This is a genomic window from Amycolatopsis dendrobii, from assembly GCF_014145675.1.
In the GTDB taxonomy this organism is placed as follows: domain Bacteria; phylum Actinomycetota; class Actinomycetes; order Mycobacteriales; family Pseudonocardiaceae; genus Amycolatopsis; species Amycolatopsis dendrobii.
In genome coordinates this window covers 1-115,343 of sequence record NZ_JACGZW010000014.1, presented here as the reverse complement: position 1 = coordinate 115,343, position 115,343 = coordinate 1, and the positions used below count along the sequence as shown (strand labels likewise).

General features: G+C 70.3%; 101 protein-coding genes. 54 read left to right on the top strand and 47 right to left on the bottom strand.

The window, feature by feature from the left end; translation table 11 throughout:
* Positions 1-91: 91 nt before the first annotated feature.
* On the bottom strand, positions 92-487 hold the full coding sequence (locus tag H4281_RS35860; protein WP_182895395.1) for a PaaI family thioesterase: 396 nt from the start codon (positions 485-487) through the stop codon (positions 92-94).
* Between the two features lie 107 nt (positions 488-594).
* Between H4281_RS35860 and polA the strand changes: the two genes are divergently transcribed.
* From polA to H4281_RS35830, 6 genes are all read left to right on the top strand, one after another.
* Positions 595-3,333 carry a DNA polymerase I gene (polA, locus tag H4281_RS35855; protein ID WP_182895305.1) on the top strand — a complete coding sequence of 913 codons (2,739 nt, stop codon included), beginning with the start codon at positions 595-597 and terminating at the stop codon, positions 3,331-3,333.
* Positions 3,334-4,053: 720 nt separating this feature from the next.
* On the top strand, positions 4,054-5,682 hold the full coding sequence (locus tag H4281_RS35850) for a S1 family peptidase (RefSeq protein WP_182895304.1): 1,629 nt from the start codon (positions 4,054-4,056) through the stop codon (positions 5,680-5,682).
* Positions 5,679-7,958: a serine/threonine-protein kinase gene (locus H4281_RS35845; RefSeq protein ID WP_182895303.1), complete on the top strand. Its 2,280-nt coding sequence runs from the start codon at positions 5,679-5,681 to the stop codon at positions 7,956-7,958. The genes H4281_RS35850 and H4281_RS35845 overlap by 4 nt, the downstream gene beginning before the upstream one ends.
* Positions 7,959-7,976: 18 nt before the next feature.
* On the top strand, positions 7,977-9,374 hold the full coding sequence (locus H4281_RS35840; RefSeq protein ID WP_182895302.1) for a vWA domain-containing protein: 1,398 nt from the start codon (positions 7,977-7,979) through the stop codon (positions 9,372-9,374).
* Positions 9,371-10,456, top strand: a complete 1,086-nt coding sequence (locus H4281_RS35835; protein WP_182895301.1) for a GlnX family signal transduction membrane protein — start codon at positions 9,371-9,373, stop codon at positions 10,454-10,456. The genes H4281_RS35840 and H4281_RS35835 overlap by 4 nt, the downstream gene beginning before the upstream one ends.
* A gap of 107 nt (positions 10,457-10,563) precedes the next feature.
* Positions 10,564-11,754, top strand: a complete 1,191-nt coding sequence (locus tag H4281_RS35830; RefSeq protein ID WP_312872244.1) for an ABC transporter substrate-binding protein — start codon at positions 10,564-10,566, stop codon at positions 11,752-11,754.
* Positions 11,755-12,166: 412 nt separating this feature from the next.
* Here the strand turns inward: H4281_RS35830 and H4281_RS35825 are convergent, their stop codons facing one another.
* The 5 genes from H4281_RS35825 to H4281_RS35805 all read right to left on the bottom strand — a co-directional run bounded on the left by H4281_RS35825 (position 12,167) and on the right by H4281_RS35805 (position 17,254).
* Positions 12,167-12,736 carry a TetR/AcrR family transcriptional regulator gene (locus H4281_RS35825; protein WP_182895299.1) on the bottom strand — a complete coding sequence of 190 codons (570 nt, stop codon included), beginning with the start codon at positions 12,734-12,736 and terminating at the stop codon, positions 12,167-12,169.
* Positions 12,733-14,628 carry a YhgE/Pip domain-containing protein gene (locus H4281_RS35820; protein WP_182895394.1) on the bottom strand — a complete coding sequence of 632 codons (1,896 nt, stop codon included), beginning with the start codon at positions 14,626-14,628 and terminating at the stop codon, positions 12,733-12,735. Before H4281_RS35820 ends, H4281_RS35825 begins: the two co-directional genes overlap by 4 nt.
* 26 nt (positions 14,629-14,654) lie before the next feature.
* The gene (locus tag H4281_RS35815; protein ID WP_182895298.1) at positions 14,655-15,383 is read right to left on the bottom strand and encodes an ABC transporter ATP-binding protein; all 729 of its coding nucleotides are present in this window, start codon (positions 15,381-15,383) and stop codon (positions 14,655-14,657) included.
* Between the two features lie 108 nt (positions 15,384-15,491).
* Positions 15,492-16,466 (bottom strand): GNAT family N-acetyltransferase, encoded by a 975-nt coding sequence (locus H4281_RS35810; protein ID WP_376771995.1) that lies wholly within the window; start codon positions 16,464-16,466, stop codon positions 15,492-15,494.
* A complete protein-coding gene (locus H4281_RS35805; RefSeq protein WP_182895297.1) occupies positions 16,403-17,254 on the bottom strand; it encodes a class I SAM-dependent methyltransferase in 852 nt (283 codons plus the stop codon). The genes H4281_RS35810 and H4281_RS35805 overlap by 64 nt, the downstream gene beginning before the upstream one ends.
* A 346-nt stretch (positions 17,255-17,600) precedes the next feature.
* Between H4281_RS35805 and rpsA the strand changes: the two genes are divergently transcribed.
* Entirely contained in the window at positions 17,601-19,094 is a 1,494-nt protein-coding gene (gene rpsA, locus H4281_RS35800) for a 30S ribosomal protein S1 (RefSeq protein WP_182895296.1), read from the top strand.
* Between the two features lie 243 nt (positions 19,095-19,337).
* Here rpsA and H4281_RS35795 read toward each other — a convergent pair whose 3' ends face one another.
* Entirely contained in the window at positions 19,338-19,970 is a 633-nt protein-coding gene (locus H4281_RS35795) for a TetR/AcrR family transcriptional regulator (protein ID WP_182895295.1), read from the bottom strand.
* Positions 19,971-20,127: 157 nt separating this feature from the next.
* Here H4281_RS35795 and H4281_RS35790 point away from each other — a divergent pair, with 157 nt between their 5' ends.
* On the top strand, positions 20,128-20,568 hold the full coding sequence (locus H4281_RS35790; protein WP_182895294.1) for an OsmC family protein: 441 nt from the start codon (positions 20,128-20,130) through the stop codon (positions 20,566-20,568).
* A 104-nt stretch (positions 20,569-20,672) separates the two neighbouring features.
* On the opposite strand, the gene H4281_RS35785 is transcribed toward H4281_RS35790, so the two are convergent.
* On the bottom strand, positions 20,673-20,894 hold the full coding sequence (locus tag H4281_RS35785; RefSeq protein ID WP_037818102.1) for a hypothetical protein: 222 nt from the start codon (positions 20,892-20,894) through the stop codon (positions 20,673-20,675).
* 217 nt (positions 20,895-21,111) lie between these two features.
* On the opposite strand from H4281_RS35785, the gene coaE reads away from it, so the two are divergent.
* Together coaE and thrS are read left to right on the top strand one after the other, a co-directional pair.
* Positions 21,112-22,296, top strand: coding sequence for a dephospho-CoA kinase (coaE, locus tag H4281_RS35780; protein WP_182895293.1), 1,185 nt, complete (start codon positions 21,112-21,114; stop codon positions 22,294-22,296).
* Between the two features lie 138 nt (positions 22,297-22,434).
* On the top strand, positions 22,435-23,682 hold the full coding sequence (thrS, locus tag H4281_RS35775; protein ID WP_182895392.1) for a threonine--tRNA ligase: 1,248 nt from the start codon (positions 22,435-22,437) through the stop codon (positions 23,680-23,682).
* Here the strand turns inward: thrS and H4281_RS35770 are convergent.
* The 8 genes from H4281_RS35770 to H4281_RS35735 all read right to left on the bottom strand — a co-directional run bounded on the left by H4281_RS35770 (position 23,679) and on the right by H4281_RS35735 (position 31,846).
* Positions 23,679-24,305 (bottom strand): response regulator, encoded by a 627-nt coding sequence (locus tag H4281_RS35770; RefSeq protein WP_182895292.1) that lies wholly within the window; start codon positions 24,303-24,305, stop codon positions 23,679-23,681. The two genes, thrS and H4281_RS35770, sit on opposite strands and share 4 nt — an antisense overlap.
* Positions 24,302-25,633: a sensor histidine kinase gene (locus H4281_RS35765; RefSeq protein ID WP_312872242.1), complete on the bottom strand. Its 1,332-nt coding sequence runs from the start codon at positions 25,631-25,633 to the stop codon at positions 24,302-24,304. The genes H4281_RS35770 and H4281_RS35765 overlap by 4 nt, the downstream gene beginning before the upstream one ends.
* Entirely contained in the window at positions 25,630-27,147 is a 1,518-nt protein-coding gene (locus H4281_RS35760; RefSeq protein ID WP_370648191.1) for an ArnT family glycosyltransferase, read from the bottom strand. The genes H4281_RS35765 and H4281_RS35760 overlap by 4 nt, the downstream gene beginning before the upstream one ends.
* Positions 27,148-27,242: 95 nt before the next feature.
* The gene (locus H4281_RS35755; protein WP_182895290.1) at positions 27,243-28,757 is read right to left on the bottom strand and encodes a glycosyltransferase family 39 protein; all 1,515 of its coding nucleotides are present in this window, start codon (positions 28,755-28,757) and stop codon (positions 27,243-27,245) included.
* A 5-nt stretch (positions 28,758-28,762) separates the two neighbouring features.
* Positions 28,763-29,500: an ABC transporter permease gene (locus tag H4281_RS35750; RefSeq protein WP_182895289.1), complete on the bottom strand. Its 738-nt coding sequence runs from the start codon at positions 29,498-29,500 to the stop codon at positions 28,763-28,765.
* A gap of 13 nt (positions 29,501-29,513) precedes the next feature.
* On the bottom strand, positions 29,514-30,419 hold the full coding sequence (locus H4281_RS35745) for an ABC transporter ATP-binding protein (RefSeq protein WP_182895288.1): 906 nt from the start codon (positions 30,417-30,419) through the stop codon (positions 29,514-29,516).
* A 71-nt stretch (positions 30,420-30,490) separates the two neighbouring features.
* Entirely contained in the window at positions 30,491-31,246 is a 756-nt protein-coding gene (locus H4281_RS35740; RefSeq protein ID WP_182895287.1) for a class I SAM-dependent methyltransferase, read from the bottom strand.
* 81 nt (positions 31,247-31,327) lie between these two features.
* Positions 31,328-31,846: a ribonuclease FAU-1 family protein gene (locus tag H4281_RS35735; protein WP_182895286.1), complete on the bottom strand. Its 519-nt coding sequence runs from the start codon at positions 31,844-31,846 to the stop codon at positions 31,328-31,330.
* A 115-nt stretch (positions 31,847-31,961) separates the two neighbouring features.
* On the opposite strand from H4281_RS35735, the gene H4281_RS35730 reads away from it, so the two are divergent.
* The 4 genes from H4281_RS35730 to H4281_RS35715 all read left to right on the top strand — a co-directional run bounded on the left by H4281_RS35730 (position 31,962) and on the right by H4281_RS35715 (position 36,413).
* Positions 31,962-33,329, top strand: coding sequence for a DUF5685 family protein (locus H4281_RS35730; protein WP_182895285.1), 1,368 nt, complete (start codon positions 31,962-31,964; stop codon positions 33,327-33,329).
* Between the two features lie 225 nt (positions 33,330-33,554).
* Positions 33,555-35,714 carry an excinuclease ABC subunit UvrB gene (uvrB, locus tag H4281_RS35725; RefSeq protein ID WP_304504566.1) on the top strand — a complete coding sequence of 720 codons (2,160 nt, stop codon included), beginning with the start codon at positions 33,555-33,557 and terminating at the stop codon, positions 35,712-35,714.
* A gap of 28 nt (positions 35,715-35,742) precedes the next feature.
* Positions 35,743-36,015 carry a type II toxin-antitoxin system VapB family antitoxin gene (locus tag H4281_RS35720; protein ID WP_182895284.1) on the top strand — a complete coding sequence of 91 codons (273 nt, stop codon included), beginning with the start codon at positions 35,743-35,745 and terminating at the stop codon, positions 36,013-36,015.
* Positions 36,012-36,413: a type II toxin-antitoxin system VapC family toxin gene (locus tag H4281_RS35715; RefSeq protein WP_182895283.1), complete on the top strand. Its 402-nt coding sequence runs from the start codon at positions 36,012-36,014 to the stop codon at positions 36,411-36,413. The genes H4281_RS35720 and H4281_RS35715 overlap by 4 nt, the downstream gene beginning before the upstream one ends.
* Positions 36,414-36,589: 176 nt before the next feature.
* On the opposite strand, the gene H4281_RS35710 is transcribed toward H4281_RS35715, so the two are convergent.
* From H4281_RS35710 to H4281_RS35700, 3 genes are read right to left on the bottom strand one after another with little or no spacing between them, the layout of a single operon-like run.
* Complete coding sequence (locus tag H4281_RS35710) at positions 36,590-37,345, bottom strand: enoyl-CoA hydratase/isomerase family protein (RefSeq protein WP_182895282.1); 756 nt, start codon at positions 37,343-37,345, stop codon at positions 36,590-36,592.
* A gap of 26 nt (positions 37,346-37,371) precedes the next feature.
* Complete coding sequence (locus H4281_RS35705; RefSeq protein WP_182895281.1) at positions 37,372-38,310, bottom strand: ABC transporter permease; 939 nt, start codon at positions 38,308-38,310, stop codon at positions 37,372-37,374.
* On the bottom strand, positions 38,307-41,174 hold the full coding sequence (locus tag H4281_RS35700; protein ID WP_182895280.1) for an alpha/beta fold hydrolase: 2,868 nt from the start codon (positions 41,172-41,174) through the stop codon (positions 38,307-38,309). Before H4281_RS35700 ends, H4281_RS35705 begins: the two co-directional genes overlap by 4 nt.
* 468 nt (positions 41,175-41,642) lie before the next feature.
* Between H4281_RS35700 and H4281_RS35695 the strand changes: the two genes are divergently transcribed.
* Together H4281_RS35695 and H4281_RS35690 are read left to right on the top strand one after the other, a co-directional pair.
* Positions 41,643-42,608, top strand: a complete 966-nt coding sequence (locus H4281_RS35695) for a TerC family protein (RefSeq protein ID WP_182895279.1) — start codon at positions 41,643-41,645, stop codon at positions 42,606-42,608.
* A 38-nt stretch (positions 42,609-42,646) separates the two neighbouring features.
* Entirely contained in the window at positions 42,647-44,575 is a 1,929-nt protein-coding gene (locus H4281_RS35690; protein ID WP_182895278.1) for a S9 family peptidase, read from the top strand.
* Here the strand turns inward: H4281_RS35690 and H4281_RS35685 are convergent.
* From H4281_RS35685 to H4281_RS35675, 3 genes are all read right to left on the bottom strand, one after another.
* Positions 44,568-45,224 (bottom strand): RES family NAD+ phosphorylase, encoded by a 657-nt coding sequence (locus tag H4281_RS35685; protein ID WP_101439344.1) that lies wholly within the window; start codon positions 45,222-45,224, stop codon positions 44,568-44,570. The two genes, H4281_RS35690 and H4281_RS35685, sit on opposite strands and share 8 nt — an antisense overlap.
* An 89-nt stretch (positions 45,225-45,313) precedes the next feature.
* On the bottom strand, positions 45,314-45,895 hold the full coding sequence (locus tag H4281_RS35680) for a DNA-binding protein (RefSeq protein WP_182895277.1): 582 nt from the start codon (positions 45,893-45,895) through the stop codon (positions 45,314-45,316).
* Between the two features lie 419 nt (positions 45,896-46,314).
* The gene (locus H4281_RS35675) at positions 46,315-47,292 is read right to left on the bottom strand and encodes a LacI family DNA-binding transcriptional regulator (RefSeq protein WP_182895276.1); all 978 of its coding nucleotides are present in this window, start codon (positions 47,290-47,292) and stop codon (positions 46,315-46,317) included.
* Positions 47,293-47,384: 92 nt separating this feature from the next.
* Between H4281_RS35675 and H4281_RS35670 the strand changes: the two genes are divergently transcribed.
* A complete protein-coding gene (locus H4281_RS35670) occupies positions 47,385-48,863 on the top strand; it encodes an FGGY-family carbohydrate kinase (RefSeq protein ID WP_182895275.1) in 1,479 nt (492 codons plus the stop codon).
* On the opposite strand, the gene H4281_RS35665 is transcribed toward H4281_RS35670, so the two are convergent.
* Positions 48,808-49,629, bottom strand: coding sequence for an AraC family transcriptional regulator (locus tag H4281_RS35665; RefSeq protein WP_182895274.1), 822 nt, complete (start codon positions 49,627-49,629; stop codon positions 48,808-48,810). The two genes, H4281_RS35670 and H4281_RS35665, sit on opposite strands and share 56 nt — an antisense overlap.
* A gap of 39 nt (positions 49,630-49,668) precedes the next feature.
* Between H4281_RS35665 and H4281_RS35660 the strand changes: the two genes are divergently transcribed.
* From H4281_RS35660 to H4281_RS35650, 3 genes are all read left to right on the top strand, one after another.
* Complete coding sequence (locus H4281_RS35660; protein ID WP_182895273.1) at positions 49,669-50,067, top strand: NUDIX hydrolase; 399 nt, start codon at positions 49,669-49,671, stop codon at positions 50,065-50,067.
* 198 nt (positions 50,068-50,265) lie between these two features.
* Positions 50,266-50,745, top strand: a complete 480-nt coding sequence (locus H4281_RS35655) for an MmpS family transport accessory protein (RefSeq protein WP_182895272.1) — start codon at positions 50,266-50,268, stop codon at positions 50,743-50,745.
* A gap of 263 nt (positions 50,746-51,008) precedes the next feature.
* Positions 51,009-51,779: an ABC transporter permease gene (locus tag H4281_RS35650; RefSeq protein ID WP_182895271.1), complete on the top strand. Its 771-nt coding sequence runs from the start codon at positions 51,009-51,011 to the stop codon at positions 51,777-51,779.
* Here H4281_RS35650 and H4281_RS35645 read toward each other — a convergent pair.
* A complete protein-coding gene (locus H4281_RS35645; protein WP_182895270.1) occupies positions 51,755-52,441 on the bottom strand; it encodes a histidine phosphatase family protein in 687 nt (228 codons plus the stop codon). The genes H4281_RS35650 and H4281_RS35645 overlap by 25 nt on opposite strands.
* Positions 52,442-52,463: 22 nt before the next feature.
* A complete protein-coding gene (locus H4281_RS35640; RefSeq protein ID WP_237600292.1) occupies positions 52,464-54,341 on the bottom strand; it encodes a Na+/H+ antiporter in 1,878 nt (625 codons plus the stop codon).
* Between the two features lie 60 nt (positions 54,342-54,401).
* Between H4281_RS35640 and H4281_RS35635 the strand changes: the two genes are divergently transcribed.
* On the top strand, positions 54,402-55,814 hold the full coding sequence (locus H4281_RS35635; protein WP_182895269.1) for a carboxylesterase/lipase family protein: 1,413 nt from the start codon (positions 54,402-54,404) through the stop codon (positions 55,812-55,814).
* Between the two features lie 41 nt (positions 55,815-55,855).
* Here the strand turns inward: H4281_RS35635 and H4281_RS35630 are convergent, their stop codons facing one another.
* The 4 genes from H4281_RS35630 to rnhA form a co-directional block, all read right to left on the bottom strand.
* The gene (locus H4281_RS35630; protein WP_182895388.1) at positions 55,856-58,495 is read right to left on the bottom strand and encodes a glycoside hydrolase family 2 protein; all 2,640 of its coding nucleotides are present in this window, start codon (positions 58,493-58,495) and stop codon (positions 55,856-55,858) included.
* 160 nt (positions 58,496-58,655) lie between these two features.
* Entirely contained in the window at positions 58,656-59,030 is a 375-nt protein-coding gene (locus tag H4281_RS35625; RefSeq protein WP_182895268.1) for a YchJ family protein, read from the bottom strand.
* Complete coding sequence (locus H4281_RS35620) at positions 59,027-59,377, bottom strand: DUF1801 domain-containing protein (protein WP_182895267.1); 351 nt, start codon at positions 59,375-59,377, stop codon at positions 59,027-59,029. Before H4281_RS35620 ends, H4281_RS35625 begins: the two co-directional genes overlap by 4 nt.
* A gap of 185 nt (positions 59,378-59,562) precedes the next feature.
* Positions 59,563-60,042, bottom strand: a complete 480-nt coding sequence (rnhA, locus tag H4281_RS35615) for a ribonuclease HI (RefSeq protein ID WP_182895266.1) — start codon at positions 60,040-60,042, stop codon at positions 59,563-59,565.
* A gap of 91 nt (positions 60,043-60,133) precedes the next feature.
* On the opposite strand from rnhA, the gene H4281_RS35610 reads away from it, so the two are divergent.
* A complete protein-coding gene (locus tag H4281_RS35610; protein WP_182895265.1) occupies positions 60,134-60,919 on the top strand; it encodes a DUF1684 domain-containing protein in 786 nt (261 codons plus the stop codon).
* A 1-nt stretch (position 60,920) separates the two neighbouring features.
* Here H4281_RS35610 and H4281_RS45920 read toward each other — a convergent pair whose 3' ends face one another.
* Entirely contained in the window at positions 60,921-61,322 is a 402-nt protein-coding gene (locus H4281_RS45920) for a hypothetical protein (protein ID WP_246412561.1), read from the bottom strand.
* Between the two features lie 521 nt (positions 61,323-61,843).
* On the opposite strand from H4281_RS45920, the gene H4281_RS35600 reads away from it, so the two are divergent.
* On the top strand, positions 61,844-63,415 hold the full coding sequence (locus H4281_RS35600) for a GmrSD restriction endonuclease domain-containing protein (protein ID WP_182895264.1): 1,572 nt from the start codon (positions 61,844-61,846) through the stop codon (positions 63,413-63,415).
* Between the two features lie 756 nt (positions 63,416-64,171).
* Here H4281_RS35600 and H4281_RS35595 read toward each other — a convergent pair.
* Positions 64,172-64,849: an MBL fold metallo-hydrolase gene (locus tag H4281_RS35595; protein ID WP_182895387.1), complete on the bottom strand. Its 678-nt coding sequence runs from the start codon at positions 64,847-64,849 to the stop codon at positions 64,172-64,174.
* Positions 64,850-64,927: 78 nt separating this feature from the next.
* On the opposite strand from H4281_RS35595, the gene H4281_RS35590 reads away from it, so the two are divergent.
* Positions 64,928-65,758 carry a YwqG family protein gene (locus tag H4281_RS35590; RefSeq protein WP_182895263.1) on the top strand — a complete coding sequence of 277 codons (831 nt, stop codon included), beginning with the start codon at positions 64,928-64,930 and terminating at the stop codon, positions 65,756-65,758.
* On the opposite strand, the gene H4281_RS35585 is transcribed toward H4281_RS35590, so the two are convergent.
* Positions 65,742-66,455 (bottom strand): RNase H family protein, encoded by a 714-nt coding sequence (locus tag H4281_RS35585; RefSeq protein ID WP_220508323.1) that lies wholly within the window; start codon positions 66,453-66,455, stop codon positions 65,742-65,744. The genes H4281_RS35590 and H4281_RS35585 overlap by 17 nt on opposite strands.
* 338 nt (positions 66,456-66,793) lie before the next feature.
* Here H4281_RS35585 and uvrA point away from each other — a divergent pair, with 338 nt between their 5' ends.
* The gene (gene uvrA, locus H4281_RS35580) at positions 66,794-69,655 is read left to right on the top strand and encodes an excinuclease ABC subunit UvrA (RefSeq protein WP_043828509.1); all 2,862 of its coding nucleotides are present in this window, start codon (positions 66,794-66,796) and stop codon (positions 69,653-69,655) included.
* Between the two features lie 196 nt (positions 69,656-69,851).
* On the opposite strand, the gene H4281_RS35575 is transcribed toward uvrA, so the two are convergent.
* Positions 69,852-70,481 (bottom strand): fibronectin type III domain-containing protein, encoded by a 630-nt coding sequence (locus tag H4281_RS35575; protein WP_182895262.1) that lies wholly within the window; start codon positions 70,479-70,481, stop codon positions 69,852-69,854.
* Positions 70,482-70,595: 114 nt separating this feature from the next.
* On the opposite strand from H4281_RS35575, the gene H4281_RS35570 reads away from it, so the two are divergent.
* Positions 70,596-71,066, top strand: coding sequence for an SRPBCC family protein (locus H4281_RS35570; RefSeq protein ID WP_376771993.1), 471 nt, complete (start codon positions 70,596-70,598; stop codon positions 71,064-71,066).
* 30 nt (positions 71,067-71,096) lie between these two features.
* On the opposite strand, the gene H4281_RS35565 is transcribed toward H4281_RS35570, so the two are convergent.
* Positions 71,097-72,536: an MFS transporter gene (locus tag H4281_RS35565; RefSeq protein ID WP_182895260.1), complete on the bottom strand. Its 1,440-nt coding sequence runs from the start codon at positions 72,534-72,536 to the stop codon at positions 71,097-71,099.
* 115 nt (positions 72,537-72,651) lie between these two features.
* Here H4281_RS35565 and H4281_RS35560 point away from each other — a divergent pair, with 115 nt between their 5' ends.
* A complete protein-coding gene (locus tag H4281_RS35560) occupies positions 72,652-73,053 on the top strand; it encodes a winged helix-turn-helix transcriptional regulator (RefSeq protein WP_182895259.1) in 402 nt (133 codons plus the stop codon).
* 99 nt (positions 73,054-73,152) lie between these two features.
* On the opposite strand, the gene H4281_RS35555 is transcribed toward H4281_RS35560, so the two are convergent.
* The gene (locus H4281_RS35555) at positions 73,153-74,499 is read right to left on the bottom strand and encodes a cation:dicarboxylate symporter family transporter (RefSeq protein ID WP_182895258.1); all 1,347 of its coding nucleotides are present in this window, start codon (positions 74,497-74,499) and stop codon (positions 73,153-73,155) included.
* 163 nt (positions 74,500-74,662) lie between these two features.
* Between H4281_RS35555 and H4281_RS35550 the strand changes: the two genes are divergently transcribed.
* From H4281_RS35550 to H4281_RS35530, 5 genes are all read left to right on the top strand, one after another.
* On the top strand, positions 74,663-76,267 hold the full coding sequence (locus H4281_RS35550) for a sensor histidine kinase (protein WP_182895257.1): 1,605 nt from the start codon (positions 74,663-74,665) through the stop codon (positions 76,265-76,267).
* Positions 76,264-76,932, top strand: a complete 669-nt coding sequence (locus H4281_RS35545; protein WP_067582155.1) for a response regulator — start codon at positions 76,264-76,266, stop codon at positions 76,930-76,932. The genes H4281_RS35550 and H4281_RS35545 overlap by 4 nt, the downstream gene beginning before the upstream one ends.
* Positions 76,933-77,027: 95 nt before the next feature.
* Positions 77,028-77,795, top strand: coding sequence for an SDR family NAD(P)-dependent oxidoreductase (locus H4281_RS35540; RefSeq protein WP_182895256.1), 768 nt, complete (start codon positions 77,028-77,030; stop codon positions 77,793-77,795).
* A gap of 35 nt (positions 77,796-77,830) precedes the next feature.
* Positions 77,831-78,136 (top strand): PadR family transcriptional regulator, encoded by a 306-nt coding sequence (locus tag H4281_RS35535; RefSeq protein ID WP_182895255.1) that lies wholly within the window; start codon positions 77,831-77,833, stop codon positions 78,134-78,136.
* A complete protein-coding gene (locus H4281_RS35530; RefSeq protein ID WP_182895254.1) occupies positions 78,136-78,732 on the top strand; it encodes a hypothetical protein in 597 nt (198 codons plus the stop codon). The genes H4281_RS35535 and H4281_RS35530 overlap by 1 nt, the downstream gene beginning before the upstream one ends.
* A gap of 18 nt (positions 78,733-78,750) precedes the next feature.
* On the opposite strand, the gene H4281_RS35525 is transcribed toward H4281_RS35530, so the two are convergent.
* The 8 genes from H4281_RS35525 to H4281_RS35490 all read right to left on the bottom strand — a co-directional run bounded on the left by H4281_RS35525 (position 78,751) and on the right by H4281_RS35490 (position 88,716).
* Positions 78,751-80,139, bottom strand: coding sequence for a beta-N-acetylhexosaminidase (locus H4281_RS35525; RefSeq protein ID WP_182895253.1), 1,389 nt, complete (start codon positions 80,137-80,139; stop codon positions 78,751-78,753).
* Between the two features lie 2 nt (positions 80,140-80,141).
* Positions 80,142-80,996, bottom strand: a complete 855-nt coding sequence (locus H4281_RS35520; RefSeq protein ID WP_182895252.1) for a carbohydrate ABC transporter permease — start codon at positions 80,994-80,996, stop codon at positions 80,142-80,144.
* Positions 80,987-81,907 (bottom strand): carbohydrate ABC transporter permease, encoded by a 921-nt coding sequence (locus tag H4281_RS35515; protein ID WP_182895251.1) that lies wholly within the window; start codon positions 81,905-81,907, stop codon positions 80,987-80,989. The genes H4281_RS35520 and H4281_RS35515 overlap by 10 nt, the downstream gene beginning before the upstream one ends.
* A gap of 3 nt (positions 81,908-81,910) precedes the next feature.
* Positions 81,911-83,194: an extracellular solute-binding protein gene (locus H4281_RS35510; protein WP_182895250.1), complete on the bottom strand. Its 1,284-nt coding sequence runs from the start codon at positions 83,192-83,194 to the stop codon at positions 81,911-81,913.
* 75 nt (positions 83,195-83,269) lie between these two features.
* Positions 83,270-84,403, bottom strand: a complete 1,134-nt coding sequence (locus tag H4281_RS35505) for a lactonase family protein (RefSeq protein ID WP_182895249.1) — start codon at positions 84,401-84,403, stop codon at positions 83,270-83,272.
* Positions 84,404-84,434: 31 nt separating this feature from the next.
* Positions 84,435-85,826, bottom strand: a complete 1,392-nt coding sequence (locus H4281_RS35500) for a GntP family permease (RefSeq protein WP_182895248.1) — start codon at positions 85,824-85,826, stop codon at positions 84,435-84,437.
* Positions 85,823-87,418 (bottom strand): N-acyl-D-amino-acid deacylase family protein, encoded by a 1,596-nt coding sequence (locus H4281_RS35495; RefSeq protein ID WP_182895247.1) that lies wholly within the window; start codon positions 87,416-87,418, stop codon positions 85,823-85,825. The genes H4281_RS35500 and H4281_RS35495 overlap by 4 nt, the downstream gene beginning before the upstream one ends.
* Positions 87,418-88,716, bottom strand: a complete 1,299-nt coding sequence (locus H4281_RS35490) for an amino acid deaminase (RefSeq protein ID WP_182895246.1) — start codon at positions 88,714-88,716, stop codon at positions 87,418-87,420. Before H4281_RS35490 ends, H4281_RS35495 begins: the two co-directional genes overlap by 1 nt.
* 150 nt (positions 88,717-88,866) lie before the next feature.
* Here H4281_RS35490 and H4281_RS35485 point away from each other — a divergent pair, with 150 nt between their 5' ends.
* Genes H4281_RS35485 through H4281_RS35475 form a run of 3 tightly spaced genes read left to right on the top strand, consistent with a single transcriptional unit; the run spans position 88,867 to position 90,946 of the window.
* Positions 88,867-89,808, top strand: a complete 942-nt coding sequence (locus tag H4281_RS35485) for a sugar kinase (protein ID WP_237600908.1) — start codon at positions 88,867-88,869, stop codon at positions 89,806-89,808.
* Positions 89,805-90,563 (top strand): IclR family transcriptional regulator, encoded by a 759-nt coding sequence (locus H4281_RS35480; protein ID WP_182895245.1) that lies wholly within the window; start codon positions 89,805-89,807, stop codon positions 90,561-90,563. Before H4281_RS35485 ends, H4281_RS35480 begins: the two co-directional genes overlap by 4 nt.
* On the top strand, positions 90,563-90,946 hold the full coding sequence (locus H4281_RS35475; RefSeq protein ID WP_116204166.1) for a RidA family protein: 384 nt from the start codon (positions 90,563-90,565) through the stop codon (positions 90,944-90,946). Before H4281_RS35480 ends, H4281_RS35475 begins: the two co-directional genes overlap by 1 nt.
* A 36-nt stretch (positions 90,947-90,982) precedes the next feature.
* On the opposite strand, the gene H4281_RS35470 is transcribed toward H4281_RS35475, so the two are convergent.
* The 3 genes from H4281_RS35470 to H4281_RS35460 all read right to left on the bottom strand — a co-directional run bounded on the left by H4281_RS35470 (position 90,983) and on the right by H4281_RS35460 (position 93,274).
* Complete coding sequence (locus H4281_RS35470; protein ID WP_182895244.1) at positions 90,983-91,981, bottom strand: 1-aminocyclopropane-1-carboxylate deaminase; 999 nt, start codon at positions 91,979-91,981, stop codon at positions 90,983-90,985.
* Positions 91,978-92,625, bottom strand: a complete 648-nt coding sequence (locus H4281_RS35465) for a GntR family transcriptional regulator (protein ID WP_370648190.1) — start codon at positions 92,623-92,625, stop codon at positions 91,978-91,980. The genes H4281_RS35470 and H4281_RS35465 overlap by 4 nt, the downstream gene beginning before the upstream one ends.
* Positions 92,626-92,914: 289 nt before the next feature.
* Positions 92,915-93,274: a DUF1844 domain-containing protein gene (locus tag H4281_RS35460; protein WP_037370356.1), complete on the bottom strand. Its 360-nt coding sequence runs from the start codon at positions 93,272-93,274 to the stop codon at positions 92,915-92,917.
* A gap of 282 nt (positions 93,275-93,556) precedes the next feature.
* On the opposite strand from H4281_RS35460, the gene infC reads away from it, so the two are divergent.
* The 7 genes from infC (at position 93,557) to pheT (ending at position 100,904) form a co-directional block, all read left to right on the top strand.
* Complete coding sequence (gene infC / locus H4281_RS35455; RefSeq protein WP_182895384.1) at positions 93,557-94,111, top strand: translation initiation factor IF-3; 555 nt, start codon at positions 93,557-93,559, stop codon at positions 94,109-94,111.
* An 80-nt stretch (positions 94,112-94,191) separates the two neighbouring features.
* Positions 94,192-94,386, top strand: coding sequence for a 50S ribosomal protein L35 (gene rpmI / locus H4281_RS35450; protein ID WP_009079615.1), 195 nt, complete (start codon positions 94,192-94,194; stop codon positions 94,384-94,386).
* 64 nt (positions 94,387-94,450) lie between these two features.
* Positions 94,451-94,828, top strand: a complete 378-nt coding sequence (gene rplT, locus H4281_RS35445) for a 50S ribosomal protein L20 (RefSeq protein WP_009079612.1) — start codon at positions 94,451-94,453, stop codon at positions 94,826-94,828.
* Positions 94,829-94,836: 8 nt separating this feature from the next.
* Positions 94,837-95,625: a TrmH family RNA methyltransferase gene (locus H4281_RS35440; RefSeq protein ID WP_376771999.1), complete on the top strand. Its 789-nt coding sequence runs from the start codon at positions 94,837-94,839 to the stop codon at positions 95,623-95,625.
* Between the two features lie 2 nt (positions 95,626-95,627).
* Positions 95,628-96,248 carry an AAA family ATPase gene (locus H4281_RS35435; protein WP_237600273.1) on the top strand — a complete coding sequence of 207 codons (621 nt, stop codon included), beginning with the start codon at positions 95,628-95,630 and terminating at the stop codon, positions 96,246-96,248.
* 1,030 nt (positions 96,249-97,278) lie between these two features.
* Positions 97,279-98,334, top strand: coding sequence for a phenylalanine--tRNA ligase subunit alpha (pheS, locus tag H4281_RS35430; protein ID WP_043828483.1), 1,056 nt, complete (start codon positions 97,279-97,281; stop codon positions 98,332-98,334).
* Positions 98,334-100,904, top strand: a complete 2,571-nt coding sequence (gene pheT / locus H4281_RS35425; protein ID WP_182895242.1) for a phenylalanine--tRNA ligase subunit beta — start codon at positions 98,334-98,336, stop codon at positions 100,902-100,904. Before pheS ends, pheT begins: the two co-directional genes overlap by 1 nt.
* 106 nt (positions 100,905-101,010) lie before the next feature.
* Here pheT and H4281_RS35420 read toward each other — a convergent pair whose 3' ends face one another.
* On the bottom strand, positions 101,011-101,700 hold the full coding sequence (locus H4281_RS35420; protein ID WP_182895241.1) for a DNA alkylation repair protein: 690 nt from the start codon (positions 101,698-101,700) through the stop codon (positions 101,011-101,013).
* A gap of 130 nt (positions 101,701-101,830) precedes the next feature.
* On the opposite strand from H4281_RS35420, the gene H4281_RS35415 reads away from it, so the two are divergent.
* The 12 genes from H4281_RS35415 to tyrS all read left to right on the top strand — a co-directional run bounded on the left by H4281_RS35415 (position 101,831) and on the right by tyrS (position 115,198).
* Positions 101,831-103,432 (top strand): alpha/beta hydrolase, encoded by a 1,602-nt coding sequence (locus H4281_RS35415; RefSeq protein ID WP_182895240.1) that lies wholly within the window; start codon positions 101,831-101,833, stop codon positions 103,430-103,432.
* Positions 103,433-103,626: 194 nt separating this feature from the next.
* Positions 103,627-104,103: a helix-turn-helix domain containing protein gene (locus tag H4281_RS35410; protein WP_182895239.1), complete on the top strand. Its 477-nt coding sequence runs from the start codon at positions 103,627-103,629 to the stop codon at positions 104,101-104,103.
* A gap of 930 nt (positions 104,104-105,033) precedes the next feature.
* Positions 105,034-106,062 (top strand): N-acetyl-gamma-glutamyl-phosphate reductase, encoded by a 1,029-nt coding sequence (gene argC / locus H4281_RS35405; RefSeq protein WP_182895238.1) that lies wholly within the window; start codon positions 105,034-105,036, stop codon positions 106,060-106,062.
* Positions 106,059-107,219, top strand: coding sequence for a bifunctional glutamate N-acetyltransferase/amino-acid acetyltransferase ArgJ (gene argJ / locus H4281_RS35400; protein ID WP_182895237.1), 1,161 nt, complete (start codon positions 106,059-106,061; stop codon positions 107,217-107,219). The genes argC and argJ overlap by 4 nt, the downstream gene beginning before the upstream one ends.
* Positions 107,216-108,151 carry an acetylglutamate kinase gene (gene argB / locus H4281_RS35395; RefSeq protein ID WP_182895236.1) on the top strand — a complete coding sequence of 312 codons (936 nt, stop codon included), beginning with the start codon at positions 107,216-107,218 and terminating at the stop codon, positions 108,149-108,151. The genes argJ and argB overlap by 4 nt, the downstream gene beginning before the upstream one ends.
* Positions 108,148-109,353 carry an acetylornithine transaminase gene (locus H4281_RS35390; protein WP_182895235.1) on the top strand — a complete coding sequence of 402 codons (1,206 nt, stop codon included), beginning with the start codon at positions 108,148-108,150 and terminating at the stop codon, positions 109,351-109,353. The genes argB and H4281_RS35390 overlap by 4 nt, the downstream gene beginning before the upstream one ends.
* Positions 109,353-110,279 carry an ornithine carbamoyltransferase gene (gene argF, locus H4281_RS35385; RefSeq protein WP_182895234.1) on the top strand — a complete coding sequence of 309 codons (927 nt, stop codon included), beginning with the start codon at positions 109,353-109,355 and terminating at the stop codon, positions 110,277-110,279. The genes H4281_RS35390 and argF overlap by 1 nt, the downstream gene beginning before the upstream one ends.
* Entirely contained in the window at positions 110,276-110,776 is a 501-nt protein-coding gene (locus H4281_RS35380) for an arginine repressor (protein WP_182895233.1), read from the top strand. The genes argF and H4281_RS35380 overlap by 4 nt, the downstream gene beginning before the upstream one ends.
* Positions 110,773-111,771 (top strand): argininosuccinate synthase domain-containing protein, encoded by a 999-nt coding sequence (locus tag H4281_RS46680; protein WP_182895232.1) that lies wholly within the window; start codon positions 110,773-110,775, stop codon positions 111,769-111,771. Before H4281_RS35380 ends, H4281_RS46680 begins: the two co-directional genes overlap by 4 nt.
* Before the next feature lie 24 nt (positions 111,772-111,795).
* A complete protein-coding gene (gene argH / locus H4281_RS35370; protein WP_182895231.1) occupies positions 111,796-113,211 on the top strand; it encodes an argininosuccinate lyase in 1,416 nt (471 codons plus the stop codon).
* Between the two features lie 44 nt (positions 113,212-113,255).
* On the top strand, positions 113,256-113,891 hold the full coding sequence (locus tag H4281_RS35365; RefSeq protein WP_182895230.1) for a DNA-3-methyladenine glycosylase: 636 nt from the start codon (positions 113,256-113,258) through the stop codon (positions 113,889-113,891).
* 32 nt (positions 113,892-113,923) lie between these two features.
* Entirely contained in the window at positions 113,924-115,198 is a 1,275-nt protein-coding gene (gene tyrS, locus H4281_RS35360; RefSeq protein WP_182895229.1) for a tyrosine--tRNA ligase, read from the top strand.
* Positions 115,199-115,343: the final 145 nt, after the last annotated feature.

Here is a 115,343-nt window from a genome sequence, read left to right as displayed (position 1 = left end):
AGTGCGTCGCGGCGGTGGCGGTGGTCTGTGAAGGGCCCCTTGAGGGAATCTGATTCCCTCAAGGGGCCCTTCACAGCATCTCGCCGGAAAATCAGGCGCCTGGCGGGCGGTCCCGCACCACGCAAGTAAGGCGGGCGGTGCAGGTGCGGCGGCCTTCGTCGTCGGTGAGCACGATTTCCGACGTGATGGTGCCTCGGCCGACGTGCAGGGGGGTCGCGACGCCGGTGACAGTGCCGGAGCGGACTGCGCGGTGATGGGTGCAGGACAGCTCCAGGCCCATCGCGGCGCGTTCGGGGCCCGCGTTGAGCGCGGCCAGAACGGAGCCCAGTGCTTCGGCGACGGTGGCGTTCGCGCCGCCGTGCAGGAGGCCGTAGGGCTGGAGGTTGCCTTCGACGGGGATCGTTCCGACGACCCGCTCGGGGGTCAGCTCCACGAGCTTCAGCCCGATCTTGTCGTTCAGCTGCTGGCCCGCCGCCGCGGGGTCCATGCCCGCGAACTGGCCCGGCGTGATTTCCGCCGTCTGCTCGGTCACTCTCTGCTCCTCAACCTATGCGACACGCAAGAGTGTCAGACCCTCACCCTAGACTCGCCCCCGTGAGCCCGACCGAGAACCGAACCGTTGCCAACGCCACAGGCGCCGCCGCCGCGAAAGACCGCCCCCGGCTGCTGCTGATCGACGGCCATTCGATGGCCTACCGCGCCTTCTTCGCCCTGCCCGCGGAGAATTTCCGCACGAAGACCGGGCAGGTCACCAACGCGGTCTTCGGCTTCACCTCGATGCTCATCAACCTGCTGCGCGACGAGAAGCCGACGCACCTCGCGGTCGCCTTCGACCTCTCGCGCAAGACCTTCCGGTCGGAGACGTACGCCGACTACAAGGCCAACCGCAGCGCCACGCCGGACGAGTTCCGCGGCCAGGTCGACCTGGTCAAAGAGGTGCTCGAGGTGCTCGGCATCCCTTCGCTCACGAAGGAGAACTACGAGGCCGACGACGTCATCGCGACGCTCACCACGCAGGCGGGCGAGGACTACGACGTCCTGATCTGTACCGGCGACCGCGACGCGTTGCAGCTCGTCACCGATCGGGTGACCGTTTTGTACCCGAAGCGGGGCGTCTCCGACCTCGTGCGGTTCACGCCGGACGCGGTGGAAGAGAAGTACGGCCTCACGCCGACCCAGTACCCGGACTTCGCGGCCCTGCGCGGCGACCCGTCGGACAACCTGCCCGGCATCCCCGGGGTGGGGGAGAAGACCGCGGCCAAGTGGATCCGCCAGTTCGGCACGCTGGCCGACCTGATCGACCGGGTGGACGAGGTCAAGGGCAAGGTCGGCAACGCGCTGCGCGAGCACCTGTCGTCGGTCCAGCTCAACCGGCAGCTCACCGAACTGGTCCGCGACGTGCCGCTGGAGTCCGCGCCGGACCAGCTGGAGCTGCGTCCGTGGGACCGCGAGGCCGTGCACCGGCTCTTCGACGAGCTGGAGTTCCGCGTCCTGCGCGACCGGCTGTTCGACACCCTGAGCAGCGCCGAACCGGAGGCCGAAGAGGGCTTCGAGGTATCCGGCTCCGCGCTCGCCCCGGGTGCGCTCGGCGCGTGGCTCGAAGCGCACGCCGGTGCGGCCGAGCCGGTCGCGCTGTCGTTCCGGACCACTGGCTCGTCGGTCCGTTCCGACCTCAAGGCGGTCGCCTTCGCCACGGCTGACGGCGAGGGCGCGTACGTCGACGTCACCGCGATGGACGAGGCGGACGACCGGGCGTTGTCGGCATGGCTGGCAGACCCGAAGATCCGCAAGATCGGCCACGACACGAAGGTGCCGCTGCACGCGGTGCGCGCCCGCGGCTGGACGTTCGGCGGGCTCAGCATGGACACCGCGCTCGCCGCGTACCTCGCACGGCCGGGACAGCGCACGTTCGGGCTGGACGACCTGGCTCTGCGCTACCTGCACCGCGAGCTGCGCTCGGAGGCGGGCGACGGCGACGGTCAGCTGTCGCTGCTCGACGGCGGCGCGGACGAGCTGGAGCAGAAGGAGATTTCCGCCGAACTGGTGAAAGCCCGCGCGATCTTCGAGCTGGCCGGCGCGCTCGCCGCCGAACTGGAGGAGCTCGGCGGCGCGAAGCTGCTGGCCGAGCTGGAGCTGCCGCTGCTCGAAGTGATCACCGAACTCGAAGCGGCGGGCATCGCGGTCGACGTCGACCAGCTCACCGAGCTGGAGGCGCACTACCTCAGCCGGGTCACGCAGGCCGCGGAATCCGCGTACGAGGTGATCGGCAAGCAGATCAACCTGGGTTCGCCGAAGCAGCTGCAGGTGGTGCTGTTCGACGAGCTGGGCATGCCGAAGACCAAGCGCACCAAGACCGGCTACACCACCGACGCCGACGCGCTGCAGTCGCTGTTCGAGAAGACCGAGCACCCGTTCCTGCAGCACATGCTGGAACACCGCGACGCGACGCGGCTGCGCACCACGGTCGAGGGCCTGATCAAATCGGTCGCCGACGACGGGCGCATCCACACCACGCTGCAGCAGACGATCGCGGCCACCGGGCGGCTGTCCTCGATCGAGCCGAACCTGCAGAACATCCCGGTGCGCACCGAGGAAGGCAGGCGCATCCGCGACGCGTTCGTGGTCGGCGACGGCTACGCCGAGCTGATGACCGCGGACTACAGCCAGATCGAAATGCGGATCATGGCGCACCTGTCGAAGGACGAGGGCCTCATCGAGGCCTTCAACAGCGGCGAGGACCTGCACACGTTCGTGGCGTCGCGCGCGTTTTCCGTGCCCGCCGCGGAAATCACGCCGGAGCAGCGCTACCGCGTCAAGGCGATGTCGTACGGGCTGGCGTACGGCCTGTCGGCGTACGGCCTGTCGCAGCAGCTGAAGATCTCGACGGAAGACGCGAAAGAGCAGATGGAGGCGTACTTCTCGCGGTTCGGCGGGGTGCGCGACTACCTGCAGTCGGTCGTCGGCGAGGCCGCGAAGCGCGGGTACACCGAGACGATCTTCGGCCGCCGCCGCTACCTGCCGGACCTGAACAGCGACAACCGCCAGCGCCGCGAAATGGCCGAGCGGATGGCGCTGAACGCCCCGATCCAGGGCAGCGCGGCGGACATCATCAAGGTGGCGATGCTGAACGTGCACCGCGCCCTCGCCGAAGCGGGCGCGCGCAGCCGCGTGCTGCTCCAGGTCCACGACGAACTGGTCCTGGAAATCGCCGACGGCGAGCGTTCGGACGTCGAGAAACTGGTCCGCGAGGGCATGGGCTCGGCCGCGGAACTGGCCGTGCCGCTGGAGGTTTCGGTCGGGTACGGGCGATCGTGGAACGAGGCCGCGCACTGAGCTGAGCCGCGCCCGGGGCCGGTCGGCGACCCGCCCCGGGCACTCGGTCAGACCGGGTTCCCGATAGCGCGCGAGCCCGGTCGGCGGCGCGGGCACCCGAAGCCGGCTGCACGGGTACGAGTCGGCGGTATGCGCGGCGGGCGCGGTTGGCGGTGCGTTCGAGCGGGTGAGCACGCGTCGGCTGCGGGCGAGAGAGCCTGGCCGAGGTTCGTCGGCATGGACGAAAATGGGGCAGCGCGCCCGTTCGGGCGAACATGGGTCGACGGCATGGGCGACGAGGCCGGGCCGGGCGTTCACGGATCTCCGGCGGGGGCAAGGCAATCGGCGGCACGCCCCGGAACGCGAACGCGGGTCGGCGGCGCTCGGGCAACGGTGCTGGCGGTGCGCCATCTGCGAATACCGTTGCGGGCAACGGAATCGGCAGCGAATTCAGCTAGAAGTGCACGAGTCAGCAGACGTGCTCAGATCCACCGCCTGCCCGTCCCCGCCCGCTTCGTGCCCTGCGCGGGAAACCTGCACTCGGTGAGCAGCAACCCAAGAAAGATCGTCAACGCCACCGCCGCGATCTGGCCGCCCGCCGCCGCGAAGCGACTCCCCGGAACCGGTGTCACCCACGAGAAGTGCTTACACGCCGCTGAACGGGTGAGCTTGCTGCTCCAGCGTGGGCCACTTTCCGCAAACGCCGCCCGAGCCGCCGATCCCGCGGCGTAGGGTCCCCTCGTGGGGTACCAGGCCGAGCGTCGACGCTGGCGGGTTCGCCTGCGCGACCGCACCGGCGGGATCCGCGGGGCAGGCACCATGCTCGACGAGGACCATGTGCTCACCTGCGCGCACGTCGTCGAGCGGGCGGGCGGGCCGGACGCGGACGTCCTGGTCGATTTCGTCGGGCTGCCCGGCACTCCGGTCAGCTCCGGCCGCGTCGTGCCGGGGGCGTGGGTGCCGCCGGGGCGGGACGAGCGCGGCGACATCGCGGTGCTGCGGCTGGCCGGACGAGTGCCGGGAGCGTTGGGCGCGCCGTTGTACCGGATGCCGTTGTCGGACGGCCAAGCAGTGCGTGCCTACGGATTTCCGGCGGGCGCGGACGAAGGGTTGTGGACGTTCGGCGAGCTCGCCGGCGAAGGCGGGCCCGGATGCGAATGGGTTCAGCTGGGCCGCAAAAACGACGACCAGCCGATCACCGGCGGGTTCAGCGGCACCGCGGTGCTCGACGAGGAGACCGGCCGGGTGGTCGGCATGGTCGTGTCGCGCTACAAGGCCGAGGGCGAACGGGTCGCGTGGATGATCCCGGTCGAGACCATCCTCGGCTATCTCGGCGCGGACCGGTGGGGGCGGGGGAGTCCGGCTGTCGACCAGACCTTCGGCCGCGAACTCGACCGGGTCGCCTACGATCCGCAATTCGCGCGCGAGGTCGTGGGCTGGTTCGGCGAGGGGCGCGGCGTGTGGATCGTCGTGACCGGCGAGGCCGGGTCCGCGAAGGCCGCCGCGCTCGATCTCGCGGTGGTGCTCGCCGACCGGGAGCGTTCGGCGGCGGCGAACGAACTGCGCGACACCCTGGCGAAGGAAACCTTGCCGCCAGCGGGAAGCGTCGATCTCGCGGTGGACGCGGCGGGCAAAACCTCGGCTCAGGTGCGGCAGCGGCTCGCGGAGCGGCTGGACCTCACGCTGGACAACGGCGCGACGCATTCGGGCATCGGCCGCACGGTGGTGGTGAACGCGATCGACGACGCGGCCGAGCCGGAACGGCTGATCGGCGAGGTGATCGCGCCGCTGGCGGACCGTGCCGCGCGGCTCGGGATCCGGCTCGCGCTCGGGTTCCGCCGGGAGTCCTCGCCCGGGCTGACGGAGTTGCGCTCGCGCCGGAACGGGGCGCGCCCGGACGGGCTGGCTCGCCGGATTTCCGCGCTGGACAAGCAGATCGACGAACTCGCCGCGCTCGAGGAGGACATCGCCGAACTGGCCCCGCGGTTCGCGGTGAGCGACATTCCGCCGCCGCGCGTGCGTCGCCGCCGCGGTGCGGTGAGCAGGTTGCAGGAAGCCGCTGATCTCGGCGATGTCGCGTGGGCGGAACGACATGTCGAGGAAGTCGCCGGTGTGGTGGCCGCCGATCTGGCCGCGGCGAAAAGCGCGCGCGATCGGCTTGACGCGGCGCATGACCGCCGCACCGAGTTGAGGTTTCGTCTCGACGGTTACGGAGAGCGCGCCCGCGCCGCCGGCCGGGTCGAGGATCCGCTGCTGGATTCCTTGTACGCCAACGCTTGGCAGTTGCTGTACGAGGGCGCGTGCGATCCCGAAGAAGCCGCGGCGGCCGTCGAGGCGTTCGGTGCCGCGGTGCGCAAGGGGAATCGATGACCGCCTGCGCCCGCCCGAACTGCTCTGGCACGATCAGCCGCGCCGGATTCTGCGCGAAATGCGGCTGGGCGCCGGGATCCGAGCCGAAGCGGCCGACGCCGAAAGCCGACGCGACGCTCGTCATCCCCGCTCCGGGCGCGAGCCGGATCGCCGACACCGTCGTCACGCGGGAGCAGCAGACCGCCGGGCACGGCACCGGCGACGACTACGTTCCGCTTCCCGTGGTCGTGCTGCCGGACATCGCCGGGCGCGTCCTCGCCGATCCGCATGTCGCCGAGGACGAACGGTACTGCGGCAAACGCGGCTGCGGCGCGCCGGTGGGCCGATCGACGGGCGGCCGTCCCGCACGCACCGAAGGCTTCTGCTCGCAGTGCGGCACGCCGTTTTCCTTCTCTCCCAAGCTGTTCCCGGACGACGTGGTCGACGGCCGCTACCAGGTGCACGGCTGCATCGCGCGCGGCGGGCTCGGGTACGTCTACCTCGGCACCGACCTGCGACTGAAGCAGTACGTCGCGCTGAAAGGCCTGCTCAACACCGGGGACGAGGCCGCGGTGCGGATCGCCGAGACCGAAAGCCAGGTGCTGACCTCGCTCGACCACCCGAACATCGTCCGGATCCACGACGTCGCCACGCATCCCGATCCGCACGGCGGTCCGGACGCGCGCTACATCGTCATGGAGTTCGTCGACGGCCTCCCGCTCGCCGAGGTGATGCGGCGCGGCCGCGCGATGCTCGACGGGCCCGAGGGCAGGCTGCTCGTCGAGCACGTCGTGGCGTACGGCCGCGAGATCCTCACCGCGCTCGGCTACCTGCACGAACAGGGGCTGCTGTACTGCGATCTGAGCCCGCAGAACGTGATCCACGGCGAGAAGCGGGTCAAGCTGATCGATTTCGGCGCCATCCGCAAGATCGGCGACCAGACCAGCCCGATCGTCGGCAACCCGCGGTTCCAGATCGGCGCGACCGAACTCGACGAGCACGGCCTCACCGTGCGCTCGGACATCCACACCGTCGGCGCGACGCTGCGCGACCTGTTCCGCTGCAGCGACGGCTGGCCGCATCCGGCCGACAAACGGATCGCGCTCGGCGTCGAATCCTTCACCCAGGTGCTCGACCGCGCGACCGGTCCGTACGAGCACCGGTTCGCCACCACCGGCGAAATGCTCGTGCAACTCGACGGCGTACTGCACGAGATCCTTTCGCTGCGCGACCGCCAATCGCGCCCGTCGATCTCCACCCTGTTCACCGAAGCGGCGGTGCTGCTCGACGCCGGGCTCGGCCAGCCGCGACCGGTAGGGGAGTGGGTGCGTCGCACCCGACGTCCCGTCGGCCCGCTCGGCGCGCTGCCAGCACCGCTCGACATCGCGCTCGGGTTGCCGGTGCCGCACGAGGATCCGCACGACCCGGCGGTCACCTTTCTGCGCACCGTCCGCGCGCCGGATCCCGCTCGGCTGCTGAAGAAACTCGAACGCGCGGACTCGACCGTCGAGGTCGAGCTGCGCCGCTGCCGGGCCTGGCTCGAACTGTCCGAAGCGGACTCGAACGGCACGGAGCAAGCCGGGCGGCGAGTGGACGCCGCCGAGAAACTGCTCGGCGCGCGGGCCAAGCACGACTGGCGGATCGCCTGGCATCGCGGGCTGGTCGCACTCGCCACTGGCGCCGTGGAGAGCGCGCAGACCTGGTTCGAGCGCGTCCACCGTGACATCCCGGGGGAGGAGACGCCGAAGCTCGCGCTCGGCCTGTGCGCGGAGCACTGCGGCGGCCCGAAGAAGGCTGCGCGCTACTACGACGCGCTGTGGGTGCGAGACCATTTGCAGGTCAATGCCGTTTTCGGACTTGCGCGCGGGCATTTGCAGCTGGACGAGCGCACGGCCGCGGTGGAACTGCTGGACCAGGTCCCGGAGTACTCGCGGCACGACGAGGCGGCCCGGATCGCCGGAATCCGCGTGCGCGCGGGAATCCTGCCGGTGGGCGACGCGCTGCCCGACCTCGAGGACCTGGCCGAGGCGATCGACCGGCTGTCCGCGCTGGAAGTGGACCGCGACACCGCGGACCGGCTCACCGCCGAGGTCCGCGAGAGCGCGCTGCGCTGCTTCCTGGCCGGGATGCGCGGGATGCCGCCCGGCCCGGTGCTCGGCCAACGGCTCGACGAACACGGGCTGCGGCTGCTGGTGGAGCAGTCGTACCGGAGGATCGCGCGCCGGGCGGGTTCGGCGGAGTACCACGACGCGTTGGTCGACCGGGCGAACGAGACGAGGCCGACGACCTGGGTGTAGGCGGCGAAGGGGCGAGGGATGAGCAGGGGTTGGGACGTCGAGGTCCATCAGAACCGCTACCTCGGCGAAGGCGACACCGCGATGCAGGCCGTGGTCACCGTTTCCGCGCGCGACGACGGCGGCGCTGCCGGGGCCCGTCCGCCCGGCGCGGAAGTGCTCCTGGTCGACTGCTCGACCTCGATGCGTTACCCGCCGACGAAGATCGCCGCCGCGCGCCGGGCAGCAGCCGCGGCGATCTGGGCTCTCCCGGACGGCGTCGCGTTCGCCGTCGTCCGCGGCACCGAACGCGCCGACCTGGCGTATCCGGCCGAACCCGGTCTCGCGGTCGCGTCGGACGAGACCCGGGCCGCCGCGGTTGCCGCGGTGGAGCGGTTCGTCGCAGTCGGCGGCACCGCGATGGGCACCTGGTTGGAGTGCGCACGGCACCTCTTCGTTTCAGCGCCGGACACAGTACGTCACGCGATCCTGCTGACCGACGGGAACAACCAGTCGCAATCAGCGGAGGCACTGCGGCGCGAACTAGACGCCTGCGAAGGCCAGTTCGTCTGCGACGCACGAGGAATCGGCGACGGCTGGCAACGAGCCGAACTGGTCGAGATCGGCCGGGTGCTGCGCGGTTCCGTCGATTCGGTGGTGCGCGACGAAGACCTGGTCGAGGACTTCCGCGCACTGATGGCCGCGGCGCTCGCCAAGGTCATCCCGTCGGCGCGATTGCGGATCGGCGTCACCGAACAGACCACGCTCCGGTTCGTGAAGCAGGTCTGGCCGAGCGAATACGACCTGACCTCGCGCTGCGTCCGCGACGGCGACGGGAAAACGGTCCTCTCGCTCGGCTCGTGGAGCGCCGGCGAGACCCGGGAATTCCAGCTCGCGGTGGAAGTCTCGGCGGACGCTCCGCCGGAATACGGCTCCGACCGGATGCTCGCCTGGGTCGAGGTCGAGGGAGCACCGGATTCCGCGGCGCCCGTTCTGGCGCACTGGACCCGCGACCCGGTCGCGCCGACGTTGGTCGACCCGAAGGTGCGCCGCTACACCATGCACGCCGAGTTGAGCGAAGCGTTGGTGAACGCCGACGAGGCCTACGCCGCGGGCGATCACGCACGAGCGGCACGGGAGTGGGGCCGCGCAGTCGAAATCGCCACGCGGACCAGCAACAAGGAGGTACTGCGCCGGCTGGCCCGGGTAGTCGAAACGGACGGCGACGACGTGCGCCTGCGCCCCGAGGTCACCCGCAGCGAACTGCTCAACCTGCTGGTCTCCACGGTCTCGAACGTCGGCGACGAACCTCGCGACGCCCGCCCCGCGCCGCCTCCGGACGCCGAACCGGCGATCTGCCCGCACTGCCAGACCCCGAACCCGTCCGGCGCGCGCTTCTGCGAGGAGTGCGGAGAACGGTTCGACGGAGGTGCCGCGTGACGCTGCGGACGCGGCAGGCGCTCGTGCGGATCCGGGCAGTGCTGCTGGCCGGGACTGTGCTCGCGATGGTCACGTCGTTTCTCGCGGTGAACGGCGTGGTCCGGACGGCTGAGCAGATCTCGTCCGCGACCAGCCGGGCGATCCTCGAGGTCGCGGCGGCACGGGACGCCCTCGTGTCCGCCGACGCCGCCGCCATCGCCAGTTTCGCTTCCGGAGAAGCGAAACTCGCGGGTCCTGGCCAGGAGTACGAAAACCGGATGGCGGCAGCGAGCCAAAGCCTCGCGCGCGTCGCGGAGTTCAACCAAGCAGGCGACGCAGGCACCGGCACCCTGCAAACCGTCGAAGGCCTGGTCGCGTCGTACTCCGGCGCGATGGGCCAAGCGGACGCGCACTTCCGGCAACCAGGCGGGGAACTCGTCGGACTGGCCGACCTCTGGTATGCCTCGCTCCTGCTGCACGGCCCCGACAACGTCCTGGCCCTGCTGGGCAAACTGCAAAAGGACGAACGCGCCGCCCTCGACACCCAGATCTCCGGCACCAGGATGAGCGCGGGCCCGCTGATCCTCTGGCTCCTGCCGCCCATCGTCCTGCTCGCCCTGCTGGTCTCGGCGCAAGTTTTCCTCCGTCAACGATTCCGCCGCCGCTTGAACCTGCCGTTGCTCGGCGCGACCGTCTTAGGACTAGGCGTCGTCGCGGGCCTGCTAGTGGCCTCCGCCCTGGCCGGACGCCTCGACACCGTGCGCAGCAGCGTGGACGAAGCAGTAGCCGTCCGGGAGAAAAGCATCGAAGCCGCCGACGCCGGCGGCCACGCCCGCTTGGCCACCCTCCTGCACCAGCGCTGCGGCCCACCCGGCTGCGGATCCACTGTGGACGATTTCCGCCGCCAAACCCCGATCGCCTCGGCCGCGGCCCCGGCCCAGAACGCCATCACGTCAGCCGCCCGCGCCGTGACGTCCGCCGGAACCGCAGCCACCGAATCCGGCGGCCTGCCAGTACTGGTTCCGGCCGCTCTGATCATCGCCGGAGCCCTGACCGTCGCCGGCCTGTACAGACGGATCGACGAATACCGGTACCGCCCATGAACTGTCCACTGTGGAAGAAACTGCTCCTGCTGGCCGCCGCCGCGCTGGCAGCGGCTTCGTCGGCGTGCGGAGTCGCCGCGAGCAGCAACACCCTCCAGGTGATCGGCGTGTGGACCGAAGGCGAGGAAGCAGCCTTCAACCTGGTCAAGCAACGGTTCGAAGCGAAGACCGGCATCGAAGTCCGCTACCAGGGCACGCGCGCGGTAGAGCAAGTCCTGGCCGCCGACGTCCAGCAGGGCGCCGCCCCCGACATCGCAGTCCTGTCCAGCCCCGGCCTCCTGGCCGACTACGCCCGCCGCCAGGAAATCAAACCCCTGGACTTCCTGGAACAGAAAGCCGAATCCTTCTACGGCAGGCAATGGGTCGACCTGCAACGCCTTGGCACCGGAAAGCTCTACTCCGTCGCCGTCAAAGCCGACTTGAAAAGCGCGATCTGGTACCGCCCCGCAACGCTCCCCGGCCCGAAACCCGCCACCTGGCAACAGCTAGTGAACCTGGCGACCAGCCACAACACCCCGTGGTGCCTGGGCCTGGCCGCCCCGCCCACCTCAGGCTGGCCAGGCACCGACTGGATAGAAGACATCCTGCTGCACTCCGCAGGCCCGGAAATCTATCGCCAATGGGCGGCCGGAACCCTCCCCTGGACCTCGGATCCAGTACGCAAAGCCTTCCAAGACTGGGGCGCCGTGGCAGTCCGCCCAGGCGGCATCCAAGGCGGCGCCCCCTCCGCCCTGCTCACCGATTTCCGCGACGCGGCCCGCCCCCTCTTCGCCGACCCGCCAGGCTGCCGGATGGAACACCAGGGCTCGTTCGCCATGGGCAGCTACCAAACCATGCACCTGCACGACGAAACCGGTCCGCGCCCGCAACCAGGAACCGACTACGACTTCTTCCCGTTCCCCGGCTCCGGCGCATCAGAAGTATCCGCAGACCTGGCCGCGATGTTCTCCGACACCCCGCAGGCCCGCCAGTTCCTGGATTTCCTGGTCTCCCCGGAAGCCCAGCAAATCTGGGCAGGCAACCCCAACGCAACGGCCTTCTCCGCAGGCGCAGCGGTGGCGAAGGACGTCTACCGCGACCCAGTACGACGCAAAATAGCGACCACCATCACCTCAGGAAAACCAGTCTGCTTCGACGCCTCCGACCTCATGCCCAAAACCATGACCGGCGCCTTCTACCGGGCAATCCTCGAATACACAGCGGACCCCGCCCAGCTGGACTCCCTGCTGACCCACCTGGAAGACACCCGCACAAGCATCCCGAAAGCAGATTGGCTCAACGTCCCCTGCGGACAGTAGGAACCCAAGTCCGTGTTCCCCTCACGACAAATAACCGCACCGCTGCACCCGCCCGACGCATGGAGCCACCCCCGAACCGTCAGCACAGCCAAGGTTCGGGGGCGGGGGCCTGCTTCGGGCGCAATGCCGCAGCCAGGCGACGAGCCGCCCGAGATCCGCGACCGAACTCCCGCCATCCGGGATTCACCCGCCCGCTTGCCCGGTCAGCGGTACCCCGGCAACCACAACCCGACTTAGCGTGACCCACGCAGGAAAGACCAACCCGGAAGGACCGAGCAATGATCAAACGCCTGTTCCAGACCGTCCTGCGGCACGGATGCTGCTCCGCCTGCACCGGCAAGGGCTGCGGCTGCTGCGCCAACTGCCACTGACCCCCCCAGGGGCCCGGCACCCACCGCCGGGCCCCGCCACGTCACCGCCGCAGCCCCCGGATCAGCACCATCACCGACTCCAGCACGTCCGCCCGGTCCCGGGCCGGATGGAACACCTGCCAATCCAGCGCCACCACCAGCATCGTCCCGAACAACCCGGCCGCAGCCGTAGCGATATCCAGCCCGGCGGGCAACCGTCCAGCCGCACGCAACCGCTCCAGCTGTGCCTTCACGACCGCGATCAGCTCCTCCCGCAGCAACGCCAGCGTGTCGTGCCACCGCCCCGGCGTATGCCACAACTCGCTGACCACGATCTGCGAAAACCCCGGATACTCCGCGATGAACTCCAGCGTCGTATCCACCTGAGCCTCGATCACCGCCAGCGGATCGTCGTCCGACCCGGCAGCCCGCAGCCGCCCGGCCAGCAGATCCACGCCGAACCGCAGCAGCGCGTCGACCAGCCCGTCCTTGGACCCGAAGTTGTAGTAAACGGTGCCCTTCGCGACCCCGGCCTCCGCCGCGATGTCATCCACCGTCAGCCCGACGAGGCCGCGGCTGGCAGACAGCCGCAGCGTGGCCTCGAAGAGCTTCCGCTTGGTCGTTTCTCTCACAGGCTCAGCTCGGGCTTGAGCGCCGAGACCGACCACACCCGGTGTTTGCGCGCCGCGAGAGTGGACAGCAGGATCCCGCCGACGAGGTACGCGACCAGCACCCCTACGTCACCGAGGATCTGCAGCGACGCGCCGGAGTACAGCAGGTGCCGGAACCCGTCGATGGCGTAGCCCATGGGCAGCACGATGTGCAGCGGATAGAGCGCGTCCGGGATCGTCTGCCAGGGGAACGTGCCGCCCGCGCTCACCAGCTGCAGCACCAGCAGCACGAGCCCGAGGAACTTGCCGACCGCGCCGAAGAGCGCGTTGAGCGCGTGCACGATCGACGTGAAGGCCAGCGACACCAGGCAGGCGAAGCCGATCGCGCCCAGCGGATGCGCCACGTGGATGCCGACCAGCCAGGTCACCGCGGCGAACAGCACGATCACCTGCCCCAGGCCCAGCACGGCCGAGGACAGCCAGCCGCCGAGCGCGACCCGCAGCGGCGACGCGCCGGCGGTGAGCGCGCGCGTCGACAGCGGGCGGATCAGCAGGAACAGCACGAACGCGCCGATCCAGGTGGCCAGCGAGATGAAGAACGGGGCGAGCCCGGCGCCGTAGGTGCCCGCCGACGCGACGCCGTTCGACGTGACCGCGACCGGGTCGGCGATCGTGTTCGCGGTGGCGGTGCGGGTCGGGTCGTCCGGGTTCGGGATCTGCTTCAGCCCGGCGGCCAGCCCGTCGCGCAGCTTCGCCGAGCCGTCGGCGAGCTGGTCGGTGCCGGTGACGGCGGTCTTTTCGCCGTCGTTGAGCTTGGCCGCGCCGTCGCGCAGCTGGTTCGCGCCGTCGGACGCCTGCGCGATCCCGTTGGCCAGCTGCGGCGAGGCCGACGCGAGCTGATGCGCCCCGTCGGACACCTGCCGGGCGCCGCTGGAGAGCTTCTGCAGGTCTCCGTTGGCGGACTGGATCTTCCCGTTCGCCTGGTTCGCGTCCGTGCGCAGCTTGTCGTAGTCGGCCAGGATCGAGTTCTTGAGATCCTCCGGCATCCCGGATTCCTGCAGCTTCGCGGCCAGCTGGGTGCGGTAGCTGTCGATCCGGCCCATCACGTCGGACGAGGCGGACGCGGCCAGCGAGCCCGCGCTCGCCACCTTCTGGTTGCCGTCGGCCACCTGGCCCGCCCCGTCGGCGAGCTTCTGCGTCTGGCTCGGCAGCTGCGCGGTGCTCGATTTGAGCGTGCCCAGCCCGGTGGCGAGGCTCGCCGACCCGGTCGCGAGCTGGCCCGCGCCGTCGGAGAGCTGATGTTGCCCGGTCTGGAGTTTCGCCGCGCCGTCGGCCAGCTGCTTGGCCCCGTCGGTCGCCTCGGAGATCTTGCCGTAGATGGTGGAGAAGCCGACGAGGAACTTGTCCGCGGCCTCGCTGCCCACCTTCTCCGCGATCGTCTTGCGGACCTGGTCGGCCACCTGTTTCGCGATGGTGCCGGACAGATAGTTGTTGGCGTCGTTGGTGGTGAGCGTGATCGTCGCCTGCTCCGGCTCGAAATTCCCGGACGACAGCAGCGCCTTCGAGAAGTCGTGCGGGATGCCGATGGCGAACGAGTACTTGTCGTCGCGCACGCCGTCCCGGGCGTCCTTTTCGGACACTTGATGCCACTGGAAGGTGCCGGACTTCACCAGTTCGTCGGTGACTTCGCGGCCGACGTTGCGCTCGGCCCCGCCCGAGTCCTTCGCACCGGCGTCCTCGGTGAACACCGCGGCGGGCAGTTTGTCGAGACGGCCGTAGGGGTCGTAGTTCGCGTAGAGGTAGAACGACGCGTACAGCAGCGGCACCATCACGAGCGCGAACATGGCGAGCTTCGGCAGCGTCCCGGTGGACAGCCTGCGCAGCTCGTTGCGCGCGATCCGGAACGCGTTCAGTCCGCCGGCCCGCTTGTGGGGGGTGGTCATGCCCGGTCTCCCTCGGAGTTCTCGGTTTCGGCGGTCAGTTCGGCGGTGTCCGGGAGCTGCTTGGTCTGCTCGGCTTCAGCGGGCTCCGGCGGGGCGTACAGCCGGACCGGGTCCGGTTGCTCGACCTCGCCGACCTTGGCGGGCGGGCAGGGGAGCGCCGGCTCCGGCGTCGTCGCGGCCAGCACGGCCACCGCGAACCCGCGGGCCGCGTGCTCCTTCGCGACCGCGGCCCAGGTCTCGACGTCGCTGGTGTGCCGGTCGGGCGCGTCGAGGACGAGCACGCGCACGCCGTCGCGTTCGGCGGCCAGCGCGGTGAGCAGCCGGATGCGCAGCGCGGGCTCGAGGTTCTCGAACCGGCTGTCGGCATACGGAGCCGCGTCGTGCTGGGAGAGCCAAGCTGTGACAGCATCCTTGCTGGAAGGACGGTGTGCGAGCGCCAGTTCTTCGCCGGTGACGATGCGCAGCGACAAGGCCTCGTCCGGCTCGCTGACCCCCGGCGAGTCGACGACGGCCACGAGCCGCCGCAGGTCGCCCTCCGGTTCGGCGGTCACGGTGCCGGTGGTCGGCTTCAGCCGTCCGGCCAGCGCCAGCGCCAGCGCGGTGATGCCGACGCCCGGTTCGCCGTGCACGACGGTGAGGCAGCCCTCCTCGACGGTGAGCGAGGTAGGCGGCAACAAGGGGCCGTGGGGACCCTTCAGGGACACCCGGTCGGCACGGACCTGCACAGGACACACTCCACGGATTTTGAACTGACTAGTCAGTTCAAAAGTTAGTCCTGACCTCGCGGGGTCGGCAAGCCGGCTCGCCGGACGTCACACCAAAGAGCGGAAAGCTCAGCGCAAGGCCCACGCAGGGTGTGCTTCCCAGGACGTCCACAGCGGCCGGTAGCCCTGCCGGTGCCAGAACACCGACGACAGGGGGTTGGTCGGGTTGTAATAGAGGTAGGTGCCGGTCGCGCCCTGGTTCAGCAGTTCGCGGTGCACGCGGGCCATCAGCGCGCGGCCGATCCCGCCGCCGCGGCTGCCCGGGGCGGTGACGACGTTGTTCACGTACCCCCAGCGTCCGGTCGGCAGCAGTTCGGCGGCCTCGTTCCCGGGCATGGATTCCACCCAGTCGCATTGCGCGAGCGCCGCCGCTTCGCCGTCGACCTCGGCGAGCCAGGTCGCCTTCTCGCCGAGCGCGCGGCGCAGCGCCGGGCCGAGCAGTTCCGCGGTCTGCTCGCGTTTCCGGTGCGCGACAAGGCCGGTGTAGTCGAACGTCGCCGTGCACAGCGCCAGCGCGGCGGGGTAATCGTCCGGTCCGGCGAGGCGGATCGACGCGTTCGTGCCGGTGTCTTCCGGTGCGACGGCGGGGCGAACGGCCAACGCGGACAACGGAACCAGGCCGTGATCGAGAAAAGCCCGGATGGCTTCGGCGTCGCGGCTCGGCCAGTTGACGACGCACGCCGAATCGGCGCCCGGCGCTTCGGTGTCCACTTGGGACCGCAGCGCGCCGAGCAGCGCGTCGAACGCTTCGGTGCCCGCGGTCTCCGGATCCGGGAACAGCTGCCACACCTCGGCCGCCGACCACAGCAGGGGAGCGTCGCCCGGACCGTGCCGGTAGCGCTGGAGCATCGCGGAAACCTGCGTGCCGGACGCGGTCACCGCGCGCAGCCGGTCGCCGCTCGCGAGCGGGACGGGCGGCGGCAGGAGCGGGTCGAGTTCGGCGAATCGGCCTGCGGAGCTCACTGCCGCAGCGTAGCCGGTCAGTCGCGGCGCGTGCGGAAGATCGCGGTGCCGGGGAAGAGCCTGCCGCGCAGCGGGCTCCACTGGCCCCAGGTGCGCGTGTGGCCCTGCGGCCATTCCGGCTCGACGAGGTCCTCCAGCGCGAAGCCTTCGGCGGCGAGCGCGCGCACGTAGTCGCCGAGCGTGCGGTGGTATTCGACGTACGTCGCCGTGCCGTCGTCGTCCACCTCTACGTACGGCGTGCGGTCGAAGTACGGCTGGGTCGCGGTGAGCCCCTGGGGCCCGGGATCGTCCGGGAAGATCCACCGCATCGGGTGGGTCACCGAGAACACCCACGGCGCGCCAGGGCGCAGCACCCGGCGCACTTCGCCGAACACGGTCTCCAGCGACGGCACGAAGGGGAGCGCGCCGAACGCGGAGCAGGCGATGTCGAAGCTCGCCGCGGCGAACGGAAGCCGCTCGGCGTTCGCCTGCACGAGGGGGACCGTCGCGCCGGTGCGGGCGTTCCCTTCGCGGGCGTGCCGGAGCATGCCGCCGGACAGATCGGTGGCGACGGGTTCGGCCCCGGCGGCCGCGAGCCAGCGCGAGCACGCGGCCTGTCCGCAGCCGACTTCGAGCACCCGCTTGCCGCGCACGTCGCCGAGCAGCCGCGCGTCCTCCTCGCGCACGCCCTCCGGGCACCAGACGAAATCTGCGTCGCCGAGGAATCCGCCGTGGGTGGCCTGGTAGTCGTCGGCATCCGCGTCCCACCAGGCCAGATTCGCCGCCTCCGCCTCGTTTCCGGCGACCTCGCGATGGGCGACGCCGACCGTGCCGAGCCGTTCTTCGGCGCTCGCGTGGCGGTCCGCCGGGGCCGCGGCGGGCTCGGGCATGCGGGTCTCCTCTCCCGGGTGCGGCCGTCCGGGCGCGGGGAATGCCCGGACCGGCGGAAACGTTGCGAGGAAGGTACCGGGAGCCCAGGGCGACCCTGATTGTGTCCCCCGCGGGGGCCCGCGTACGATACGTGTTAGCGCAGTGGGGTTCGCGCTGCCCGGGTGACTACCCACCGGGGCCGCGCATCGTCAGCGGGTCATGCCGCGGTCGTTCACTGGTGGAACGTTTGGTCGCCGGACGTTTGAGCAGGGTCGCCGCATGCCAGTTGCGGGGCCCGCCGCGTGCACTGCCGGTAGCCAACTTCACATCCACCTACGACACCCATCCACCGGAGCAACCCGCCTAATGACCACCGACACCGCCACCGCCCCGACCGCCCCCACCGGGGCCCCGCAGGTCGCCGTCAACGACATCGGGTCGGAGGAAGACTTCCTCGCGGCTATCGACAAGACGATCAAGTACTTCAACGATGGGGACATCGTCGAGGGCACCATCGTCAAGGTCGACCGCGACGAGGTCCTGCTCGACATCGGGTACAAGACCGAGGGCGTCATCCCCTCGCGCGAGCTGTCCATCAAGCACGATGTCGACCCGGCAGAGGTTGTCGCCGTCGGCGACGAGGTCGAAGCCCTCGTCCTCCAGAAGGAGGACAAGGAAGGCCGCCTGATCCTGTCCAAGAAGCGCGCCCAGTACGAGCGCGCCTGGGGCACGATCGAGGAGCTCAAGGAGAAGGACGAGCCCGTCAAGGGCACCGTCATCGAGGTCGTCAAGGGCGGTCTCATCCTGGACATCGGCCTGCGCGGCTTCCTGCCCGCGTCGCTGGTCGAGATGCGCCGCGTGCGCGACCTGCAGCCCTACGTGGGCCGCGAGCTCGAGGCGAAGATCATCGAGCTGGACAAGAACCGCAACAACGTGGTCCTGTCCCGCCGCGCCTACCTCGAGCAGACCCAGTCCGAGGTGCGCAGCGAGTTCCTCAACGCGCTCGCCAAGGGCCAGGTCCGCAAGGGCGTCGTGTCCTCCATCGTCAACTTCGGCGCCTTCGTGGACCTGGGCGGCGTCGACGGCCTGGTGCACGTCTCCGAGCTGTCCTGGAAGCACATCGACCACCCGTCCGAGGTCGTCGAGGTCGGCCAGGAGGTCACGGTCGAGGTCCTGGACGTCGACATGGACCGCGAGCGCGTCTCGCTGTCGCTGAAGGCGACCCAGGAAGACCCGTGGCGCCAGTTCGCCCGCACCCACGCGATCGGCCAGATCGTGCCGGGCAAGGTCACCAAGCTCGTCCCGTTCGGCGCGTTCGTCCGCGTCGAGGAGGGCATCGAGGGCCTGGTGCACATCTCCGAGCTGGCCGAGCGCCACGTGGAGATCCCGGAGCAGGTCGTCCAGGTCAACGGCGACGTCATGGTCAAGGTCATCGACATCGACCTCGAGCGCCGTCGCATCTCGCTGTCGCTGAAGCAGGCGAACGAGGGCGTCACGCCGGAGACCGAGTTCGACCCCACCCAGTACGGCATGGCCGCCGAGTACGACGCCGAGGGCAACTACATCTACCCCGAAGGCTTCGACCCGGACACGCAGGAGTGGCAGGAAGGCTTCGACAAGCAGCGCGAGGAGTGGGAGCGGCAGTACGCCGAGGCCCACACGCGCTACGAGGCGCACATGGCCCAGGTCAAGAAGGCCGCCGAGGCCGACGCCGAAGCCGCTGCCGACGCTGCCACCGGCATCGAGGGCGGCGACCAGAGCTACACCTCGTCCGCCCCGGCCGAGGCGAAGAGCGGCGGCACGCTCGCCAGCGACGAGCAGCTCGCGGCCCTGCGCGAGAAGCTGTCGGGCGGCGCGTGAGCGGCTGACTCGCTGAGTCTCTGACAAGTTCGGCCCCGGTCCCGAGCGGACCGGGGCCGAACTGTTTCTCCGGATCTTTTCGCGCCGGTCGGGTGCGTGACCGGGGCGCCTCGGCGCGTTCGGGTGCGGATGACGTCGAGCGGGCAGATGCGGTCGGATCTTCGCGACGAGCCCAGCGAACCTGCGTGCGCGATGCCCCCGGCCGCAGAGCTGTCTTCCGAGGCTCCGCGTGCCGGGCGCGGCTCAGTCGCGCAGGCCGAGCCCGTCGATCGTCGCGTGCACACCCCGGCGGTAGATGGTTTCGTGCGCGGATTCGTCGGAGCTGAGGAACCAGTCGTCGAGCGGGCTTTGCGAGCGGATCGTCAGCTCGACGCTCACCAGCCCGTGCATGGACGTCCAGAGCAGGTACCCGCATTCCTGCGCGACGACGCCGGGCGGGCAGACCCGGTCGATTCTCGCGACGAACTCGGCGAAACTCGTGCGCAGCACTCCCGACCGCAACGCCGGGTCCGGGGCGTAGTCGTGCACCGAACGCTCGAACATCAAGCCGTAGCGGGCCGGGCTTTCCAAGGCGAACCGGCGGTAGGCGAGTGCGACCTCCACCAGATCCGCGATCCCGTCGCCGTCGGACTGCGGAACGGCGCGCAATTCCTCGCCCAGCAGGTCGAAAGCCCGTTCGTACAAGGCGTCCAGCAGACCGGTGCGCCCGCCGAAGCGCGTGTACACGGTGATCGTGGACGCTCCGGCTTGTTCCGCCACCGCGCGCACGGTCAATCCGGCGACGCCTCGCTCGCTGAGGACGGTCAGTGCCGCGTCGAGGAAACGGCCGCGGTTGTGCTGCTCCGCCGGCCGTGTCGAGAGATGCCGGGTGGCCATCTCCCACCCCCTTTTGCCCGTGCTCCGCGGGAAGCGCGTCCGCCTCTCGCAAGCAGAAGATACGATATTCACGGCTTCTTGGGAACGTCGTTCCCGGACCGTCCACAAGCGACCGCCCGGACCGGGCGGGCGGTGCCGAGCAGAAGGAACGCGCCCCATGACCCAGCCGGAGCCCGGCACTGTCGTCGTCACCGATGCCGGGAGCGGCCGCTACACCCAGCGCGTCACGACCGCCGGCCACGAATTCCTCGCCGACGAACCGGCCAGCGCCGGCGGCGCGGACGCCGGTCCCACGCCGTACGACCTTCTGCTGTCCGCGCTCGGCACCTGCACGTCGATGACGCTGCGGATGTACGCCGACCGCAAGGGAATCCCGCTGACCCGCACGACTGTCCGGCTCCGGCACGACCGCGTGCACGCCCGCGACTGCGAACGCTGCGAGACCGAGGTCGGGCTGATCAGCCGGATCACCCGGGAAATTTCCCTGGAAGGCGACCTCGACGACGCTCAGCGCGCGCGACTGCTGGAGATCGCGGACAAATGCCCGGTGCACCGCACGCTGAGCCACGAGATCGCGATCGAAACCCACGCGATCTGATCCGCGGACTTCAGCACCCAGCCGACGAGGCGGCGGGCGCGGGCCGTCCGTGCGGGCCGCCCGAGGGAATCAGAGTCCCTCAGGGTTCCCTCACGTACTCGCGGTCAGGCGCGTTCCAGCGAAACCGAGGGGACCCAGGCACGTTCCAGTGCGGCTTCGCGGGCACGACGGCGGAGGCCGGCCAGGCTGTGCTTCGCGGGCACGAGCAGCGCGCTGAACCACGTGCGCCGGTACTCCGCTAGAGCGTCCGAGACCTGGCGATAGGAGACGCAGTGCACCAGACCCGGGGTGCCGAGCCGGTGCTTCCCGACGTGCTTCTCCGCCATTGTTCCTCCGTGTGGGCGACCCTTCCGCCGCGCACGGTACGCACTCGACCCGCGAAAACAGCGCAAGCGCGCGGCGTGTCACCCACATCAGTTCGGCTACGCCCGAAAATGTGCTTGCGTTTGCGCGGAGGGTGTGCGGGTACGTGTGCGGGTGCACGTGCAGGGGGGTTCGGTGTCGCCTGAGCGGGTGACCGCTGGGCTCGTTAAGGTTGTGGCCATGCTGCGAGTGGGCCTGACGGGCGGGATCGGTGCGGGGAAGTCGACGGTGGCGAACCGGCTGGCCGAACACGGGGCCGTCGTCATCGACTCCGACCGCATCGCGCGCGAGGTCGTCGAGCCGGGCACGCCCGGGCTGGCCGCGCTGGCCGAGGCGTTCGGCGAGGAAATCCTGACCGAGGACGGTTCGCTGGACCGTCCGGCGCTCGCCGCGCGCGCGTTCGCGGACGACGAATCGCGCAAGCGGCTGAACTCGATCGTGCATCCGCTGGTCGGGCAGCGCACCGGCGAGCTGATGGCCGCGGCCGCGGACGACGCGATCGTGGTCCACGACGTGCCGCTGCTCGTGGAGAACGACCTCGCGCCCGCCTATCACCTGGTGCTGGTGGTCGACGCGCCGGTGGAGGTGCGGGTGCGCCGGCTCGTCGAGGTGCGCGGCATGCCCGAAGCCGACGCGCGGGCGCGCATCCGGGCGCAGGCCGCGGAGGAACAGCGCCGCGCCGTCGCGGACGTCTGGCTCGACAACGGCGGCACGCCGGACGTCGTGCTCGCCGAGGTGGACGCCTTGTGGGCGGACCGGCTGGTGCCGTTCGAGGCGAACCTCCGGCTGCGCAAACCGCGTCCGCCCGCCTCGCCGGTGATCTCGCCGTACGACTCGAGCTGGCCGCTGCAGGCCGAACGCCGGCTGGCGCGGCTGCGGCAGCTCGCGGGTTCGCGGCTGGTGCGCGCGGACCACATCGGATCCACCGCGGTGCCGGGCCTTCCGGCCAAGGACATCCTCGACCTGCAGCTCACCGTGTCCTCTTTGGATGATGCGGACGCGATCGCCGAGGCCCTCGCCGACGCCGGATTCCCGCGCCGCGAAGGCGAATGGTGGGACGATCCCCAAGGCGGCGACGGGAAGTGGCTCAAGCGGTTCCACCAGAGCGCCGACCCGAAGCGGCCGGTGAACTTGCACGTCCGCTCCACCGAAACCCCGGCGTGGCGGCTCGCGCTGTTGTTCCGGGACTGGATCCGCGCGCACCCGGACGAGCGCGACGACTACGCCCGGGTGAAGGAAGAGCTGGCGCGCAAGCATTCCGCGGACGGCACGGTCGAGCAGTACGCGGAGGAGAAGCAGGGCTGGGTCAACGAGGCGTTCGTGCGCGCGGAGAAGTGGGCCGCGCAGAGCGGCTGGAAGCCCTGAGCCGGAAAACCAGGTGCGGTCCCGCCGGGTGCGGGGTTACCGTTCGCGCCATGATGCGCGCCCAGTCCACGACGACGCCGGATCCCGTCCCGGCGCGCTGAACACTGCCATTCGAGCCCGGGGCGAGCGCCCCGGGCTCTGTCGTGCGCTCGCCTCGCCTTCCGTGAGGAGACCGCCATGCCTGACCACCGAAAACTCGGCCGCGAACTCGGCCTGTTCGGCAGCGACCCGCTGATCGGGGCGGGTCTGCCGTATCTGCTGCCCGACGGCGCCGCCGTACGGCACGTGCTGGAGGAGTACGTCCGCGAGGTCGAACGCCGGGCCGGCTACCGGCACGTTTCATCGCCAGTGCTGGGGAAACGCGAGCTGTACGAGCTTTCCGGCCACTGGGCGCATTACCGCGACGACATGTTCCCGCCGATGGATCTCGGCGGCGAACAGGTCGTCCTGCGGCCGAGCCTGTGCCCGCACCACGCGCTGATCTACCGGTCCCGCGCGCACAGTCACCGCGAACTGCCGCTGCGGCTGGCCGAACTCGGGGGGATGTACCGCGCCGAACTGTCCGGCGTGCTCGGCGGGCTCAGCCGGGTGCGGGCGATCCAGTTGAACGACGCGCACATTTTCTGCCAGCCTGACCAGGTCGGCGAGGAGGTGCGGAGTGCGCTTGCGCTGATCCGGCGCGTGTACCGGGACCTCGGGCTGAAACCCGCTCGCTACCGCCTTTCCCTTCCGGACAACCGCGGCAAGTACGCCGGAGCGGCCGAAGCGTGGGAGCGTGCGTCCGAAGTGCTCGTCGACGCGCTGGACGGGGTCGACTACGAACGCGGGCCGGGCGAAGCCGCGTTCTACGGCCCGAAGATCGACGTCCAGATCGCCGACAGTTCCGGCCGCGAATCGACCCTGTCCACCGTCCAGGTCGACCTGCATCAGCCGGAGCAGTTCGGGCTCGAATACGTCGGCCCGGACGGCCGCGCGCACCGGCCGGTCCTGGTGCACCGCGCGGTGCTCGGCAGCCTGGAACGCGTGCTGGCGCAGCTGATCGAGGAACACGGCGGCGCGTTCCCGCCGTGGCTGGCCCCGGTGCAGGTGGCGGTGCTGCCGGTCGGTGACGCGGAGCTTCCGGCGGCCGAAGCGTTCGCGGAGGAGGCGATGGACGCCGGGTTGCGCGCCGAGGTCGTCGCGGCGGACCGGGGGAGTCTGGGCTCTCGCATCCGCGACCGGCGGCTGGTGCCGTACCAGGCGGTGATCGGCTCACGGGAGGCGGACGAGGGACTGGTCGCGCCTCGGCTCCGGGACGGGCGGAAGCTGGATCCGTTGCCGGGGAAGGAGTTCGTGGCCGCGGTGGTCGTCAGGGCGGCGTCGCGCGGCAGCGAACTCTGGGGCTAGGACCCGATCAAGCCGCGTTCGAAAGCCACCGCCACCGCAGCCGCCCGGTCTTTCACGCCGAGCTTCGCGTACGCGTGCAGCAGGTGCGTCTTCACCGTCGCCTCGCTGATGAACAGCTTCTTCGCCGCTTCCTTGTTCGTCGACCCGCGCGCGACGAGGTTCAGCACCTCGATCTCCCGCTGCGACAACGGTTCCTGGGCCGGTGCCCGCATCTGGCCCATGATCCGGCTCGCGACGGCGGGGGAGAGGACTGCCTCGCCGCGCGCGGCGGCGCGGACCGCGCGGAACAACTCCTCGCGCGGCGAATCCTTCAGCAGGTAGCCGGTCGCGCCCGCCTCGATCGCGGGCAGCACGTCGGAATCGGTGTCGTACGTGGTCAGCACGAGCACGCGCGCCGGGTTGCCGAGGCGGGCGAGTTCGGTGATCGCGGCGACCCCGTCGGTGCCGGGCATCCGCAAGTCCATCAGCACGACGTCCGGCTTCAGCGCCTCGGCGAGCGTGACGGCCTCGGCTCCGTGCGCGGCCTCGCCCAGCACCTCGAAGCCGCGTTCGCCGGTGAAGATGCCGCGCAGACCGTCCCGGACGATCGGATGGTCGTCGGCGATGAGCAGCGTGATGGTCATGTGGCCCCCTCGGTCGGATCCAGTGTCGCAGCCGGGATCGCGGGCAGGCGCGCCGAGACCGCGGTGCCGCCGCCCGGTTCGGACTCGACGTGCAGGGCGCCGGCGAGCCGCTGCGCGCGCCGCCGCATGCCGGGCAGGCCGTGCCCGCCTTCCGCGGACGGAGGCGCGGGCGGGTGCGCCGGGTCGAAGCCGACGCCGTCGTCGCGCGCGTCGAGGGTCACCTCGTCGCCCATGTAGGACAGGGTGATCCCGGCTCGGCTCGCCTGCGCGTGTCTGGCCACATTGGACAGTGCTTCCTGGGTGATCCGCAGCAGGGTGGCCTCCAGCTCCGGATGCAGCGGGACCGCGGTCCCGGTGGCCGAGAATTCCGCGGGCACCCCGGTGCGTTCGCTCCACAGCCGGGTGACCTCGGCGAGCGCCTCGGGCAGCGTCGCGGCTTCGAGCGGTTCCGGGCGCAGCGCGGCGACCGAACGCCGGGCCGCGGTGAGGTTCTCCCGGGCCAGCTGGGTCGCCGCGGCGAGATGGCGTTCCCATTCCGCCGCGTCGTCGCGGGCTTGGGCGGCGGCTTCGAGCTGGGTGATGATCCCGGTGAACCCCTGCGCGAGCGTGTCGTGGATTTCCTGGCTCAGCCGCTGCCGCTCGTCGAGCACGCCGGCCTCGCGCGCCTGCGTGAGCAGTTGCCGCTGCAGGCCGCGGTTCTCCGCTTCGGCCGCCGCCAGGCGGTCGAGCGCCCGTTTGCGTTCCAGGTTCTGCCTGCCCACCGCGGCGAAAAGCGCGCCGCCCCCGCCGATCGCCGTGGTCTGCACGACCACCACCGTGCCCCAGATCCCCGGCGACACCGACAGCGCGTGGATCGGCCCGCCGAGCGTCATGGTGTTGATCAGCAGCGAGGTGATGCCGACACCGAGCACCGCGACCGGCATCGGCTTCATCCGCATCGCCGCGAAGAACCCGTAGACCATGAAGATGATGAAGTAGGTGTCTCGGGCTTGAAGAATCGCGCCGAACGTGACGACCCCCGCGAACATCGCGGCCGCGGGGATCGGGTGGTCGCGCAGTTTCGCGCCCACGGCGACGGTGGTCAGCCCCAGCCACACCGCGGCCCCGGCGGCGAGCAGCAGGGTGGTGGTCCGGTGCCCGGCGGTCTGGTCCCCGTGCAGCACGCTCAGCAGCGTCGGGACGATCAGCAGAAGCCACGCGATCGCGGTCTCGGTCCGGGTGAACCACCGGTGCCACCGCACGGGAGGATCGTCCGGGTCGGGCGTGGCCGGCGGCATCAGCGAACCCCGCCAGTCGAGTTTGACGTCCCGGACGTCCTCGAGTCTCACGCCTTCAGGTCCTTCAGCTGCGGCCAGATCCCGGCCCAGCCGCCGATCCGGCCCTCGAGCAGCCAGATCGGCAGGTGGCGGCTGGAGTTCGGGACGCCCAGCCGGTTGCCGACCTCGCCGACGACCCGTGCGGACCGGAAGTGCGCGGCCAGCTTCGCCGGTTCGCGGCCGACGAACAGCACGGTGTCGGCGTTGTCGTTCGGGCGGCCGAAGTACCAGAACCCGCGGCTGGCGCTGTACGCCTCGGGCAAGCCCTGATCAGGCCCGTACCGGTCGAGCGCGCCGGCTTGCCAGTATCCGCCGGTGACGAGCGCGGTGCGGGTTCGTTCCTGCGGCGGCAGCGCGCGGTACTGCTTGGCGACGGACGCGGCCAGGTCCGGCCAGCCGTATTCCTCCATCGCGTACGCCGGGCGCGGCGCGGTCGGATGCTCGACCAGCCACTGCACCGGCCACACCGGGAGCGCGTAGGGGAGACTGTAGAGCGCGGAGAGAGCGAACAACGGCCATGTCGGCACCCAGCGCCACCACAACGCGGGCCGCCGGTCTTGCAGATGCACCGCGGCGGCTGCCCACAGGATGCCGAAAGTGCCTGCGGCGTAATAGAACCGGCCGTTGCCGATCAGGAAGATCGCGAAGACGCCGAGCGCGGTCCAGCCGAGGAACCGGTACGGGCGCAGCCGGGTGCTGCCGAGCAGCACAGCCAGCCCGTACAGCACGCCCAGCGCACCGATGACCAGACCGGCTCCGGCGAGCAGTGCGGGCACGAACATCGCCCGGCCGCCCGCTTCCTCGACTTCGCGCGAGACCGCGTCGCCCATGCCGAGCTGCGGCCAGCCGTTCGCGGCTTGCCAGAGCAACGTCGGGACACACGCGACAGCAGCGATCGCCGCGCCCGCCCACAGTTTGGGCCGGCGCAACAGGTCTCGCGGCCCGAAGACGAGCGCGGTGACCGCGGTGACCGCCCAGAACCCGCCGATCAGGAACTTCACGTTCAGCCCGACCGCCGTCGCGACGCCGAGCCACAGCAGCAAGTTGTCGTCGCGGGTGCGGATCCAGCGCACCAGCAGCCACAGCACGATCGTCCACAGCAGAGGGTCCACAGTGGACGTCGCGAGGTAGTGGCCGCTGCCGACGAACTGCCCGCAGATCGCGTACGCGGCGGCGGCGCGGGTCTGCGCTTTGCGCTCGCCGCCCATTTCGCGGGCGATGAGCGCGGTGAACACCACGCCCGCGGCGGTCGCCAGGATCGCCGGGATCCGGAACACGACGAGCGAGCCCGGCGCGATCGAGTTCGCCAGCCAGGCGAGCCACGGCAGCACCGGCGGCTGGTCCGCGTAGCCCCACGCGAGGTGTTTGCCCGCGGCGAGGAAGTACAGCTCGTCGCCGAAGTAGCCGTAGCGGCCGGCGGTGGCGAGGAGTACGGCGGCGGTTCCCGCGGCGAGCAGGAAGACCGGCCGCCGGGCGAACCCGGCGAGCTCGCGGCCGGGCGTGCTCGGTGCGGTGGCCGTGGTCACGGCATCCATCCTGCTCCCTGTCGGCGGATCGGGGGCTGGCCTCGCCCGCACCCTACGGGCGAGGCCTGGCGCCGTCCCACTGCGGGTGCCGCCGGTCAAGCCCCGGTGTTCGCCAGCTCGGGCCAGATTTCCGCCCACGACCGCAGCCGCGCGGTGGCCAGCCACATCGGGGTGCCGTCGAGCACACTCGGCTTCGCGGTCCCGGTCGTGACCGCGCCGACCGGCTCGAGATGGGCGAAGCGCCCGAGCAACGGCCGGGGATCGGCCCCGACGAAGAGGACGTCGCGCGCCGAATCGGGCGGGACGGCCAGCGTCGCGTACCCGCGGTTCGGACTGGTCGGTTCGGGCAGGCCGAGTGCGGGGCCGTAGCGGTCGAGCGCGCTCGCGGTCCAGTAGGTCTCGCCGACGATCGCGGTGTGTGCCGGGTCGGGCACACTGTGGAACGCCTTGGCGACCGATTGCGCGGCTTCCGGCCAGCCGACCTCGCCGAACGAGAAGGCAGGCGTCGGCAGCGACGGGTTCTTCTCGACCCAGGAATGCGGCCAGACCGGCAGCGCGGCAGGCAGCATCACCAGCGCGGAGAGCACGAAGACCGGCCACGTCGGGATCCAGCGCCACCATCGCGACGCCTGTCCCTTCTCGAGTTCCACCGCCGCGACGGCCCAGCACGGCGCGAACATGCCCGCGATGTAGTACGACCGGCCGTTCACCGCGATGAACACCACGGCGAGCGCGAGCGTGGTCCAGGCGAGGAAGCGGTAGGAGCGGAGCTGCGGCGAACGCAGCAGCCGCCACAGGCCGTAGCCGAGCAACGCGACCCCGACCGGGACTCCGGCGAGCAGCAGCACCTGCGGGATCCAGGTCAGCCGCCCGCCCCAGGACTCGCCGACCTCGTTCGAGATCGCCGCGCCCATGCCGAGCTGCGGCCAGCCGTGCTGGGCCTGCCACACGAGCGTCGGGACCAGCGCCAGCGCGGCGATCGCCGCACCGGCCCACAGCAGCGGGCGGCGCAGCAGTTCGCGCGGACCGCAGATCAGCAGCGCGATTCCGGCGACGATCCAGAAGCCGCCGATCAGGAACTTCACGTACATCGCGAGCGCGGTGACGATTCCGGCCCACAGCAGCAGGCCGTCGCGCCGGGTGCGAATCCAGCGGACGATCAGCCAGAGCAGGACGGTCCAGAGGAACGGGTCCAGGGTCGACGTCGCCAGGTAGTGCCCGCCTGCCAGGAAGTTCGTGCAGGCGGCGAAGGTCGCGGCGGTGATCGCCTGGGCGCGGGTGCGGCCGCCGAGCTCACGGGCGATGAGCGCGGCGAACACGACGCCCGCGAGCGTCGCCAGCATCGCCGGGATCCGCAGGACGAACAGCGAATCCGGCGCGATGGTGTCCATCGCGCGGGCGAGCAGCGGCAGCATCGGCGGCTGGTCCACGTAACCCCAGGCCAGATGCCGTCCGGCGGCGAGGAAGTACAGCTCGTCGCCGAAGTAGCCGTAGTTGTTCGCGGTGAGCACCAGCGGCACCGCCATCAGCGCGGCGATGCCGAACACGGGCATCCGGGCGAACGGCGCGACCGGGCGGGCCGTCGTGGCTTCTTCCTGTGTCGTGGTCATCGGGCTCACTCCCAGCGGAAGAATCGGGCGGCGAGCGTCGAGCACACGATGGCGACCACCGCGAGCGCGATCATGGACAGCAGTCGCGGCGCGTGTCCGGCGGCGGTGTCGCGCAGGCTGCCGAGCGTCGCGCCGAGCGGCAGGACGTCGGCGATGTGCTGCAACACCGGCGACAGCTGCTCCTTCGGGACCCACACGCCGCCGAGCGCGAGCATCGGGAAGAACACTGCCGCGCCGAGTCCGTTCGCCGCGCGGCCGGTCGGCGCGAACGCGGCGAGCAGCGTGCCCACCGAGAACAGCGACACCGCGCCCAGCAGCACGACCGCGACGAACCCGCCGGGGTTCTTCGGCAGCGCCATGCCGAGCGCGATCGTGCCCACCCCCACGACGAGCACGATCGCGACCGCGGCGATGGCGAGGTTCACCAGCAGTTGCGCGGCGAGCAGCCGCGACGGCGGCACCGGGCTCGCCGCAAGCCGCTTCAGCACGCCTTTCTCCCGGTGCGCGGCCATCGCGCCGGGGAACAGGTTCAGCGCGAGGATCCCGAGCAGGATCGCCACCGCCATCGGCGCGATCAGGGTGGCCAGCGACGACTGGCCGCCGTGCTCGGCGCTCGGTTCGCGCGACCCCGGCATCAGCCCGAACACCAGCACCAGCGCCAACGGGATCCCGAGCACCACGGCGGGCGCGCCCGGATCGCGGAGGAAGATCTTCGCCTCGGCGACGGTCAGCTTCGACAGCACTTCCGGTTCCCCCTCAGTCCAGTTTCCGGCCGGTCAGCGCGACGAACGCGTCGTCGAGGCTGGCCTGCTCCACCCGCAGATCGCCCGCGACGACGTCGGCGCGGGCGAGGAACGACGTCACCGCCTGCAGCGCGCCTTCCCCGCCGGTCACCACGAGATGCGCGCCGTTCCGCTCGGCCTTCAGCACGCTCGGCAGCCCGGCCAGTTCCCGCGGGTCGACCGGCGCGGACGGGCGGAACCGGATGCGCTGCTCCCCGCCGACTCGGCCGACCAGCCCCGCCGGGGTGTCGATCGCGACGACGCGCCCGGCGTCGATCACCGCGATCCGGTCGCACAGCCGTTCCGCCTCCTCCATGAAGTGCGTGACGAGCACGACCGTCACGCCTTCCGCGCGGACGGCTTCGACGAGGTCCCAGGTGTCGCGGCGGGCCTGCGGGTCGAGACCGGTGGTCAGTTCGTCGAGCACCACCACCTCGGGGCTGCCGACCAGGGCGAGCGCGATCGACACGCGCTGCTGCTGGCCGCCGGAAAGCTTGCGGTAGAAGGTGTTCCGCTGTCCGGCGAGCCCGAGCAGCGCCATGAGGCGTCCCGGATCGGCCGGGGTGCGGTACATCGCGGCGAACAGGTCGAGCACCTCGCCGACGCGCAACCGGTCGGGCAGCTGGCTTTCCTGCAGTTGGACGCCGAGGCGCTGACGCAGCTCTCGGACGTCTCGCCGCGGGTCGAGTCCCAGCACCGAAACGGTGCCGCCGTCGGGGGAGCGCAGGCCCTCGACGCATTCCACCGTGGTCGTCTTGCCCGCGCCGTTGGGGCCGAGGATCCCGAAGATCTCGCCCTGCTCGACGGTGAACGAAACGTCTTCCACGGCTGTCTTCTGCCGATAGCGTTTATGGAGGTTCCGCACCTCGATGACCGGCATTGCCTGGGATTCCCCTCTCGAATCGCAGCGGTTGCTGCCTTCGAGAATCCCGGCTGGAGGGGCCTATCGGATCAGCGGAACGGCGCGACTTCCGGTCCACCGGCTGTCCGCCGCGCATCCACCGATCGGTGGATGCGGAAGTAGATCATCGGGTTGTCGCGCCCGGTGTGCACGGCGCTGTCGACGCCGAGTTCGCGCCGGAGTTCGTTGAGGCAAGCGTACGCGTGTTTCGCGCGGGCGCGGGCCGCGGTGAAGTACGGAGTCCGCGTTTTTTCCAGCCAGCGCACCACTTCGGCGCCTTCGGTGAACGGCAGCGGGGCGGCGCGGTGGAACACGTCGTGCACGCTCACCGCGGCGTCGATCTTCGGGAAGACATCGGAGAGGTACCACTTCGCGAAGCGCGCGCGGTGGTCGGCGTCGATGAAGAGATAGTCCACATCGGACAGCAGATCGGGGGCGATGGTGCGCGCGTCGCCCTGGCGGAACTCCCAGCGACCCTTGGCCAGCGCGCGCGGGACGGTCTTCGTGGCGTTGCCGACGAGGTCGATCGTGGTCAGCTCGCCGGCGTCGTTGTCCGCGAGCGCGCGGAGGATCCAGCTCGTCGACCAGCCGTGCAGCGAACCGATCTCCACGACTTTCTCCGGGCGCAGGTGCCGCAGGAGCAGGTAGGTGATCTCCGCTTCGACGTCGTCCAGCTGCGTCTTCATCGCCGGATGCGCGCGGCGGTGCGCCCGCTGGGCGTCTTTCGCGGCGCGCAACGCTTCGGTGTGCTCGCGATAGAGCGAGCGGACGAGGTCGAGCGTCACCTGGTGTGCGGTTCGTTCCATGCCGCTGATCGTGGCCGGGCGAGCCGCTGCCGGTAATCCGGCTGACCGCCGGGCGGGGGTGGGGAATTCCCCCGTTCCCGGTTATGGATGCCTGCGCCAGCCGAGTGTCATGTCCTTTGCGGACAGCCAGGCGGCGAGGTCGTATCCGTGCGCGGCGAGGCCCTCGACCGCAGCGTAGGCGACTTCGAGCGCGTACTCGCCTTCTTGCTGGGAGAGCAGGTTCCCGGCGACGGCGGCGAGCAGCTCGTCGGTGTCGATCACCCGGACCGAGATCTTGTCCTTGAGCACGAGGTCGAGGTAGAGGTCGGTGGCGACCCAGCGCGGGCCGTCGCGGTGCACGCGCACGACGTCGAGGTAGAAGTCCTGGTCGCGTTCGTGGCCGGGGCTGAACCAGAAGTCGGTGATCCGCAGCCCGAGCCCCGGCAGCAGCCACGATTCGAGGTAGTGGAACTGCGCCCGCCCCGGCGTCGGCCGCGCCAGGTACAGGCCGAACGGCTCCTCGCGGAACTCCTCCACGTCGCGGCGGATGCCCTTGTTGTCGATGTTCACGCGGGCGGCCGGGTCGAACGTCTCGACCTTGGGCGGGTGCAGATCGGTCATCCGCCCATCCTGCCTTGTCCGCGCGCTTCGCGAGAATCGCCGGAAAAACCGGTTAGGGGCCCGGTCGAGGGGCTAAAGTTCGCGAGTCATTCGGTTCTCCTGGGGGTACGCGCGCATGTTCGGGATCATCAGACCCTGCCGGCACCGGCTGGCCGGCCGCCTCCACGCGGACTGGATGGCACACCTGTGCGGCCTCTGCCTCGCGCTGCGCGACCAGCACGGGCAGTTCGCCCGGGTCGTGACGAACTACGACGCGCTGATCGTTTCGGCGCTGGTCGAGGCACAGACGCCGAGCGGACCCCGGCGTGCCGCGGGACCGTGCCCGCTGCGGTCGATGCGCCCGGCGTCGGTCGCGGTCGGCGACGGCGCCCGGCTCGCCGCGGCGGTGTCGCTGGTGCTGGCTTCGGCGAAGGTGGACGACCACGTCGCCGACCGGGACGGCGCTTTCGCCCGGCGCCCGGTGGCGGGAGCGGCGCGGCTGGTCGCGCGGCGCTGGGCCGCGCAGGGCGGGCGGACGGGCGCGGGCATCGGCTTCGACACCGCGGTCCTGACCGAAGCCGTCGGCCGGCAGGGCGAGCTGGAACGCGCGATTCGCGCCGGGGACTCGCCGTTGCTGGCGACCGAACCGGCCGAGCTGGCGTCGTCCGCGGCGTTCGCGCAGACCGCGGTGCTGGCCGGACGCCCCGGCAACCGCGCGCCGCTCGCCGAGGCCGGACGGCTGTTCGGCCGGGTGGCGCACCTGCTCGACGCGGTCGAGGACCTGGCTGCGGACGCGGCGTCCGGCTCCTGGAATCCGTTGCTGGCCACGGGAACCGCGCTGGACGAGGCGCATCGGCTGTGTTCGGACGCGGTGCTCGGGGTCGAACTGGCGTTGCGCGAGGCCGAGTTCGCTGATTCGGCGTTGGTGCACGCGCTGCTGGTGCACGAGCTCCGGCAGGCGGTGCGACGGGCGTTCGGGCATCACCACCTGCACGGCCAGCAGCCGCCGCCCGGGTGGATCGGGCCGGGACCAGCGCCGCAGCAGTCGCCGTACGGGCCGGGGATCGGGGCGCCCGGGCAGCCGGGGCTGCCGCCTGCGTACGGGCCTCCGCCGGGTTACGGGCCGCCGCACGGCTACGGGGCTCCGCCGCCGGGGTACGGACCTGCTGGAATGCCTGGGCCCGGCGGTCCTCCCGGACCTGGCGGGCCCGGTGGCCCGGGCGGTCCGGACGGTCCCGAACCGCCGGAGGGTGGGGACTCCCTGGACGGCAAGGGCGGCGGCTGCTGGGCGCCGAAGTTCGCGGTCCCGCCGAAACGCCGGAACTTCTTCGCGGGCTGCGCGATCGCGACGTACATGTGCTGCTCGTGCCAGTTCTGCTGCCGCGACCCGTACCCGGGCCCCTGGAGCGGCGAACCGAACGGCGCCAGCTGCGACTGCGGCTGTGACTGCTGCAGCGGGTGCGACTGCGACTGCTGCGGCGGATGCGACTGCTGCAGCTGCTGAACATCCACCAAGGGCACCGACACCAGTGAAATGCCCGTTGTGTCACCGGCTGGTTGGTTCTTGGGCAACGACCCCGGCGCTCGGCTGCCGGGCCGGCCCGCCCGCCGCCGGTGCGGGCCCGCGAGGTCCGGCAGCCGCGTCCCCCGCGCCCCGGATGAGGAGAGGATCCCCAGCTCACACCGGCCGTCGCGGAAATTGTCGGTGCCCCGGCCTACCCTGGTTCCCGTGGCTTTCGCAACCGAACACCCCGTCCTCGCCCAGTCCGACTTCCGCCCCGTCTCCGAGGTGCCTCGCGCCGGCGGCCGGTTCGAGGTCGTCAGCGAGTACCAGCCCGCGGGCGACCAGCCCGCGGCCATCGACGATCTCGAACGCCGGATCAAGGCGGGCGAGAAAGACGTCGTGCTGCTCGGCGCCACCGGCACCGGCAAATCGGCCACCACCGCGTGGCTGATCGAACGCGTCCAGCGGCCCACGCTCGTGATGGCCCCGAACAAGACGCTGGCCGCGCAGCTGGCCAACGAGCTGCGCGAGCTGTTCCCGCACAACGCGGTCGAATACTTCGTCAGCTACTACGACTACTACCAGCCCGAGGCGTACATCGCGCAGACGGACACCTACATCGAGAAGGACTCGTCGATCAACGACGACGTCGAGCGGCTGCGCCACTCCGCCACGATGAATCTGCTCTCGCGACGCGACGTCATCGTCGTCGCGTCCGTGTCCTGCATCTACGGCCTCGGCACCCCGCAGTCCTACCTCGACCGGTCCACGAAGCTGGAGGTCGGCGGCACGGTGGAGCGCGACGTGCTGCTGCGCGCGCTGGTCGACGTGCAGTACTCGCGCAACGACATCGCCTTCGCGCGCGGCACGTTCCGCGTCCGCGGCGACACGGTGGAGATCATCCCGGCGTACGAGGAGCTGGCGATCCGCGTCGAGTTCTTCGGCGACGAGATCGACAAGCTGTACTACCTGCACCCGCTCACCGGCGACATCGTGCGCGAGGTCGACGAGGTCCGGATCTTCCCGGCCACGCACTACGTCGCCGGGCCGGAGCGGATGGAGAAGGCGATCCGCGGCATCGAGGCCGAGCTGGAGGAGCGGCTGGCCGAGCTGGAGAAGCAGGGCAAGCTGCTGGAGGCCCAGCGGCTGCGCATGCGCACCGCCTACGACATCGAGATGATGCGCCAGGTCGGCTTCTGCTCCGGCATCGAGAACTACTCGCGGCACATCGACGGCCGCGGCGCGGGTTCCGCCCCCGCCACGCTGATCGACTACTTCCCGGAAGACTTCCTGCTGGTCATCGACGAATCGCACCAGACGGTGCCGCAGATCGGCGGCATGTACGAGGGCGACATGAGCCGCAAGCGCAACCTCGTCGACTACGGGTTCCGGCTGCCGAGCGCGGTCGACAACCGGCCGCTGACCTGGGAGGAGTTCTCCGACCGGATCGGGCAGACGGTGTACCTGTCGGCGACGCCGGGCCCGTACGAGATGGGCCGGACCGGCGGCGAGTTCGTCGAGCAGGTCATCCGGCCCACCGGCCTGGTCGACCCGAAGGTGGTCGTGAAGCCCACCGAGGGGCAGATCGACGACCTGGTGCACGAGATCCGCGAGCGCGCGGACAAGGACGAGCGCGTCCTGGTCACCACGCTCACCAAGAAGATGGCCGAAGACCTCACGGACTACCTGCTGGAGCTGGGCATCCGGGTCCGGTACCTGCACTCGGAGGTCGACACGCTGCGCCGGGTCGAGCTGCTGCGCCAGCTGCGCGCGGGCGACTACGACGTCCTGGTCGGCATCAACCTGCTGCGCGAGGGCCTCGACCTGCCCGAGGTGTCGCTCGTCGCGATCCTCGACGCGGACAAGGAAGGCTTCCTGCGCAGCGGAACCTCGCTGATCCAGACCATCGGCCGCGCGGCGCGGAACGTGTCCGGCGAGGTCCACATGTACGCGGACAAGATCACCGATTCGATGCAGTACGCCATCGACGAGACCGACCGCCGCCGCGCCAAGCAGGTCGCCTACAACGAGGAGCGCGGCCTCGACCCGCAGCCGCTGCGGAAGAAGATCGCCGACATCCTCGACCGCGTCTACAACGAAGCGGAAGACTCCGACGAGGCGGTCGCGGTCGGCGGTTCGGGCCGCAACGCCTCGCGCGGCAAGAAGCCGGAACAGGGCGACCGGGTCCGCAGCTCGGGCATGCTCACCGACAAGAACGTGTCGTCGATGCCGCGCGCCGAACTGGCCGATCTGATCCAGCAGATGACCGACCAGATGATGCAGGCCGCCCGCGACCTGCAGTTCGAACTGGCCGCCCGGCTGCGCGACGAGGTCTCCGACCTGAAGAAGGAACTGCGGGGGATGGACGCGGCAGGAATTAAGTAGTTACACCATAGCCGGGTACCATTCCACCATGGCATTGAATATCAAAGATCCGGAAACGGAGCGCCTGGCCGCCGAGGTGGCCGAGCTGACCGGCACCACCAAAACCGGCGCGGTCCGCGATTCGCTGCGGATCATGCGGGACCGGCTGCTCGCGCAGCGGAGCGCGGAGCAGAACGCGGACGACTTCGTGCGCTTCTTGCAGGACGAGATCTGGCCGCAGGTCTCGGCGGAGAACCGGGGCAAGCCGGTCAGCAAGGCCGAGCGCGAGGAAATCCTCGGCTACGGGCCAGGTGGCGTGTGATCATCGACAGTTCCGCGGTAGTGGCGGTCCTCCTGGGCGAACCGCTGGCGGTGCCGATCGCCCGGGCGATCGGCGGCGCGGAGGAATGCCGGATCGGGGCGCCGACGCTGGCGGAGACCTCGATCGTGCTGACGCACAAGGAAGGCGAGCGAGGCGCGACGCTGCTGGCTTCGTTTCTGCAGCGGCGGCGGTTCGACATTCTCACGTTCGGCGAGGCGCACTGGCGGACCGCGCAGACCGCATACCTGCGGTACGGCAAAGGCAGGCATCCCGCAGCGCTGAATTTCGGCGACTGCCTCACCTATGCGGCCGCCAAGCTCGCCGGAGAACCGCTGCTCTGCATCGGCGACGACTTCCCGCAGACCGACCTGGAGCTGGTCAAGCTGGAAGAGAACTGACCGGATCCGTGACAACGAGCGGCCCCCGACCCGGGGGTGCGCTCCGAACTGAGGCACCCCCGGTTTCCCGGACCCTCGCTTCGACTTTCACAGAAACATGCGCCCGAAGCAATGGGTGCGCGGGCAGAGCCGAGGCAAGAAAGTCTCCCGTTCCCGCGCACGGCCCGGGCGGCAGGTCAGTGCTTCAGCACCTTCTCCACGTACGCCTTCACCGCCGCGAGCGCCGGTTCGGACCGCCACAGCCGCTCCACCTGTGCGTCGTCGGACACGCGGTTCTCCGCGATCCGCTGGTGATACGGCTGGCGCAGCTGCTGCTTCGTGTGCGCGAACGCCTCCGCGGGCAGCTCGCCGAGGCGGGCGGCCAGTTCGCGGGCCCGGCCGAGCAAGTCCTCGCTCGCCACGACCTCGTCGACCAGGCCGCGGGGGAGTGCGTCGGGCATGGTGACCGTCGCGCCGCTGTAGATGAGGGACGGCAGCGGCGTCGTGCCGTAGGTGCAGCGCAGGATTTCCAGCGCCGACAACGGGAACGGCACGCCCACCAGCAGCTCCGTCACGCCGATGCGGCCGGGGCCGTCCGCGGCGATCCGGTGGTCGCACGCCGCGGCCAGCACCATGCCGCCCGCGATGGCGTGGCCGTTCACCGCCGCCACCACCGGGCGCGGGAAGCCGAACACGGCGAGGAACGCGTCCGACAACGCGGGCAGGAAATCGCCGACGTAGCGCGCGCCGCCCTCGTCGAGCGCCACCAGGTCCACTCCGGCGGAGAACATGTCGCCGGATCCGGTGAGCACGACCGCGCGCGCCCCGGCGGCGTCGGCCTCTTCGAGTCTGATCACCAGCTCTTTGCAGGTGGCGGTGTCGAGGGTGTTGCCGCGCCCGTGGTCGAGGGTCACGAGTGCGACGCCGGCGTCGAGTTCCAGGTGGATCGTCACGCGCCGAACCGTACCGGACGTCCGCCTCAGCTGGTGACGTCCTTGCGTGCGAACCGGCGGCCCGCCAGCAGCAGGAACACCGTCGTGTAGATGACCGAGGACAGCACCCCGCTGGCCAGGTTCGTCCAGTCGATGTCGGTGGAGATCAAGTCGATCCAGGCGAACGAGTAATGCGTCGGCAGATAGTTCCGCAACCCTTCCAAAGCGGTGATCTGGTCGAGGATCTGCGACAGGATCGCCACCAGCACCGTCCCGCCGACCGCGCCCAGCGGAGCCTCCGTCGACACGCTCAGCAGCAGCGCGAGCCCGGCGACCCAGGCCAGCTGCACCACGATGTACACAGTGGACATCAGCAGCGCGAGCAGGCTGTCGCCGAAGCTGACCGCGTCGCCGGTGGGGCTGATCGCGTCGCCCGCGCCGTACCAGATGATGCCGACCAGCAGCGAAACCACCGGCAGCAGCACCAGCGCGGCGATCGACAGCAGCCCGGACACCGCGGCCTTCTGCCGCAGCAGCCGGTGCCGCGGCACCGGGATCGCCAGCAGGTACTTCAGGCTCGACCACGACGATTCGCTCGCGATCGTGTCGCCGAAGAACAACGCGACGATCATCGGCAGCAGGAACGTGCCGGACACGAAGAACGCGAGCACCACGAAGTTCGGCGCGCTCGCCGTCGCGAGGTCCACGAACCCGCCGGAGCGGCGGTTCGGATTCGACTGCCCGATCTGGAACGCCACCACGAGGATGAACGGCAGCACCGCGACGAACGCCAGCACCAGCTGGGTCCGCCTGCGGCGCAGCTGCCGTTTCAGCTCCACGCTCAGCCGCAGCGTCCGGTCGGCCCGGTAGCCCGCGACCGCGCCGTCCGGGCCGACCTCGGCCGGTTCCGCGGTGGCCAGGTCGCTCAGCTCCTGCAGTGCGGCCGGGTCGGTGTGCACCCCGCCGGAACCGTTGCCCTCGCTCATGAATCCTCTCCCACCAGCTGCAGGAACGCGTCCTCGAGCCGTCGGCGCGGCCCTGCCTGCTCGACCGCGACCCCGGCGCGCACGAGCGCCGCGACCGCGTCGGCGCGCGGCAGCCCGTCGAGATTCGCGTGCACCAGATCGCCCTCGGTCTCGATGTCCGACACCCCGCCGACGCTCTTGAGCGCCGCCGCGGCCGCCGCCGGGTCGCCGACCCGGAACGTGGCCTCGCCGCTCGAGGCCGCCAGCTCGCCGACCTCGCCCGAGGCGACGAGCCTCCCGCGGTGCATGACCACCACGTGCGAACACGTCTGCTCGACCTCGGCCAGGAGATGGCTCGAGACGACGACGGTGCGCCCGGTGGCGGCGTAGCGCTGCAGGACCTCCCGCATCTGGTGGATCTGCGGCGGGTCGAGCCCGTTGGTCGGTTCGTCGAGCACCATCAGCTCCGGCAGCCCGAGCATCGCCTGCGCGATCGCGAGCCGCTGCCGCATGCCCTGGCTGTAGGTCTTCACCCGGCGGTGCACCGCGTCGCCGAGCCCGGCGATCTCCAGCGCCTCGGTGAAATGCGCCTTCTCGACCGGCCGCCCGGTCGCCGCCCAGTACAGCTCCAGGTTCGCCTTGCCGGACAAGTGCGGCAGGAATCCGGACCCCTCGACGAAGGACCCGATCCGCGAAAGCACCGGAGCGCCCGGCGTGATCCGGTGGCCGAACACGCGGATCTCGCCCGCGCTCGGCGTGATCAGGCCCATCAGCATCCGCAAGGTGGTCGTCTTGCCCGCGCCGTTCGGGCCGAGCAGGCCGAGCACCTGGCCCGGTTCGACGCGGAACGACAGGTCCGACACGGCGGTGAACCCGCCCGCGTACTGCTTGCGCAGCCCCTTGATCACCAGCGGGGTGTCCGCGAGTTCCGGGTCGACGTCGTGCGCCCGGCGGCGGCGGATCGCCGCGACCACGACGACCGCGATCGCGACCAGCAGCGTCGCGCCGATGCCGATCAGCTGCCCGACCGGAAGGGGAGCGCCGACCGACGCGCCGGGCACCACCGGGACGGCGAGCGCCGCGCCCGGAGCGAGCCCGACCCGGAACACTCCCGGCTGCGTCGGCACCGAGTACGCCTGGTCCGTCGTCCCCACGACGAGCCGCAGCGAATGCCCGGAGTCGATCGGCCGCACGACGCCCGGCAGCGTCACCGTGACGTCGACCGGCGTGCCGTCCGCGGGCAGTCCGGTGACCCGGAAGGGCGCGACCGCGTTCGCGGGCAGCACCCGGGTGCCGTCCTGGCCGACGTCGTACAGCTTCGCGAACAGCACCGCTTCCGGCTGCGGATGCGCCGGGTCGGTCGCGACCTGCAACCGGACCGTGCTCGAACCGGACAGCAGCACCTGGCTGTCGAACGGCGCGGTGCCGAACTGCGCGGCCTGCCCCGGCGGGTCGCTGCTGAACAGCGGAGCCAGCCGGGAGGTGCCCGCCGCGAGCCCGTTGAGCCCCGGAATTCCGCTCACCGCGGCCGGATTCGCGCCCGCGGGCCGGACGATCGGCTGCGCCGGACCGGTGAGCGCCACCTGCTTCCGCTCGGCACCGGTGCCGTCGAGCCCGGGGTACACGGCGGCGTTGACCGTCCGCACCGACGGGGTTCCGTTGGCGCGCAACGTGCCTTGGACGTCGTAGCTGAATCCGCGGCCGGGGTCGCCCTGACCGGTGAGCGACGACCACAGGAAGTCGCCGATCTTCGCGCGCAACTGCGGTCCGGGGATGCCGCCGTCGTGGCCGCCGGTGTACCAGATCGTGCGCACCGGCCCGCCCGCCGCGGTGATCTGCCGCGCGGTGGCGTCGGACTGGTCGAGCCCGAAGAGCGTGTCGCTCTCGCCCTGCACGAGCAGCGTCGGCGCGGTGATCTTGCCGGTGACCGACGAGGGCGAGACGCGGTGCAGCAGCGCGACCGTCTCCGGGCTGGCCTTGCCGGTGGTCGCGAGTTCCGAGTACGCCTTGCACACCGCCGCGGTGAACCGGCCGCACGGATCCGCGGACGGCCGCTCCGCCCGTGCGCCAGCCGGTGGCGCGGCGGCTTGCGGCGCGGTGCCGCCGCTGTTCCCCGCGGTGCTGCCGTTGTCGTTGGTCTTCTGTCCCGCTTCCGGCGCTTCGGCGGACGGCGTGCTCGCCGCGGCCGCGCCCGAACCGGCGGAGAAGAAGATGCCCGCCCAGCTCTTCTTGAAGACGCCGTCCGGCGAGAAGGCACCGGCCGCCGGGGTCTTCGCCGACGGAGCAGCCGACGCCGCGGCGTTCGGCACGAGAGCCTGGCCGAGGTCGTTGTAGGTGATCACTGGTGCGAGCGCGCGCACCCGGTGGTCGGTCCCGGCGAGCAGCAGCGACAGCGAGCCGCCGTACGACGCTCCGGTCACCCCGATCTCGCGCTGGCCGTCGGCGCCGGTCGCCACTTCGGGACTTGCCGTCAGCCGGTCGACCAGCCGTCGTGCGTCGGCGACCTCGCCGTCGGGGTCGTTCAGCCCGATTTTGCCGGTGCTGTGCCCGAATCCGCGCGCGGACCAGGCGAGCACCACGAACCCGCGCTGGGCCAGTTCGCGCGCCTGCGGGTCCACACTGGACTTGTCGCCGCCGAAGCCGTGCGCGAGCAGCACGGCGGGCGCGGGCGTGTGTTCGGGGTAGTAGGTCGTCGTGTCGATCCGGACCTGATCGGGGGAACCGGGTGCGGCGGGCATCGCGACGAACGCGTCCTGGGTCCGGACCGGTGCGGGACCGCGGTCGCGGGTCGCCCAGACGGTCACCGCGGCCGCGGCGACCAGCACCACGGTGGCGACGGCGACGAGCCGGGAACCGCGGGTGCGGGGAAACGGGATTCGGGGCACGAAGCGACGTTATGACTATTTTCCTGAGAACGGGCATGCGGGCTAACACGGATCAGACACGGTTCACCCGCCCGGTGCCGTTCTCGCGAGCGGCGATGCCGGTTCTGCCCGGCATCGCCACGCACGAGCCCCGACCTCGCCTTCTTGCCCCCAGCGCCTCCGATTCCGCATCCGCGGTGGTTCGACTGTGCGGAGAGTGTCCGGATCCGGCCGGTTCGCCCGTCCGATGCCCGGAGTGATGAAGAAAACACGGCCGGTCCGGTGACGTAGGCAACCCCGGCTGGCGTTCGCAGCGCGTAACCGGCAGACTGAACGCGCTGTGAGGGGAGTATTCCTTCGCGGCGGTGTCGTCAGCACGGTGACCCGGGCGAGTCATTCGCCGAGGTCCCCGGCACCGTCGGCCGGTCTCGCACCGGCGGGAGAGACCTCCGGTTAGTTGCTGCTGCGCACTATCCGGAGGTTTCAGATATGACCGTCCCCCTGTGGCTGTGGTTCGCGACAGTCGGCGGGCTGCTCGCGCTGATCGCCATCGACCTGGTGATCGTCGACCACAAGCCGCACGAGGTGACCACCGGCGAGGCCGCGCGCTGGGTGATCTTCTACATCGCCTGCGCCGTCCTGTTCGGAGCGGGCATCTGGTTCTTCGCCGGGCACGACCCCGGGGTCCAGTTCTTCACCGGGTACATCACCGAGTACTCGCTGAGCGTGGACAACCTGTTCATCTTCATGATCATCATGACCTCGTTCAAGGTGCCCGCGATCCACCAGCACCGCGTGCTGCTCGTCGGCATCCTGATCGCGCTGGGCATGCGGAGCGTGTTCATCGCGGTCGGCGCGGCGCTGATCAACCAGTTCGTCTGGGTGTTCTTCGTCTTCGGCGCGGTGCTCGTCTGGACCGCGATCAGCATGCTGCGCGGCAACGGCGACGAGGAGGAGTACCACGAGAACGCGCTCACCCGCTGGGTGCGCAAGCTCTTCCCGGTCACCGACGACTACCGCGGCCACAAGTACCTGGTGAAGGAAGACGGCAAGCGGAAGATCACCCCGATGCTGCTGGTGATCGTCGCGATCGGCTCGGCCGACCTGCTGTTCGCGGTGGACTCCATCCCCGCGATCTTCGGCATCACCCAGGAGGCGTTCCTGGTCTTCACCGCGAACGCGTTCGCGCTGATGGGCCTGCGGCAGTTGTACTTCCTGCTCGGCGGGCTGGTCACGAAGCTGGTGTACCTCAGCTACGGCCTCGCGGTGATCCTCGCCTTCATCGGCGCGAAGCTGGTGGTGCACGCGCTGCACGAGTACCACCTCGCGCCGGACTGGCTGGACATCAGCAACTGGATGTCCCTCGGCGTCATCGTCGTCGTCCTCACCGTGACCACGGTGCTGAGCCTGGCGAAGGCCAAGCGCGACGAACGGCGGGCGGTCGAGGCCAAATAGGTCGTTTGCCTTGCTAAGGATCGGGTACGGTCGTCGGCATGCGTCCTGCCGACATCGAAGTCCTCGCCGTCCCCGGCCGTCCCGCGCTGCGCGGTGACCTCCTGCTCGCCGCGGTGAGCAGTCCCGACCTGGAAACCGACCAGTACCGCAGCGCGATCCGGCGGATCTCGCTCTCCGGCGGCGAAACGCCGTGGACGCAGGGGCCGCGCGACTCGTCGCCGGCGATCTCGCCGGACGGCCGGTGGGTCGCGTTCCTGCGCGCCGGCGAAGGCAAGGGCGCCGAGGGCAGCCCGCAGGTGCACGTGATGCCCGTCGACGGCGGCGAATCCCGGAAGCTCACTTCGCTGCACCTCGGTGCGGACGCGCCGGTGTGGGCTCCGGATTCGCGCTGGCTCGCGTTCACCGCGCGGGAGGCCGAGCCGGGCCGCTACGGCACCGAGGACGCCGACGAGCGCACACCGGAGCCCGCCGCCGAGGCGCCGCGGCTGATCACGCGGCTCGACTACCGCATCGACAACGTCGGTTTCCTGCGTGACCGGCCGAAGCGGCTGTTCGTGCTCGACACCTTCGAGGAGGGCGAGCCGGAAGCGGTGACGCCGCGCGACTACAGCGTCAGCCAGCCGGTCTGGACGCCGGACGGCGAGCGCGTCGTCGTGATCGTGCCGCACGACTTCGACCGGATCGAAACGCGCGAGCACGACCTCGTCGCGTTTCCGGTCGACGGTGGCGCCCCCGAGGTCCTGGCCGCCTGCGCCGGGTATGCCGATCAGCCGGTGTACGCGCCGGACGGCACGCTCTACTTCTTCGGCACGTCTCATGAGGACGGTGTCGTCGTCGCCTCCAATACCGGGCTGTACGCGGTCGTTCCGGACGGGAAACCGCGGCGGCTGACCGATGTGGAGACCGTGGACATCGAGAGCGGCTCCGGCCCGGCGGTTCCGCTGGGCGACGAGGTGCTGGTCGCCGTGCGCAATCGGGGTGCGGTGGAACTGCGCGCGATCGCGACGGACGGCGACGGTGCGAAGTTCGACGACTTGCGTGTGCTGCATGCCGGGCATTCGGCAGTCCACGGATTCGCGGCGGACGGCGGCACTGTCGTCGCGGTTGTGGCCGGTTTGGACACTGCGGGCGAGCTGGTGGTGCTTGGCGCGGACAGTCCGCGCACGCTCACCGATTACTCGAAGCCGTTGCGCGACAAGGGTCTTTGCGAGGTCGTGGAGCTCGAGACGACCGCGCCGGACGGCTACCCGGTGCACGGCTGGCTCGTCCTTCCGGAAGGCGAGGGGCCGCACCCGGTGCTGCGCGTGGTGCACGGCGGGCCGTTCGCCCAGCAGGAATGGACGGTGTTCGACGAGGCGCAGGTGTACGCGTCGGCCGGGTTCGCGGTCGTGCTCGGCAATCCGCGCGGCTCGGCCGGATACGGGCAATCGCACGGTACTTCGGTCGTGCACAACATGGGCACCGTCGACGTCGACGACGTGCTCGCGCTGCTCGACAAGGCGCTGGAGCGGCCGGACCTCGACGCGTCGCGGACCGGCATCATGGGCGGGTCCTACGGCGGGTTCATGACGAGCTGGGTCGCCGCGAAGCACCCGGACCGGTTCCGCGCGGCGTGGAGCGAGCGCGCGGTGAACGCGTGGGATTCCTTCGCGGGCAGCTCCGACATCGGCTACTACTTCACCGAGGGCTACGTCGGCGCGGACCCGGAGGAACAGCGTCGCCGCAGCCCGCTCAGCTACGCCGCGGACATCCGGATCCCGTTCGCCGTCGTGCACTCCGAGCAGGACTGGCGGTGCCCGCTGGAGCAGGCGCAGCGGCAGTTCGTGGCGCTGCGCCAGGCCGGGGTCGAGACGGAATTCCTGCTGTTCCCGGGAGAGGGGCACGAGCTGACGCGCTCGGGCAAGCCGCGGCACCGGGTGCAGCGGTTCGAGGCGGTGCTGGCCTGGTGGGCCCGGCACCTCAGCTGAGCAGCGTGTAGTTCAGCTCCTCGCACACCCGCCCGAGCGGCACGTCGAGCCCCGGATGGTCCAGCGGAAGCAGGACGTCCGGGGCGATCGGCAGCGCCGCGCCCGCGGGCGGGTCCCACAGGCACACCGAGGGCTTGCCCGCGTCCATCGACGAGCGGTACCAGAGCCCGTCGAGGTCCGGCATCGCGCCGCGGATCGCCCGCGCCCACGCCTGGGTGATCTTCTTCGGGCCGCTGGAGATCTCCTGCGACGCGCCGACCCGGGTCGGCCACAACCCGGTGAGGTCGAGCAGCCGAAGCACGCGCGTCGGGCGCACCACGACCAGCCGCGGGCCGCGCGTCGTGCGGTCCACCGTCGAGGTCGTCTGGAACACCTCGGCGACGCTCGTGCGCACGGTCAGGCCGAAATACAGCACGCCGTTGCCCGGGTCGGTGACCGGGCGGCCGCCGCGGCCGGGCGTCTGCTGGTCGAACCGGCCGTGCGGGAGCGGGCCGGTGTAGCGGAAGGTGTTCCACTGCTGCGGATGGTTGCCGTGCGCGGTGAAGATGCGGACCAGCCGGGTCTCGGGCTGCACCGAAACCACGTCGTGGCTGCGGTCGAGCCCCTTGACCAGAGCCGACCGCGCCGGAGGCGAGGGGAGCCGGGCCATGCGGGGGAGGTTGTCCGTCCTGTGTCGGGGCAGGGGGCGGGCCTGCGCCGCGGTGGGCGGGCGGTGCGCAGGCGGGGAAGGTCAGCGGGTCAGAACGGCGAGCCGAGCGTGGCGACGAGCCGGGCCACCTGCTCGGGGTCGCCGCCGGCGAGCAGCCACTGCCGCGGCGTGGCCGGCCGGTCGCTGATCACCAGGTCGGGCTGCGGGGTGTTCATGAACGCCGCGACGACCAGCGCGGGCTGGTCCTCGGGGACGGCGCGCAGCACGGTCTCGAGGCCGGGCAGCACGCCCGCGCCGTTGAACTGCCACGCGGGCAGCCGCCAGCCCTGGTCCTTCCAGCCGGTGAGCCTGCCTTCCTTGAGGCGGTGCCGGATCCGGCTGTCGTCGACGTTCAGCATCTCGGCGGCCTGGCCGACCGAGAGCGCGGAGTCGGCGAGCACGGCGTGCGCGGCGACGGTGCGCGCGCGGAAGTCCGGTTCGCCCTCGTCGCGCGGGCTCAGATCGAGCCCCGCGTCGGTCAGCGCGGCCTGCTGGTCGGGGGAGAAGTAGTGCGAGGGGTCGGGGTTGGGCGGCGACAGCCTGCGGGCCGCGTCCTCCACGAGCGTGAGAAACTCGTTCGCGTCGGCTTTGAGGCCGGCTCTTGCGAGAACGTTCTCCAGCGCTATCGACATACGCTCAGCCTAGCGCGTGTGTGCGGGTTCGTGCGGTTTCTCGCCTTTTTGTGGGTGAATTCACCAAAGATCGACACGCATCGCACAGAAGTCAACACGATGCGTAGGCGAGTTCGGGACAGTCTGCCCCGCACCGGGTGGCTTGTCCAGGCTTTCGAGTGCTTGACACTCCCGGACCGCCGATTTACGTTGCGAACGAGTAATCGGTTTCCCGCCCTCGGGTGCGGCCCGTGCTCCGCCGTCCGCGGCGGAAGCTGGGGGGACAGGGGGTGGGGCGTGCCTGGCGGCTCGGCGGATCTCCGCCGGGCCGCCAGGCACGTCGTTTCCCTCGGATTCCGTTTTCGGCCTGGGTCTGCTCGCCGGATTTCGCCGCGCGCCGGGGCTGGATCCTTGCGCCGCCGGTTTCCCGGCGCGGCCGGTCAGCGGTGCGAGCTTTGCCGGTCGATCAGCTGCGCGTCCAGCGTCGTGGTGACCGGTTCGCGGGTGCTGTCGGCGATGCGGGCCAGCAGCAATTGCGCGGCGACCCGGCCGATCTCGTACGCGGGCTGAGCCACGACCGTCAGCGGCGGGTCGATCAGCGTCGTCCACGGGGCGTCGTCGAACGAGACGATGCCGATGTCGCGACCGGCCCGCAGGCTCCGCTCCGCGAGCGCCTCCAGAACGCCGATCGCCATGGTGCTGTTGGCGACCAGCAGCGCGTCCGGCGGCACCGGCTGGTCCAGCAGGTCCCCGGCGGCGTGGCGCGCGCCTTCCGCGCGGTACTCGGCGCGGCGGAAGATCGCGTTCTCCTCGCCGACCGCGTCGAAGTAGCCGGACAGCCGGTCGTCGGCGGTGCGCACGCCGGGCGGGCCGGTCAGGCACGCCACCCGCCGGTAGCTGTTCGCGACGAGATGCCGGGTCGCCTGCCGGGCGGCGCGCCGGGTGTCGACGAGGACCTGGTCGCCGTCGGTGCCGGGCAGCGGCCGGTCGACCGCGACCACCGGGATGCCGAGCCGGCGCAGCCGCGTGACGCTCGTGGCCGGGCCGGTGGGGGAGAGCAGCACGCCCGCGACGCGTTCCTGGAGCGCGACGTCGAGGTACCGGCGTTCCTTGTCCTCGTTCTCGTCGGAATTGCAGAGCACGACCGAGTACCCCGACACCTGCGCGAGATCCTCGACCCCGCGCGCGATCGAGGTGAAGAACGGGTTCTCGACGTCGGAGATGATCAGCGCGAGCACGGCGGTCTCCTGGCGGCGCAGGTTTCTCGCCAGTCCGTTCGGGTGATAGCCGAGCTCCTCGGCGGCCTCCAGCACCCGGGCGGCCAGCTCGGGGTCCACTGTGGACTTGCCGTTCAGTGTCCGCGACACCGTGGCGGTCGAGACGCCTGCCCTGGCGGCGACGTCGCTGATCGTGGCCACCGAGCCTCCTCGTCCTGGCTTCCTTGACACCCCGGTGAGCGCAGAATACCTTGCCGGTAATCGTTTACCGTCCGCTTGCCGGGGGTGCTGTGATGCGACCGGGCCCGTTGCTCGGCATCGACATCGGCACGTCCAGTTCGAAAGGCGTCCTCGTGGGTGCGGACGGCACTGTACTGGCGCGCGCCGCCCGCCCGCACAGCACCTCCCGCCCGCGCCCCGGCTGGTTCGAGCACGACGCCGAAACCGTGTGGTGGGCCGGGTTCGCCGAGCTGGTCCGCGAACTGCTGGCCGACGGCGCGAAACCCGCCGGGCTCGCGGTGAGCGGCATCGGCCCGGTGCTGCTGCCCGCGGACGCCGGCGGACGGCCGCTGCGCCCGGCGATTCTCTACGGCGTGGACACCCGGGCGGGCGCGGAAATCGCCGAGCTGACCGCCGAACTCGGCGAAGAGTCCATTGTGGAACGGTGCGGGAGCGCGCTGTCGAGCCAGGCGGTCGGCCCGAAGTGGCGGTGGCTGTACCGGCACGAACCGGACGTCGCCGCGCGGGCCCGGCAGTTCCTGATGGCGAGTTCGTATCTCGTCCAGCGGCTGACCGGCGAGTATGTGCTCGACCACCATTCGGCCAGCCAATGCGACCCGATGTACGACCTGCGCGCGGGAGATTGGGCGGAGGACTGGGCCGCGCTCGTCGCGCCCGGAATCGACCTGCCGCGGCTCGCCTGGCCGACCGAGGTCGTCGGCACGGTCACCGCCGAAGCGGCCGCCGAGACCGGATTGCCTGCCGGATTGCCGGTCGCCTGCGGCACGATCGACGCGTGGGCCGAAGCGGCCAGTGCGGGCGTGCGCGAGCCCGGCGACACGATGGTCATGTACGGCACCACGATGTTCCTCGTCCAGGCTGTCGCCGAGGCCCGTCCGGTGCCCGGCTTGTGGGCGACTCGCGGGGTTTTCCCGGGCAGCTACTCGCTGGCCGCCGGAATGGCGACCTCCGGCGCGATCACCGACTGGCTGCGGGAACTCTTCGACGGCGATTTCGCCGAACTGGTCGCCTCGGCCGGTCAGGTCCCGGCCGGAAGCCGCGGATTGCTGATGCTGCCGTACTTCGCGGGCGAGCGGACCCCGGCGCCGGATCCGCTGGCACGCGGGATGATCGCCGGGCTGACCACGTCGCACGGGCGGGCGGAGCTGTACCGCGCGGCGTTGGAGGGGACGGCTTACGGGGTGCGGCACAACCTTTCCGCGATGGGTGCTCCCGCGCGCCGATTGGTGGCGGTCGGCGGCGGGACGCAGGGCAGGGTGTGGACGGGGATCGTCAGCGACGTGACGCGGACGCCGCAGCATCTTCCGACGGAAACTGTCGGGGCGTGCTTCGGGGACGCGTACCTGGCGGCGGTGGCGGTCGGGTTGGAGCCGGATATCGAGGCGTGGAACCCGGTCGCCGAGGTGATCGAGCCGGATCCCGTCCGGGCGGATCGGTACGACGAGTTCTACGCGCATTACCGGGCGTTGTATCCGGCTACGGCGGAGACGGCGCATTTCCTTGCGCGGCAACAGGATCTGGCGGCGGAGTGAGCTGCCTGGCAAAGCAGGCGCCCGGGGTGAGGCCGGTGAGGGCCCGGCATTCGCGGGTGAGATGCGGTTGGTCGGCGTACCCCGCAGCGACAGCTAGATCGGCGAGGGTCGCTACGGCGGGGGCCAGTGCGATGGCTCGTTGGAGGCGCAGGATTCGGCGGTAGGTGGCCGGTCCGTAGCCGACTGCGAGAGTGAAGAGGCGGCGCGCCTGCCGTTCGCTTCGGCTCGGTTCAGCCGGATGCCCCGCGGATGGTTCGGCGGCACTCGACCATGGCCGCGCGCTCAGTTGTCGCGTGGCGGGTGCTTCTCCTCGGCTCAGATTTCCGGTGTCCCCAGCGGACTCCGCGGCGAGTCTCGCCAGCATCCGCTCCACCACCGGATCCGCGGCGGCGGCCCGCTCCGTCGCGACATCGGCCATCGCGTCGGCAAGGTCGCGGCCGCTGAGGATTTCGTCGGCGAGAGTCGCGCCGCGGCGGTTCCACAGGTCCGGCAGCGGGACGCGGCTGTCGCGCAGTTCGTCCGCGCCCACGCCGAGCATCGCGGCCGCCGCGCCGGGCCGGAAGCGCAGGCCGCGCAGGCGCGTGCCGGGCGGGTACACCGACGTCCACGCCGTCGTGTCCGGTCCGGCCACGAACACCTGGCCCGCGCCGGCGACGAGGTCCACGCAGCCGTCCGGGACGATGCGCTTCGGGCCGGGCTCGACCGACTCCCAGCGGCACCGCACGAGGCGGCGCAGGGACTCCGGCGGCGGGCTTTCCGAGTACACCCCGCGATCATCCCCCTCGGGTACGACAAAATGGCGCCCATGACCCCGATCGACGCCCTGGCCTGGGTCCACGTGCGGGACCGGCGGCTGCTGTCCGTCCGCACGACCGGCAAGGAAAGGTTCTATCTCCCCGGCGGCAAGCGCGAACCCGGCGAGGGCGACGTCGAGGGGCTCTGCCGGGAGATCCGCGAGGAACTGGGCGTCGCGCTCGACCCGCTCAGCTTCCGGTTCTTCGCGCTGCTCGACGAGCGGGCCGACGGATTCGCCGACGGCCGCCGCGTCCGGATGACCTGCTACACCGCCGACCACACCGGCGAACCGGAGCCGTCGGCCGAGATCGCCGAGGCCGCCTGGCTGAGCGCCGCGGACGCCGCCGCCTGCCCGCCCGCCGGACAGCGCGTGCTGCGAATGCTGGCCGAGGCCGGGCTCGTCGACTGATCACCCTGCGTCAACCGGGGGATGCGCGAGCGTCATCGGCATCGTGCGTGGTGACCGTGCTCGTGAGCGAACGTCCCCTACCCCCATCAGGGTGAAATGGAGCTGATTTTCTCGGGTTGGCTAACGCCGTGTAACGGTCTGGCGAAGAACCAGACGTCGCACTCGCGGGAAGTGCGCTCGAGAAGAGAAGACCTCTCCATGGGTGTTCCTGGCGCGACCCGGCCCACGGCGGCCCGGGGGGAAACGGGCAGGCTGCGGCCGCTCGGAAGCGTGGTGGTCGTGGCAGGCGTCATCGCCGTCGCGGTCACTGTCGCGTGGTACGTCATGCCGAAAGCGACCCCGGACCGGCCCGCCCCGGCCGCGTCGGTGCCGTCGGTGACCGTCGAACCCGCCGTAGCGCAAGAGGTGACCCGCACGGTCGTCTACGAGCTGACCGGCGGGGACGTCGCGCACAACCTCACCTACGTCGCGACCGGCGGCGACCTCGAACAACAGGCCGAGGTCCAGCTGCCCTGGTCGGTGACGGTGCAGCGGAAGGCTCCCGCCGCGCAGCCGGTGTTCAGCAGCCTGGTCGCGCAGAGCGCCGGGGCGCTGCTGTGCCGGATCCGGGTCGACGGGCACGTGGTCGCCGAGAAATCGGTGTCCGGGGAGGGGCGGCAGCTCAGCTGCAGCGCCTGACCGGAGCTGCTCGAAGCTCTGGGGCCCGCGTCGGGGTTTCGCAGGAGCGCGGGGGTCTCGCCCCGCTGCCGGGCCTGGCTCGCGATATCAAGGTCCGCGGGAGCGAAGCCCTGCAAGGGTCTCGCCAGCGGCTGCTCCGCATCGCCCTCGCAAGCGCCCCTGCAGCCAGGCCGCCGCGAAGAAAGCCTCATCGGGGGCAGCACCGGTCCGGGACAAGGCCCCGGTTCGCCGCGCCGAACCCCGGCCTGCGGCAGGATCACCCCGTGAACGGTGCGATCGGATTCGGGCCCGCGCTGATCGCCGTGCTCGCGGTGCTGACGCTCGCGGGCGCGGCCGTCGTCCGGTTCGGGCAGCTCGGGCAGGGGCGGGCGGTGCTCGTCGCGGCCGTCCGCGCCGTCGCGCAGCTCGCGCTCGTTTCGCTGGTCATCACGGTCATCCTGCGGTCGGGCTGGCTGACCGGGTTGTTCGTCCTCGCGATGTTCACCATCGCCGCCGCGACGTCCGCGAGCCGGATCGGGGTGCCGAAGCGGATCGGGTGGGTGGCGCTGTCGCTGGCGTCCGGCGTGCTTCCGGTGCTGGGGCTCGTCCTCGGGTCGGGCGTCGTCCCGGCGAAGCCGATTTCCGTCGTGCCGATCGCGGGGATCGTGATCGGCGGTTCGATGACCGCGACCTCGCAGGCGGCCCGCCGCGCGCTCGACGAACTCAAGCAACGCCGCGGCGAGTACGAAGCCGCGCTGGCGCTGGGGTTTCTGCCGAGGCATGCCGCGCTGGAAATCTGCCGTCCGTCGGCCGGGCACGCGTTGATCCCGGCACTCGATCAGACCCGGACGGTCGGCCTGGTGACGCTGCCGGGCGCGTACGTCGGCGTCCTGCTGGGCGGGGCGAGCCCGCTGCAAGCCGGTACGACACAGGTGCTGGTGCTCATCGGGCTGCTGGCCGCGGAGGCGATCGCGGTGCTGGTGACGGTGCAGCTCGTCGCGGCGGGGGTCGTCCGCCGCGACGAGCCGGCTCAGCCGAGCGGGGCCGCCAAGTGAGACCGGTCGTTGAAGCCGCGGATCAGCCAGTTCTCGCCGTGCACCACGAGGTGCGAGATCGAGCCGTTGTCCGCGCCCAGGAACGCGAACCGCTCCAGCGCACGGCTCGCCTGGGCGAAGACCTCGCCGATCACGCCGCCGTGGGTGAACACCGCGACCCGCTGATCGGGATGCGCCGCGGCGATGCGGGTGAGCGCGGCCCGGATCCGGAGGCCGAACGCTTCGTCGGATTCCGCGCCGGGCAGGACGTCCCACCGCTGTTGTTCCCACAGCTTCTGCGCCAGCGGATGCCCTTCGGCGGTGTGCTTGCGGAACAGCCCGTTTTCCCATTCGCCGAGGTGGATCTCGCGCAGGTCCGGCTCGACGGCCGGGGTGAGGCCGAGCTTTTCCGCCAGCGGCGCAGCGGTTTGCGCGGTGCGCCGCAAGGTGGTCACGTACAGCGCTTCGATGCGTTCCGACGCCAGCCGCTCGCCGACGCGGGCGGCGTGGTCGCGGCCTTCCGGCGCGAGGTCCGGGTCGGCCTGGCCGTCGACGAGATCGAACGGCTCGCTGAGCCGTTGCGGCATCGATTCCCCGTGGCGCACCAGGAAAATCTCGGTGGCGCCCGAGGGCGGGCTGAAGCGGTGCTGGCGGTACTCGACTTCCTGTTCGGGCGTGCTCATGCCCCGACCCTAACCGGTCGGCTCAACCGAGTTGCTTGTCCACGAAGCACCATCGCCACGTCTCGCCCGGCTCGAAGCTGCGCATCACCGGGTGCAGGGTTTCGCGGAAGTGCTGCGAAGCGTGCTTGCCCGGCGACGAATCGCAGCAGGCGACGTGCCCGCACTTGAGGCACTTCCGCAGGTGCACCCAGGTCGTCCCGGCTTCGACGCATTCGGCGCAGGAGTCCGGGGAGCTGGGCTCCTTCTCCGGCCACTCGTGGCTGAGGTGCTTGCAGGACCCGGCCGTGGCGGCGGGGGTGCTGAGTTCGCGTTCGGCCACCGGGGGTTCCTCCTCGTCGCGGTCGAGCATGGATTCTTCGATGTCGAGCCGGGCCAGCACGCGGCGCAGCACCGCGTCGTCGGCACTGCCTCTGTCCCGTGCCTTCAGGAACACTTCGCGTTCGGCTTCGAGAAGCTGGACGCGCAGCCGACGGTAGGCGTCGCTGGGGGTTTCGGCGAGCGCGCTCTGCCTGCCGAGTTGTTCCCAGGCGGCGTCGGACCGGCCCTGCAACCGGTCGCGCAGCCGCTCGATCACCTCGGGCGGGTCCTCCGGACGCCGCAGCTCCTCCAGCTTCGTGAGCGCGGCACGGGTCATGTCGTGCAGCACGGCGGCTTCCTGGAGAGCGTCCTCCGCCGGGTCCGGCCGAGGCAGGCGAAGACGGCGGATCAGCGGCGGCAGCGTCATGCCCTGCACCACGAGCGTCCCGGCCACCACGACGAACGCGGCCAGCACGAGCACCGCGCGCTGCGGGGTGTCAGCCGGCAGCACGAACGCCGCGGCGAGCGTGACCACGCCACGCATCCCGGCCCACGCGATCACCGCCGAGTAGCGCCACGGCCACACCTTGCCGCGTTCCACGCCGAGGGTGTCCAGGAGGCGTTTCACCACGCCGATGCCGACCATCCAGAGCATCCGCGTGAGGATCGTCGCGGCGAGCACCGCGGCGCAGATCCCGACGAGCTGCCACAGCGACAGCCCGCTCTTGCCGACCTCGTGCAGGATGCCCCGCACTTGCAGGCCGATCAGCAGGAAGACCATGTTCTCCAGCAGGAACTGGACGGTCTCCCAGTTCAGCCTGCTGGCCAGCCGCGACGGCCCGGACTGGATGCGCGGCGTCTGGTGTCCCTGGATCAGGCCGGTGACGACCACAGCCAGCACGCCGGATCCGTGCACCGCTTCAGCGAGCAGGTACGCCGCGAAGGGGACCGCGAACGACAGCGCGGTGTCGGTGAGCGTGTCTTCCAGCTTCGCGCGAACGTACGTCACGATCAGCCCGACGAGGAAGCCGACGACGATCCCGCCGGCCGCTGCGAGCAGGAAATCCAGACCGACCTGCCAGAGGCTGACCGCGCCGGCGATCGCCGCGATCGCGGTGCGCAGCGCGACGAGCGCGGCGGCGTCGTTGAAGAGGCTTTCGCCCTCCAGCAGCCGGACGAGCTTGCGCGGCATCCCGACCCGCCGCGCGACCACGCTCGCCGCCACCGCGTCCGGCGGTGCGACGACCGCGCCCAGCGCGATCCCGGCGGCCAGCGGCAATCCCGGCACGACCAGCCAGGCGACCAGCCCGACGCCGAACGCGGTGAACACCACCAGCCCGACCGAAAGCAGCGCGATCGGCCCGCGCAGCTTGCGGAACGCGATCAGCGACGTCTGGATCGACGCCGAGTACAGCAGCGGCGGCAGCAGCCCGATGAGGACGATCTCCGGGTCCAGTTCGTACTGCGGCACCCCGGGGATGAACGACACCCCGACGCCGACCGCGACGAGGCACAGCGGAGCCGACCAGTCCATCCGGCGCGCGACGACGGTCACCAGGAGAACCGTCAGGACGAGCGCCACCAATTCCGCTGCGATTTCCACGGGACAATCATCACCCGCGGCCCCGGAGCACGCGCGGGGGCCGGCGTTAGGCTGCCGGGCGTGACGACGGTGGAGACGCGGGCCGGTGCCGTCCGCGGCGAGGTGCGGGACGGAGCAGGGTTGTTCCTGGGGGTGCCGTTCGCGGAACCGCCGGTGGGGGAGCTGCGGTTCCGGCCGCCGGTGCCGGCGGCGTCCTGGACCGGGGTGCGCGACGCGACGGAGTTCGCGGCCAAAGCCCCGCAGCCCGACGTGACCGGGAAACGCTTCGTCGGCGACGAGGACTGCCTGTACGTCAACGTCTACGCGCCCGAAGCACCTGGTTCGTATCCGGTGCTCGTGTGGATCCACGGCGGGGGCGGGGTGATGGGCGCGCCGCACCAGTTCGACGCGTCCGCGTATGCCCGCCGCGGTGTGGTCGTGGTGACCGTCGCGTACCGGCTCGGGGTGCTCGGCATGCTCCGGCTGCCCGGCGTTTCCGACGGGAATCTCTCGTTGCACGACCAAGTGCTCGCGCTGGAATGGGTCCGCGACAACGTGGCCGCGTTCGGCGGCGACCCGCGGCGCGTCACGCTCGCCGGGCAGTCCAACGGCGGCCGCACGGTGGGGACGCTGCTGGCGGTTCCGGCCGCGAAAGGGCTGTTCAGCCAGGCGATCGTGCAGAGCGGCACCGGCGTCGGTTCCGTCGTCCACACCCCGGCCGAAGCGGAAGCTGTCGGCGAAGCGGTGCTGGCCGAGCTGGGCAACGCGGACCTGCGCACGCTGCCGGTCACGGAGATTTTGACCGCGCAGCAACGGGTCACGGCTCAGCTCGGCACCCTCGTGACCTACCGCGTGGTGGTCGACGGGGATCTCCTGCCGCAGCGGCCCGGCGAAGCTGTCGCGGACGGGGCGGCCCGGGAAGTCCGGATCCTCGCCGGCACCACGGCCGACGAACAGGATCTGTTCTCCTGGCTGCAAACCGGCGGCGCGAAACTGCTCGGCACCGGTTCGACGATGCTCGGACCGGACGACCTCGCGCGGATGACCGAGGCGTACCGGGAGCTGCTGCCGGACTGGCCGGAGGACCAGCTGGTGAACCGCGTCCGCACGGCGGGGGACTGGTGGCTGCCGGCGATCCGGCTGGCCGAGACCCAGCACGCGGCGGGCGGCACGGCGTGGATGTACCGGCTGGACTGGCGGATCGCGCCGCGCGGGAAGGGGCTCGGCGCGGCGCACGGGGTGGACCTGCCGTTCGTGTTCGACGACGTCGGCAACCCCAACTGGCGCTTTATGTTCGCCATCGCCCGCCCGGATCCGGAGCGGCTGCGGGCGATGGCGGAGGAGATGTTCGGAACGTGGGTCCGGTTCGTGGCGACCGGCGATCCGGGGTGGGCGTCGTACCGGCCGGAGGACCGGGTGACGCGGGTGTTCGACGACGTCAGCGAGACGGTGTCGGATCCGGACGCGGGGCAGCGGCGGCTGTGGGACTCGTGAGTGGCAATCACGGTTCTAACCGCGATTGCCACTCACGAGTCCTAGTCTTGTACGGTCTGCGTTCCGGTGTTCCAGCCCGCGACCCGCACCGACGGCGCGGAGCCGTGCAGATCAGCCGTGCGGTAAGTGGCGGTGATCGTCACCGATTCGCCCGGCCACAAGCTGACCTGGTTGTCCGACCAGCTGACCGGAAGCACCGGAGTGCCCGCGCTGTCCACCATGTGTGCGTCCACCATGAACGCCGGGGTCTTGCCCGACGAGGTGTTGGTGAGCTTCACCGTGGTGACGGTGGTGCCGTCCGGACCCGGAGCGGAGGTCGCCGTGGCGCCCACCTTCGCCGCGCCCAGCTTCGACAGCCCGGACAGATCCGCGTACGACGACGTCGGCGTGTAGTACCAGTCCGACTTGCTCCAGTTCAGCTTGTCGTCCTTGGTGGACAGCCAGTACACGTTCCGGCTGACCTCCTTGCCCGCCGAATCGGTGAGCACCAGCTTCGCCAGGTAGGTCGAGGAAAGCCCGCTGACCGAACCGATGTCGAGCGCCTTCGCGTGCGCGCCGCCGCCGTTGACCGAGAAGTCCTTCTTGGTCTTCGAGAACTTCTTCGTGCCGTCGGTGTTGAAGAGCTCGACGGTGGCGGTCAGGCCGGACGCCTTCTTCGTGGTGGAGTTGACCACCTCAGCCGATTTGGTGTCGTAGGAGTACTGGATGTGCAGCGGCTCGTTCGCCTTCTTGGCCCCGAAGTAGGAGCCGTTCTGGTCGAGGTAGGCGTCGAACAGCTGCCAGTGCAGCGACGTCCAGCCGCTGTTGAGCATCCAGTAGATGAGCCCGGTCGAGGGGTCCTTCGAATCGGTGAAGTTGCGGGAGTGCGATTCGAACTCCGCGCGGACGTTCTCGTACTGCGCCAGCTGCGCCTTGCGGACGAAGTCGTCCAGGCTGGTCGGCTTGCCGTAGCGGCCGGCCAGCGCGTCGCCGAAGATCTTCAGGTTGGCGAAGGTCTCCGACTCGGAGCGGTGGTACTGCGGCGCGGCCGGGTTCTTCCAGAGCGTTTCCAGCTCGGCCGGCGTCATCATCCGCTTGAGCGTGTCCATCGTCGGGATGTCCGGCCCGGCGCTGGTCTCGGAGTTGAAGTTCCACGCGCCGCCCGCGTCCTTGTGCGCCTTGTCGTACCAGTAGTTCGGCGGGACGTAGTCGTACGGGCCGTTCATCTTCATCCCGGACGGGCCGAGTTTCGGCGACGCCTTGGCCGAAGCCGCGGAGATCACCGCCGCGGGCCAGTCCGCCGCCGACAACGCGTCGAGGTAGCCCTTTTCGATCCGCGCGTCGGGCGCGAAGTCGCTGCCGATGTGGAAGGACAGCACGCTCGGGTGGTCGCGCAGCCGCTCGGCTTCGGCGGTCATCGACGCCTTGGCGATCGGGTAGTCCGCCTCGGTCCACGGCTCGCCCTTCTCGTCGCCGTTGACCTGGCCTTCCCACTTGTCGCAGCATTCCCAGCCAGGCATGGTCAGCACGCCCATCCGGTCCGCGAGGTCGAAGAACGCGTCGGGTTCGATGTGGCCCTCGAGCCGCACCGTGTTGAGGCCGAGGTTCTTGACGTAGGCGAGCTTGTCCGCCGCCCGGCCCGCGTCCCAGCGCAGCAGCAGGTCGGGGGACCAGCCGCCGCCCTTGATCATCAGCGGCTTGCCGTTGACGACGTACTGCCGCCCGCCGCTGGAGTTCAGCGGGGCCTTGACGTCGCGGATGCCGAAGCTGGAGCGGCTCGCGTCGGACGCGGTCCCGCCGACGGTCGCGGTCAGGTCCAGCTGCTGCATCGGCTGGCCGCCCATGCCTGCGGGCCACCACACCTGCGGCTTGTCGACGCCGATCACCGGGAAGGTGACGGTCTTCTTTTCGTGTGCGGCAAGGGAAACGTCCTGGCTCACCGGCTTGCCCGCGACGGTGCCGGACACCGTGGCACGGACCGCGGAGTCGGAGTCGTTGCGGACGTCGGCCTTCGCCGTGAGGTCGGCGTGGTCGAGCGCGGGCACGTTCAGCTTCGTGACGACGTGCGCGCCGCGGAGCGCGACCGGCCCGCTGTGCCGGACGAGGACCTCGCGCGCGAGCCCCATGTTCTGGTCCGGCGGGGTCTGCGCCCAGTCGATCCAGCCCATCGACAGGTCGTTGTTCGGGTCGTTCGGGTAGACCTTGAACGCGACGCTGTTGACGCCCTCGTGGACCTGCTTGGTCACGTCGAGGTCGTGCCGCGTGTAGGGACCGTTGACCTCGTCCTTGGTGGCGACCCGGGTGCCGTTGACCCAGACGTCGGCCTTGGACAGCACGCCGCTGACGTCGAGGTAGGTGCGCTGGGTCGGGTCGGCGACCTTGATGTCGGCCCGGTACCACCACGGGACCTTGAAGTCCGCGGTGGGCACGTTCTTCATGTTCGTCGAGTAGAAGGGGTCGGAGTAGCGGCCGTTGGCGAGCAGCCCGGCGTACACCGTCGACTGCGAGCCGACCGGGTACCAGCCCTTGGCGTCGAAGCCGGGCTTCGACACCGAGGCGTCGTCGGACACCTTGGCCGAGGACTGGATCAGATAGCCGGGGATCGCGGCCTGGCCGGGCTCCGGCCCGGCCGAGGCGGCCCCGGCGAGTCCGGGGATCAGCGCTGCGGTCAGGGCGGCGACTGCTAACAGCCGTCCGGGCATTCTTGGCCGGCGTGGGGTCACGAGCGGTCCTCCTCGGGCTCCTGGCGGCGGCGATTGTTAGTAAAGTTCCTTAACGATTGCCGGTGATCGTAGCCGCCCCGGGCGTCCGGGAACAGACCTCGACGGGGTCTTTTCGCCCGATTTTCCCCCGCGGTTCCGCTTAGCGTGCGTCGACGTAGTACCAGCGCCCGCCCTCGCGGACGAACCGGCTGTTCTCGTGCTGCGAATCGTCGCGACCCTGATAGCGGTAGTGCGCGCGGAACTCGACGGTGCCCTCGTTCTGCAGCAGCGAACCGCCGGTCTGGCCGAGGATCTCCAGCCGGGTCCACTCCTGGGCGGGATCGAGCCGCAGCCGCTTCGGGCGGGTGTCCGGATGCCAGGTGTCGAGGAGGTAATCGGGCTCCCCGACGGCGAACGCGCAGTACCGCGACCGCATCAGCCGTTCGGCGGTCGGGGCGTGCTGGTCGCCGCGGTGGAACCGGCCGCAGCAGTCGGCGTAGGGCTCGGGCAGCCCGCAGGGGCAGGGGTTCGTCACGCCGCTGATTCTGTCTCCAGTGCCAGAGCCTGCCGCACCCAGGCGGTGATCTGCTTGGCGTCGACGTCCTCCGCGCTGCGCAGTTTGACGTGCGCCATCTCGCGGGCGCTCGGTTCGAGGTCGCCGTCGAGAAGCTGGCCGCGCCAGAAGGCGAGCGTGACGTATGAGCTGTACGCCTTCGCGAGGCAGACCGGGTTCTTGCCGGCCTTCCAGGTGGGCGCGCCGTGGTAGAGCGCGGCCGGTGCGGGCATCGCGTGGTCGAGGGCGGGCAGGAGGGCGGCATAAACCTCGCGGAGCGCTTCTGGCTGCGCGGCGACGTACTGGGCGACGGTCGTGAACTTCGGCATGGCTTGTCCTCTCGGCTTGCTGATGCTGCCGAGCTTGCCTTCCGATGATTTATATTGTCAAGATGAATTTTTTTGTCGGACGGTGCCCGCTTGACCGAGACGATGACGCCGCCGCCTCGTGAAACCGCGCGGGTCCGGTCCGTGGAATCTCCTCGAACAGGTAATGCCGGGCGTGATCCGCAGACTCAGCCGCGAGCCCGGCGCACCCCGGCCGCGGCGGCTTCCTGCGATCCCTTGACCGCGAGCTTGTCCGCGCGCTCGTTCTCCGGAAGCCCGGCGTGGCCCTTGACCCACAGCCACTCGACCTCGTGCCGCTCGCAGGCGGAGTCGAGGCGCTGCCAGAGGTCGGCGTTCTTGACCGGCTGCTTCGCCTGCGTCTGCCAGCCGTTCTTCTTCCAGCGAGGCATCCACTGGAGGATGCCGTTGCGGACGTACGTGCTGTCGGTGTAGATCCGCACCACAGACGCGCGAGTGAGACTTTCCAGCGCGCGGATCGGAGCCATCAGCTCCATGCGGTTGTTGGTGGTGACGGTGTCCTCGGCTCCGTACAGCTCGCGCTCGTGCTTGCCGTAGCGCAGCAGCGCGCCCCAGCCGCCCGGTCCGGGATTTCCGCTGCACGCGCCGTCGGTGTAGATCTCCACGGCTTGTTCCGTCTGCTCCGCCACCCGGCGACCCTACCGTTCCCACGTGCTGGGAGCCGGAATGCCATGCCGGGGACGGTGTTGTGCCCTGGACACTCACGGAAGGGATCCGGACATGGCGGTGGAGTTCGCACAGGCGTGGCAGGACTGGAAGGCGGAGCGGGAAAAGACGCTGGCCGATCCGTACGGCTGGCTGGCGCTGGTGTCCCTCGACTGGCTCGAGAATTCGCCCCGGACATACCCCGGCCTGCCCGGCCGATGGTGGCAGGACGCCGAAGCCGCCTACGTCGACCCGGCCGGCGGGGAGCTGCGGCACGAAGGCGCTTTGCTGACGGACGTCCACCGCTTCGAGCTGGTGAACAGCGGCGCGGGCACCCGGGTGACGGCCGGTTCGGTGGAAATCGAGATCGCGCGCCGGTCGGGCTACCTGATCCGCGTGCACGACCCGAAAGCCCCTGTGCTGCAGGACTTCCACGGAGTCCCCGCGTACGAACCAGACCCGGCGTGGGTCCTGACCGGCCGCTTCGAGCCGTTCGACGAACCGCGGCCGACGACGGTGGGGGCGGTAGTGGAAGGCCTGTCGCACGTCTACACCGCGCCTGGCCGAGTGGTCTTCGAGCGCGACGGTGTCGAGCATGTTTTGACTGCGTTCAACGGCAAGACCGGCGGCTACAGCATCCTCTTCACCGACGCGACCAGCGGCGTGACCACCTATGCGGCCAATCGTTCCCTGCCGGTCGCCGAGGCTGCCGCGGACGGAACGGTGACGCTGGACTTCAACCGGGCGGTGAACCTGCCGTGTGCGTTCACGGATTTCGCTACGTGCCCGCTGCCGCCTGAAGGGAATCACCTGCCGTTCGCGGTGGAGGCGGGGGAGAAGATTCCTTACGAGCGGCAGTAAGCTATTTGATCGGCTCGGCGCTGTCCCCGGCCAGGAGCAACTGCGGCACTTGAGAAAGTGCCCAGCCGGACCCGGCCGGGGTCAGCACCCAGACGACGTCGAACCGGTCGTCCGGCCACTTCCGCGGCGCAGCCACCCCGAACGCGGCCGCGAGCGCGGGGATTTCCTCGTGCTGCCAACTGATCAACGTCGGCTCCGTCCGCCGGGCGACCTCCGCGGCGAGCGCGCTCTCGCTGCCCTTGGCGTAGGTGGTCAGGACGGTTTTGCCGAGCCGCTCTGCCAGCGGCCCGGCAGTTTCCCGCGGCCGGGTGCCCTCACCACCGCTGCCGCCAGCCGCGTAGACAGCGGTCGGCTTGGCGAGCCCTGTGCGGTAGGCGCCTGTCGCCGGGGCGAATAACTCCACGAGCGCCCCCCGCCCGGGTCCAGCCGCGGACGGTCAACGAGTGCGAATCGGGGCTGCCGTTCACGTCAATCCCTTGCGGCCCAGTCGAACCGGACGGTTTCTCGGCGTGCCGGATGATCATCACGCGCGCCCCGCCAGGCTGAGCGGGCGGTGCCGCAGCGGTGGCTTTGGACTGGTTGGCCGCGCAGCTGGCGATGAGCAGCGCAGCGCTGCTCGCCGCGCCGCTGAGCAAGGTCCGCCGTGACCATAGCTGCGCTGTCATGCCGCTCCCCCGATCCGTGCTGCGAAAGTTGACCCGTCGCCTGAGTACTCGGTCGAGGCTGGCCAGGCAAGGCACCGCGCACGGAGGCGGGCGGAATCGCAAGACGAAGGCGAGCAATCCGTGTAACACCCTCCTCTGGCTGTACGACTTGCATCCCGGCAGCTATGGAGCCGGAAAGCGGCTCCGTGGCGATCTGTGTGGAGGGGGCCTGGATGCTTGAGTGCGTGGCTCCGCGAGCGTTGCGCTGAGGGAGCGATTGATGGGCGAAGTGTCGATCAGATCTTTGATCGAGCAGGTGCGGCAAGGGCAACTGAGAGTGCCGGCGTTCCAGCGTGGGTTCGTGTGGGATCCAGACCGGGTGGCCTACCTGATGGATTCCATATATAAAGGCTATCCGTTCGGATCCGCGATCCTTTGGCAGACAAAAGAAAAGCTGAAATCTGAACGAAGGCTGGGGCCATTCTCGTTGCCTGAGCCGACTGCCGACTTTCCCATCAGCTACGTTCTTGATGGTCAGCAGCGTCTGACTTCAATTTTTGGTACGTTCCAGACTGATCTTGAGCCTGATGATGGGGAAACTTGGCCCCGTATATATTTTAGCTTGTCCGCTGCCGGTGATCTGCAAGAGAGTCAATTCCTTGCGCTTGAAGACGGAGAGGTTGATCCCAGGCGACACTTTCCGATTAGTACCTTCTTTGACACTACGGCCTATCGTAAGGCCACCAGCAACTTCACTGATGAAGAGGCTGAGGTGATCGACTCGGTTCAGTCGATATTCAAAGAAGCGAGGATTCCTACGCAAGACATCGTTACTGATAATCGCGGCAAAGTTGCGATTGTCTTCGAGCGGGTCAACCGGCTTGGCGTCGAGCTAGACGTTCTGCAGCTTCTGTCCGCCTGGACGTGGAGTGAGGAGTTTGATCTCCAGACTCGCTTCGCTGGCTTGGCTGAAGTGCTTGCGCCTTTTGGGTTCGGTGAGGTTGGAGCCGACTCGAACCTTCTGCTGAGGTGCTGTGCTGCCGTTGTGGCACGTGACGCCGCCCCGAACACGCTGATGAACATGAGCGGAACCGAGGTTAGAGACCGGTTTGACGAGATCGAGAATGGTGTCCGCGGTGCAATTGATTTCGTGCGCAGCCACCTGCATGTTGAAAAACTGGGCAACCTTCCGTATCCAGCAGTATTGGTTCCCTTGTGTGTCTTCTTTGCGCACGGTAAAGGGAAGTCTCGCAATGTAAGCGACGAGCAGCGGGCAGTGTTGGTTAAGTGGCTCTGGCGGTCGTTCTTTTCGCGCAGGTTCAGTGCGGGAGTTCTTCGTAACCTGAAGCGTGACATTGAAGAGTCTGTCAAGCTGAGAGAAGGGAGGCCGTCCGCTCTTGCAGATGTTTCCGTCAGTCTCCATGCGGACTTCTTTCTTGAGAGGAAATTCTCGGTTTCTGCTGTGGATACCAGGTCTTTCGTTCTGCTTCTCGTGAATGCGCGTCCGCTGAGTTTCGTCTCGGGTTCTCCGGTGTCTCTGCAGAAAGTGCTCTCGTCCTACAATCGCTCGGAGTTTCATCATTTGATGCCGCAGGCGTTCTTGGCGAAAGAGGATATCGGTACCGCATCTGCGAGTGTTCTTGCCAACTTTGCGATGATCTCGGCTGCTGATAACAAGACGTTGGGTGGAGACGCTCCCAGTGTCTACCGGTCACGGATGTCGAGTGCAAAGGTGGATGAGATTCTCAAATGCGCGATATGTCCAAAAAACGTCTTTGATGACGATTTTGAACCGTTCCTGCAGAGCAGGGCGGAGATGCTGGTTGAGGCGGCGAATCAGTTGATGTCGTAGAGCTCTCGCCAGCGGGTTCCTAGAATCGCTGCGGCGCGTTCGCTGAGGCATTGCAACCGGGCGTGGACAGGGCGGCGGTGCCGTCGAGAGAGCGACGATTGGTCGTTGCGTGGGCCGGGCTGAGCCGGTGAGACCTAGAGCGGGCGGAGCCGTCCCTAACAAGGAATTTCACGCGCTGTCGAAGGTGTGGTGTTTGCCGACGAAGCCGCAAGGGTGGAGGGTGGTCCCGCGGTTGCGGACTCGGTCTTGATCGTAGGCGCGGTGCCTCGGCCGCAGGGAATGAGAGGGTGCCGCCGAGGACACGACGTCCGTGTCGCCCCGGGATTTCCTGGCCGGAGAAGACCTTGTGCAAGACCGGGCAGCGTATGCGAGTGCCGCCATGAGCTCGCGTAGGCAGTCCGCAGGTCGTAACGATGCGAACTGGATGATCGCTGGAGAGGGGTGCGCGGAGAAGGGCGCCGCAGAACTAGTCGACCACCAGCGCCGTCAGCCCAACTGAACCGGAGTCTGCTGGTCGACCCTGATTGCGAGGCGGCAGCGCCGGAGACGACAGGGCCGACCTGCGCGCCATGCCGAGCAGGCACCATAAGCAAGCACGTTGAACCTCTGGCCACGTCGGTCTCGGCCTTTGCAAAATCAGTCTTACCAGCGGCCATGCCTCATCTCGCGGCAGCACGAAACCTGCCAGTCTCCGCTGAGGACAGCGGGGCGCCCTTGCCTGGTTCGTGAATCAGTTTCGGCCGGCTGAGGCTCAGGTCACCAGCCGCGTTCGCGCCACTCCGCCAGATGCGGCCGCTGCTCGCCCAGCGTCGAATCGTCCCCGTGCCCCGGGTAGAACCACGTGTCGTCCGGCAGCTGATCGAAAATCCGCGCCTCGACATCGTCCAGCAGCGAGGCGAAGTCCTCCGGCGACGAAGTCTTCCCGACCCCGCCCGGGAACAGCGAATCCCCGGTGAACAGGTGCCCGTGTCCCTTCGGGTCCCGGTACAGCAGCGCGATCGACCCCGGCGTGTGGCCGCGCAGATGGATCACTTCCAGCGTGACCGAGCCGACCTTCAGCGTGTCGCCGTGTTCGACCAGGAAGTCCGGGGGGACCGGCAGCGGTTCCGCGTCCAGCGGGTGCGCCGCGGTGTTCGCGCCGTTCGCTCCGGCGACCGCGCCCAGTGCCTGCCAGTGGTCGGGGTGCTGGTGGGTCGTCACGACGGTGCGCAGCGCGGGGCGGTCGGGGCCGTGGCCGATCAGGTCGGAGATGCGTTCCGGGTCGTTGGCCGCGTCGATCAGCAGCGCTTCGTTCTCCTCGCGGCACACGAGCAGGTACGCGTTGTTGTCCATCGGGCCAACGGAGAGCTTGGTGATGGTGAGCCCGTCCAGCGTCCGGCGGGCGGCGTCGCCGCCCGGTTCGACGTGTCCGGTGTACGTGTCGGCGATGTTCACGAGGTCCCACCGTAGCCGGATCACCCGTGCGGTGGCCACGCGGCCGTTTCTGTCGGCGCCAGCTGTCAAGATCTTCCCATGACCTCTTGGATCGACCCGCTCGCCGGGCTGGCGCGCGAGAACCTTCCGCCGGACGTGGCCGAGGCGTGGGAAACCCTCTTCCGGCCCGCGGTGCGGCTGAACACCGGCGGGAACGGCGTGCGCGTCGGCTGTCTCGGCGGGAATCCCGCGCTGCCCGCGGACGTGGAATGGCCAGTCTGGCGCGGCGAGCTGCCGATGAACTTCGTCGCGGCCGTGGACTGTGCGGCGCTGCCCCGCGTGCCCGGCGGGATCGAGTTGCCCGCGTCCGGTTCGTTGCTGTTCTTCTACTGCGACGACTGGTTCGAGGCGCAGGGCCCGGTCGACCTGACCTCGCTCGGCGCCGTCGTGGTCGTCCCGGCCGGGACGGAGACCGCGGAACGGGCCGCGCCGGAGGGCGTCGAGAGCTATCCGCGGCTGGAGCTGTCCGGGGAAATCGCCGGCACCTTCCCGAACTCCCAGCAGGAGGTGCTGCGCCGTACGCTCGCCCGCGACGGGCTTCCGCTCTCCGACCCGGACAACTGGTCCGAGGAGTTCTACGACCGGCTCCGCGAGTCGTCGGCCGCGCCGTACCACCAGATCGGCGGCTGCTCGTGGCCGGTCCAGGGGCCGCCGGAGGACGAGGTCGCCGCGGCAGTCCTGCCGGAAGAGGCGAGTGAGTCGGATCTCGCGGACGAAGCGGTGCGCTGGGCCCTGATCGCGCAGATCGACAGCGACGGTGACGCGGGCCTCACGTGGGGCGACGTCGGGGTTCTGTACTGGCTGATCCGCGACGACGACCTCGCCGGGGGCCGGTTCGACCGGGTCCGGTGCGTCATGCAGAGCGGCTGAGCCCTCGGCCGCGGCGGTTCCGCTGCAGCCATTCCGTCGTGCAGCAGTGTTCGCACGGTGCGAGTTCGCCGGGGATCACCGACGCCCAGGCGATCCGGACGATCTCGTGGGTGTCGCGGCCCATCCGCTCCTGCCGCTGCTGGCCCCTGCGCAGCCAGTAGCAATCGGCGTCGTTGTGGTAGGCGTGGCCGCCCGCCGTGTGGTAGCCGTTCGGCAGCACTCCGGCGTCGATCTGGCGGCAGTCGGCGCAGTAGGCCTTCGTCATGCCGTGGCGGCACTCGTCGTCCTCCGGCTGCGCGGGCGGGCGGCCGGAGGGGCGGGCCGCCGTCGCGAGATCGGCCAGTTCGGCGAGCTGGGCGCGCGCGGCCGGGTCCTCGGCCGCCCGCCAGGTGATCTCGTGCCGGTCGGCGCAGGTGCGGAGCCGGGGGAGGAGGTCGTCGGACCCCAAGCCGTCCAGCGCGGTGCGGAGATGCTCGCTGTCGCTGTAGAGGTGCACGCGGACCGGCCTGTTCAGGCTTTCGAGTGCTTCCACCGCGGCCGTCAGCGCCATCCGGCCGGCAGTCGTGTCCGCCGCCCCGCCGGCGAGGGTTTTCCGATGGCCGCCGTAGGCCAGCACCGCGGACCAGCCGCCCGGTCCCGGGTCGCCGCTGCCCTTCCCCGCCGCGTAGATCCGCACGGCTCCGGCTTCGCTCGCCACGCCCCGAACGTAGCGGCGGGGACCGACACTTTTGGCGAAACCGGCCGGAAGGCGCTGCCCCGCGCCGGTTCCCGGGGCGTGCACCCGGGCCGGGCGGCCTTCGCCGACCTGTATCGTGGAACCGGGCCAGCCCGCGCATCCGCTCTGCCGCGCGGGGCCTCCGACAGCGTCCGGCGACCCCGCCGCGGGCCGCTTCCCCCGGCCCCCGGAGAGCGGAAAAGCCCAGGCAGAACACGTGCGGTCCGGTTTTTGTCGGTGGTCGTCCCTACCCTGGGCACGTCCGTCGGCACCGGATCTCCCGGCGGGCCACCGAGCAGAACGATGGAAGGGACGAAGGCGTGGCTGATCGCCTCGTTGTTCGCGGAGCGCGCGAGCACAACCTCCGCGGCGTGGATCTCGATCTGCCCCGCGACAGCATGATCGTGTTCACCGGCCTGTCCGGGTCGGGCAAGTCGAGCCTTGCCTTCGACACGATCTTCGCCGAGGGGCAGCGGCGGTACGTGGAGTCGCTGTCGGCGTACGCGCGGCAGTTCCTCGGGCAGATGGACAAGCCGGACGTCGACTTCATCGAGGGCCTCTCGCCCGCGGTGTCGATCGACCAGAAGTCGACCTCGCGCAACCCGCGGTCGACCGTCGGCACCATCACCGAGGTCTACGACTACCTGCGGCTGCTCTACGCCCGCGCCGGCAAGGCGCACTGCCCGAAGTGCGGCGAGGCGATCAGCAAGCAGACCCCGCAGCAGATCGTCGACCAGGTGCTGGAGATGACCGAGGGCACCCGGTTCCAGGTGCTCGCTCCGGTCGTGCGCGGGCGCAAGGGCGAGTACCTCGACCTGTTCCAGAACCTGCAGCAGCAGGGCTACGCGCGCGTGGTCGTCGACGGCACGGTGCACCCGCTCACCGACCCGCCGAAGCTGAAGAAGCAGGAAAAGCACCAGATCGGCGTGGTGATCGACCGGCTCGCGGTCAAGACCAGCGCGCGGCAGCGGCTCACCGACTCGGTGGAGACGGCGCTGCGGCTGGCCGACGGCCTGGTCGAATTGGAGTTCGTCGACCTCGACGAGAACGACCCGCACCGCGTGCGCGGCTTCTCCGAGAACCTGGCCTGCCCCAACGGCCACCCGCTGGCGATCGAGGACCTCGAGCCCCGGTCGTTCTCGTTCAACTCGCCCTACGGCGCGTGTCCCGAGTGCACCGGCATCGGCATCCGCAAGGAGGTCGACCCCGAACTGGTGGTCCCCGACGACGAGCTGTCGCTCGCCGAAGGCGCCATCGCGCCGTGGGCGGGCGGGCAGAGCGCCGACTACTTCCTGCGGCTGCTGGAATCGCTGTCGGAGGCGGTCGGGTTCCGCATGGACACGCCGTGGCGGCGGCTGCCCGCGCGCGTGCAGAAGGCGGTGCTGCACGGCGTCGACGAGCAGGTGCACGTCCGCTACCGCAACCGGTACGGCAGGCAGCGTTCCTACTACGCGGCCTTCGAGGGCGTCATCCCGTTCCTGGAGCGGCGCCTCGAGCAGACCGACTCGGAGTACATGCGCGAGCGGTACGAGGGCTACATGCGCGAGGTGCCGTGCCCGGCATGCCAGGGCACCCGGCTCAAGCCGGAGATCCTCGCGGTCACGCTGGAGCACGCGACGCAGGGCGACCGGTCGATCGCCGAGGTGTGCGCGCTGTCCATCGCGGAGGCGTCGGAGTTCCTCGACGAACTGGTGCTCGGCCCGCGCGAGGCGATGATCGCGGGCGCGGTGCTCAAGGAAATCCAGGCGCGGCTGCGCTTCCTGCTCGACGTCGGGCTCACCTACCTGTCGCTCGACCGCGCGTCCGGCACGCTGTCCGGCGGCGAGGCGCAGCGCATCCGGCTGGCGACGCAGATCGGCTCGGGTCTGGTCGGCGTGCTGTACGTGCTGGACGAACCGTCGATCGGCCTGCACCAGCGCGACAACCACCGGCTCATCGAGACGCTGACCCGGCTGCGCAACCTCGGCAATACGCTGATCGTGGTCGAGCACGACGAGGACACCATCCGGGCCAGCGACTGGGTGGTCGACATCGGCCCCGGCGCGGGCGAGCACGGCGGGCACATCGTGCACAGCGGCCCGTACAAGAAGATCCTGAAAAACAAGGAATCGATCACCGGCGCGTACCTGTCCGGGCGGCGCCAGATCGAGGTGCCGGCGATCCGGCGGCCGGTCGACAAGAAGCGGCAGCTCACCGTGGTGGGCGCGCGCGAGCACAACCTGCGCGGCATCGACGTGTCGTTCCCGCTCGGCTGCCTCGTGTCGATCACCGGCGTGTCCGGGTCCGGCAAGTCGACGCTGGTCAACGACATCCTCGCGCAGGTGCTGGCCAACAAGCTCAACGGCGCGCGCCAGGTCCCGGGCCGCCACACCCGGGTCAACGGCCTCGGCAACGTCGACAAGCTGGTGCGCGTCGACCAGTCGCCGATCGGCCGCACGCCGCGTTCCAACCCGGCCACCTACACCGGCGTGTGGGACCACGTGCGCAAGCTGTTCGCGGCCACCACCGAGGCGAAGGTCCGCGGGTACCAGCAGGGCCGGTTCTCGTTCAACGTCAAGGGCGGGCGCTGCGAGGCGTGCGCGGGCGACGGCACGATCAAGATCGAGATGAACTTCCTGCCGGACGTCTACGTCCCGTGCGAGGTGTGCAAGGGCGCCCGGTACAACCGGGAAACGCTCGAAGTGCACTACAAGGGCAAGACGGTGTCGGACGTGCTGGACATGCCGATCGAGGAGGCGGCCGAGTTCTTCGAGCCGATCAAGGCGATCCACCGGCACCTGCAGACCCTCGTCGACGTCGGCCTCGGCTACGTCCGCCTGGGCCAGCCCGCGCCGACCCTGTCCGGCGGCGAGGCGCAGCGCGTCAAGCTGGCGAGCGAACTGCAGAAGCGCTCCACCGGCAAGACCGTCTACATCCTCGACGAGCCGACCACCGGCCTGCACTTCGAGGACATCAGCAAGCTGATCGGCGTGATCAACGGGCTGGTGGACAAGGGCAACACGGTGATCGTGATCGAGCACAACCTCGACGTGATCAAGACGTCCGACTGGATCGTCGACATGGGCCCGGAAGGCGGCTCCGGCGGCGGCACCGTCATCGCCGAGGGCACGCCGGAACAGGTCGCGGCCACGGAGGGGAGCTACACCGGCGAGTTCCTCGCGCAGGTGCTGAACCCGGCCTGATCTGCGGCTGCGCCCCGCCGGTCGTGGCGATGGCCGCGATGCTGTCGCCGGTCGGCCCGATCGCGGCCCCGGGCCGGCAGAGCGGTGCTGGCGCTGACCGTGGGCTGGGTTGTGGCGTTCTGCCCGCGATGAACTCGAAGCAGGAAGAGCCGTCCGGTGCCATGCCGGGCGGCTCTTCGGCTGTGCGGCGGAAGTTTCAGTCCTTTCCGGTCGTGCGCTCGACGACGGGGGAGAGCGGTCCGTAGGACAGGGCCCGGAGGCGGAAGGCCGAGCCTTGTTCGCCGGGCAGGAGCGACAGCGCGCATTGCGTCGCGTTGGGATCGGCTACCTCGACCGGGACGAAGTCCGGCGTGCCCGGACGGCGGATCTCCAGCAGGAAACCGGCCTCGCCGGTCGAGCGGTCGGTCCAGGTGAAGTGCAGGTTCTGGTCCGGGGCCGGGGTCACGGCGAGGTCGGCCGGGGCGGATTGCGCGGCAGCGGCACCGGAGGGAGCAGTGTTGCCCGCCGTGACGGTCGCCGACACCGGACCGGCGAAGGACCGGATCCGGTAGTAGAACGGCGTTTCCGGGATCAGGTCCGGGTGGGTATAAGAAGTCTGGCCGGGCGGGAGGTACTGCAGCGCGGTCCACGGTCCGCCGGCGGCGTTGGCGTATTCGAGCAGGTAGCCAGCCGCGGCCGGGTCGGCAGGCCAGTGCAGGACGACGTTCGTGGGCGAGGTGAGGGTCGCGGTGAAAGCGGGGGCGGCCGGCGGCGGCGGAGCGGTGCCGCAGCCGACTAGCGTCGCGGTCAGCAGCGCGGCCAGGGCGGTTCGGGCGGCTGTCGGCACGGCAGGCCTCCTCGATGGTTCAGGCGGCGGCGTACCCAAGGGATGGCCAGCCTAGGAAACACAGGTCAAGATCGACAAGCACGCGTTCCGCTGATCGGGAGAGAGGGGCGGACTGTGAGCCTCGAGAAGAAGAGGGACGCCGAGTACTCGTTCCGGAGCGACTGGTGGCTGCCGACTCTCCCGGACCGGGTGTTCGACGCGATCGTCGACCTCGAGTCGTATCCCCGGTGGTGGCCGGACGTCCAGTCGGTGCGCCAGGTCGACGGCGACACCGCCCAGATCGTCTGCCGCTCCCGTCTGCCGTACCGGATCGTCATCGCGATGCACCGGGAGCAGCAGGACGCGGCGGGCCTGCGGGTGCGCGTCCGGCTGAGCGGGGACCTCGACGGGATGCTCGCCGGGGCGATCCACGCCGACGGCGAGGGCTCCCGGCTGGAGATCACGCAGCACGTTCGGGTGCGGAAACCGTTGCTGCGGAGGCTGGACGTCATCGCCCGGCCGTTCTTTCGCGCCAACCACGCGTGGATGATGCGGCGCGGGCACCACGGACTGGCCGGTTACCTCGTGAGTGGCGGCGCCGGTTAGAACCGGCGCCGCCACTCACGAGGTGTCAGGTCAGGACGCGACTGGTTCGGCGGCGGTGTCGGCGGGAGCCGCGGCGGATCGGCGGCCCAGGAGCACCGCGGCGAGGATCGCGGCGAGAGCGGTCAACCCGGCGCTGAAGCCGTAAGCCACCCGGAATCCCGACGCCAGCGCCTCCTTCTCGGAAGCGCCTCCGCCCAGCATCTCGGCAGTCCGGGTCGCGGCGGCGGTCGCCAGCACGGCGGTTCCCAGCGCGCCGCCGACCTGCTGGGTCGTGGTGATCAACCCCGAAGTCACGCCGGAGTCGTCGGGGGTCGCCGCGGACATCGCCAAGCCCATCAGCGCCGGGATCGCCATTCCCGCCCCGGCGCCCATCAGGATCAGCGACGGCAGCACGTGCGATGCGTAGCCGCCGGCGGTCTGGACTTGGGTCAGGTAAAGGAAAGCCACCGACGTCGTCAGCAGACCGGCGACCAGGACCGCGCGCGGGGAGAATCGGCTGTTCAGCCAATCGGCGAGGCCGAGCGAGAACGCGGCGATCATGACCGGCGTCGGGACGAAGGCGAAACCCGTGGTGAGGGCGTCGAAACCGAGGACCTGCTGAAGGTACAGCGCGGTGACGAACTGGAATCCCAAGAACCCGGCGACCATCACGACCATGGTCAGGTTGGCGCCGCTGATCGCGCGCACGCGGAGCAAACGCAGTGGCAGCAACGGGGTTCGCGTCCGGGCTTGGCGCATCAGGAACAGTGCGAGCAGGACGGCCGCCAGCACGAGAGTGCCGATGGTCAGGAACGTCCACCCGGCGTCGCCTGCCTGCACGATGCCCAGCACCAGCAGCATCACCCCGGCGGTGACCAGCAGCGCGCCCAGGACGTCGATGCCGGTGCGCAAGCCGAGGCCGCGGTCGGACGCGACAACCAGCGGAGTCAGGACGAGCGCGGCAATGCCGATGGGCAGGTTGATGTAGAAGGTCCAGTGCCAGTCGAGGCCTTGCGTGAGCGCGCCGCCCGCGACCATGCCGATCGACGCGCCCGCGGCTTGGGTGAAGCTGTAAACGCCGATCGCGCGGACGCGGGCGCGCGGCTCGGGATAGAGCGTCACGATCATGCCCAAGACGACCGCTGACGTCAGGGCCCCGCCGACGCCTTGGACGAACCGAGCGACCACCAGCGCGGTCGCGTTCGGGGAAAGCCCTGCGGCCAGCGAAGCGGCGGTGAAGACGACGATGCCGACGAGGAACACCTTCCGCCTGCCGACCAGGTCGCCGAGGCGGCCCGACAGCAGGAGCAGGCCGCCGAACGCGACGAGGTAGGCGTTGACCACCCAGGCCAGCCCGGGTGCGCTGAAGCCCAGGTCGGTCTGGATCACCGGCAGGGCGACCGCGACGATCGAGCTGTCGAGCACCACCATCAGCGAGGCGGCGGACAGCACGGCGAGCGCCGCGCCGCGATGCCGAGCGGTTTCGGGCATGACAAGGTCCTCCATAACGAGCACAGGGGGAGTTTCCGCTGTTCGTAGCCAGGGCATCTCTTGTTACAGTGCCCATCATGTGTGACCATGGGACGGTGCGGAAGGAGGCACTTTCATGTCCCAGGGGAACATCGCTGTGACCGACGAGGCCACGGACTTCGACCCGGCGAAATTCGCGGTGTGCACGGTGATGGAGGTCGTGAACCGGATCAGCGGGAAATGGGTGATCGGCATCCTGCTGGAGGCGACGCGCGGTCCGGTGCGGTTCACCGAACTCGAACGCTCGGTGCAGGGGATCAGCCGCCGCATGCTCACGCTCACCCTGCGGAACCTGGAACGCGACGGCCTGCTGACGCGCACGGTCTACCCGACGGTGCCGCCGCGGGTCGAGTACGAGGCGACCGACATGGCGCGCGAACTGTACGACTCGCTGTCCGGCCTGGTCGACTGGGCGGAACGGCATCGCGAGGCGATCGCGGTTTCGCGGCAGGGCTACGACGGCCGCACTGCTTGCTGACCTGGAAAGGCACCGCGGCCGTGCGCACGGGGGACGTGCACGGCCGCGGCGCCGAACAGTCCGCACCCGGAGGGAAGGGGCCCGGGCGCGGACTGGGTCTCAGGCGTTCGCCGGGGCGGGCTGAGCGGGCTCGGCCGGTTTCTCGTCGACCAGGGTCGCTTCGTCGAACGGGGCCTGGCCGGTGAACACCGCGCGCGAGCGGTCGCGGTCGAATTCCTTCATCCATGATCCGATGAGGACGGTCGCGACCGCGTTGCCCGCGAAGTTCGTCAGTGCGCGGGCCTCGGACATGAACCGGTCGATGCCGAGGATGAAACCGACGCCGTCGACGAGTTCCGGCCGGTGCGACTGCAGGCCGCTGGCCAGCGTCGCGATGCCGGCGCCGCTCACGCCCGCCGCGCCCTTCGACGCGATGATCATGAACAGCAGCAACGTGATCTGCTCGCCGAGCGCGAGCGGCTGGTCCTGCGCGGTGGCGATGAACAGCGTCGCCATCGTCAGGTAGATCGCGGTGCCGTCGAGGTTGAACGAGTACCCGGTGGGCACCGTGATGCCGACGACCGGCTTGCTGACGCCGAGGTGCTCCATCTTCGCGATCAGCCGCGGCAGCGCGGATTCCGAAGAGGACGTCGACAGGATCAGCAGGAATTCGCGGCCGAGATACCGCAGCAGGCTGAAGATGTTGACCCGCGCGCCGAGCCACAGCACCGCGCCGAGCACGCCGAACACGAACACCAGGCACGTGAGGTAGAAGCCGAGCATGATCACCAGCAGGCTGCGCAGCGCGCCCCAGCCGGTCGCGCCGACCACCGCGGCGATCGCGCCGAACGCGCCCACCGGGGCGGCCCACATGATCATCGCGAGGACGCGGAACACGAGCCGCTGGATGTGCTCGATGCCGCGCAGGATCGGCTCGCCGCGCTTGCCGAGCTTCTGCAGCGCGAACCCGGCCAGCAGCGCCACGAGCAGCGTCTGCAGCACTTGGCCCTCGGTGAACGCGGACACGAAGGTCTTCGGGATGATGCCGAGCAGGAAGTCGGTGGTGCCCTCGCCGCCTTCGGCCTGCTGGTGCACCTTCGACACGTCGGCCGGGTTGAGGTGCAGGCCGCTGCCCGGGTGCAGCAGGTTGCCGACGACGAGCCCGATCGCGAGCGCGAACGTCGACATCACGATGAAGTAGACCAGCGCGGTGATGCCGACCTTGCCGACCTTCGCCGCCTTCGCGACCGAGCCGATGCCCAGCACGATGGTGCAGAAGATGATCGGCGAGATCATCATCTTGATCAGGTTGACGAAGCCGGTGCCCAGCGGGGCGAGGCTCTTGCCGACGGACGGCCAGAGCAGCCCGACCGCGACGCCGAGCACGACGGCGGCGATCACGGCCAGGTACAGGTAACGCGTGCGGTCGCGCTTGGGCGCGGCTGCTTCGGGGGTCGGTGTCGGCACCGTTGCCTCCAGCTCGGTGGGGGGAACGCGGGTCACTATGCGGGGCGGATATGACCGGCGTCACCGTTGTGTTCATTGAGTTCGCGGCGGGTCTGTCCGGTGTGGACTTCCCGGCAGCGGCGCCGGAGTGTTGCCGGACCCGTGCGTGTGCTGGTATGAGCGGGTGCCCCCGACACCTCGGATCCGGACGAGCCGCTGGAGCCTGGCCCGCCAGCTGCTGGTGCTGCAGCTGGCGATCCTGCTCGTGCTCGTCTCCGGCGGCATCACTATTGCCTATCTCGACGCCCGGCGCACGACGACCGACCGGGCCGGGGAGCAGTCGCTCGCGGTGGCCCGTTCGATCGCCGACGCCCCGGATGTCGCGCGGGCGGCCGCGACCGCGGATCCGACCGCGACGCTGCAGCCGTATGCGCAGCGGGTGCTCGTGGACACGCGAGTGGACTTCGTGACGATCATGTCGCCGCAAGGAATCCGTTACACGCACCCGAATCCGGCGTTGATCGGGCAGCGGTTCCTCGGGCACATCGAAGCGGCGCAGCAGGGCGGCGTCGTCTCCGAGACCTACACCGGTTCGCTCGGCCCGTCGGTGCGCGTGGTGGTTCCGGTGTTCGACGCGAACCACCGGGTGGTCGCGCTCGTCGCGGTTGGCATCACGATCGCGGCGATCTCGGCCGAGGTGCAGGAGCGCGTCTGGCCGCTGCTCGGCGTCGCGGCGGCAGTATTGCTGGTGGGCGCCTGCGGGGGCTGGCTGGTGAGCGCGCGGCTGAAGCGGCAGACGCGCGGCATCGCTCCGGCCGAGCTGAGCAATCTGTTCGAATACCACGAAGCGGTACTGCATTCGGTCCGTGAAGGTGTGCTGCTGGTTGACCGCGACGGCCGCGTCGGGTTGTGCAACGACGGCGCCCGCACCCTGCTCGGGCTGAGCGGCGACCCGGTCGGGCAGCCGCTCGCTGAGCTGGGGTTGTCGCCGGAGCTGGCGGCGGCGTTCACCGCGCCGGAAAACCGCACCGAGGAACTGCACCTGACCGATTCGCGGGTGCTGGTCGTGAGCACGACGCTCGTCAGCTCTGGCGGACGCGCGCAGGGCACCGTCGTGATCCTGCGCGACCACACCGAACTTCAGACCCTCACCGGCGAGCTGACCACGGCGCGCAGTCTCGCCGAGGCGTTGCGGTCGCAGGCGCACGAAGCCGCGAACCGGCTGCACACGGTCGTGTCGCTGGTGGAACTCGGCCGTCCTGAGGACGCCGTGGAGTTCGCGACCGCCGAACTCGCGCTGGCGCAGGAACTCACCGACCGCGTGATGACCGCGGTCGCCGAACCGGTGCTGGCCGCGTTGCTGCTCGGCAAGGCCGCGGAGGCGAGCGAACGGGGCGTGGAATTCACCATCACGCCGGACACGATGATCGACGACCTCGGCCCCGGCGTCGCCGGACGGGATCTGGTGACGATTCTCGGCAACCTGATCGACAACGGAATCGACGCTGTGGTGCGGGAATCCGGCACCCGGCCGTCGGTCGTGGTCACCGCGCGGTCCGAAGAGGACGGTCTGCTGCTGCGCGTCGCGGACAACGGCCCGGGTGTGCCGGAGGAGGCGGTGGGGGAGATGTTCCGCCGGGGCTGGTCGACCAAGGCCGGGGACGAGCACGGCCTCGGCCTGGCGCTGGTGGTGCAGGCGGTCCGGCGTTACGGCGGCACCATCGACGTCGGACGCGACGGCGGCGCGGTCTTCACCGTACGGTTGCCGAGGCAGGAGGTGTCGGCGTGATCCGCGTGCTGGTGGTGGAGGACGAGCCGGTGGCGGCCGAGGCGCACCGGCTGTACGTCGAGCGGCTGCCGGGATTCGTCGTCGCCGGCGTGGTGCATTCCGGCGGCGAGGCGCTGCGGTTCTGCGAACGCGAACCCGTCGATCTGGTCCTGCTGGACTTCTACCTGCCGGACACGCACGGTCTCGCTGTCTGCCGTTCGCTGCGCGCGGCCGGGCTGCCGATCGACGTCATCGCGGTGACCTCCGCGCGCGACCTCGCGCTGGTCAAGGCGGCGGTCTCGGTCGGGGTCGTGCAGTACCTGCTGAAGCCGTTCACCTTCGCGTCGTTGCGGGACAAGCTGGAGCGCTACGCGTCGTTCCGCGAGGCGTCCGGCGAGGTCACCGGGCAGGCGGAGATCGACCGCGCGCTCGGCACGCTGCGCACCACCGAGTCCGCGCCGCTGCCCAAGGGCATGAGCGCGGAAACGCTGGACGCGATCACCGACGCGCTCGCCGGGGCGGGCGAAGGGCTGTCCGCCGGCGGTGCGGCGAGCGCGATCGGGGCGTCCCGGGTCACCGCGCGGCGGTACCTGGAGTACTTGGCGGACAACGGATTGGCGCAGCGCGAACCGCGATACGGGCAGGTCGGACGGCCGGAGGTCTGGTACCGGCTGAAGCCTGGCTGAGCGCTGACCGGGCCCGTCAGCGCTTCGTGCGCGGCCGGTAAGCGGCCTCCCCGAAAGTGTGGACATCGAAGTTCACCACTCAAGGGGAGCAAGAAATGACGCAGAAGACCGCACTGGTCACCGGCGGCGGCAAGGGGATCGGCCGGGCCATCGCGACGCGGCTGGCGCACGACGGCGCGCTGGTCGCCGTGCACTACGGCAGCGACGAAGCGGCGGCCAAGGAGACTGTCGCGACGATTGAGGCGAACGGCGGCAAGGCGTTCTCAGTGCAGGCGACGCTGGGTGTCGACGGGGACGCGGAGACGCTGTTCGACCGTCTCGCGGCGGAGTTGCGCGAACGCACCGGCGAGGTCGCGCTCGACATCCTGGTCAACAACGCAGCGACCGGCGCGGGCTCGATCACCACTGCGACGTCGGAGGAGTTCGACAAGGTGTTCGCGGTGAACGTGAAGGCGCCGTTCTTCTTGGTGCAGCGCCTGCTGCCGGTGCTGCGGGACGGCGGCCGGATCGTCAACATCTCGTCCGCGGACACGCGCATCGCGCTGCCGTTCGAGCTGGCGTACAGCATGACGAAGGGCGCGCTCGACGTGTTCACCCGCAGCCTGGCGCAGGAACTCGGCCAGCGGGGGATCACGGTGAACGGGGTCGCCCCAGGTCCGACGCCGACCGACCGCACCGCGCACATGTTCGCCGACGAGCGGATGCGCGCGGGCATGGCGGGTGCGTCCGCGCTCCGGCGGGTCGCCGACGCGACGGACATCGCGGACGTGGTCGCGTTCCTGGCCTCGGCGGACTCGCGCTGGGTCACCGGGCAGGTCGTCGACGCCACCGGCGGGACCTTGCTCGGCCCGGTCGTCGGCTAGTTGAGGGCTTGCGCGACATAGGTCATACTTGGCTGATGCGCGTAACGCACGCCCTGGTGCAGCTGGCCGCCGCACTCATGGCCGCACCCGAGGACCGGCACTGGGGCTACCGGCTGTCGCGCGCTTCCGGAGTCCGTTCCGGCGCGATGTACCCGCGACTGACCCAGATGCTGGCCGAGGGCTGGCTGGAAGACGGGTGGGAATCGGTCGAGGAGGCCGGCGGCAGGCCTCCTCGCCGGTACTACACGCTCACCGGGAAAGGGAAGGCCGAACTGGGCGCGCTGCTCGAACGGGCGGCCGCCGACGAGAGGTTCCGCGGTCTCCGGCTCGGGTGGGCCTGATGGACGAGCTGGCCGGACACGTCGCGACCTGGGGAGCCGGCACGCTCGTGCTGACCGCGCTGGTCTTCGGGTTCTTCCCGGTGTTCGCGGTGAACCTGCTGGCCAGGGTTTATCCGAAGGGGCATCCGCGGCGGGCCGAACTGGTCGCCGAACTGCACGACGTCCCGCGGCGGGAACGGCTGATCTGGGTCGCGGAGCAACTCGCCACGGTCTTGTTCGACGGCGTGCCGGAACGGGTGCGGGCCCGCCGACGCGGCGCTTCCGCCGAGCGGGAGCGCCGCGAGTTCGAAGAACTGACGGCGGTCGAGCAGATGGAACGACTGCGGAATCTGATCGCGCGGCTGCGCAGTTTCGGCAGCGACGACCTCATGTCGGAGGAGATCGTCGGCATCACCGCCGAGAAGACGCGGGTCTCCGGGGAGATCGTCCAGGTCCATGTGCGAGCCCATCGACGGCCGGGGTTCGAGCCGCCGCCGGAGTGGCCGTCGATCGGCGCGGTCCCCGCGGGTTCGTGGTACCGGCCCGCGTACAGCCCTCGGCTGCTGCACCGCGCGCCTCGTCCGGCCGCATTCGTGAAACCGGGCGGCTCTGCCTGATGCAGAGCCGCCCGGGGATCAGCGAGGGCGGCCCGGCGCGTCCGGCCGGGTCTGCCACGGACGCGGCCCGTCGAGCGGCCGGTACTCCACGCCGAGCGCGTCCAGCCGCGGCAGGTGGTGGTCCCGCAGCCGGGGCAGGAACTCCGCGTAGTCGCGCGGTCCGCTGCTCCACGCGACCTCGGCGAACGCCGACAAGCGAGGGAACGCCGCGTAATCCGTCCGCCGCACGGTGTCCAGGTGTTCGGACCACAGCTGCGCCTGGACGCCGCGCACGTGCGGTCCCGACTCGGGTTCGAAACCGTAGAAATGCTCGAGATCCTGGAGGTACCCGACCGGGATCGGCTCGTCGGGGTGGTCGCTTTGCCGGTGGTCGAGGTACACGCCGTCCTCGGGACAGAGCACCACCTCGTGCCCGGCCTTCACCGCCAGCGAGGCGCGTTCGCGGTCCTGCCACACGCCGATCACCATCGCCGGAAGGTCGCCGCCGTCGAGGACCTCGTCCCAGCCCATCGGCGTGCGGCCGCGCGCGACGAGATGGTCGGCGATCGCCCGGACGAACCGATGGTGCGCCTCGGTGACGCCGGGCACCTCGTCCCCGCCGAGCGCGATCACCTGCGACGGGAAGATGTCCAGCACGTGGTCGAAAACCGTGCGGAAGAAGTCCAGAGCGGACTCCGACGGGTCGAGCAGCGAAGTGCTGATGCCCCAGGAAGTCCATACCTCCCAAGGGGTGTCGCTGGCCGGGCCGAGTTCCGGGTATGCGGTGATGGCGGCTCGGGCGTGTCCGGGAATGTCCACTTCGGGCACCACGGTGACCGCCTGCGACGCGGCGTACGCGACGATCTCGCGCAGATCGTCCACAGTGTAGTAACCGCCGTGCGGGCGGCCGTCGCGTTCCGGGCCGTCGTGCCTGCCGACCATCGACGATTTCCGCCAGCCGCCGACGGACGTGAGCCGGGGGAACTCCGGCGTCTCGATCCGCCAGCCCTGGTCGTCGGTGAGGTGCAGGTTCAGCACGTTCAGCTTGTGCGCGGCCAGCAGATCGATGAACCGCAGCACCTCGGCCTTCGTCCGGAAATGCCGGGAAACGTCGTAAAGGCAGCCGCGCCAGGCGAAACGCGGATGGTCGGTGATCGTCCCGCACGGCAGCTCGGCCGGTCCATTGTGGATCGAAGCGGCACGGAACGCGTCCGGACCGGCCAGTTGGCGAAGTGTTTGGCGGCCGTAGAACTCGCCCGCGGCGTCGGCTGCTTCGAGCGTGACGCCGTCGGGAGCGATCGTGAGCCGGTAGCCCTCGGCGGGGAGGTTCGCGCCCGGGCGGACCTCGACCGGAGCGGGCCACGGGCAGGTGCCGGGCGCCGCTTCCGCGGACACCGGACGGGGGAGGAGGGCGGCGAAACCGGACATGGTCATCCCTTCACGGCCCCGGCCGTCCCGCCGATGAGTTTCCGTTGCACCAGCACGAAGAACACCAGCACGGGAATCGTCATCAGGGTGGACGAGGCCATCACGGCGCCCCAGTCGGTGTCCTCCGGTTTGAAGAACACCAGGATCGCCTGCGGCAGAGTCTGGTTTTCGGTCTTGGAGATGATGAACGTCTTGGCGAACAGGAAGTCGTTCCACGCGTGGATGAACGCGAGCACGCTCACCGCCACGAGCCCGGGGGCGACGAGCGGGAACAGGATCTGCCAGGTGAACCGCATCCGCGACGCACCGTCCAAAGTGGCCGCTTCCTCCAGTTCGGCGGGCACCGCGGCGACGAACCCGCGCAGCATCCAGATCGCGAACGGCAGGCTGAACGCCAGGTGCACCAGCACGAGCGAGCCCAGTTCGTTGAGCCCGAAGGCGGGCACCGTGCCGCCGACCGAGCGCATCAGGAAGAACAGCGGGATGGTCAGCGCTTCCACCGGCACCATTTGCGCCACCAGCAGCATCACCAGCAGCACTCCGCGGCCGCGGAAGCGGAACCGGGTGAGCGCTACCGCGGACAGGAACGAGAACACCAGGGACAACAGCACCACGACGACCGCGACCACGAGGCTGTTGAGGAAGTACCGGCCGAATCCGGACACCGTGAGCACGCGCTGGAAACTGTCCAGCGAGGGCGCGAACGTCCACGGTTTCGGATGCGCGGACTGGATTTCGCCGGCCGGCTTGAACGCCGAGAGCACCATCCAGTACAGCGGGAACGCGACGATCCCGGCGATCACCACGGTCACGATTTCGGCGACGAGCCGCGCGGGGCGGCGCACTTTCAGAGCCATGCGGCACTCCGGCGCTGGGACCGGACGTAGAGCCCGGTGATCGACAGCAGCAGCAAGGTCATCACGACCCCGATCGCCGAGCCGAGCCCGTACTCCTGCCCGGCGAACGCCTGCTGGTAGGCGTAGACGTTCAGGATCAGGTTCCGGCCTGCGATGCCGCCTCCGTTGGTCATCACGTAGATCTGGGTGAACACCTTGAAGTCCCAGATGATCGACTGCACGGTCGCGATGGTGAGCAGCGGCCGCACCGCGGGCAGGATCACCGACCACGAGGTGCGCCACACCGACGCGCCGTCGAGCGCGGCGGCCTCCAGCGTCTCCTTCGGCACCGCGCTGATCCCGGCGTACATCGTCACCATCACGAACGGGAACGAGCACCAGATCACCTCGGCGGCGACCAGCCCGAACGTGCCGAAGGTGCCGAACGTCCAGGAATGGTGCTCCATCCCGGTGAACCCGATGCCCGAGAGCACCTCGTTGACCAGGCCGAAATCGGTGTCGAAGAGGAACAGCCAGACGTAGGAGCCCGCGATCGCCGGGGTCGCCCACGCGCCGAGCGCAGCCAGGAACAGCAGCATGCGCGGCAGCGCGCGGACCCGGCTCGCCAGCACGGCCAGCGCCGTGCCGACGACCAGGCTGCCGAGCACGCAGGCCGCGGCGAACCCGACCGTTTTGCCGAGCACCGTCCAGAACTGGACGTCGGCCAGCAGGCTGACGTAGTTGTCGAGGCCGAGGAACACCAGCGGGGCCGCGCCCGCCGCCTGCGGCTGGCCGTAGTCGTAGAGCGAGATCACGACCAGCTGGTAAATCGGGTACACCAGCAGCGCGGCGAGCAAGACGCCCGCCGGCAGCAGGTACAGAAGGGCCGCGCGGCCGTCGCGGCGGACGGTCGCGGAACGGACTGCGGCCACGGGTCAGCCGAAGTTCTTGTTCATCGCCGCGGCGGCGTCGGCCAGCGCGGCGTTCGCGTCCTTGCCGCCGGTCGCGATCTGCTGCACGGCGGTGGGCAGGACGTTCTGGCTGTCGATCTTGGACCACGCCGGGGTGCTCGGCACGAACTTCGTGCCCGCGCTGAGGGTGTCCACGAACGCCTTCAGCGTCGGGTCGCTGGCGGCGAGCTTCTTCTGCACCGACGAGAGGGTGGGCAGGTTGCCCATCGCCGCGTACATCTTCTCCTGGTACTTGATGCCGGCCAGGAGCTCGGCGAACTGCACCGCGAGACCGTGGCGCTGGCTCGCGCCGAACACGCCGAGCAGGTTGCCGCCGGCGAACGCGGGCGCGACCGAACCCGGGGTGGTGCCGGGCAGCGGCATGATCGCGTACTTGCCCTTGACCGCGCCCTTTTCGACGGCCTTGCGGTTGAAGTCGCCGCCGATCACCATGCCCGCCTTGCCGCCGGCGAACGCGGTGACGCTCTGCGTGCCGGTGAGGTTGGCGCAGGCCGCGGGCGGGCAGATGTCGTCCTTGATCAGGTTCGCGTACGCGGTGACGCCTGCCTTGGCCTGCGGAGAGTCCACAGTGGACGTCCAGTTGCCATTGTCCTGTTTGGCCAGGTCGCCGCCGTTGGCCCAGATGAACGGCAGCATCGCGTAGGTGTACTTGCCTCCGGTGGCGATGCCGTACAGATCCGGCTTCTTCTCGCGGATCTTGCGCGCGTCTTCGGTCAGCTCGGCCAGCGTCGCGGGCGGCTTGAGACCGAGTTCGGCGAAGACATCGGTGCGGTAGTACAACGCGCGGATGCCGGTGTACCAGGGAATGCCGTAGATCTTGCCGTTCGCCTTGGCGGTGTCCACTACGGACGGAAGCAGGTCCTTGCCGTCCGACCAGTTCGAGATGTCCTTGGTGAGGTCGGACAACGCGCCGGTCTGCGCGTAGCTGGAGACGTCGGTGTTGCCGAATTCGGCGACGTCGGGGGCGTTGGACGGGTCGTTGAACGCACCGGAGAACTTGTCCGCGCGGCCTTCGACCGGAACCCACTGCACGTCGACCTTCACGCCGGCGTGGTTGGCCTCGAATTCGGTGATCGCTTCCTTGACCGCGGCCTCCTTCGGCGCGCGGTTCGCCTCGTCGAACAGCCAGACTCTCAGCGTGCCGTCGGTTTGATTTCCGCCCGAGGCGGCCGGACCGGATTGGGTGGGCGCGCACGCGGCGAGCAACGCCAGCGCGGCGACAGCGGGCAGGACAGAACGCAGCTTCATCGGTGACTCCTGTCGCGGGGACCGGTCAGAGACCGGGAAAGACGGGGCTGTGCGGCGTGCCAGCCCCGGTTTTTCTCAGACGAAGAAGACGGAGTTGACGTTCGGCACGGCGAGCGAGCCCGCGGACTTGCCGGGCAGGCCGGTGGCCGGGTCGCGCGGCAGCCAGGTGACCGTGCCGGAGCGCTGGTTCGAGACGTAGAACCACTTCTCGTCCGGATCCAGCGCGAGATGCCGCGGCCAGTTGCCGCCGGACGCCGCCGAGGAGACCAAGCTGAGCCCGGCTCCGCCGTCGGCGACGGTGAAGGCGGCGATGGTGTTGGGGCCGCGCACAGTGGCGTAGACGAACTTCCCGTCCCGCGACACTGTGATTTCGCCGGGGAACAGTTCGCCGGTGCTGCCCGGCGGAACCGCGGGGACCACGGCGATCGGCTTGAACGTGCCGGTGGCGGCGTCCCAGCTGGCGACGGTGATCTCCGGGCGCAGTTCCTGGGCGACGTAAGCGAATGTGCCGTTCGGGTGGAACGCGAGGTGCCGCGGGCCGGCGCCGGCGGGGAGGGTGATCTGCTTGTGCAGCTTCAGCTTTCCTTTGCCGGTGTCGAACGAGTAGACGTACACCGAGTCGGTGCCGAGGTCGACCGCGAGCACCCACTTGCCGGACGGATCGGTGACGACCTGGTGCGCGTGCGGCTCTTTGCCCTGGTGTTGCTGCAGATCGGTGGCCGCGCCGAGCTTGCCGCCGGACTTGATCGGCAGGACTACGACGCTGCCGGAGTCGTAATTCGCGGCCAGCACGTACTTCTGGCTCGGGTGCACCGAAAGGTGTGTGGGCGAGCCGCCCTTGGAGGAGGTCGACCCGAGCAGCTTCGGCCGGGCCGGGTCGGAGATGTCCAATGCGGACACCGTGCCGGTCTCCGCGCCCTCGTTTTCGTTCGTGACGTACAGGATCCGGCCGTCGCGAGTGCGGTCGAACCAGGAGACGTCGGTCAGCTTCGGGACCGTGCGCACCGGCGTGAGCGCGGGGCTGCCCGCCGCTCGCTGGGTGACGTCGAGCCCGTGGCCGGCCGGCGAGGAGCTGGTGTAGCTGCCGACGTACACCGTCGTGGCCGCACGCGGCCGGGGCGCCGCCGTGGCGAGCTGTGCGCCCACCACGGCGGCGGCCCCGGCCGCGCCGACTGCTCCGACGAACGTGCGGCGGGAAATCTCGGTCATCGAATACCCCCGGAACGTGTGCCGATGTGGTTCAGACCAATGCCATCACCAATGCTGCCACACCGAAACCGCTCAAGGAAAGGACTGTTTCCAAAGCCGTCCAGGTTTTCAGGGTTTGCGTCACGGTCAGCCCGAAGTACCGGGACACGATCCAGAATCCGCCGTCGTTCACGTGCGAGGCGATGATCGACCCGGCCGAGATCGCGACCACCAGAAGCGCCAATTGTGCTTGCGAGTAATGCAGTTCCATCACCGTCGGCGCGACAATGCCGCTCGTCGTCACGATCGCGACCGTCGCGGAACCCTGGGCGATGCGCATGCCGCAGCTGATGATGTATGCCGCCAGCAGCACCGGAAGCCCGGCGTCGCCAAGGGAACCGGCCACCGCCTTGCCGATCCCGGTGGCGGACAGCACCGCGCCGAAGAACGAACCCGCGCCGACCACCAGAAGAATCATCGCGACCGGGCGCAGCGCGTTGGCGGAAAGCTGGGCCAGGTCCGCGCCGCTCATCCCGCGACGGCGGCCGAGCAGCCACGAAGCGAGCAGCGTCGCGATGGTCAGCGCGATGGCCGGGGTGCCGAGGAACGCCGCGATGCCCGCTCCGGTGGAACCCTTGGGCAGCAGGATGCTGCCGAACGTGCCCACGAGGATCAGCACCAGCGGCACCGCGATGATCCCGGCGACCAGCTTGAGCGAGGGCGCGGGGCCTTCCTGCTCGCCTTCTTCCCCGGCGAGCTTCGCGAAGTCCTCGGCCAGCGGCACGTTCACCCGCTTGCCGATCCACGTCGAGTACAGGATGCCGCCGATGAACCAGGCCGGGATGCCGCAGACCGCGCCCATCAGGATCAGCCAGCCGAGATCGACGTGCAGCAGGCCGGCCGCGGCGACCGGCCCCGGGTGCGGCGGGATGAAGGCGTGCGTGATGGAAAGCCCGGCCAGCAACGGCATCGCGTACAGCACGATCGACCGGCCGCCCTGCTTCGCCGCCGCGTAGACCAGCGGCGCGAGCACGAAAATGCCGATGTCGAAGAATACCGGGATGCCGAAGATGAGCCCGGAAAGACCCATGGCGAGCGGGGCGCGTTTCTCGCCGAACGTCCGCAGCAGCGCCGCGGTGAGCACGCGCGCACCGCCGGATTTCTCCAGGATCGAGCCGAGCAGCGTGCCCAGCCCGATGATCGCCGCGATGTGCCCGAGAATGCTGCCGAAGCCCTTCTCCAGCAGCGAATCCGAGGTTTTCTGGGCGGTGCCGACGAGGGTGCCGACCGGCACGCCCGCGGCCAGTGCGGTGAGCAGGCCCACCACGATCAAGGCGATGAACGGTTCGACCTTGACCTTGATGATGAGGAAAAGCAGCACCGCGATGGACACCGCGGCCAGGGTGAGCAGACCGGCTGTGCTGGTCTGCAGCCAGTGGATCATCGTCGACTCCGGGGATGGCGAAGGGAATGCCCGGCGAGCGCGCCGGTGGGGGTTCCGTCTTCGAGGGCGGCGACGCCGTTGACGAAGACGTGGGAGAGGCCCGCGGCTGGTTGCCGCGGATTGTCGAACGTCGCGGTGTCGGCGACCGTGTCCGGGTCGAAGAGCACCAGATCGGCTGCGTAGCCGGGACGCACGAGGCCCCGGTCGGTCAGCCCCAGCCGCCGTGCCGCGCGCCCGGTGAGGTGCGCGACGCAGTCGGCCAGTTCGAGAACGCCCAGTTCGCGGACGTAGCGCGCGAGGTACCGCGGGAAGGTGCCCCACGCGCGGGGATGCGGCCGTGCGCCGACCAGCAGGCCGTCCGAGCCGCCGGTGTGCGTGCGGTGCCGCATGATGGCCTGCACGTTTTCCTCGTGGCCCACGTGCATGAGGCAGGACGTGCCGAGCTTTTCGTCGATGAGCGTGTCGAAATACAGCTCTGCGGGGGATTTCCCGGCGGCACGGGCGGAAGCGAGAACGCTGTGCCCCACCAGCGCGGCGTTTTCCTCGCGGCGGACACCGTTGATTTCGATGGCGTCCCAGTCGATCGGCACACCGTGCGCACCGTCCGAACCGGACTCTTCGATCTCGGCGCGGATGCGTTCGCGAGTGTCCGGGTCGGACAGCCGAGCGAGTGTCGGTTCCAGACCGCCTTCGGTAGACCAACTCGGCAGCAGCGCCGACAGGTAGGTCGCGCCGGGCAGGTACGGGTACGTGTCGAGGGTGATGTCGCAGCCGTCGTCGAGCGCGTGGTCCAGCAGCCGCAACAGATCCGGGGCTTTGCCCTTGTTGACCGAGAAGTTCATCGTCGCGTGCGCGAGGTGCAGCGGACAGCCGGAGCGGCGGGAGACGTCGACCATTTCCGCGAACGCCTCCAGCGCGCCCGCGCCGTAACTGCGGTGGTGCGGGCTGTAGTAGCCGCCGCGTTCGCCGACCACGCGGCACAGCTCGACCAGTTCCTCGGTGGTCGCGTACATCCCGGGCGTGTAGGTCAGCCCGGACGACAGCCCGAACGCGCCTTCTTCCAGCCCGGTCGCGATGAGTTCCCGCATCCGCGCCAGCTCGGCGTCCGTGGCGGGCCGGTCTTCCCAGCCCACCACCAGCATCCGCACTGTGCCCTGCGGCACGAGATACGCGGCGTTCGTCGCGATGCCCTGGTCGAGCCGGTCGAGGTACTCGCCGACCGAGCGCCAGCTCCAGTCGAAGCCCGCCGGGTCGTCGTTCCATCCGGCCAGCTGCTGGCGCAGGCTCGCGAGCACTTCGTCGTTGACCGGCGCGTAGGAGAGGCCGTCCTGCCCCAGCACCTCGGTGGTCACGCCCTGGCTGATCTTCGCCAGATGGTCCGGGTTGGCGAGCACTTGCAGGTCGGAATGCGAGTGCATGTCGATGAAACCGGGGGAGAGGACCTGCCCGGTCGCGTCGAGCACACGCGGTGCGGTCAGTTCGCCCGGCGCGGCGATGTCGGCGATGCGGTCGCCGGTGATCCCGACGTCGCGGATTTCCAGCGGGGCCCCGGTTCCGTCGGCGACTCGGGCACCGCGGATCACGAGGTCCATCAGAACCACGTCCGCACGAAGTCGACCACCGTCTCGCCGTCGCTGTCCACGACCGGCAGCAGCGACCACTTGTCGAACGTCGTGCACGGATGCGACAGACCGAGCCGCACCCAGTCGCCGACCTCGACTGGCGACCCTTCCGGCAGTTCGAGGAACGCGTGCTGGTCGTTGAGCTTCGGGACGGTGTGCCCGGTCAGCTCGGTGACGACGCCGTCCTTGCGCAGCAGTTGCGGCTCCGGCATGCCTTCGTCGTACGGCAGGTCGCGCTTGCCCGCGGTGAGCAGCGCCAGCTCCGGCGTCGGCTTCGACGTGACCTGCGCCCATGCGTGCAATGCCGGACGGAAGCTGTCGACGCCAGCGATGCGCGGGTGCTCGCCGAGCGGCGAGATCTCGCGGTAGAAGCCGTCGTCGTGGGTCAGGTACGCGCCGCTGCGCAGGATCGGGACCACGTCGAGACCGTCCGGCCAGGGCTTGGTCAGCTCGTCCACGACGCGGTCGAAGTACGCGCTGCCGCCCGCGGTGACGTACACCGGGCCGTCGGCGAGCAAACCCTTGTCCGCGAAGGTGATCGTCGCGTCGCGAAGACTGTCCACATAGGAACTGATTTTCGCCAGCGCCGCTTCGTCGGTGTGGTGCGAAAGCGCGCCTTCGTATCCGCCCGTGCCGCGCAGTCGCAGCACCGGGCTCTGCGCCGCCGCTTCGGCAACGGCAAGCGCGGTCGCGGCGTCGCGGACACCGGTGCGACCGCCTTCGCCGCCCAGCTCCACCAGCACATCGACGGGCCGCTTGGCGCCGGCGAGCGCGTCGGTCATCAGCTCGACGCTGCGCACCGAATCGACCCAGCAGACGAATTCGAAGTCCGGATCCGCCGCCAGTTCGCCGGCCAGCCAGCGCAACGCGGACGGGTCGACGAGCTGGTTCGCCAGCAAGATCCGCGGCACGCCGAACGCGCGGTAGATCCGCACATGCCCGGCGTTCGCCGCGGTGATGCCCCACGAGCCGTGCTCCAGCTGCCGGGCGAACAGCTCCGGGGCCATCGTCGTCTTGCCGTGCGGCGCGAGCGCGATGCCGCGTTCGGCGCACCAGCGGGCCATGGTGGCGAGGTTGTGCTCCATCGCGGCCGCGTCGATGACCACGAACGGACCGAAGAAGCCGTCGTCGAAGAGCTTGGCACGGCGGGCGGCGGCTTCGTCGAGAGTGAGCCCGGACAGTGCCGGAGGGAGAGCGCGGAAGCGCCAGTCGATCCGTTCGCCGCGCCCGGCTCGGACGGCGGCGGTGAGAGCGGCGTTGCTGTTCATCTGGGACCTCGGTTGCGTATCTTGCAACGGACGTTGCGCAAAATGCGTTGCATAGGTGTAGCATCCGGGTGGCCACAGGTCAACGGGGAAGGAACGTCAGTGACCAGCAGTCCGACAGCGTCGCCTGAAGTGCTCTGCATCGGCGAGTCGATGGCGTTGTTCGTGCCCGCCGAACCCGGCCCCCCGGACGAGGTGCGCACCTGGCTGCGCACCATCGGCGGCGCGGAGTCGAACGTCGCGTGCCACCTGCCCGCGCTCGGCGTGCGCAGCGGTTGGGTCAGCGCGGTCGGCGACGATCCGTTCGGCCGCGCGCTCGTCCGCGAGATCGCGTCGGCGGGCGTGGACGTGCGCGGCGTCGTCTTCGACCCGACGCGCCCGACCGGGCTGTACGTGAAGGAAAGCGGCGCGGGCGGCAGTCCGGTCCGCTACTACCGCTCGGGTTCCGCCGCCTCCGGCATGGGCCCGGAACTGATGTCCCGGCTGGACTTCTCCGGCGTTCGCGTGCTGCACCTCTCCGGGATCACGCCCGCGCTTTCCGGCAGCTGCCTCGCGCTCGTGCGCGCGCTGCTCGACCGTCCGCGCGGCGACCTGCTCGTGTCGTTCGACGTCAACCACCGCCCCGCGCTGTGGACCGGACGCGACCAGTCCGTTCTCGCCGAACTGGCCGGCAAGGCCGACCTGGTGCTGACCGGCGACGACGAAGCGGAGCGGGTGTGGGGCACCGGCGATCCGGTGCGGCTGCGCGAGCTTCTGCCTGGTCCGCGCACGCTGGTGGTCAAGCACGGGGAACGCGGCGCGACGCTCGTCGAGGGCTCGGCCGAACCGCTGTTCTCGCCCGCGCTCAGTGTCGACGTCGTCGAGCCGGTCGGCGCGGGCGACGCCTTCGCCGCCGGATTCCTGGCCGCGACTCTGCACGGCGCCGACCCGCTGACAAGGCTCCGGCGCGGTCACCTGCAAGCAGCCGCGACACTGTTGACTCAGGACGACGTCGGCGTGCCGCTCGCCGAGGCCGTCGTGACGAAACTGGTGCAGGCGGACGCCGACGGCTGGGGTTCGGTCCGGCTCACCGGAGAGGGAGTGGTTGCGACGTGAGCCAAAGTCTCGACCGCGCGCTGACGCTGCTGGGCGGTCTCGCCCGCGGCGGCAAGACGCTCGACGAGCTGGCCGAAGAGATCGGCGTGCACAAGACGACCGTGCTGCGGCTGCTGCGCACGCTCGAATCGCACCATTTCGTGCGGCGCGAAGGGGCCCGGCACTACCGGCTCGGCAGCGCGCTTTTCGACCTCGCCAACCAGGCGCTGGAAGACCGCGATGTCCGGCGCAGTTCGCACGAAGCGCTCGCCGGGCTGAACTCGCGCACCGGGCACACTGTGCACCTGGCGTCCTATGAGGACGGCGAGGTGGTGTACATCGACAAGTTCGAGGGACACCACGCGGTCCGGATGTACTCGCGGGTCGGCAAACGCGCGCCCCTGCACTGCACCGCGGTCGGCAAGGTGCTCGTGGCGGCGATGCCGCGGGCGAAACGCGAAGAGATCGCCCGTGCGATCGACTACGTCGTGCTCACCGCCAACACCATCACCACGCCCGAGGCGTACCTGGCCGAATTGGACCAGGTCGCTGAGCGCGGGTACGCGGTGGACAATGCCGAACACGAGGACTTCATCCACTGTATCTCCGCCCCGGTGCGCGGCGCGGGCGGCGAAGTGCTCGCCGCGGCGTCGATGTCGGTGCCGAAGGTGCTGCTGGACTACGACGGGCTGCTGGCGCTCGTGCCCGAGCTGCTGGCCGCCGCCGAAGAAGCTTCCGTCCACAGTGGATGGACGGGGAACGGAAAGGGGCAATGATGGGCAAGACGGCGATCACCAGCGAGAACGCGCCGAAGCCGCCGGCGAACTTCTCGCAGGCCGTCCGCAAGGGGAACATCCTCCAGGTCGCCGGCGCGGTCGCGTTCGACCCGGCCACGAACGAGATCGTCGGCGACGACGTCGTGAGCCAGACCCGGCAGGTGTTCAAGAACCTGACCGCGCTGCTCGAAGAAGCGGGCTCGAGCTTCGCGGACGCGGTGATGGTGCGCGTGTACCTCACCGACACCAGCCACTTCGCCGCGTTCAACGAGGTCTACAACGAACTGATCGGCGAAGCCCCGCACGCGGCCCGCACCACGGTGTACGTCGGGCTGCCCGCCGGGCTCCTGGTCGAGATCGACGTGCTCGCCGTGCTGGACTGAGCCGCACGGGTGCCCGGCCGCGGCCGGGCACCCGGTTCAGCCGAGCACGCTCGTGTACGCGTTGATCGCGGGCTGCCCGCCGAGGTGCGCGTACAGCACGTTCGAATCCTTCGCGATTTCGCCGGTGCGCACGAGATCGATCAGCCCGGCCATCGATTTCCCCTCGTACACCGGGTCGGTGATCATCCCCTCGAACCGCGCCGCGGTCCGGATCGCCTCCAGCGTCCGCTCATCCGGAATCCCGTACACCCCGGCGTGATACCGCTCGTCGAGTTCGGTTTCTGCAACCGGCCCGGTTCCGATCAGCGCCGCCGTGCTCTTCGCGATCCGGCCGATCTGCTCGCGCGTCTCCTCGGGCTTCGCCGACGCGTCGATCCCCAGGATCCGCCGCGGCTGCCCGCTGGCCGCCGCTCCGGCCAGCATCCCCGCCTGCGTGCTGCCGGTGACCGAGCAAACCACGACGGTGTCGAAGAAAACGCCGAGTTCGCGTTCCTGTTCTTCCAGTTCCAGCACCCAGTTCGCGAACCCGAGCCCGCCGAGCCGGTGGTCCGACGCCCCGGCCGGGATCGCGTACGGCGTGCCGCCGTTCGCCTCGACCTCCGCCAGCGCCTGCTCCCAGCTCTCCTTGAACCCGATGCCGAACCCGGCGTCGACGAGCCGGACGTCCGCGCCGAGGATCCGCGACAGCTGGATGTTGCCGACCTTGTCGTGCAGCGGATCGGCCCAGTCGACCCAGCTTTCCTGCACCAGCACGGCTTTCATCCCGGCCCGCGCCGCCGCGGCCGCGACCTGGCGCGTGTGGTTCGACTGCACGCCGCCGATCGAGACGAGGGTGTCCGCGCCCTTGGCGAGCGCGTCGGCGACGAGGTACTCGAGCTTGCGCGTCTTGTTGCCGCCGTAGGCGAGACCGGAGTTGAGGTCCTCGCGCTTGGCCCAGACGGCCGCGCCGCCGAGGTGCTCGGTGAGCCGCTCCAGCCGGTGCACCGGCGAAGGCCCGATCAGCAACGGGAAACGGGGAAAATCGGCCAGGCTCACGCTTCCTCCAGGAGGGCTTCGAGATCGGTCCAAATCGTTGCGGTGAGCTGCGCGGCGACGGCTTCGTCGCGGGCTTCGAACGCGGCGATGAGCTCTTCGTGCCGGGCGACCGAGCGGTGCGCGGGCAGCGAACTGAACCGCGCGTATTCGAGACGGCGCAGCAACGGCGTGTACCGGTCGAGCGTCGCCGCGACCGCCCGGTTCCCGTACGCGCGCACCGGAATCTCGTGCAATTCGTCGTCCGCTTCGATCGCCTTCCCGACGTCCCCCTCGGCGACGGCCGCGCGGAACCGTTCGTTGGCTTCGCGCATTTCCGCGATCTGCGCTTTCCCGAGCCGGGGGAGCGCTTCGCGCACGGCAAGCTCGTGCAACGCCCGCACGAGCCGGACCGCGTCGCGCACGTCGCCCGCGTCGAACTCGGCGACCCTCGTGTAACTCTGCGGCTTCGACACGACCAGCCGGTCCTCGGCCAGCCGCAGCAGCGCCTGCCGGACTGGAGCGCGGGAAAGCCCGAGCTGCTCGGCGAGGTCGGCGTCGCGCAGGGGAGTCCCCGGCGGGAGGCTGCCGTCGATGATGGCGTGCCGGATGCGCTCGTACGCCTCGTCGCGCAGCAGCGACCGGGAGACCTTGGGGAGTGCGCTCACATCTAACATGTTAGATGTCGGTTGTCGCGGGGGCAACGGCCCGGAACAACGTGATCCGCCGTCCGGTCGTGCGCGGGGAGAGGTTCGTGAGGGGATACTCGCGGATTCCCCTCACGGACTTTCCCGGGAGCGAGACAGCGGGGGCGGTGCCGCGCGGCTGAAGTGCATCGCCTCGGCGAACGCAGGCCGAGCTTTGCCGATCCCGTCTTGTCGGCCTCCGAAACGGCGAAGACCCGCCCGGCGATGCCGCGAGGCGGGTCTTCGGATGTCTCTGGGGAAGGCTTCCGGCTCAGTACACCGGCCCGGTGTACTTCTCGCCCGGCCCCTGGCCCGGCGGGTCCGGCACGACCGACGCCTCGCGGAACGCCTTCTGCAGCGACTGCAGCCCGTCGCGAAGGGGTCCGGCGTGCAGGCCGAGGTACTCCGCGGAGGCGGTCACGAGCCCGGCGAGCGCGGTGATGAGGCGGCGCGCCTCGTCGAGGTCGCGGTGCGGCGAGTTCTCCGGGTCGGCGTCGGCGAGGCCGAGGCGTTCGGCCCCCGCGGACAGAAGCATCACCGCGGCGCGGCTGATCACCTCGACGCTCGGGATCTCCTCGAGCCCGCGGTCGTCGGGGGAATACGGGGGCGGTGGCGAAGGTTGTTCAGACACGTCTGGTACCCTTCCACGTGCGACCAGCTCCCGAGCGATCGGGGGCGGCAAGTGGAGCCCCGCTCCCACCCGCGTCACCGCCTCAGGTGTCCGGGTCCGGTCTCGCCGAAGCAGTGGCTGCCGTCCGGGCAGCGTACCGCGGAGGCGAAGCGTTCGGCCGTCCGGCCGGGCGCGATCGGAGACAGAGCGGGCCCCGTGCACCGGCAGCAGCCGGCGACGGGGCCTGAATCGTGTGGGCACCAGGTCGAAGCGAGAAAACATCACTCGGACCAAGGAGGCCCCATCAGCTCCGAGACACGCATCAACGAACGCATCCGGGTGCCGGAAGTCCGGCTCGTCGGCCCCAACGGCGAGCAGGTCGGCATCGTCCGGATCGAGGATGCGCTGCGGCTTGCGCAGGAGGCGGACCTCGACCTCGTCGAGGTGGCCCCGCAGGCCCGCCCGCCCGTGGCCAAGCTCATGGACTTCGGCAAGTTCAAGTACGAGAGCGCCCAGAAGGCCCGCGAGTCCCGCCGCAACCAGCAGCTCACCGTCATCAAGGAACAGAAGCTGCGGCCGAAGATCGACCAGCACGACTACGAGACCAAGAAGGGTCACGTGTCGCGGTTCCTGGCGGCGGGCAACAAGGTCAAGGTCACGATCATGTTCCGCGGTCGCGAGCAGTCCCGGCCGGAGCTCGGTTTCCGGCTCCTGCAGAAGCTCGCCGACGACGTCACCGAGCTCGGCTTCGTGGAATCGTCGCCGAAGCAGGACGGACGCAACATGATCATGGTGCTGGCCCCGCACAAGAACGTGAAGCCGAAGGCCGTCAAGGCCGAACCGGCTCCCGAGGCGTAGCGCGCCCCGGCGCCGACCAGCACAGTCAGCGGCACACCGGGTTTTCCGGTGTGCCGCCGCACGGAAGAGGACGAACAACCATGCCGAAGATGAAGACGCACAAGGGCACGTCGAAGCGGGTCCGCATCACCGGTTCGGGCAAGCTGCGTCGCCAGAAGGCCGGCCGCCGCCACCTGATGGAGAAGAAGTCCAACCGCCTCACCCGTCGTCTCGAGGGCACCACCGAGGTCGCCCAGAACGACGTCAGCCGAGTGAAGCGCCTGCTCGGCCGCTGAGGCCCGCACCCTTTCCCGACCACCCCGGGGTCCTCGCACCCCCCGAATTCGACAGGATGGACCAGTGGCACGCGTCAAGCGGGCGGTCAACGCCCAGAAGAAGCGTCGCGCGACTCTCGAACTGGCCAGCGGTTACCGCGGCCAGCGTTCGCGGCTGTACCGCAAGGCCAAGGAGCAGACGCTCCACTCGCTCAACTACGCCTACCGCGACCGCCGCGCGCGCAAGGGTGACTTCCGCCAGCTGTGGATCACCCGCATCAACGCGGCCGCTCGCGCCAACGGCGTCACCTACAACCGGTTCATCCAGGGCCTGAAGGCCGCCGGCGTCGAGGTGGACCGCAAGATCCTCGCGGACCTCGCGGTCAACGACGCCGCCGCCTTCACCGCGCTCGCCGAGCTCGCCAAGGCGAACGTCACGACCGGCGAAGCGAAGTCGGCCTGACCGGCAGCATTTTCCGGCCCGGGGCGGATCCGTTCACCGAACGGACCCCCCGGGTCGTTGCCGCACGCAAACTGACCCGGCGCGCGGAACGGGAGAAAACCGGCCGCTTCCTGGCCGAAGGGGTCAACGCGGTCACCTCGGCCCTGTCCTGCGGGACGGTCCACGAACTCTTCGTGACCGAACGCGCCGCCGCCGCACACCCTGACCTGGTCGCCGCGGCCCCCCGCGTGTCGCCGATCACCGACCGCGCCGCAGCGGGCCTCTCGGAAACCGTGACGCCGCAAGGAATCATCGCGGTCTGCTCGCTGGTCGACCGTCCACTGGAGACAGTCCTCGCCTCGGCCCGGCTGGTAGTGGTCCTGGTCGACGTCGCCGAACCCGGCAACGCAGGCACCGTGATCCGCGTGGCCGACGCCGCCGGCGCCGACGCGGTAGTCCTGGCCGGCGACACCGTCGACCCGCACAACGGCAAAAGCGTCCGCGCCGCAGCCGGTTCGACGTTCCACGTCCCGCTGGCCCGCGCCCGCGACATCCCGGCAGTCCTGACCGCCCTGCGCTCGGCCGGCCTCCGCACACTCGCCGCGCACGGTTACGCCTCGACCTCGCTCGAGACCGTCCGCTTCGGAGACCCCGTGGCGTGGATCTTCGGCAACGAGGCGCACGGCCTGCCCGGGGACGTCCTCTCGTCGGTCGACGAAGCAGTCCGAATCCCGTTGTACGGCAAGGCGGAAAGCCTCAACCTGGCCACCGCCGCCGCGGTCTGCGTCTACACCGCGGCGATGGCCGCACACCGCTGACCGTGGCGGATCTCCGGCACGTCCACTGGATCGGCGGCGCCCCCGGCGCAGGCAAATCAACGATCGCCCGCCGCCTGGCCGCGCGCTACGGCTGGCACCACTACGCGACCGATGACGCCATGCGTGCCCACACCGCCCGCACGACCCCCGCCACAGCTCCGTACTTGCACGCCTTCCTGGCCATGGACATGGACGAACGCTGGGTCCGCCGCTCCCCGGACGTCATGCTGGAGACCTTCCACTGGTTCCGCGGCGAGGCTTTCGAGCTGATCGTCGAAGACCTCCTCGCCCTGTCGCCGACCCCCTGCGTCGTCGACGGCTTCCGGCTGCTGCCCGACCTCGTGCGCCCCCTGCTGGACGCCCCGGAACAGGCCGTCTGGCTGCTCCCGACACCCGAGTTCCGCCAGGCGGCTATCGAAGGCCGGAGCGCACCGGGGGAGAATTTCGTCTGGCGCACAAGCGATCCGGCACGAGCGACCCGGAACCTGGCCGAACGGGACCGCATGTTCACGAACCGCCTCCGGGCGGACACCGCGCGCCTCGGACTGCGGGCGATCGAGGTCGACCTCCCGACGACGGAAGAGGATCTTCTCCGCCAGGTGACGAGCTTCTTCCGTCTTTGATCCGGACGGCTTGGCTGGCTGTCGGCGCTCGCGGGCGAGCTGCTTTGCCTCGCCGGCAGTAATTCTCGCGTTGGCTGTGAACGATCTGCCGGGTTGAGTTTTCCTGCCAGGACTCGATAGCTCCGGTGGTCTGCGAGCAACCCGTCGGGGAGGTGCCACGATGCCAGTGACTCCCGCGCTGTCCCGCGGTCTGTCTCGCTGCCAAGCGCCTGGCGTCGGGGTCTGTCTCGCTGCCGGGCGCCTGGCCTCGTTGTCTGTCTCGTCGCCAGGCGCTCGGCTTCTGGGGCTGTCTCGCTGTCAGGTGCGCGATCTCTTAGTCTGTCGCGCTCCGATGCATTGACGCCTCGCCAACGCTCGCCGCACGCTCCGCGTGCGAGAGCCTTGCCGGTACCTGCCACGTCGTCAGCTGCCGTGCTGTCTCCGGGACCTGTGCACCGTCTGCTCTCCACGACTCTGCGCCTTCCCGCCTGGCTGGCGCGTCCTGTTCTCCGCGAGGCTGCCGCGTCGCTGCCGATGCTCCCCGGGGCGTTGCGGCCGTGCTCGCCATCGCTGCAGCCCTCTGCGTCTTCTGCCGGGAACCAGACAAGCGTCTTCTGTCGAAACCTGCCAAGCGCCTTCTGCCGGGAACTGCTGAGCGCTCGGTCGCGGCACCGAGCCGCATCGCCAGCTACGCCTCGACGATCGGACGCAAGCCGCGCCGCGCTTCCGGACCGGCAGCCTCGCTCTTCCTATTCGCGGCGCGGATCACTCCCGGAACCCCGCCCGACCGAGCCGCTCCGCAGCCACCCGGGAGGGCGGCCGGGGCAAGCCGGTCGAGGGGTGGGTCTCACCTGATTCGCTGACCTCCGTTCGGGTCCCGTGCGACGGTCCGTCGTGATCACGGGGCGGATCCGGCGCGGCCGCTCCGGAAGCGGAGGGTGAGCGGCCGGGCCCGGCGCCCGATCCCCTAGACTGAGCTGCCCGATGTGCACGTGCGGCGGCATGCCCGCGTGCCGCCGACAACACCAGTCCCAGCGGACGCCGAGGAGTCATGTCCGGAGCCACAGAACAGCCGGTCGACGTGCTCGCACCGGAGACCCTGCGCGCGGCGATCAAGGCGGCTGAGGACGCCTTCGCCGGCGCGGCCGACCTGGACGCGCTCGCCGCCGTCAAACCGGCCCACCTTGGGGACCAGTCGCCGGTGCTGCTCGCGCGCCGGGAAATCGCCGCGCTGCCGAAGCAGGAGAAAGCCGACGCGGGCAAGCGCGTCAACGAGGCCCGCCAGGCGGTGCAGTCCGCGTTCGACGCGCGGCGTGCGGCGCTGCAGGCCGAGCGCGACGAGCGCGTGCTTCGCGAGGAGGCCGTCGACGTCACGCTGCCGTGGGACCAGGTCCCGCGCGGCGCCCGGCACCCGATCAGCACGCTGTCCGAGCGCATCGCCGACGTCTTCGTCGCCATGGGCTACGAGGTCGCCGAAGGCCCCGAGCTCGAGGCGGAGTGGTTCAACTTCGACGCGCTCAACTTCGGCAAGGACCACCCGGCGCGCCAGCTGCAGGACACGTTCTACGTCGGCGAGGAAGGCTCCGGCCTGGTGCTGCGCACGCACACCTCGCCGGTGCAGGCCCGCAGCCTGCTGCACCGCGACCTGCCGGTGTACGTCGTGTGCCCGGGCCGCACCTACCGCACCGACGAGCTCGACTCCACGCACACGCCGGTGTTCACCCAGGTCGAGGGCCTCGCCGTCGACAAGGGCCTCACCATGGCGCACCTCAAGGGCACGCTCGACGCGTTCGCCCGCGCGATGTTTGGCGAGAGCTCCACCACGCGGCTGCGCCCGCACTTCTTCCCGTTCACTGAGCCGTCGGCGGAGGTCGACGTCTGGTTCGAGGAGAAGAAGGGCGGTCCCGGCTGGGTCGAATGGGGCGGCTGCGGCATGGTCAACCCGAACGTCCTGCGCGCGTGCGGCGTCGACCCCGAGGTGTACTCCGGCTTCGCGTTCGGCATGGGCATCGAGCGGACCCTGCAGTTCCGCAACGGCATCCCGGACATGCGCGACATGGTCGAAGGCGACGTCCGGTTCACCCTTCCCTTCGGAACGGAGGCGTAGTGCGAGTCCCGGTGAGCTGGCTGACCGAGCATCTCGAGGTGGATGCCGACGTCACGCCGCAGGACCTGGCCGACGCCTTCGTGCGGATCGGGATCGAGGTCGACGAGCTGAGCGAGCTCGGCCCGGTGACCGGCCCGCTCGTGGTCGGCCGCGTCGCGGAGATCGAGGAGCTGACCGGCTTCAAGAAGCCGGTGCGGTTCTGCCGCGTCGAGGTCGGCGAGGAACCCGACCCGGAGCCCGACGACGCGGAACTGTCCGAAGAGGACGACGACGAGGACGACGGCCCGCTCGAGAACGAGGGCCCGCACGGCATCAAGACGCGCGGCATCGTGTGCGGCGCGAGCAACTTCGCCGAGGGCGACCTCGTCGTGGTCGCGCTGCCCGGCGTGGTCCTGCCGGGCGACTTCGAGATCGCCGCTCGCAAGACCTACGGCAAGGTCAGCGACGGCATGATCTGCTCGGCGGCCGAACTCGGCCTCGGCGACGACCACAGCGGCATCCTCGTGCTCCCGCCGGGCACGGCGAGCCCCGGCGACGACGCGAAGGACCTGCTCGGCCTCGACGACACCGTCATCGAGGTCACGCCGACGCCGGATCGCGGCTACGCGCTGTCGATCCGCGGCCTGGCGCGCGAACTGTCGAACGCGCTCGACGTGCCGTTCGGCGACCCGGCGATGCTCGACAACTTCCCGGAAGCCGAGGGCGAGGCGTGGCCGGTCCGGGTCGAGGACCCCGAGGGCTGCCCGCGGTTCGTGCTGCGCCGCGTCACCGGTCTCGACGCGACCGCGCCGACGCCGTGGCGGATCCGCCGCAGGCTGATGCTGGCCGGCATCCGGTCCATCTCCCTCGCGGTCGACGTCACCAACTACGTGATGCTCGAACTCGGCCACCCGCTGCACGCGTTCGCGACCGGCTCCATCCAGGGCGACCTGGTGGTCCGCCGCGCGAAGGCGGGGGAGAAGCTCACCACCCTCGACGACGTCGAGCGCACCCTCGACGCGGACGACATCGTGATCGCCGACGACAGCGGCGTCATCTCCCTCGCCGGCACGATGGGCGGCGCCAGCACGGAGATCACGCCGGAGAGCACTGACGTGCTTCTCGAAGCGGCGCACTGGAACCCGGCGTCGATCAGCCGCACCGCGCGCCGGCACAAGCTGTTCTCCGAGGCGGCGAAGCGCTTCGAGCGCTACACCGACCCGGCGCTGTGCGCGGCCGCGGTGGAACTCGCCGCACGGCTGCTGCGCCAGTACGGCGACGGCGCGATCCGCCCGGGCCGCACCGATGTCGGCGGCGTCGCGCCGCACGCACCGGTGACCATGCCGATCAACCTGCCCGACCAGGTCGCCGGCGTCCGTTACGAACGCGGCGTCACGGTGCGGCGGCTCGGCCAGATCGGCTGCAAGGTCCAGCTCAGCACGAGCGACCAGGGCGTCGGCCTGGTCACCGCGACCCCGCCGAGCTGGCGCGGCGATCTCGTGCAGCCCGCCGACCTCGTCGAGGAGGTCCTGCGGCTCGAGGGCTACGACAGCATCCCGTCGGTCCTGCCCGCCGCGCCCGCCGGCCGCGGTCTCACCGACGCCCAGCGCCGCCGCCGCGCGGTGTCCGGCGCGCTCGCCGAGGCCGGCTACGTCGAGGTGCGCCCGTTCCCGTTCATCGGCGACGCGGTGTGGGACGCCTTCGGCCTTCCCGAGGACGACATCCGCCGCACGACGGTGCGCGTGCAGAACCCGCTCGAAGCCGACCACGACCGGATGGCGACCACCCTCCTGCCCGGCCTGCTGGAGACGTTGCAGCGCAACGTTTCCCGCGGCCTGAAGGACGTGTCGCTGTTCCACGTCGGCCAGGTCGTGCTGCCGAAGCCGAACCAGCTCAAGGTCCCGGACCTCGGCGTCGAGCACCGCCCGAGCGACGAGGACCTCGCCGTGCTGGAGGCCGCCGTGCCCGCGCAGCCGGTGCACGTCGCCGTCGTCCTCAGCGGCCAGCGCCCGCGCGCCGGCTGGTGGGGCAAGGGCGAGCAGGCGGGCTGGGCCGACGCCGTGCAGGCCGCACGTCTCGTGGCCGAGGCCGCCGGCGTGCAGCTCACCGTGCAGGCCGCCGACCTGCTGCCGTGGCACCCGGGCCGCTGCGCCCAGCTGCGCGTGGGCGACTGGCCGGTCGGCCACGCGGGCGAACTGCACCCGAAGGTCGTCGAGGCCCTCGGCCTGCCGCCGCGCACGGTCGCCATGGAACTCGACCTGGACGCGATCCCGCTGCCCGACTCCCGTCCGGCGCCCAGCATCTCGGCCTACCCGCCGGTGCTGCTGGACGTCGCTCTGGTCGCCGGCACGGACGTCCCGTCCGCCGACCTCGCCGACGTGCTCCGCGAAGGTGCGGGCGAACTGCTCGAGGAGATCACTCTCTTCGACGTCTACGCCGGCGAGCAGCTCGGCGAAGGCAAGCGTTCCCTGGCGTACAAGCTCCGCTTCCGCGCCGCGGACCGCACCTTGACCGTCGACGAGGCCACCAAGGCCCGCGACGCCGCGGTCGCCGCCGCTGGCGAGCGCTTCGGAGCGACGCTCCGCGCCTGATCCGACGCTGTCCCCGCCCCGCGCTCCGGCCACCGGCCGGTCAGCCGGGGCGGGGGAGCGCTGGTGTCATGGCACCCTCCTTTCCTTTTGCTCGAACGGTTCCGCTTCACCTGAGGTGCTTCGTCGCCTCCCGTGCGGACAGCGGGGACAGCCCCGGGTGCGCCCGGACGAACGCGCGGACCCACTCCGGTTCGGCACGGGCATGATCCCGCAACGCCCAGCCGATTCCCTTGCGCAGAAAGAAATCCCGATCGTCGAGGTTCGCCTCGATCGCGTCGGCGAGCAGCTTCTGGTCCACCTCGCCCTTCGCGCTGACCTGACAGATCACCGCCGTTCGCCGGCGCCAGCGATCAGCGTCTGTCATCCAGCGGCGCAGAACGGGCGTGACCGCCGCCCGGTGCTCGCGCAGGATCGGCCCGACCCGGCGGATCGCGACCTCGTCGACGTGGTCCCACCACGCCCCGGTGACGATCAGCTCGTCGTACATGTCCAGCAGTTCCGGGTCCTGCCACTGCCGATAGGCGCGGTGCCCGGAGAGATCGATCGCCGCGTACCGCTCCTCGCGGTACTCCGCTTGCCGCCACAACGCGAGCACGGTCTCGGTGTACGTCACCCGATCGGGCAGAACATACTTGGCCAGGACCGTCTTCATGAGCTTGCCGCGCGGCGGTTTCGGCACCCCGCGAAACGGCATCGCGGACTTCATGTACGCCTGCATTTCCGGTGCTTTGACCGGGTCCGCCAGCTCGGCCAGCCCGGTTCGCACCGCCGTGATCAACGCTTTGCCCGCATCCATCGAGGGCCACCTCCGTCGTCTCGGATCCCGACGATCGGGGGACAGCACGGCTCGTGTCGGGAAACGAGATTCTGCCGTGCAGCCGGTAGCTTCGACGAGCCCTGGTTGCCGTCGGACGCAAAGGACCACTGTGAGGAAAATCGTCACCGCGCTGGCCGCCGCCGCTGTCGCGGCCGGAACGCTGGCTGTCGCACCCGCCGCCACCGCGGTGCAGCCCGACGGGCCGGGCTACGCACCGCCGCCGATCAAGTGGGGACCGTGTTCCGCACCAGGCCTCGCCAAGGCGGGAGCCGAATGCGGATTCCTGGCGGTCCCGATGGATTACGCGCAGCCGTCGGGCGAGACGGTGCAGATCGCCGTCTCCCGGGTGAAGCACAAGACCGCGAAGTTCCAGGGCGTGCTGCTGGTGAACCCGGGCGGGCCGGGAGGTTCGGGGCTCGGCCTTTCGGTGCTGGGCCGGAACGTGCCCAAACACGCCGGCGACAGCTACGACTGGATCGGCTTCGATCCCCGCGGCGTCGGCTCCAGCAAACCGGCTCTCACGTGCGACGGGAACTACTTCGCTCCTGCCCGTCCGGCTTACGTGCCGAAGACCCCGCAACCGGAGACCGCCTGGCGGGCACGTACGAAGGGCTACGCCGAGGCCTGCGCGAAGAACGGCCCGCTGCTCGAACACATCAAGACCACTGACGTCGCGCAGGACATGGAAAGCCTCCGCAAGGCGCTGGGCCAAAAGCAGATCAACTACTACGGCTTCTCGTACGGCACGTACCTCGGGCAGGTGTACAGCACGCTGTACCCGGACCGCATGCGCCGGATGGTGCTCGACGGGAACGTCGACCCGCGCAAGGTCTGGTACGACGCCAACCTGGACCAGGACGTCGCCTTCGACCGCAACATCAAGATCTACTTCGACTGGCTCGCGAAGTACGACAACGTCTACCACCTCGGCAAGACCGGCTCGGCCGTCGAGCAGCTCTGGTACGCGCAGCAGCGGAAGCTCGACCGCGCCCCGGCGGGCGGCGTGATCGGCGGCGACGAGTGGACCGACGTCTTCCTCCAGGCCGGCTACTACGTGTTCGGCTGGGAAGACATGGCCAAGGCGTTCGACGGATGGGTGCACCGGGGCGACTGGCAGACGCTGAAAGCGTTGTACGACAAGTCGAACGCGCCCGGCGACGACAACGGCTACGCGGTTTACAACGCGGTGCAGTGCACCGATGCGCAGTGGCCGCAGGACTGGGACCGCTGGCGCCGCGACGCCTGGGCCACCCACACCCGCGCGCCTTTCGAGACCTGGAGCAACACCTGGTACAACGCGACCTGCCTGAACTGGCCCGCTAAGCCGGGCAAGCCGGTGGACATCGACGGGTCGAAGGCGAGCGGTGCGCTGCTGATCAGCGAGGAACTCGACGCGGCCACGCCGTACTCGGGCAGCCTCGAAGTGCGCAAGCGCTACCCGCGTTCGAGCCTCGTCAGCGCGCCCGGCGGGACGACGCACGCCGGATCGCTGTCCGGGGTTTCGTGCGTGGACGACAAGGTCGCCGACTACCTCGCCACCGGCGCCTTGCCGAAGCGGGTGCGAGACGACCGGTCCGACGTCCAGTGTGCCGCGGTGCCGCAGCCGGTTCCGTCTCCGGTCGCCTCCGGCGCACAGCAGAAGGCCGATGCCGCGGCGAAGGCCGCGGCGGAGGAGAAGCAGAGCCTGCTTGCCGGGTTGCTGCGCTTCTGAGTCGTTCTTCGCGGTGCCCCGGTCTGGTCTGCCAGGCCGGGGCATTGTTCTTTTCCGCTGGTCCACCGAACCCCCTCGGTTGTTTTTCGGGTCGCCGGGGACGCTACGGCGGGGGTCTGACAATTTCGGAACGCAGTCACCCGATCGCATTAAGTGATCGAAAATTGTCGGGGGTGGCGGATACCTTCGCGGCCATGACGATCATTCAGGAGCACCGGACCGAGGTCCGGTCAGGAGATGTCCAGTACCAAGTCGCCGTCGTCACCCGCAGCGAGGACGGCGAGCCCGAGCGAGTCACCGTCACGGTCGGCGGCGAACGGCCGGACGGCGAACCCGTCGTCGAGGGCAGGCTCGAACTCGACGTGACGTCCGTGGCGACTGTCGCGGAGCTGCTCGACACGAGCCTGCGCACCTTCGCGGGCGGCGGCGCGCGGCGAAGATCGCGCGGACGCCCGGCCCAGCAGGGCAGGCCGTGGACCGACGAGATGGACGCGGACCTGGAAGCCCGCTGGCTCGCCGGGGACTCGGTGACCGCCCTGGCCCGCCATTTCGCGCGGACGCCCGGCGGTATCCGGGCGCGTTTGCCGAGGGTTGGCTGCGATCCGGAGCATCCGGGAAATCATCTGCCGACGCCGCCGAGTCTCCGCGAAGCGGAGGAAGGAGCGGACTGACGAGTGCCCGCCGGGTTCGCATGCCGAGGCGGGCCCGGCGTGGCGGTGGCTGCCTGTCGGACCGGGGCTTGGGATCCGGGCGAGCGGCAGGTGCCGGACTGGCGGCTTGGGTCTTGGAGCGGGCGGCGTGTGTGGGCTTAATGGCGTGCGGGACCTGCGGCATGGGGTTTCCAGGGCGAGCGGCGTGTGTACGGGGCTCGAGGCTTGGCTCCGGGACGAGCGGCGGGTTCGGACTTGCGGCTTGGACCCCTGAGCAGACGGCGTGCGCGAGGCTGGTGGCGTGCGTGCTGGGCCGGGGTTTGGGTTCCGGGCGGGCGGCGTGCGCGGGCCGGTGGCGTACGTGCGGGACTTGCGGCTTGAGCTGCGGGGCTAGCGGCGCGCGCTGAACTAGTGGCGTGTGTGCAGGACCGGTGGCTCAGATGTCAGGCAGGCGGTATGCGAGCTGGTCGGACTGGTTGACAGAGGCGGGTTTCGGGCGGCCGGACGATCCGCGTTGCCGAGTGGTCCAGGGAAGCCGAACGGTGGTCGGTGCTGGGCGGCTCGGCTGGCTTCGGAGCTCGAACGGACCGGTCGATCCCACGGGCTGGCTGGTGCCCACCTGGTGCTCGCCCGGTGGTCGGCTCGCCCGGTCATCGAACGGCCTGCGCCGCCCGAACAAGCCGTGCGGCCGGTTCGTGCAGCCGACGAGTCCGCCTGGCCGGGTGACGCGGTCGTGCGCGCGGGCCAAGGAGCCATTGCTCGCGGCAGGGCGGAGATCCTGCCGCCTCGGGCCACGTCGGCGCAGCGTCGATCAAGGCCGGATCCGGCCTGCCGCGGCGGGCGGAAAACGCCTGGAGAACGGACGAAATCCACGGAAGTCCTGGGGAGGGGACGACCAGGGTGAGCAAACCCTCTTTGTTTGAGCTTGCACGCTCGTGCATAATCATTCGTATGACGGTGAAGATCGCGGTAGCCGGTGCCAGCGGGTACGCGGGCGGCGAACTGCTGCGCCTGCTCCTGACCCATCCCGAGGTCGAGATCGGCGCTCTCACAGCGGCGAGCAGCGCGGGGACGACGCTGGGCACGCATCAGCCGCACCTCGTTCCGCTGGCCGGGCGGGTGCTGCTCGAGACGAACGCGGAGACGCTCGCGGGCCACGACGTCGTGTTCCTTGCTCTGCCGCACGGCCACTCGGCCGAGATCGCGGCGCAGCTCGGGCCGGACGTGCTCGTGGTCGACCTCGGGGCCGACCATCGGCTCGCGGACGCGGGGGACTGGCGACGGTGGTACTCCGGCGAGCACGCGGGGCAGTGGCCCTACGGGATGCCTGAGCTGCCCGGCGCGCGCGAGAAGCTCGTGGGGACCAAGAGGATCGCGGTTCCGGGCTGCTTCCCGACCGGCGGGTCGCTCGCGTTGGCCCCCGCGTTGGCGGCCGGGCTGATCGAGCCCGCGGTCACCGTGGTGTCGGTGACGGGGACGTCCGGCGCGGGCAAGAGCCTGAAGCCGAACCTGCTCGGGTCCGAGGTCATGGGCAACGCGAGTGCGTACGGCGTCGCCGGGGCGCATCGGCACACGCCGGAGTTCGTGCAGAACCTCTCCGGAGCGGCGGGCAAGCCGGTGACCGTTTCCTTCACGCCGGTGCTCGCGCCGATGCCGCGCGGCATTCTCACGACGGCGAGCGCTCAGCTCGTGGGCGACGTCGACGAGGCCGCCGCGCGCGCGGTCTACGAGAAGGCTTACCACGCCGAGCCGTTCGTCCAGGTTCTGCCCGAAGGAACCTGGCCGACGACCGCCGCCACGGTCGGCTCGAACAACGTCCAGCTCCAGCTCGGGATCGACGCCGACGCGGGCAGGCTGGTCGTCGTCACGTCGATCGACAACCTCACCAAGGGAACCGCGGGCGGTGCCGTCCAGTCGATGAACCTGGCACTCGGTTTCCCCGAGGCCACCGGACTTTCCACCGTGGGAGTGGCACCGTGACCGTCACCGGACCGAAGGGTTTCCGCGCCGCGGGCGTGGCCGCCGGGATCAAAGCCTCCGGCGCGCTCGACCTCGCGCTGGTCGTCAACGACGGCCCGCTCGACGTCGCGGCGGGCGTGTTCACCCGGAACGTGATCAAGGCCGCGCCGGTGCTGTGGTCGCAGGAAGTGCTGAAGCAGCAGAAGCTGAAGGCCGTCGTGCTCAACTCCGGCGGGGCGAACGCGGCCACCGGGCCGGGCGGGTTCCAGGACACGCACGCCACCGCGGAGAAGGTCGCCGAAGTACTGGGCGCCGGGGCGATCGAGGTCGCGGTGTGTTCCACCGGCCTGATCGGCGAGCGGCTGCCGATGCCCGCCGTTCTGTCCGGTGTGGACAGTGCGGTCAAGGCGCTGGACGCCGGCCCGGAAGCGGCGCTCAACGCGGCTACCGGCGTCATGACCACCGACACCAAGCCGAAGCAGGCGTTCGCCCGGCACGAATCCGGGTGGAGCGTCGGCGGATTCGCCAAGGGCGCGGGGATGCTCGCGCCGAACCTGGCGACGATGCTGTCCGTGCTGACCACGGATGCCGTGGCGGACAAGGAAACTCTCGACCGTGCGCTGCGCGCCGCCACGCACGTCACGTTCGATCGGCTCGACGTGGACGGCGGGACCTCGACCAACGACACTGTGCTCGTGCTCGCCTCGGGCGCGAGCGGGGTGGAGCCGACCGAAGCCGAGCTGACCGAACTGCTCACCAAGGTCAGCCACGACCTGGTGCTGCAACTGCGCGCCGATTCCGAAGGCGCCACCAAGGATGTCGACGTCACGGTGAAGGGCGCCGCGTCCGAAGCCGACGCGATCGTGGTGGCTCGGACGATCGCCGAGGACAACCTGGTCAAGACCGCCTTGTTCGGCTCCGACCCCAACTGGGGCCGGATCGCGATGGCGCTAGGCCGCGCACCGGCGCGGATCGACCCGGAAACGGTGTCGATCGCGATCAACGGCGTCACGTTGTTCGCGGGCGGCACGACGGCTGAGGATCGGTCGGCGGCCGACCTGTCCGGGCGGGCCATCGAGGTCGTCGTGGATCTCGGCGTCGGTTCAGATGAGGCCACGATCTACACCACGGACCTCTCGCACGCGTACGTCGAAGAGAACAGCGCGTACTCGTCATGACCGATACCGGAAGGCTCGTCTCCGCGGACGAACGGCTCGCCAGCGCGGCCGAAAAGGCCGGGGTGCTGATCGAAGCGCTGCCGTGGCTGCAACGGTTCAACGGCGCGACCGTCGTGGTCAAGTACGGCGGCAACGCGATGATCGACGATCAGCTGAAGGCCGCGTTCGCCGAGGACATGGTGTTCCTGCGGCTGGCCGGGCTGCACCCGGTGGTCGTGCACGGCGGCGGCCCGCAGATCAGCGCGATGCTGTCCCGGCTCGGCGTGCCGGGGGAGTTCAAGGGCGGGCTGCGCGTCACCACGCCGGAAACCATGGACATAGTGCGCATGGTGCTGGTCGGGCAGGTGAGCCGCGAGCTGGTCGGCCTGATCAACGCGCACGGCCCGTACGCGGTCGGCATTTCCGGCGAGGACGCGCGGCTGTTCACCGCCGAGCGCAAACAGGCCACTGTGGACGGTGAGCAGGTGGACATCGGCCTCGTGGGCGAGGTCGCCGCGGTGAACCCGGACGCGGTGCTCGACATCGTGAACGCCGGGCGCATCCCGGTGGTGTCCACGGTGGCCCCCGACGTCGACGGCGTGGTGCACAACGTCAACGCCGACACCGCCGCGGGCGCGCTCGCCGCGGCGCTCGGCGCGGAAAAGCTCGTCGTGCTCACCGACGTCGAAGGCCTTTACGCCAACTGGCCGGACCGGTCGTCGCTGATCGACCGGATCCCCGTCGACCGTCTCGAACGCATGCTGCCCGGCCTGGCCAACGGCATGATCCCGAAGATGGAGGCGTGCGTGCGCGCGGTGCGCGGAGGCGTGCGCGGCGCCCACGTCATCGACGGCAGGCTCGCCCATTCGGTGCTGCTCGAGGTCTTCACCTCGCGCGGCATCGGCACCATGGTGCTGCCCGAGGCAGCGCCTCCCGGAACGGAGCACGCGTGACTACCCTCAAGTCCAATGCGGACGGCCAGCAGCACTGGCAGTCGGCCGTCATGGACAACTACGGAACCCCCGGCCTGACTCTGGTGCGCGGCGAAGGCGCGCGAGTGTGGGACGCGGACGGCGCCGAGTACGTCGACCTCGTCGGCGGCATCGCGGTGAACGCGCTCGGCCACGCGCACCCGGAGGTGGTGCGCGCGGTCACCGAGCAGATTTCGAAGCTGGGGCACACGTCGAACCTGTACGTGAACCCGGTCGCGGTCGAACTCGCCGAAACGCTGCTCGACGTCGCGGGCCTGAACGGGCAAGGAAAAGTCCTGTTCGTCAACTCCGGCGCGGAGGCGAACGAGGCCGCGCTGAAGATCACCCGGCTCACCGGCCGCAGCAAGATCGTCGCGGCCGAGGGCGCGTTCCACGGCCGCACCATGGGCGCGCTGTCGCTCACCGGGCAGCCGTCGAAGCGCGAGGCGTTCGAGCCGTTGGTTCCTGGCGTCACGCATGTTCCCTACGGCGACGTCGAAGCGTTGCGGGCCGCCGTGGACGGCGAGACCGCCGCGGTCTTCCTGGAGCCGGTGCTCGGCGAAGCCGGGGTGATCCCGGCTCCGGACGGCTACCTGCACGCGGCGCGCGAGATCACCAAGGCCGCCGGCGCGCTGCTCGTGCTCGACGAGGTGCAGACCGGGATCGGCAGGCTCGGCACCTGGTTCGGCTTCCAGCAGGCCGGGATCGTGCCGGACGTGATCACGCTCGCGAAGGGCCTCGGCGGCGGGCTTCCGCTCGGCGCGGTGATCGGCGTCGGCGCGGCGGGCGACCTGCTGAAGCCGGGCCAGCACGGCACGACCTTCGGCGGCAACCCGGTGTGCTGCGCGGCCGGGCTGGCCGTACTGCGCACGATCGTCCGGGACGACCTGCTCGACCACGTCTCCGCGCTCGGCAAGGACCTCGCCGCGGGAGCCGAGGCGCTCGGGCACCCGCTCGTGTCCGGGGTCCGCGGCGCGGGGCTGCTGCTCGGCATCGGCCTCCGGAAACCGGTTTCCGCGGCGGTCGCGAAGGCCGCGCAGGAGGCGGGATACCTCGTCAACCCGGTCGCCCCGGACACGGTCCGGCTCGCCCCGCCGCTCGTGCTCGACGAGCAGCAGGCGCACGGCTTCCTCGCCGCCCTCCCGGGCGCGCTCGACTCCACCACCACGAAGGAATCCGACTGATGCCTCGCCACTTCCTCCGCGACGACGACGTCACCCCCGCCGAGCAGGCCGCTCTGCTCGACCTGGCCGACCAGCTGAAGGCCGATCCGCTCGGCACGAAGGCACTCGCCGGCGCCACGGTGGCCGCGATCTTCGAGAAGAACTCCACCCGCACCCGGTTCTCGTTCGAGGTCGGCATCAGCCAGCTCGGCGGGCATCCGGTGATCGTCGACGGCCGTTCGATGCAGCTCGGCCGCGAGGAGACCATCGAGGACACCTCGCGCGTGCTGTCCCGTTACGTCGACGCCGTCGTGTGGCGCACCTTCGCGCAGAAGCGCATCGACTCGATGGCGTCGGTCGCGTCGATCCCGATCGTGAACGCGCTCACCGACGAGTTCCACCCGTGCCAGGTGCTCACGGACCTGATGACCATCCGCGAGCGCAAGGGCAAGCTCGCCGGCCTCACGCTCACCTACCTCGGCGACGGCGCCAACAACATGGCGCATTCGCTGCTGCTCGGCGGCACCACGGCCGGGATGAACGTGCGCGTCGTGTCGCCGGAGGGGTTCCAGCCCGACCAGCAGGTGATGCTCGACGCCAAGCAGCGCGGCACCGAAACCGGCGGCAGCGCGACCGTCTGCACCGACGCGCACGAGGCCGTCGACGGCTCGGACGTGCTGGTCACCGACACCTGGACGTCGATGGGCCAGGAGAACGACGGTCTCGACCGGGTCGGCCCGTTCCGCGCGCTGCAGATCAACGCCGAGCTGCTGAAGCGCGCCGCGGACGAGGCGATCGTGCTGCACTGCCTGCCCGCGCACCGCGGCTGGGAGATCACCGACGAGGTGCTCGACGGCCCGGCCAGCGCGGTCTGGGACGAGGCGGAGAACCGGCTGCACGCGCAGAAGGCCCTGCTGGTCTGGCTGTTCGGGCAGAACGGCCGATGACCAGCAGCCGGGTCGGGCGCCAGGCGCGGATCACCGAGCTGGTGTCCACGATGGCCATCCGCAGCCAGACGGAGCTCGCGCGGCTGCTCGCCGCCGAGGGGATCGACGTCACTCAGGCGACGCTGTCGCGCGACCTCGACGAACTCGGCGCGATCAAGCTGCGCGGGGCCGACTCGGGCGCGCCGGTCTATGTCATCCCTGAGGACGGCAGTCCGGTTCGCGGTGTTCAGGGCGGCACCTCGCGGCTGTCCCGGCTGCTCGCCGAACTGCTGGTGTCGGCGGATTCGTCGGGCAACCTCACCGTGCTGCGCACGCCGCCGGGCGCCGCGCAGTTCCTCGCGAGCGCGATCGACCGGGCCGCGCTGGAGGAGGTCGTCGGGTCCATCGCGGGCGACGACACAGTCGCGGTGATCGCGCGCGAACCGCTCACCGGACGAGACCTCGCCGAGCGGTTCACCGCGCTCGCCCAAGGTTCGGCGGAAGGAACCGAGCCGTGACCCGGCGGGTCGTGCTCGCCTATCCGGGCGGGCACGGCTCCGCAGCCGCGCTGGAACTCCTTGCGGGACAAAGCGAAGTGGTCGCGGTCGCGGCGGATTTCGGGGCGGGCGACGTCGATTTGTGCGCGCTCCGGCAGCAGGCGACGGCCGGCGGAGCCGCCGAAATCGTGGTCGCGGACGTTCGCGAGGAATTCGCGAACGGCTACTGTTTGCTTGCGCTGCAAGCGAATGCGCTGATCCTCGACCGGCGCCCGCTGGTCGAAACGCTGGCTCGGCCGCTGCTGGCGAGCCGGCTCGTCTCGACCGCGAGGGACCGGAGCGCGTCCGCCGTCGCCCACGGCGGCGGAGACGCGTTGTCCAGCATGATCGCGACGCTCGCGCCGGACATCGAGATCGTCGGACTCGACGTTCGAGCCGGGCAGGATCTGTCGACGAGCCGGACTTTGTGGGGCCGGGCCGCGACGTCGGGCTACCGCTGTACCGAGGACGCGGTGGTGAACCTCGGCATGCCGGACGAGGTCGTCGTCACCTTCGAGCAGGGCGTGCCGGTCGCGGTCGACGGCGAGACGGTCAGCCTGGCCGAGGCGGTGCAGCGGCTCGGCCACCGGGCCGGAGCGCACGGTATCGGCCGGTTCGAATTGGCGGACAGCTACGACGCGCCGGGCGCGGCGGTTCTGGTCGCCGCGCATCAGGAGCTGGAATCAGTCACGCTCGACCGTGATCTGGCGAGGTTCAAACGCGGCGTCGACCGCCGGTGGGCCGAACTGGTCCACGACGGATTGTGGTTCTCTCCGCTGCGCGAGCCGCTGGACGCGTTCGTCCGGCGGGCGCAGGAGCGCGTGTCCGGCGAGGTGCGGCTGGTGCTGCACGCGGGCAGCGCGACCGTCGCCGGCCTCCCCGGGAGGCGGCTTCGCCCGGTCGGACGGCGGCACCGTCGCGCGACCGGGCAGACTCCGCTGGGAAACACCCAGCATCCGAGCACCCAGGCGTCCTGAGACGCCGGACGAGAGAGGCAGAACGTGAGCGGGAAAGACCAGCCGGTGCAGCTGTGGGGCGGCCGGTTCGCCAGCGGGCCGGCCGAGGCGATGGCGGCGCTGAGCGCCTCGACCCACTTCGACTGGCGCCTGGCGCCCTACGACATCGCCGGATCGCGCGCGCACGCCCGCGTGCTGAGCAAGGCGGGGCTGCTCACCGAAGCGGAACTGGCCGGGATGCTGGACGCGCTCGACACGCTGGCGCAGGACGTCGCGTCCGGCGCGTTCACGCCGACGATCGCCGACGAGGACGTCCACACCGCGCTCGAACGCGGTCTGCTCGAACGCGCCGGCGCCGAGCTGGGCGGCAAGCTGCGGGCAGGCCGTTCCCGCAACGACCAGGTCGCGACGCTGTTCCGCATGTGGCTGCGCGACGCCGCCCGCCGGGTGGTCGCGGGCACGCTCGACGTGATCGACGCGCTGGTGTCGCAGGCGGCCCGGCATCCGGACGCGATCCTGCCCGGGCGCACCCACCTGCAGCACGCACAGCCGGTTCTGCTCGCGCACCACCTGATGGCTCACGGCCAGTCGCTGCTGCGCGACGTCTCCCGCCTGCGCGACTGGGACGCCCGCACCGCGGAATCGCCGTACGGTTCGGGCGCGCTGGCCGGTTCGTCGCTCGGCCTCGACCCGGAAGCGGTGGCCGCCGAACTGGGCTTCGACACCAGCGTGGAGAACTCGATCGACGGCACCGCCTCGCGCGATTTCGTCGCCGAGTTCGCGTTCGCCGTCGCGATGCTCGCGGTGAACCTGTCGCGGATCGCCGAAGAGGTGATCATCTGGAACACCGCCGAGTTCGGCTACGTCACGCTGGACGACGCGTGGGCCACCGGCAGTTCGATCATGCCGCAGAAGAAGAACCCGGACGTCGCGGAGCTGACCCGCGGCAAGGCCGGACGGCTGATCGGCAACCTCACCGGCCTGCTCGCCACGCTCAAGGCCCAGCCGCTCGCGTACAACCGCGACCTGCAAGAGGACAAGGAACCGGTCTTCGACTCGGTCGAACAGCTCGAACTGCTCTTCCCGGCGATCGCGGGGATGCTCGGCACCCTCACCTTCCACACCGACCGGCTCGCCGAACTGGCTCCGGCCGGGTTCACGCTGGCCACCGACATCGCCGAATGGCTGGTGCGCCAGGGCGTGCCGTTCCGCGTCGCGCACGAGGCGGCGGGGGAGAGCGTGCGGGTCGCGGAGGCGCGCGGGGCCGGGCTCGACGAACTGACCGACGAGGAATTCCAGGCCATCAACCCGGCGCTCACTCCTGCGGTGCGCGAGGTCCTCACCGTCGAAGGTTCGGTGCGTTCGCGCGACGCTCGCGGCGGCACCGCGCCGGACCGGGTCGCCGAGCAGCGGGAGCGCCTGGTCGAGCGCGTCGCGGCGCATCGGCAGTGGCTGAAGTGATCTGCCGGCAGGCCGCTGGTTAGGCTGGCGGCCTGACGAGGGGAGTGCGTGTGGACCGGTTGTTCCGGCGCGAAGAACTGGCACTGGACCCGGTCGACCTGGCTCGGCTGCTGCTCGGTGCCGTCCTCGAGGCCGACGCGCCCGAGGGCCGGATCGGAGTGCGGCTCGTCGAGGTCGAGGCCTATCGCGGGCTCGACGATCCCGCTTCGCATTGTTATCGCGGGAAAACCCCGCGCAACGCGGTGATGTGGGGTCCGGCCGGGCACCTCTACGTCTACTTCGTCTACGGCATGCACTTCTGCGCGAACGTCGTCGGCACGGAGGACGGCCAGCCGGGCGCGGTGCTGCTGCGCGCCGGCGAGGTCGTCGAGGGCGCGGACATCGTGCGGAAGCGGCGGCCGAACGCGCGCGGCAACGGCGAACTCGCCAAGGGCCCGGCCATCCTCACCTCGGTGCTGGGCCTCGCGCGCGAGCAGAACGGTCTCGATCTCACCGATCCCGGGTCGCCGGTGCGGCTGCGCGCCGGCGAGCGCGTGCCCGCGGACAACGTGCGCACCGGCCCGCGCGTCGGCGTCGCGATGGCGATGGACACGCCGTGGCGGTTCTGGATCGACGGCTCACCAGCCGTCTCGACCTACCGCCGCGGCGGGAAACGCCGGCAGGTGCGACCCGCGGGATAGTCGTTTGACCTGGTGGGGGATCATCTACAGGTGTGAGTGAGCACATCCTTGACGAGTTGTCCTGGCGCGGCCTGATCGCGCAATCCACCGACATCGACGCCCTGCGCGCAGAACTCGACCGCGGCCCGCTCACGCTCTATTGCGGCTTCGACCCGACCGCGCCCAGCCTGCACGCCGGCAACCTCGTCCCGCTGCTGATGCTCAAGCGGTTCCAGCGCGCCGGGCACCGGCCGATCGTGCTGGCCGGCGGTGCCACCGGGATGATCGGCGACCCCCGCGACAACGGGGAGCGCACGCTCAACACCCTGGACGTCGTCGCCGACTGGGCCGGGCGGATCCGCGGGCAGCTGGAGCGGTTCGTGGACTTCGACGATTCGCCGACCGGCGCGATCGTCGAGAACAACCTCGATTGGACCGCGAAGCAGAACACGCTGGAGTTCCTGCGGGACGTCGGCAAGCACTTCTCGGTGAACGTGATGCTGAACCGGGAGACGGTCAAGCGCCGCCTCGAGGGCGACGGCATGTCCTACACCGAGTTCAGCTACCTGCTGCTGCAGTCGCAGGACTACCTGGAGCTGTACCGCAAGCACGGCTGCAAGCTGCAGGTCGGCGGTTCGGACCAGTGGGGCAACCTCGTCGGCGGCGTGGACCTGATCCGCCGGGTCGAGGGCGGCACCGCGCATGCGCTGACCGCGCCGCTGGTCACCGACGCCGAGGGCCGCAAGTTCGGCAAGTCCACCGGCGGCGGCAACGTGTGGCTCGACCCGGAGCTGACCTCGCCGTACGCCTGGTACCAGTACTTCGTGAACGTCGGCGACGCCGACGTGCTCCGCTACCTGCGGCTGTTCACCTTCCTCGACCGGGAGGAGATCGACGCGCTGGCGAAGGACACCGAGGAACGCCCGCACCTGCGCGCCGCGCAGAAGCGGCTGGCCGAGGAGTTCACGAACCTGGTGCACGGCGAGGACCAGACGCGCCAGGTCATCGCGGCGAGCCAGGCCCTGTTCGGCCGCGCCGAGCTGACCGACCTCGACGGCCCGACGCTCGACGCGGCGATGGCCGAGGTCCCGAACGGCCAGGTCGAGCCCGCCGGCGACGCCACGATCGTCGATCTTTTGCTCGCCGGGGGACTGGTGGACAGCAAGGGCGCGGCGCGGCGGACCGTGAAGGAGGGCGGCGCGTACGTGAACAACGTGAAGATCGCCGACGAGGAGTGGAAGCCCTCGGCTTCCGACGCCCTCCACGGCCGCTGGCTCGTGGTCCGCAAGGGCAAGCGCACGGTCGCCGGCGTCCGCGTCGGGGGCTGATCTCCGCCCTCGGCCCGAAACAGGGGCTCTGACCTGCGGGAACGCAGTTAAGGGACCCCCCTGTTTCGGGCCCTGGGAGGGCGTGTAAAGTTCTTCAAGTCGCCAGGGAAACCGGGCGGCCGCCGGGACACGAACCAAGCTCTCA

What these genes read in the sequence shown, in the direction of transcription:
- argF (WP_182895234.1), top strand. Translation starts at nt 109,353, where the DNA reads ATGCCTCGCCACTTCCTCCGCGACGACGACGTCACCCCCGCCGAGCAG.
- H4281_RS35770 (WP_182895292.1), bottom strand. Translation starts at nt 24,305, where the DNA reads ATGACCATCACGCTGCTCATCGCCGACGACCATCCGATCGTCCGGGAC.
- H4281_RS35475 (WP_116204166.1), top strand. Translation starts at nt 90,563, where the DNA reads ATGGGCAAGACGGCGATCACCAGCGAGAACGCGCCGAAGCCGCCGGCG.
- H4281_RS35525 (WP_182895253.1), bottom strand. Translation starts at nt 80,139, where the DNA reads ATGTCCGGTTTCGCCGCCCTCCTCCCCCGTCCGGTGTCCGCGGAAGCG.
- H4281_RS35790 (WP_182895294.1), top strand. Translation starts at nt 20,128, where the DNA reads ATGACCCAGCCGGAGCCCGGCACTGTCGTCGTCACCGATGCCGGGAGC.
- H4281_RS35720 (WP_182895284.1), top strand. Translation starts at nt 35,743, where the DNA reads ATGGCATTGAATATCAAAGATCCGGAAACGGAGCGCCTGGCCGCCGAG.
- H4281_RS35860 (WP_182895395.1), bottom strand. Translation starts at nt 487, where the DNA reads ATGGACCCCGCGGCGGCGGGCCAGCAGCTGAACGACAAGATCGGGCTG.
- H4281_RS35610 (WP_182895265.1), top strand. Translation starts at nt 60,134, where the DNA reads ATGGCGGTGGAGTTCGCACAGGCGTGGCAGGACTGGAAGGCGGAGCGG.
- argB (WP_182895236.1), top strand. Translation starts at nt 107,216, where the DNA reads ATGACCGATACCGGAAGGCTCGTCTCCGCGGACGAACGGCTCGCCAGC.
- H4281_RS35410 (WP_182895239.1), top strand. Translation starts at nt 103,627, where the DNA reads ATGACGATCATTCAGGAGCACCGGACCGAGGTCCGGTCAGGAGATGTC.
- H4281_RS35540 (WP_182895256.1), top strand. Translation starts at nt 77,028, where the DNA reads ATGACGCAGAAGACCGCACTGGTCACCGGCGGCGGCAAGGGGATCGGC.
- H4281_RS35845 (WP_182895303.1), top strand. Translation starts at nt 5,679, where the DNA reads ATGACCGCCTGCGCCCGCCCGAACTGCTCTGGCACGATCAGCCGCGCC.
- H4281_RS35505 (WP_182895249.1), bottom strand. Translation starts at nt 84,403, where the DNA reads ATGACCGAGATTTCCCGCCGCACGTTCGTCGGAGCAGTCGGCGCGGCC.
- rpsA (WP_182895296.1), top strand. Translation starts at nt 17,601, where the DNA reads ATGACCACCGACACCGCCACCGCCCCGACCGCCCCCACCGGGGCCCCG.
- H4281_RS35510 (WP_182895250.1), bottom strand. Translation starts at nt 83,194, where the DNA reads ATGAAGCTGCGTTCTGTCCTGCCCGCTGTCGCCGCGCTGGCGTTGCTC.
- H4281_RS35735 (WP_182895286.1), bottom strand. Translation starts at nt 31,846, where the DNA reads ATGACCGATCTGCACCCGCCCAAGGTCGAGACGTTCGACCCGGCCGCC.
- H4281_RS35530 (WP_182895254.1), top strand. Translation starts at nt 78,136, where the DNA reads ATGGACGAGCTGGCCGGACACGTCGCGACCTGGGGAGCCGGCACGCTC.
- H4281_RS35670 (WP_182895275.1), top strand. Translation starts at nt 47,385, where the DNA reads ATGCGACCGGGCCCGTTGCTCGGCATCGACATCGGCACGTCCAGTTCG.
- H4281_RS35380 (WP_182895233.1), top strand. Translation starts at nt 110,276, where the DNA reads ATGACCAGCAGCCGGGTCGGGCGCCAGGCGCGGATCACCGAGCTGGTG.
- H4281_RS35645 (WP_182895270.1), bottom strand. Translation starts at nt 52,441, where the DNA reads ATGAGCACGCCCGAACAGGAAGTCGAGTACCGCCAGCACCGCTTCAGC.
- H4281_RS35705 (WP_182895281.1), bottom strand. Translation starts at nt 38,310, where the DNA reads ATGAGCGAGGGCAACGGTTCCGGCGGGGTGCACACCGACCCGGCCGCA.
- H4281_RS35495 (WP_182895247.1), bottom strand. Translation starts at nt 87,418, where the DNA reads ATGGACCTCGTGATCCGCGGTGCCCGAGTCGCCGACGGAACCGGGGCC.
- argC (WP_182895238.1), top strand. Translation starts at nt 105,034, where the DNA reads ATGACGGTGAAGATCGCGGTAGCCGGTGCCAGCGGGTACGCGGGCGGC.
- H4281_RS35565 (WP_182895260.1), bottom strand. Translation starts at nt 72,536, where the DNA reads ATGCCCGAAACCGCTCGGCATCGCGGCGCGGCGCTCGCCGTGCTGTCC.
- H4281_RS35730 (WP_182895285.1), top strand. Translation starts at nt 31,962, where the DNA reads ATGTTCGGGATCATCAGACCCTGCCGGCACCGGCTGGCCGGCCGCCTC.
- H4281_RS35600 (WP_182895264.1), top strand. Translation starts at nt 61,844, where the DNA reads ATGGGCGAAGTGTCGATCAGATCTTTGATCGAGCAGGTGCGGCAAGGG.
- H4281_RS35695 (WP_182895279.1), top strand. Translation starts at nt 41,643, where the DNA reads ATGACCGTCCCCCTGTGGCTGTGGTTCGCGACAGTCGGCGGGCTGCTC.
- pheS (WP_043828483.1), top strand. Translation starts at nt 97,279, where the DNA reads ATGTCCGGAGCCACAGAACAGCCGGTCGACGTGCTCGCACCGGAGACC.
- H4281_RS35795 (WP_182895295.1), bottom strand. Translation starts at nt 19,970, where the DNA reads ATGGCCACCCGGCATCTCTCGACACGGCCGGCGGAGCAGCACAACCGC.
- H4281_RS35590 (WP_182895263.1), top strand. Translation starts at nt 64,928, where the DNA reads ATGACCTCTTGGATCGACCCGCTCGCCGGGCTGGCGCGCGAGAACCTT.
- H4281_RS35485 (WP_237600908.1), top strand. Translation starts at nt 88,867, where the DNA reads ATGGCGTTGTTCGTGCCCGCCGAACCCGGCCCCCCGGACGAGGTGCGC.
- H4281_RS35680 (WP_182895277.1), bottom strand. Translation starts at nt 45,895, where the DNA reads ATGTCGATAGCGCTGGAGAACGTTCTCGCAAGAGCCGGCCTCAAAGCC.
- coaE (WP_182895293.1), top strand. Translation starts at nt 21,112, where the DNA reads ATGCTGCGAGTGGGCCTGACGGGCGGGATCGGTGCGGGGAAGTCGACG.
- H4281_RS35630 (WP_182895388.1), bottom strand. Translation starts at nt 58,495, where the DNA reads ATGCCCGGACGGCTGTTAGCAGTCGCCGCCCTGACCGCAGCGCTGATC.
- rpmI (WP_009079615.1), top strand. Translation starts at nt 94,192, where the DNA reads ATGCCGAAGATGAAGACGCACAAGGGCACGTCGAAGCGGGTCCGCATC.
- H4281_RS35805 (WP_182895297.1), bottom strand. Translation starts at nt 17,254, where the DNA reads ATGCCCGAGCCCGCCGCGGCCCCGGCGGACCGCCACGCGAGCGCCGAA.
- H4281_RS35620 (WP_182895267.1), bottom strand. Translation starts at nt 59,377, where the DNA reads ATGCCGAAGTTCACGACCGTCGCCCAGTACGTCGCCGCGCAGCCAGAA.
- H4281_RS35560 (WP_182895259.1), top strand. Translation starts at nt 72,652, where the DNA reads ATGTCCCAGGGGAACATCGCTGTGACCGACGAGGCCACGGACTTCGAC.
- H4281_RS35785 (WP_037818102.1), bottom strand. Translation starts at nt 20,894, where the DNA reads ATGGCGGAGAAGCACGTCGGGAAGCACCGGCTCGGCACCCCGGGTCTG.
- H4281_RS35755 (WP_182895290.1), bottom strand. Translation starts at nt 28,757, where the DNA reads ATGACCACGACACAGGAAGAAGCCACGACGGCCCGCCCGGTCGCGCCG.
- H4281_RS35740 (WP_182895287.1), bottom strand. Translation starts at nt 31,246, where the DNA reads ATGGAACGAACCGCACACCAGGTGACGCTCGACCTCGTCCGCTCGCTC.
- H4281_RS35535 (WP_182895255.1), top strand. Translation starts at nt 77,831, where the DNA reads ATGCGCGTAACGCACGCCCTGGTGCAGCTGGCCGCCGCACTCATGGCC.
- H4281_RS35520 (WP_182895252.1), bottom strand. Translation starts at nt 80,996, where the DNA reads ATGGCTCTGAAAGTGCGCCGCCCCGCGCGGCTCGTCGCCGAAATCGTG.
- H4281_RS35420 (WP_182895241.1), bottom strand. Translation starts at nt 101,700, where the DNA reads ATGGATGCGGGCAAAGCGTTGATCACGGCGGTGCGAACCGGGCTGGCC.
- H4281_RS35840 (WP_182895302.1), top strand. Translation starts at nt 7,977, where the DNA reads ATGAGCAGGGGTTGGGACGTCGAGGTCCATCAGAACCGCTACCTCGGC.
- H4281_RS35490 (WP_182895246.1), bottom strand. Translation starts at nt 88,716, where the DNA reads ATGAACAGCAACGCCGCTCTCACCGCCGCCGTCCGAGCCGGGCGCGGC.
- H4281_RS35685 (WP_101439344.1), bottom strand. Translation starts at nt 45,224, where the DNA reads ATGGCCCGGCTCCCCTCGCCTCCGGCGCGGTCGGCTCTGGTCAAGGGG.
- H4281_RS35655 (WP_182895272.1), top strand. Translation starts at nt 50,266, where the DNA reads ATGGGTGTTCCTGGCGCGACCCGGCCCACGGCGGCCCGGGGGGAAACG.
- H4281_RS35745 (WP_182895288.1), bottom strand. Translation starts at nt 30,419, where the DNA reads ATGCCGGTCATCGAGGTGCGGAACCTCCATAAACGCTATCGGCAGAAG.
- H4281_RS35660 (WP_182895273.1), top strand. Translation starts at nt 49,669, where the DNA reads ATGACCCCGATCGACGCCCTGGCCTGGGTCCACGTGCGGGACCGGCGG.
- H4281_RS35690 (WP_182895278.1), top strand. Translation starts at nt 42,647, where the DNA reads ATGCGTCCTGCCGACATCGAAGTCCTCGCCGTCCCCGGCCGTCCCGCG.
- H4281_RS35500 (WP_182895248.1), bottom strand. Translation starts at nt 85,826, where the DNA reads ATGATCCACTGGCTGCAGACCAGCACAGCCGGTCTGCTCACCCTGGCC.